Annotated in this window: 76 protein-coding genes and 2 tRNA genes (1 of these 78 only partly in view); 46 read left to right on the top strand and 32 right to left on the bottom strand. The window is 39.8% G+C overall.

Features of this window, described 5'->3' with window-relative positions:
• The 3 genes in view from LV83_RS08645 to LV83_RS08655 are tightly spaced (at most 41 nt apart) and all read left to right on the top strand, a layout consistent with a single transcriptional unit that may run on beyond the window.
• Nucleotides 1–512, top strand: partial view of a DUF2306 domain-containing protein gene (locus LV83_RS08645; RefSeq protein WP_111611148.1) — the 3' portion only. Its footprint begins 136 nt before the window's first position; 512 of the gene's 648 nt are visible here — the last part of the coding sequence; the start codon falls outside the window, past its left edge; it ends in the stop codon at nucleotides 510–512.
• Between the two features lie 38 nt (nucleotides 513–550).
• A complete protein-coding gene (locus LV83_RS08650) occupies nucleotides 551–1,270 on the top strand; it encodes a DMP19 family protein (protein ID WP_111611149.1) in 720 nt (239 codons plus the stop codon).
• 41 nt (nucleotides 1,271–1,311) lie between these two features.
• Nucleotides 1,312–2,265 carry a CorA family divalent cation transporter gene (locus LV83_RS08655; protein ID WP_111611150.1) on the top strand — a complete coding sequence of 318 codons (954 nt, stop codon included), beginning with the start codon at nucleotides 1,312–1,314 and terminating at the stop codon, nucleotides 2,263–2,265.
• 71 nt (nucleotides 2,266–2,336) lie between these two features.
• Here the strand turns inward: LV83_RS08655 and LV83_RS08660 are convergent, their stop codons facing one another.
• On the bottom strand, nucleotides 2,337–2,924 hold the full coding sequence (locus tag LV83_RS08660) for a hypothetical protein (RefSeq protein WP_111611151.1): 588 nt from the start codon (nucleotides 2,922–2,924) through the stop codon (nucleotides 2,337–2,339).
• Nucleotides 2,925–3,403: 479 nt separating this feature from the next.
• Here LV83_RS08660 and LV83_RS08665 point away from each other — a divergent pair, with 479 nt between their 5' ends.
• From LV83_RS08665 to LV83_RS08690, 6 genes are all read left to right on the top strand, one after another.
• On the top strand, nucleotides 3,404–4,498 hold the full coding sequence (locus tag LV83_RS08665; protein ID WP_111611152.1) for a hypothetical protein: 1,095 nt from the start codon (nucleotides 3,404–3,406) through the stop codon (nucleotides 4,496–4,498).
• A 267-nt stretch (nucleotides 4,499–4,765) separates the two neighbouring features.
• Nucleotides 4,766–5,626, top strand: coding sequence for an ATP phosphoribosyltransferase (gene hisG, locus LV83_RS08670; protein WP_111611153.1), 861 nt, complete (start codon nucleotides 4,766–4,768; stop codon nucleotides 5,624–5,626).
• A gap of 40 nt (nucleotides 5,627–5,666) precedes the next feature.
• A complete protein-coding gene (gene hisD / locus LV83_RS08675) occupies nucleotides 5,667–6,962 on the top strand; it encodes a histidinol dehydrogenase (RefSeq protein ID WP_111611154.1) in 1,296 nt (431 codons plus the stop codon).
• Nucleotides 6,959–8,026, top strand: coding sequence for a histidinol-phosphate transaminase (gene hisC / locus LV83_RS08680; protein WP_111611155.1), 1,068 nt, complete (start codon nucleotides 6,959–6,961; stop codon nucleotides 8,024–8,026). The genes hisD and hisC overlap by 4 nt, the downstream gene beginning before the upstream one ends.
• A gap of 3 nt (nucleotides 8,027–8,029) precedes the next feature.
• Nucleotides 8,030–9,127 (top strand): bifunctional histidinol-phosphatase/imidazoleglycerol-phosphate dehydratase HisB, encoded by a 1,098-nt coding sequence (hisB, locus tag LV83_RS08685; RefSeq protein WP_111611156.1) that lies wholly within the window; start codon nucleotides 8,030–8,032, stop codon nucleotides 9,125–9,127.
• Nucleotides 9,128–9,247: 120 nt separating this feature from the next.
• The gene (locus LV83_RS08690; RefSeq protein WP_111611157.1) at nucleotides 9,248–9,979 is read left to right on the top strand and encodes a tetratricopeptide repeat protein; all 732 of its coding nucleotides are present in this window, start codon (nucleotides 9,248–9,250) and stop codon (nucleotides 9,977–9,979) included.
• A gap of 35 nt (nucleotides 9,980–10,014) precedes the next feature.
• Here the strand turns inward: LV83_RS08690 and LV83_RS08695 are convergent, their stop codons facing one another.
• Nucleotides 10,015–10,890, bottom strand: coding sequence for an ATP-grasp domain-containing protein (locus LV83_RS08695; RefSeq protein WP_111611158.1), 876 nt, complete (start codon nucleotides 10,888–10,890; stop codon nucleotides 10,015–10,017).
• 101 nt (nucleotides 10,891–10,991) lie between these two features.
• Here LV83_RS08695 and LV83_RS08700 point away from each other — a divergent pair, with 101 nt between their 5' ends.
• On the top strand, nucleotides 10,992–11,747 hold the full coding sequence (locus LV83_RS08700) for a polyprenol monophosphomannose synthase (protein WP_111611159.1): 756 nt from the start codon (nucleotides 10,992–10,994) through the stop codon (nucleotides 11,745–11,747).
• Here the strand turns inward: LV83_RS08700 and LV83_RS08705 are convergent.
• Nucleotides 11,722–12,939 carry an ABC transporter permease gene (locus tag LV83_RS08705; protein ID WP_111611160.1) on the bottom strand — a complete coding sequence of 406 codons (1,218 nt, stop codon included), beginning with the start codon at nucleotides 12,937–12,939 and terminating at the stop codon, nucleotides 11,722–11,724. The two genes, LV83_RS08700 and LV83_RS08705, sit on opposite strands and share 26 nt — an antisense overlap.
• Before the next feature lie 236 nt (nucleotides 12,940–13,175).
• On the opposite strand from LV83_RS08705, the gene fmt reads away from it, so the two are divergent.
• The 8 genes from fmt to LV83_RS08750 all read left to right on the top strand — a co-directional run bounded on the left by fmt (nucleotide 13,176) and on the right by LV83_RS08750 (nucleotide 22,976).
• A complete protein-coding gene (gene fmt / locus LV83_RS08710) occupies nucleotides 13,176–14,102 on the top strand; it encodes a methionyl-tRNA formyltransferase (protein WP_111611161.1) in 927 nt (308 codons plus the stop codon).
• 97 nt (nucleotides 14,103–14,199) lie between these two features.
• Nucleotides 14,200–15,132, top strand: coding sequence for a DUF4412 domain-containing protein (locus tag LV83_RS08715; RefSeq protein WP_111611162.1), 933 nt, complete (start codon nucleotides 14,200–14,202; stop codon nucleotides 15,130–15,132).
• Between the two features lie 64 nt (nucleotides 15,133–15,196).
• Nucleotides 15,197–15,697: a dihydrofolate reductase gene (locus tag LV83_RS08720; protein ID WP_111611163.1), complete on the top strand. Its 501-nt coding sequence runs from the start codon at nucleotides 15,197–15,199 to the stop codon at nucleotides 15,695–15,697.
• 1 nt (nucleotide 15,698) lies between these two features.
• Nucleotides 15,699–16,484, top strand: a complete 786-nt coding sequence (locus tag LV83_RS08725) for an SDR family oxidoreductase (protein ID WP_111611164.1) — start codon at nucleotides 15,699–15,701, stop codon at nucleotides 16,482–16,484.
• 4 nt (nucleotides 16,485–16,488) lie between these two features.
• Nucleotides 16,489–17,739: a competence/damage-inducible protein A gene (locus tag LV83_RS08730; RefSeq protein WP_111611165.1), complete on the top strand. Its 1,251-nt coding sequence runs from the start codon at nucleotides 16,489–16,491 to the stop codon at nucleotides 17,737–17,739.
• A 95-nt stretch (nucleotides 17,740–17,834) separates the two neighbouring features.
• Nucleotides 17,835–19,130 carry a dihydrolipoamide acetyltransferase family protein gene (locus LV83_RS08735; protein ID WP_111611166.1) on the top strand — a complete coding sequence of 432 codons (1,296 nt, stop codon included), beginning with the start codon at nucleotides 17,835–17,837 and terminating at the stop codon, nucleotides 19,128–19,130.
• Nucleotides 19,131–20,010: 880 nt separating this feature from the next.
• Nucleotides 20,011–22,554, top strand: a complete 2,544-nt coding sequence (locus LV83_RS08745) for a ligand-binding sensor domain-containing protein (protein ID WP_111611168.1) — start codon at nucleotides 20,011–20,013, stop codon at nucleotides 22,552–22,554.
• The gene (locus LV83_RS08750) at nucleotides 22,551–22,976 is read left to right on the top strand and encodes a response regulator (protein WP_111611169.1); all 426 of its coding nucleotides are present in this window, start codon (nucleotides 22,551–22,553) and stop codon (nucleotides 22,974–22,976) included. The genes LV83_RS08745 and LV83_RS08750 overlap by 4 nt, the downstream gene beginning before the upstream one ends.
• A 137-nt stretch (nucleotides 22,977–23,113) precedes the next feature.
• On the opposite strand, the gene LV83_RS08755 is transcribed toward LV83_RS08750, so the two are convergent.
• The 5 genes from LV83_RS08755 to LV83_RS08775 all read right to left on the bottom strand — a co-directional run bounded on the left by LV83_RS08755 (nucleotide 23,114) and on the right by LV83_RS08775 (nucleotide 31,118).
• Entirely contained in the window at nucleotides 23,114–25,981 is a 2,868-nt protein-coding gene (locus LV83_RS08755; RefSeq protein ID WP_211320468.1) for a PAS domain-containing hybrid sensor histidine kinase/response regulator, read from the bottom strand.
• The gene (locus LV83_RS08760) at nucleotides 25,981–26,988 is read right to left on the bottom strand and encodes a cache domain-containing protein (protein ID WP_111611171.1); all 1,008 of its coding nucleotides are present in this window, start codon (nucleotides 26,986–26,988) and stop codon (nucleotides 25,981–25,983) included. The genes LV83_RS08755 and LV83_RS08760 overlap by 1 nt, the downstream gene beginning before the upstream one ends.
• A gap of 22 nt (nucleotides 26,989–27,010) precedes the next feature.
• Nucleotides 27,011–27,250 carry a hypothetical protein gene (locus LV83_RS08765; RefSeq protein WP_111611172.1) on the bottom strand — a complete coding sequence of 80 codons (240 nt, stop codon included), beginning with the start codon at nucleotides 27,248–27,250 and terminating at the stop codon, nucleotides 27,011–27,013.
• On the bottom strand, nucleotides 27,250–27,663 hold the full coding sequence (locus LV83_RS08770) for an OsmC family protein (protein WP_111611173.1): 414 nt from the start codon (nucleotides 27,661–27,663) through the stop codon (nucleotides 27,250–27,252). Before LV83_RS08770 ends, LV83_RS08765 begins: the two co-directional genes overlap by 1 nt.
• A 77-nt stretch (nucleotides 27,664–27,740) precedes the next feature.
• Nucleotides 27,741–31,118, bottom strand: a complete 3,378-nt coding sequence (locus LV83_RS08775) for a methylmalonyl-CoA mutase family protein (protein ID WP_111611174.1) — start codon at nucleotides 31,116–31,118, stop codon at nucleotides 27,741–27,743.
• A 239-nt stretch (nucleotides 31,119–31,357) separates the two neighbouring features.
• On the opposite strand from LV83_RS08775, the gene LV83_RS08780 reads away from it, so the two are divergent.
• The 3 genes from LV83_RS08780 to LV83_RS08790 all read left to right on the top strand — a co-directional run bounded on the left by LV83_RS08780 (nucleotide 31,358) and on the right by LV83_RS08790 (nucleotide 34,933).
• Nucleotides 31,358–32,650: an acetyl-CoA hydrolase/transferase family protein gene (locus LV83_RS08780; protein WP_111611175.1), complete on the top strand. Its 1,293-nt coding sequence runs from the start codon at nucleotides 31,358–31,360 to the stop codon at nucleotides 32,648–32,650.
• Between the two features lie 83 nt (nucleotides 32,651–32,733).
• Entirely contained in the window at nucleotides 32,734–34,080 is a 1,347-nt protein-coding gene (locus LV83_RS08785; RefSeq protein WP_111611176.1) for a sugar porter family MFS transporter, read from the top strand.
• Complete coding sequence (locus LV83_RS08790) at nucleotides 34,070–34,933, top strand: carbohydrate kinase family protein (RefSeq protein WP_111611177.1); 864 nt, start codon at nucleotides 34,070–34,072, stop codon at nucleotides 34,931–34,933. The genes LV83_RS08785 and LV83_RS08790 overlap by 11 nt, the downstream gene beginning before the upstream one ends.
• Before the next feature lie 80 nt (nucleotides 34,934–35,013).
• Here the strand turns inward: LV83_RS08790 and LV83_RS08795 are convergent, their stop codons facing one another.
• From LV83_RS08795 to rsmA, 5 genes are all read right to left on the bottom strand, one after another.
• Entirely contained in the window at nucleotides 35,014–35,406 is a 393-nt protein-coding gene (locus tag LV83_RS08795; RefSeq protein WP_111611178.1) for an HIT family protein, read from the bottom strand.
• A gap of 42 nt (nucleotides 35,407–35,448) precedes the next feature.
• Complete coding sequence (gene greA, locus LV83_RS08800) at nucleotides 35,449–35,922, bottom strand: transcription elongation factor GreA (RefSeq protein ID WP_111611179.1); 474 nt, start codon at nucleotides 35,920–35,922, stop codon at nucleotides 35,449–35,451.
• A gap of 151 nt (nucleotides 35,923–36,073) precedes the next feature.
• Nucleotides 36,074–37,009: a 2-hydroxyacid dehydrogenase gene (locus LV83_RS08805; RefSeq protein WP_111611180.1), complete on the bottom strand. Its 936-nt coding sequence runs from the start codon at nucleotides 37,007–37,009 to the stop codon at nucleotides 36,074–36,076.
• Nucleotides 37,010–37,020: 11 nt separating this feature from the next.
• Nucleotides 37,021–38,388, bottom strand: coding sequence for a magnesium transporter (gene mgtE, locus LV83_RS08810; RefSeq protein ID WP_111611181.1), 1,368 nt, complete (start codon nucleotides 38,386–38,388; stop codon nucleotides 37,021–37,023).
• A complete protein-coding gene (gene rsmA / locus LV83_RS08815) occupies nucleotides 38,375–39,160 on the bottom strand; it encodes a 16S rRNA (adenine(1518)-N(6)/adenine(1519)-N(6))-dimethyltransferase RsmA (protein ID WP_111611182.1) in 786 nt (261 codons plus the stop codon). The genes mgtE and rsmA overlap by 14 nt, the downstream gene beginning before the upstream one ends.
• Nucleotides 39,161–39,281: 121 nt before the next feature.
• On the opposite strand from rsmA, the gene pdxA reads away from it, so the two are divergent.
• The 10 genes from pdxA (at nucleotide 39,282) to LV83_RS08865 (ending at nucleotide 51,122) form a co-directional block, all read left to right on the top strand.
• Nucleotides 39,282–40,304, top strand: coding sequence for a 4-hydroxythreonine-4-phosphate dehydrogenase PdxA (pdxA, locus tag LV83_RS08820; RefSeq protein ID WP_111611183.1), 1,023 nt, complete (start codon nucleotides 39,282–39,284; stop codon nucleotides 40,302–40,304).
• A 109-nt stretch (nucleotides 40,305–40,413) separates the two neighbouring features.
• A complete protein-coding gene (locus tag LV83_RS08825) occupies nucleotides 40,414–40,980 on the top strand; it encodes a YceD family protein (protein ID WP_111611184.1) in 567 nt (188 codons plus the stop codon).
• A gap of 18 nt (nucleotides 40,981–40,998) precedes the next feature.
• On the top strand, nucleotides 40,999–41,190 hold the full coding sequence (gene rpmF, locus LV83_RS08830; protein WP_057938136.1) for a 50S ribosomal protein L32: 192 nt from the start codon (nucleotides 40,999–41,001) through the stop codon (nucleotides 41,188–41,190).
• Between the two features lie 227 nt (nucleotides 41,191–41,417).
• Entirely contained in the window at nucleotides 41,418–42,416 is a 999-nt protein-coding gene (locus LV83_RS08835) for a beta-ketoacyl-ACP synthase III (RefSeq protein ID WP_111611185.1), read from the top strand.
• A gap of 28 nt (nucleotides 42,417–42,444) precedes the next feature.
• Nucleotides 42,445–43,008 (top strand): elongation factor P, encoded by a 564-nt coding sequence (gene efp, locus LV83_RS08840; RefSeq protein ID WP_111611186.1) that lies wholly within the window; start codon nucleotides 42,445–42,447, stop codon nucleotides 43,006–43,008.
• Nucleotides 43,009–43,103: 95 nt separating this feature from the next.
• A complete protein-coding gene (gene accB / locus LV83_RS08845; protein WP_111611187.1) occupies nucleotides 43,104–43,583 on the top strand; it encodes an acetyl-CoA carboxylase biotin carboxyl carrier protein in 480 nt (159 codons plus the stop codon).
• 24 nt (nucleotides 43,584–43,607) lie between these two features.
• Nucleotides 43,608–44,957 carry an acetyl-CoA carboxylase biotin carboxylase subunit gene (accC, locus tag LV83_RS08850; protein WP_111611188.1) on the top strand — a complete coding sequence of 450 codons (1,350 nt, stop codon included), beginning with the start codon at nucleotides 43,608–43,610 and terminating at the stop codon, nucleotides 44,955–44,957.
• Between the two features lie 259 nt (nucleotides 44,958–45,216).
• Nucleotides 45,217–47,529, top strand: coding sequence for a PSD1 and planctomycete cytochrome C domain-containing protein (locus LV83_RS08855; RefSeq protein WP_111611189.1), 2,313 nt, complete (start codon nucleotides 45,217–45,219; stop codon nucleotides 47,527–47,529).
• A gap of 1 nt (nucleotide 47,530) precedes the next feature.
• Nucleotides 47,531–48,985 (top strand): DUF1501 domain-containing protein, encoded by a 1,455-nt coding sequence (locus tag LV83_RS08860; RefSeq protein WP_111611190.1) that lies wholly within the window; start codon nucleotides 47,531–47,533, stop codon nucleotides 48,983–48,985.
• Between the two features lie 7 nt (nucleotides 48,986–48,992).
• Complete coding sequence (locus LV83_RS08865) at nucleotides 48,993–51,122, top strand: c-type cytochrome domain-containing protein (RefSeq protein ID WP_111611191.1); 2,130 nt, start codon at nucleotides 48,993–48,995, stop codon at nucleotides 51,120–51,122.
• Between the two features lie 9 nt (nucleotides 51,123–51,131).
• Here the strand turns inward: LV83_RS08865 and LV83_RS08870 are convergent, their stop codons facing one another.
• Nucleotides 51,132–52,016, bottom strand: coding sequence for a PPK2 family polyphosphate kinase (locus LV83_RS08870; protein ID WP_111611192.1), 885 nt, complete (start codon nucleotides 52,014–52,016; stop codon nucleotides 51,132–51,134).
• A 114-nt stretch (nucleotides 52,017–52,130) separates the two neighbouring features.
• On the opposite strand from LV83_RS08870, the gene LV83_RS08875 reads away from it, so the two are divergent.
• From LV83_RS08875 to LV83_RS08890, 4 genes are all read left to right on the top strand, one after another.
• Complete coding sequence (locus LV83_RS08875) at nucleotides 52,131–53,252, top strand: acyltransferase family protein (protein WP_111611193.1); 1,122 nt, start codon at nucleotides 52,131–52,133, stop codon at nucleotides 53,250–53,252.
• A 77-nt stretch (nucleotides 53,253–53,329) separates the two neighbouring features.
• A complete protein-coding gene (locus LV83_RS08880) occupies nucleotides 53,330–54,331 on the top strand; it encodes an endonuclease/exonuclease/phosphatase family protein (RefSeq protein ID WP_111611194.1) in 1,002 nt (333 codons plus the stop codon).
• Nucleotides 54,332–54,336: 5 nt separating this feature from the next.
• Complete coding sequence (locus LV83_RS08885; protein ID WP_111611195.1) at nucleotides 54,337–54,891, top strand: DUF4287 domain-containing protein; 555 nt, start codon at nucleotides 54,337–54,339, stop codon at nucleotides 54,889–54,891.
• Nucleotides 54,892–54,991: 100 nt separating this feature from the next.
• Complete coding sequence (locus LV83_RS08890) at nucleotides 54,992–57,277, top strand: S9 family peptidase (protein WP_111611196.1); 2,286 nt, start codon at nucleotides 54,992–54,994, stop codon at nucleotides 57,275–57,277.
• Nucleotides 57,278–57,432: 155 nt separating this feature from the next.
• Here the strand turns inward: LV83_RS08890 and LV83_RS08895 are convergent, their stop codons facing one another.
• From LV83_RS08895 to LV83_RS08905, 3 genes are all read right to left on the bottom strand, one after another.
• Complete coding sequence (locus LV83_RS08895; RefSeq protein ID WP_111611197.1) at nucleotides 57,433–59,541, bottom strand: plastocyanin/azurin family copper-binding protein; 2,109 nt, start codon at nucleotides 59,539–59,541, stop codon at nucleotides 57,433–57,435.
• 15 nt (nucleotides 59,542–59,556) lie between these two features.
• Nucleotides 59,557–61,434 (bottom strand): family 16 glycoside hydrolase, encoded by a 1,878-nt coding sequence (locus LV83_RS08900; protein WP_111611198.1) that lies wholly within the window; start codon nucleotides 61,432–61,434, stop codon nucleotides 59,557–59,559.
• A 230-nt stretch (nucleotides 61,435–61,664) separates the two neighbouring features.
• Nucleotides 61,665–62,564: a DUF3078 domain-containing protein gene (locus LV83_RS08905; RefSeq protein ID WP_111611199.1), complete on the bottom strand. Its 900-nt coding sequence runs from the start codon at nucleotides 62,562–62,564 to the stop codon at nucleotides 61,665–61,667.
• A 49-nt stretch (nucleotides 62,565–62,613) separates the two neighbouring features.
• On the opposite strand from LV83_RS08905, the gene LV83_RS08910 reads away from it, so the two are divergent.
• Together LV83_RS08910 and LV83_RS08915 are read left to right on the top strand one after the other, a co-directional pair.
• Nucleotides 62,614–62,889 (top strand): YidH family protein, encoded by a 276-nt coding sequence (locus LV83_RS08910; RefSeq protein ID WP_111611200.1) that lies wholly within the window; start codon nucleotides 62,614–62,616, stop codon nucleotides 62,887–62,889.
• A 3-nt stretch (nucleotides 62,890–62,892) separates the two neighbouring features.
• Entirely contained in the window at nucleotides 62,893–64,674 is a 1,782-nt protein-coding gene (locus tag LV83_RS08915) for an SLC13 family permease (protein WP_111611201.1), read from the top strand.
• 130 nt (nucleotides 64,675–64,804) lie between these two features.
• On the opposite strand, the gene ppk1 is transcribed toward LV83_RS08915, so the two are convergent.
• The 5 genes from ppk1 to LV83_RS08940 form a co-directional block, all read right to left on the bottom strand.
• Nucleotides 64,805–66,928: a polyphosphate kinase 1 gene (gene ppk1, locus LV83_RS08920; RefSeq protein ID WP_111611202.1), complete on the bottom strand. Its 2,124-nt coding sequence runs from the start codon at nucleotides 66,926–66,928 to the stop codon at nucleotides 64,805–64,807.
• A gap of 107 nt (nucleotides 66,929–67,035) precedes the next feature.
• Nucleotides 67,036–68,994, bottom strand: a complete 1,959-nt coding sequence (gyrB, locus tag LV83_RS08925) for a DNA topoisomerase (ATP-hydrolyzing) subunit B (protein ID WP_111611203.1) — start codon at nucleotides 68,992–68,994, stop codon at nucleotides 67,036–67,038.
• A 168-nt stretch (nucleotides 68,995–69,162) separates the two neighbouring features.
• Entirely contained in the window at nucleotides 69,163–69,531 is a 369-nt protein-coding gene (locus LV83_RS08930; RefSeq protein WP_111611204.1) for a CoA-binding protein, read from the bottom strand.
• Between the two features lies 1 nt (nucleotide 69,532).
• A complete protein-coding gene (locus LV83_RS08935) occupies nucleotides 69,533–70,492 on the bottom strand; it encodes a GNAT family N-acetyltransferase (protein WP_111611205.1) in 960 nt (319 codons plus the stop codon).
• On the bottom strand, nucleotides 70,485–71,306 hold the full coding sequence (locus LV83_RS08940) for a 1-acyl-sn-glycerol-3-phosphate acyltransferase (protein WP_111611206.1): 822 nt from the start codon (nucleotides 71,304–71,306) through the stop codon (nucleotides 70,485–70,487). Before LV83_RS08940 ends, LV83_RS08935 begins: the two co-directional genes overlap by 8 nt.
• 332 nt (nucleotides 71,307–71,638) lie before the next feature.
• Between LV83_RS08940 and LV83_RS08945 the strand changes: the two genes are divergently transcribed.
• The 5 genes from LV83_RS08945 (at nucleotide 71,639) to LV83_RS08965 (ending at nucleotide 74,679) form a co-directional block, all read left to right on the top strand.
• Nucleotides 71,639–72,535 (top strand): class I SAM-dependent methyltransferase, encoded by an 897-nt coding sequence (locus LV83_RS08945; RefSeq protein WP_111611207.1) that lies wholly within the window; start codon nucleotides 71,639–71,641, stop codon nucleotides 72,533–72,535.
• 14 nt (nucleotides 72,536–72,549) lie between these two features.
• On the top strand, nucleotides 72,550–73,740 hold the full coding sequence (locus LV83_RS08950; protein WP_111611208.1) for an aspartate aminotransferase family protein: 1,191 nt from the start codon (nucleotides 72,550–72,552) through the stop codon (nucleotides 73,738–73,740).
• 72 nt (nucleotides 73,741–73,812) lie between these two features.
• Nucleotides 73,813–74,232, top strand: coding sequence for a peptide-methionine (R)-S-oxide reductase MsrB (gene msrB / locus LV83_RS08955; protein ID WP_111611209.1), 420 nt, complete (start codon nucleotides 73,813–73,815; stop codon nucleotides 74,230–74,232).
• A 40-nt stretch (nucleotides 74,233–74,272) separates the two neighbouring features.
• Nucleotides 74,273–74,494, top strand: coding sequence for a type II toxin-antitoxin system HicB family antitoxin (locus tag LV83_RS08960; protein ID WP_111611210.1), 222 nt, complete (start codon nucleotides 74,273–74,275; stop codon nucleotides 74,492–74,494).
• Between the two features lie 29 nt (nucleotides 74,495–74,523).
• The gene (locus tag LV83_RS08965) at nucleotides 74,524–74,679 is read left to right on the top strand and encodes a type II toxin-antitoxin system HicA family toxin (protein ID WP_245947025.1); all 156 of its coding nucleotides are present in this window, start codon (nucleotides 74,524–74,526) and stop codon (nucleotides 74,677–74,679) included.
• Nucleotides 74,680–74,781: 102 nt separating this feature from the next.
• On the opposite strand, the gene LV83_RS08970 is transcribed toward LV83_RS08965, so the two are convergent.
• The 10 genes from LV83_RS08970 to LV83_RS09015 all read right to left on the bottom strand — a co-directional run bounded on the left by LV83_RS08970 (nucleotide 74,782) and on the right by LV83_RS09015 (nucleotide 88,848).
• Nucleotides 74,782–75,930, bottom strand: coding sequence for a DUF4221 family protein (locus LV83_RS08970; protein WP_111611211.1), 1,149 nt, complete (start codon nucleotides 75,928–75,930; stop codon nucleotides 74,782–74,784).
• Nucleotides 75,931–76,077: 147 nt separating this feature from the next.
• Complete coding sequence (locus LV83_RS08975; RefSeq protein WP_111611212.1) at nucleotides 76,078–76,638, bottom strand: 1-acyl-sn-glycerol-3-phosphate acyltransferase; 561 nt, start codon at nucleotides 76,636–76,638, stop codon at nucleotides 76,078–76,080.
• On the bottom strand, nucleotides 76,635–77,438 hold the full coding sequence (locus tag LV83_RS08980; RefSeq protein ID WP_111611213.1) for a patatin-like phospholipase family protein: 804 nt from the start codon (nucleotides 77,436–77,438) through the stop codon (nucleotides 76,635–76,637). Before LV83_RS08980 ends, LV83_RS08975 begins: the two co-directional genes overlap by 4 nt.
• A complete protein-coding gene (locus LV83_RS08985) occupies nucleotides 77,428–78,267 on the bottom strand; it encodes an MBL fold metallo-hydrolase (protein WP_111611214.1) in 840 nt (279 codons plus the stop codon). The genes LV83_RS08980 and LV83_RS08985 overlap by 11 nt, the downstream gene beginning before the upstream one ends.
• A gap of 51 nt (nucleotides 78,268–78,318) precedes the next feature.
• Entirely contained in the window at nucleotides 78,319–79,266 is a 948-nt protein-coding gene (locus tag LV83_RS08990) for an acetyl-CoA carboxylase carboxyltransferase subunit alpha (RefSeq protein ID WP_111611277.1), read from the bottom strand.
• 255 nt (nucleotides 79,267–79,521) lie between these two features.
• Nucleotides 79,522–79,595, bottom strand: a tRNA-Asp gene (locus LV83_RS08995).
• Between the two features lie 53 nt (nucleotides 79,596–79,648).
• Nucleotides 79,649–79,722: transfer RNA gene (locus LV83_RS09000), tRNA-Asp, on the bottom strand.
• 210 nt (nucleotides 79,723–79,932) lie between these two features.
• A complete protein-coding gene (locus LV83_RS09005) occupies nucleotides 79,933–84,282 on the bottom strand; it encodes a PAS domain-containing hybrid sensor histidine kinase/response regulator (RefSeq protein WP_111611215.1) in 4,350 nt (1,449 codons plus the stop codon).
• 315 nt (nucleotides 84,283–84,597) lie between these two features.
• Nucleotides 84,598–85,605: a UDP-glucose 4-epimerase GalE gene (galE, locus tag LV83_RS09010; protein ID WP_111611216.1), complete on the bottom strand. Its 1,008-nt coding sequence runs from the start codon at nucleotides 85,603–85,605 to the stop codon at nucleotides 84,598–84,600.
• A gap of 138 nt (nucleotides 85,606–85,743) precedes the next feature.
• Entirely contained in the window at nucleotides 85,744–88,848 is a 3,105-nt protein-coding gene (locus LV83_RS09015) for a PKD domain-containing protein (RefSeq protein WP_111611278.1), read from the bottom strand.
• A 167-nt stretch (nucleotides 88,849–89,015) separates the two neighbouring features.
• Here LV83_RS09015 and LV83_RS09020 point away from each other — a divergent pair, with 167 nt between their 5' ends.
• From LV83_RS09020 to LV83_RS09035, 4 genes are all read left to right on the top strand, one after another.
• Entirely contained in the window at nucleotides 89,016–90,635 is a 1,620-nt protein-coding gene (locus LV83_RS09020) for an ABC-F family ATP-binding cassette domain-containing protein (protein WP_111611217.1), read from the top strand.
• 10 nt (nucleotides 90,636–90,645) lie between these two features.
• Nucleotides 90,646–92,043: a sodium:solute symporter family protein gene (locus LV83_RS09025; protein ID WP_111611218.1), complete on the top strand. Its 1,398-nt coding sequence runs from the start codon at nucleotides 90,646–90,648 to the stop codon at nucleotides 92,041–92,043.
• Nucleotides 92,030–93,211, top strand: coding sequence for a class I SAM-dependent rRNA methyltransferase (locus tag LV83_RS09030; RefSeq protein WP_111611219.1), 1,182 nt, complete (start codon nucleotides 92,030–92,032; stop codon nucleotides 93,209–93,211). The genes LV83_RS09025 and LV83_RS09030 overlap by 14 nt, the downstream gene beginning before the upstream one ends.
• Before the next feature lie 66 nt (nucleotides 93,212–93,277).
• On the top strand, nucleotides 93,278–93,712 hold the full coding sequence (locus LV83_RS09035) for a hypothetical protein (protein WP_111611220.1): 435 nt from the start codon (nucleotides 93,278–93,280) through the stop codon (nucleotides 93,710–93,712).
• Nucleotides 93,713–94,146: the final 434 nt, after the last annotated feature.

Raw genomic sequence — 94,146 nt, forward strand, 5'->3', positions numbered from 1 at the left:
ATTGGAATCTGGGATTCTACCTGCACATCATTCTTGGTGGATTTGCACTTCTCATCGGCTGGATTCAATTCCCGAAAGGATTCCGTGACAGAAACAGAAAGCTTCACAAAAGAATCGGAATGGCTTATGTCACCGCCGTATTTTTCAGCAGTATCGCAGGAATCTATATTGCCCTATCCGCCACCGGAGGCATCATCAGCGTCATAGGTTTTGCCTCTCTCGGCATTATCTGGCTTGGCACTACGATGATGGGCTGGTTCACTGCCAAAAAACATAGGTATGATGACCACGAAAACTGGATGATATTTAGCTACGCGGCAACTTTCGCAGCTGTGACGCTAAGAATTTGGCTTCCACTCCTTATACTGATGCATCAAGGAGACTTTATTCCTGCTTATCAGATTGTTGCCTGGGTTTGCTGGGTTCCAAATATGATAGTGGCGTGGTGGATCGTAAGGAGAAGGAAGGAGAAGGAAGGAGACACATTCATATGTTCAACAAAAATAAACTAGTCCCATTATACCAGAATTTGATAATCTAATAAACTACAATGAAAATAGGATTCATTATTTCAATAGGCGTATTTCTCTTAATAATTGGTTTTTTCATTTGGAAAAGGAAATCCAAAAATACGCAAAATGCTCCAACCGAATTTTTGAAGCTTGAATCAGAAAATCAATCCAATAAGCATATTCCAAAACTACCCGAAAACTGGATTGCTGAAATCGAGAAAAAGTGGGATGGAAAAGCTTGGAACAAGTATAATAACGCATACTACGATATCTGGGCTAAAGCATGTGAGGATGTTTATGATAAAAATAAATATTGGGAAAAGAATCAAACTCACGCAGATTTTCTAAATGAGCTTACTAAGGAGCAACGTGTATATTTTACTCTTATAAACTTTGAGTCACAAGTGAATAATGGTGGCGTTTACCAGTTTTTATTTAACTATCCAGAACTTTCTATACTTGCTTTACAAGCAATGCAAGAAACTGGATTGGAAAAATTAGAGAAAGATTATGAGATCGTTTTAAAAGAGTTTTTCGGCAATTTCAAAACTATTCAAGACTTACATTCCAAGTTTAATGATAACCACAGAGATTGGAATAATCGTTGGACATCATTTTCTGAAGGATACAAAGAGCTTACATCAACCGAAGTAATTGAAAGCTACTTTTTTACCGAAATATTCACAAAAGACTATCAACAGAAATTGATTGATTATGTAAAAAGTAACCCGGATAAAATTTACAAGATTGAATATTAGATAATTGCTAATTGTATAAACCATTTTTTTACGAATACCCCATGATCGAAATCCTCCTCAAAAATAAAAAGTCTTTTAAGGCTCACTCAGTGGATGAGCTTTCAGTTTCTGAACTGGAATTCCAGGTCATGCAATTCACGGATTATACCAATGCTGAATTGAGTTGGCTGGAGCAGAATTATGGACTTGACTTCAAGATCATGAAGCATTTTGAGGATATAGAAATCAGCTCCCACTTTTTAGAAAATGAGAACCAGGCAGCATTTCACTTTTCTATCCCCTATCACAACACGGAAAAAAATATGGTGGAGGAACCGTTGTTTATCATAGTTTCTCAAACAGGCTTATTTCTATTCATGAGTGCCAACCTTGATGTTTACTTCAATGATATGTATCCAGCCAAAATCAATTCTTTGCAGAGGATCAATGATATGGATGGTATTTTCAAATTTCAGTTTGAGTTTATTTCTGACTATTTCGCAGATATCACAGAGAGTCTCAGTAGAAAAGTAAAGGCCCTTGCCAACGAAATCCTGATAGAAAAGGAGTTTTCAAGCAATGTGATGGACATCATCACAAAATATAACTTCAACAATTTATTGATTAAGGAAGCACTTCTTGAAACCACTCGAGTATTGCGATTGTACATCAAAAGCGACTGGGAAAAACATGTGGAATTGAGGGAAAGTGTACGTACAGAATTGAATGACCTAGACGTGATTTCCGATTACATTCAGTTCAATTTTGATCGCTTGGATGATCTCAGAGAAAACGTATCCAACAAAATTGACTTGGAACAAAACCATATATTCAAAATGCTAACGGTGGTTACGGTATGCATTTCCCTTCCTACATTCATTGCAGGTGTGTATGGGATGAATTTTGAATATATGCCTGAATTAAAGTTCCCTTTCGGATATCCTATCGTGCTTGTAGCTATGATTTGCTCAGCTATTCTGCCCTTCATTTACTTCAAAAGAAAGAAATGGCTATAGCCTAGCCTCAAATTTGAACAAAAAAAAGCCCTGATCGTCAAATCAGGGCTCTTCATAATAGTTGGCTTAACTTAGAAATAAAGGGTTTTGTTTCGTCCTTTAGAGTCAGTCACTTTGAGGTAGATATCCTTGGCATTCACATTTGTGAAAGAATAGTCTTTTTTAAATCCTTCCTCTTGATCAACATGCTCAGTGTAAATCACCGCTCCACTGATAGATGAAATAACTTCCACATCCACGCCAGGCTCATTAAGCCCAAACACTGATAGACTTACGGTATTATGATCAATTTGTTTACCGAAGGCCACCAATGGTAATACTTCCACTGGAGTTAGTTTTTCAAATGTCTCTACGGAGTAGGTTACTTCTTCATCTTCTGTCACGATTTTGACTAGGTATTCTCCAGTCGGCAGGCTTTCCATATTATAAGGAAGCATCAAAGTTTCCCCTTTCACACGGACACTCCTATTGTTCAGAACTTTTCCATCTGGGGTAATAATAGAGATTTTTGCTTTGCCTACTCCCTCATTTAGGGTAACGTTGATTTTTTTGAAATTCGAGTTTACTGCTGAAAGTGCTTTCAAATCTTCACTTGCGTTTGCTGCGAATGAGCTAAAAGATAATGCGCTTGCTAAAGCTACTGTTAATAAAGTTTTCATAATAAGTTGGTTTAGAAGTGTTGTGATCTCCCTAATGCGAAGCGCATACCAAAGCCAAAAAACCACCTTCGCCCAAACACCATATTATTTTTAGAAATTAAATTTCTCACGAGGAATTCAGAATTAAATTCTGAAAAAATCAGGATTTATTAACACAGCCTGTATACTAACTGAACATATCTTTGACCGACTGTCATGCCATCGAACACTTTTCGGCTAATTATGGTTTTTCTGAGGTTGCACCATATTACACTTGTTAAGGAAATTTAATTTTGAAAAAATGATAGAATCGCTGATTTGAATTACGTGCCAACAAATAGCGTGTACGCTTATGAACACACTTCGTCCGAAAGAATACAAGTAGGTGATCAGATTTAGAACTCACTTTTACCTACTTTCCAAAACTTGCTACAAGTGCTATTCGTTAGGCTTAGTCTGATTAATCAATCCTAACTGAATTCTATTTCTTTTCCCAATACATGAGAATCTTCCAACTCACTATATTATATCTACTACTCTCTGTTGGGATAGCCATAGGTCAACAATTGACTTTGAAGCTCACTCCCAGCAGTAATATTGGACAGAGGAAAGAATATATCTTTAGTAAAGTGCTGGATTCCAGAGTTCAAAAATCAGTAGGACAGGTTTACGATTCAGACCGAAATAAACTAACAGCTACATTTGACGGAAAATTAGCTGAGCAGGCAAAGCTTTTTTATAATTCAAGAATTACAAACTCTCAAAATACTTCTTACAATATTCTAGTTAAAGTCTACAATCTTGATCTCAAAGAAATCTACCAAGCTAATCAGCGAGGATATAAAGGAGAGATTCAACTAAGTCTTGGATTTTTTGTCCAAAGTGAAGGCAGTCCAGTTCATTTGGTTGACTTTAATGGAAAAGCTAACTATGGAAGACCTGCCAATCAAACTACAAACGTGCAAAAAAGTGTGCAACAATTATTTGAAAATAGTTGGAATTACTTCGATGCCTGGTTTAGCAGCCAAGCCCCAACCAATAGAACCCTGGCAAAAACAGTGAAATTGAATATTCTTGACCCCATCCTGCCAAGCAACAGAGACACGGTTTTTTATGATCCGAAGAGGCCTTTGACATGGGACGACTTCTCTGAATCTCCAGATCCTACAAGTTCTTTCAATGCTTCTATTTTTAGCAGCTTATCCATCGAAGGAAATGCAGAAATAGTAGCTGGAGAGATCATACAGACGATTTTGATAAAAGTATACATGCTTCCCGATCAGTCTTGGGTAAAGAATGCAGATGACTATGCCAGCAATCATGAACAGAAGCATTTTGACTTGACGAGAATCGCTGCCGACCGAATGATCCATACATTAAATAACGCAGACCTGGAACCGACCCTCTTCGAGGCAACACTCAATGACATCTATTTGGACGCCTATCGGGAGATGAATAAGCTGCAGGAACTATATGATGGGCAAACCAGAAATGGTTTAAACAGAGATGTACAGGCAAGATGGAACCAGATAATAAAGGAGTCATTGGCTGGAAATTGGGAAAAGCTAGATCAATTATTGGAAACAAATAACTAAATACTTTAGTTGTATAAGCCGAAGTTCATTAAAATAAGCCATCTCGATTTGCATTTTCTCAGTGACCTCCTATCTTTGCCAACAATAATGGAAAACAGCAATAGAAATATTGATTTTTTAGCAATTGCACATCAAAGCAACTTGATGCATCATTTCCATCATTCCTCCTGAGGAATATTGTTACACACCCGGTGAAGCCGATGATAGGGATTCCGCTTTTCGCCACTATTTATTACAACCTTTTATTTCTTAGCGTAACTTGCCAACATGGAACAAATAATCCGTATTGCCGTGCAGAAAAGCGGCAGACTATCAGACGATTCACTTAGCCTCATCAAAGAATGTGGCATCAAATTTTACAATGGAACGGGCAAACTCAAGTCCACTTCCACCAATTTCCCAATCGAATTCTTGTTTCTTCGTGACGACGATATTCCAGGCTATGTAGCAGATGGAGTAGCTGACTTAGGTATTGTAGGTCAGAATGAGGTGGTAGAGAAAGACAAAAATGTCACCACGATGAAAGCTCTTGGCTTTTCCAAATGCAGACTTTCACTTGCCGTAGCCAAAGGTCAGGAATATAATGGGGTGGAGTTTTTCGAAGGAAAAAATATAGCTACCTCCTATCCTAAAATCCTTGGTGATTACCTCAAGAGCCAAAATATCAACGCCGACATCCACGAAATCTCAGGATCGGTTGAAATCGCTCCTAGTATTGGATTAGCAGAGGGAATCTGTGATATCGTAAGCTCAGGCTCCACCCTGATGATGAATGGTCTGAAGGAAGTGGAAGAGATTTTCAAATCCGAAGCTGTTCTGATCGCAAACAACAATCTATCAGATTGGAAAAAGGAAATTGCGGAGAAACTTCTCTTTAGAATCAACGCAGTACAAAAAGGAAAAAGCAATAAATATGTGCTCCTAAATGCTCCAAACGCATCTATTGAGAAAATCACAAGTCTAATTCCTGGAATGCGTAGCCCTACTATATTGCCTCTGGCGCAAGAAGGTTGGTCTTCTGTTCACTCAGTTTTGAACGAGGATCAATTCTGGGAAAACATTGAAGAGCTCAGAGCTGCCGGAGCAGAAGGAATCCTAGTCGTTCCTATAGAAAAGATGATTCTTTAATTCTGCAAAACTATTTGCACAACCTTAGACCAGAAATCAAATGAACATCCTGGATAATCCTAGTAAGGACACTTGGAAGAAACAGTTGGCAAGGCCTACTTTTAAAACCAAACAAATAAATAAGATTGTAAAACCAATCTTGCGCAAAGTGAAAAGAAATGGTGACAAAGCCCTTTTCAAATTTGCCATGGAATACGATCACGTGGAATTAGATTCACTTTTTCCCTCTGAAGTAGAAATCCAAGCCGCATCTGCAGCACTTTCTCCTGCTTTGAAAGAAGCAATAAATGTAGCCAAAAGAAATATCGAACGTTTCCATATGGCTCAGGCGACACCAGAGTTGGTAGATGAAGTGATGCCGGGAGTAGTATGTAGTAGGAAAAGTGTACCCATTCAAAAAGTCGGTTTATATATTCCGGGAGGAACAGCACCGCTTTTTAGTACAGTATTGATGCTTGGAATCCCTGCGGTGTTGGCGGGATGTAAGGAAATTGTACTTTGCTCACCACCTAGTAAAGAAGGGAAAATCCACCCCGCTATACTTTATACAGCATCACTAATAGGTATCACCAAAATCGTAAAAGCAGGTGGAGCACAAGCCATCGCGGCAATGACTTTTGGCACAGAAAGCGTCCCGAAGGTGGATAAGATCTTTGGACCCGGAAATCAATTTGTAACGGCAGCGAAGCAAATAGCTACAAAATATGGAGTGGCGATCGATATGCCTGCAGGACCTTCAGAAGTGCTGGTTTATGCAGATGATTCGGCAAACGCTGCTTTTGTAGCTGCGGATTTACTTTCTCAGGCCGAGCATGGCGTAGATAGTCAGGTTATTTTGGTAACTGATACTGAGAAATTTGCGAAGCGCGTTATTAAAGAAATAGCTGAGCAATTGGAAGATCTTCCAAGAAAAGACATTGCTAAAAAGGCTCTAGCCAATTCCAGAGCAGTGATTATGAACAACGCGGCAGAGGCGTTGGAGTTGATCAACTACTACGCTCCAGAGCATTTGATCATAAGTGTGGTCGAAGAAGACGAAGCTGTCGCTACGATTTACAATGCTGGATCAGTATTCATTGGCAATTACACGCCTGAATCAGCCGGTGATTATGCATCAGGAACCAATCACACCTTGCCTACTTATGGCTATGCTAGAAATTACAGTGGTGTTTCATTGGATAGCTTTGTTAAAAAGATCACCTATCAAAAACTCAGTCCGGAAGGATTGAAAAATATTGGGCCTACCATTGAGATAATGGCAGAAAACGAATTATTAGAAGCCCACAAGAATGCAGTAACTATAAGACTCAAACAGCTCAAAAAACAAAAGAAATGAAGTTTGACTTAACCCCATTACTTAGACCACACATTATAAACCTCCTGCCTTATACCTCAGCTCGTGATGAGTATACCGGCAAAGAAGGTATTTTCCTAGATGCAAACGAAAACCCTTACGGTTCCGTGACGGATGCTGATCATAATCGTTATCCTGATCCTTACCAGCTGGATTTAAAAGAAGAAATTGCCAAGATCAAGCGGGTAAAGCCATCTCAAATATTCCTAGGAAATGGCTCTGATGAAGCGATTGACTTGCTTTTCAGGGCATTTTGCAATCCTGGAAAGGACAATGTAATTCTACTTCCTCCTACTTACGGGATGTATGAAGTCAGCGCTGGAATCAATGATGTTGAAACCCGCAAAATCCCATTGACTCCGGATTTCCAACTTCAGCCTGACCTGATTCTAAAGGCAGTTGATGAAAATACTAAGATCATTTTTGTATGCTCACCTAATAATCCAAGTGGAAACAAGGTTAACCGCGAGGATATTCTGCGATTACTTCGTGAATTCAAAGGATTGGTAGTTGTGGATGAAGCTTACATTGACTTCAGTGATGAGCCAAGCTTTACTACTCATATGGGAGAGTTCGGAAATCTACTGGTCATGCAAACTTTCTCCAAAGCTTGGGGACTTGCTTCCTTAAGACTTGGGATGGCTTTTGCCAGCAAGAAAATGATCAAAATCTTAAACCGAATTAAGCCTCCATATAATATCTCTGGCCTGACGCAAGAGACTGTTTTGGCGGCTATACAGAAGGTAGATAAGGTCAATGCGATGATCGCGGATATTCTTCAGGAGCGGGAATACCTCAGAGCAGAGATGAGCAAACTTGATTTTGTGCAGAAAATTCATCCTTCACATGCCAACTTTCTTCTGGTTCAAATCCCAAACGCAAGTCATGTGTATGACGATTTGATTGAGGAAAAAATCATTGTAAGGAACAGATCCAAAGTGCAGCTTTGCGAGGAATGTTTACGAATTTCTGTAGGAACTAGAACGGAAAATGAAGCTTTTATCAAAGCTTTGAAAAAAATATATACTGAAAGCTTCAACCTGTAAATCATGGCAAAAAAAGTACTTTTTATCGATAGGGACGGAACAATAATCAAAGAACCACCAACTGATTTTCAGGTAGATAGCCTAGAGAAGCTAGAGTTTTTGCCGAAGGCTATTTCTAACCTTCGCAAAATTGCTGAAGAGACTGATTTTGAGTTGGTGATGGTTACGAATCAAGATGGACTCGGAACAGACTCCTTTCCTGAAAACACCTTCTGGCCGGCCCAATTCAAAATGTTGAAAACACTGGAACAAGAGAATATCTTCTTCAAGGAAATACATGTCGACAAGACTTTTGAAAGTGAAAATGCGCCAACGCGAAAGCCGAACACTGGTCTTCTGACAGCATATTTTTCCGAAGAATATGATTTGGCTAATTCCTATGTAATCGGAGATAGACTCACAGACGTGAAGCTTGCTGAGAATCTTGGAGCCAAGGCAATTTTCATTGGAGAAAAAGCAGAAAATGCAGCTTTGAGCACAACGAACTGGGATGAGATTTACGAATTCTTGAAGATGCCACCTAGGTCTGCTGAGGTAATACGCAAGACTTCCGAAACTGATATTTACATCAAGTTAAATCTGGATGGAAATGGCCACTGCGATATCAAAACTGGCTTGCATTTCTTTGACCATATGCTCGAGCAACTTGGCAAACATGGAAGCACAGATCTGGAAATCAAGGTGAATGGTGATTTACACATCGATGAGCACCATACCATAGAAGATACTGGATTAGCACTTGGAGAAGCTTATTTAAAAGCTTTGGGTGATAAGAAAGGCATCTACCGTTACGGATTTCTATTGCCTATGGATGATGTGCTAGCACAGGCTGCCATTGATTTTGGCGGTAGACCCTGGATGATGTGGGAGGCTGATTTCAAGCGGGAAAAAGTTGGCGATATGCCTACCGAAATGTTCTTCCATTTCTTCAAATCCTTCTCAGACACGGCAAAGTGCAATCTAAATATCAAAGCAGAAGGAGATAACGAGCATCACAAAATAGAGGCAATTTTCAAGGCTTTTGCAAGAGCTATTAAAATGGCCGTGATGCGTGATCCAAGAAATATCAATCAACTTCCAAGTACGAAGGGAGTTCTTTAAAAATCAACAGATAAGCGTCTTTTCTAAACGGGAAGAGATTATTTCTGAAAATTTCGTAGGGATTAGGGAAATTTCACAAAAAAAGTTTTTCCTAATCCCTTTTTTTTTGTTCTTTTAGTCATGAAACGACTTTTACGTACAATAACTATTATTTTATTATTAATTGTGAGTAGCTCTTGCTCAAGTAGTCTTCAAAAGGCTGAACAACAATTCAATAATGGGCAATATGAAGATGCTATTTCGAACTTGAATTCGTACTTATTTTTCAATGTCACTGATGTAAAAGCATTACACATACGTGCAAGGTGCTACGAAGAGCTCGGGGAAATAGAAAAGTCAAAATCAGATTATGAGCGAATCATTTCAATTGATAAGGAATATGCACACGCGTATGGAGGTTTGGCTAAACTACTTTTTGAGCAAAAGGATTACGAAAAGGCAGAAACCATGATTCTCCGAGCAGCTACACTAAATGCCGAAGATTTTGACATTATGTATCTACTTGGTCGTACAATGTTAATGAATGGGAAATTCAAAAAAGCAGAGGAATTTTTAAGAAAAGCAGCGGATTTGAATCCTGATTATGCCCAAGTTTATTATTATACAGGAATGGCTCTCGCTTATCAAGGAGATGCCTTGGGATGCGCAGCTTCTTTTAATTCTTATGTAAGTCGTGAACCAAATAATATGGTAGGACGCTACAATCGTGGATTTGCATTAATGAATGCAGGTTTTTTAAAATGGGCTTTAGAGGATTTTGATGCAGTGTTGGCGCAAAACCCAAAACACACTGAAGCTTTGGCAAAAAAGCAACAATGCTTGAATTATTTAGGCTTGGCATCAGCTGATTGATCTCGAAATAAAGCAATCTTAAAGGTTCAAAACAGCTATGTCAACCGCGCCATAATAGCTTCCTTATAATTACTAATCGCCTGCTCACTCAATCCAAGGAATAAGTACGGCTCGATCATTTCCAGTTCCATTAAGTGGAACTCGCCATCTATCTCCACCCCATCTACTCGGACATACAGACTTTCTGAGGCGAATTCATCTATAAGATTTTGACATGAAAGCAGCATAGAAGCTGATGGGATAATTGGTTTTATCGTTCCTCCAAAGTAATGTTGAACCCGGAAATCTTTGCTTGCCGGAGTTTTCAAAACTGCATGGGAAAACTTCCTATTGAAAAAGATAAGTGAATACTCTCCTACCCGTTCAACCTCAGTAACAAAAGGTTGAACTAAAAATGCTTCTTCATTCACCCAAGCTTGAATTTTTTCAAGATGTTGATCCCAATTGTCTCCATTAATTTTCAGCGTATTCTTAGCTCCACCGCTCACTAAGGGCTTTACCACCCAAGTTTCAGATTGAATTTTTGAAGCTATTTTTTCCTTTACTATAGGCAGTCCCTTCTCTAAAATCATCCCTGCAATAACTGGATATCCTTTGGATTCAATTTCCAGAAGATATCTTTTAGAAGAGTTCCAAAGAATGGTATCCATGCTATTTAAGGCAGGTATTCTCAGCTTTTTAATTCTATCTATCCAAGTTAAAAATTCAGGATAATAGTCAAAATAGTCCCAGGTTGATTTGATTAGCAAGAGTGAAAACTGCTCCCATTTAACTGCAGTGTCAGACCAGCTTACAATCTCATGAGAAATTTGAAGTTCGGATAGAATTTCCGACAACATTTGATTTTCATCGAGTGTATTGTTATCATATGCCCCAATTGAGAAATAACTGACGATAGCTACATGGATCATTTTTGCTGAATTTTTACGCAAATCTATACTTTAACCAAAATTTATAGTCACCACTCTTCTAAAATCGGTCTTTAGCCTTACTTTTGGCCTTTGCCCTAGCTATGAACCATCGTAAACTCGTCATAATCCCAACTTTTAATGAGAAGGAAAACATTGTAGACATGATCCACGCGGTCATGAAGCTGGATGGTGGATTTGAGCTTTTGGTGATTGATGACGGTAGTCCAGATGGAACCGGTGATTTGGTAAAGAGCCAGCAAGTTGCTTTTCCGGATAGGCTTCACCTGCTAGAACGTAAAGGAAAGCTAGGCTTAGGTACAGCCTATATTACTGGTTTTAAATGGGCTTTAGAGAAGGATTATGATTTCATTTTCGAAATGGATGCAGATTTTTCGCACAACCCTAATGACTTAATAAGGCTTTATGAAGCATGTGCTGATCGGAGTTTTGACCTAGCTATTGGTTCCAGATACATCACAGGAGTAAATGTGGTAAACTGGCCTATGGGGAGAGTTTTGATGTCTTACTTCGCCAGTGTATATGTGAAATTTATTACTGGATTGCCAGTAAAAGACGCAACTGCCGGATTTAAATGCTACCATAAGTCAGTTCTGAAAGGAATAAAACTGGATGAAATCCGATTTGTAGGCTATGCATTTCAAATAGAAATGAAATTTACCTCTTGGAAGCTTGGGTATAAACTCGTAGAAATTCCAATCATTTTCACCGACCGCACCAAAGGAACTTCAAAAATGAGCCCAGGGATTTTTAAGGAAGCTGGATTTGGAGTTATCTCCATGAAAATCAAAAGTATTTTCAGCCCATACAAGGCTAATCAAAGCGTATTGACCGAATAGGATCAACCTTAGAAATCACCATTACCGGGATCCACAATACGGCTGCTGTCAATACTACTATACCAATATTTATCAGGATAAAAGCTGGCCAATTCCAATCAATTGGGACGTAGCTCATGTAGTAACTTTCAGCTTCTAAAGGGATTAATCTGAATTTGTCCTGCAAAATGCCAATTCCTAGTCCTATCACATTTCCTATTATCATTCCCCGCAATAGAATATTGATCCCATTCCAAAAGAATATCCTTCGAATTTGTTGATTGGTAGCACCCAAAGCTTTCAGCAAACCGATCATTTGAGTACGCTCCATGATCAAAATAAAGAGAATTGCTCCCATATTAAAGATTGCCACAAAGCCAATCAAGCCAATGAATACATAGACATTGTTGTCCAATAAACTAAGCCAGTCAAAGATTTCCAGGAATTTATCTTGGCTATTTATCAACTTTAAGTCATAATCCATATACTCTTCTATAACAGGCGTATATGTATCAACATTTTTAAAATCATCCACGAAAACCTCCATCCCGCCAATCTGATCTTTGGTCCAGTCATTCAGATTTCTGATGGTTTGTAATTCTCCAATTATAATTTTCTCATCAAAATTCTCAAGGTATGTTTGAAAGATTCCTACTACTTCAACTCTCCTGTATCTAGGTGGGTCCTGCACAAAATAAAGCGTGATCTTATCACCTACTTTCAGCAGCAATTTATTGGCAATAAACTGACTCAGCATGACTTCATTACTCGTTCCTTCTTCGGGAATCTGAAGCATTCTACCTTCTATTACATACTTTTTAAAACCCAGCGTGTCAAAATCCTGGCCTATACCCTTCATCAATACCCCTTCTACTTCCTCATCTCCTTTTATTAAAGCTGCCTTGTGGGCAAATGACTGAACCTTAGTAATAAAAGGAAGTTCTCGATAGGTTTTGCTGAACTCAGAATTCAAAGAAAAAGGAGCTTCCTCGAAGGCATTGCTCATCGTGAATCGCTGCACTTGATAGTGACCCGTGAAACCGTAGACTTTGTCAGAAACTGTACTTTGAAAACCTCCCAAAACCATAAAGGACACAAGAGATACGGCTAGACCAAGCGCTAGACTTCCTACTGCAATTTTATGTATAGTGGCCGAAAATCCACCAGCTTTCTTGAAACTGATTCTTTTGGCAATGAAATAGGAAAGGTTCAAAGGACTGCTTTAATTTGTTCGATGAGACCGCAAAATAGCATGAAGCAAACGAAACTTTCGCCCTTTATTTACTTTTTGAGTATAGTAGCGTTAATTCTTTCAAATTCTGTTCAGCTTGGCTAAGATCATAGCTAGTAATAGTTAGGAACCTACAAGCTCTAACTTGCCAAAAGCCTTATCAATAATTGAGTTTGAATATTTCAAATTCTAAATTCAAATTTCAAATCAACTTCACTATGAAAAAGAATCTTCGAATTATATACATGGGTACTCCTGAGTTCGCAGTGCCTGTTTTAGAGTTATTAGTGGAAAATGGATGGAATATCGTAGGAGTGATTACGGCACCGGATAAGCCCAAAGGTCGTGGTCAGAAACTAATTCCCTCACCGGTAAAAGAGGTTGCGCTGAAACTGAATTTGAATATTCTTCAACCCACAAATTTAAAATCGCCAGAATTTCAGGATGAACTACGTGCGCTAAAGGCTGATCTACAGATTGTAGTTGCTTTCCGAATGCTTCCTGAGTCCGTGTGGAATATGCCTCCATTAGGCACATTCAATCTGCATGCATCTCTTTTGCCCAATTATCGAGGTGCAGCTCCGATCAATTGGGCTATTATCAATGGCGATACCGAAACAGGAGTGACAACATTCTTTCTTAAGCATGAGATTGACACCGGAAGTATTATCTATCAGGAAAAAGTAGCGATTCTAGCTGAAGATGATCTCGGTACTGTTTATGAAAAACTGATGAAAGTTGGTTCAGAGTTGGTTCTTAAGACCGTAGAAGATATTGCAGAAGATAGGGTTAAAGCTTTGCCTCAAGACGAATCCAAAGCTCTTCATCATGCTCCAAAAATTTTCAAAGAGACCTGCGAAATAAACTGGGATAAATCAGCTGAATCCATTCACAATTTGGTTCGCGGACTCTCTCCCTACCCTGCTGCTTGGACTAGGTTTGACGACAAAATCTGTAAAATTTACAAAACCAGCTTCTCCTCAAAACAATCCACAGGCAAACCCATCGGGCAATTGGAAACTGACAATAAAAGCTATATGAAAGTCCAAACAGGTGAAGGAATCCTGGACATTTTAGAACTTCAGTTGGAAGGCAAAAAACGCATGAAAGTTGACGAATTACTCAGGGGATATAAGTTTTCATGATTAGAGAAAAGCTGAAATAAAGCGATAAATATTTCATTTTTACACTGATTTTAAGGAACTTAAAGGAAGTAAATACCAATTTTTAAAATATAGAATCATGAAAAATCTGTTAAGTAGCATCCTATTATTGCTTTTCATAACCTCTTTTTCCTTTTCTGCCGAAGCTCAATTCATTAAAAAAATTCAGAAAGCTGCAAATCGAGGTGTAGAGAAAGCCATACAAAACAAAGTAGAGAAAGAAGCGACCAAAATGACCGAAAAGCAGCTTGAAAAATTGTTTTCAGATATGTATGGTGATGGGTCCGACAGTTCTTCCACTGGAGGTTTTGATATGAGCAAGGTTTTAGGCGGTCTTGGAGAACCTGTAGACACGGAGGATGAGTATGAATTCTTTGGATATTTAGTACTAGAAATGGTCAGCACAAATGAAAAAGGAAAGACTGAGGATCCTTTTCTTTTAAAATCCTATCTAGCTGAATCCACAGATTATACTGGAATGGAATTAATTGATCCTAAAAACCCAAAAGCCACTACATCTATGATTTTTGATGTGAAAAATCAGGCATCAATCGTATTTCTAGAAAATAAAGGCGAAAAATCAAGTTTCGCTTACAAACTAGATATGGACGATTTGGATGAAATGGTGGATCAAAAAATAGAGTCAAATAGTGATGAGTATGATGTAACAATTGAAAAAACAGGAAATACCAAAGATATTCTAGGGTATGCCTGTGAAGAGTATCATGTAGTCAGCGAGGATGGAGAAGGTTATTACTGGTTGACAGATAAACCTATTGGAGGTTATGCTTCCTTTTGGGGCACCAACAGCCCTATGATGACATCTAAAGCTCAGGAAAGATACGCGCAGCATTTTAAAAATATGCCCGAAGGCAATTTCATGGAATTGACTTTCACCTCCAAAGACTCAGAGAAAGTAGAGATGAAAGTGATAGAAATAGATGAATCATCTCCTAAATCCCTTACCATGGCAGATTATCCAAACATCATGAATAACATGGAGAAGCAGTAATTCTGGCTTTTTTTATTTTTTATGGGGTTAAGGCCTATTATCTTCAAGGCAAGAAGGATTTTGCATGAAGATATCACTAATAGCCGCATTGGCTACCAACAATGTAATTGGTAAGGAAAATGGACTTGTTTGGCGATTGCCAGATGATTTCAGACGATTTAAAAGACTCACTTCCGATCATTTTATTCTCATGGGGAGAAAGACATTTGAGTCATTGGGAAAACCTCTACCAAATAGAACCCATATCGTAATTACCAGAAATAAGGACTATAAAGTACCTGAAGGTCATTATGTGTTTGAGAGCGTAGAAAAAGCATTTGTATTTTGCCAAAAGAGACATATAGAACATCTCTATGTCATCGGCGGAGGTGAAATCTACCGTCAAACATTGCCTATGGCTGACGAGTTGGTACTCACTGAAGTAGAAGCCTCTCCTGATGGAGACACCCATTTCCCGGAATTCAACAAGGAAAACTGGAAGATAACTTTCAGTGAATTTCATCCTGCTGATGATCGCAATCAGTACCCGTTCACTTACGTCAATTACGAAAGAATCCATAAGTAGTATGTCTAAAAAAGTAATCTGGATTACTGGAGCATCTTCAGGTATTGGAGAAGCATCTGCCTATAAATTTGTAAGTGAGGGATACCAAGTAATTCTATCAGCGAGAAAAGCAGAAGCACTTGAAAAAGTGAAATCAAGTAGCTTACATCCGGAAAATTGCAAAGTACTTCCCCTTGACCTGATAGATCAGGCCTCATTTCCAGAGAAAACAGCTCAAGCAATTGCTGCTTTTGGGCATATTGATTCGGTGCTTCATAATGGTGGAATTAGCCAGCGCTCACTGATTAGAGACACGCCAATTGAAGTGGACAGAAAGCTTATGGAAGTTAATTTCTTTGGCACAGTCGCTCTTACAAAAGCAATCCTCCCTCATTTTATTGAAAGAAAATCTGGGCAATTTGGAGTCATTTCATCGTTGGTTGGCAAGTTTGGCTCACCCTATCGATCGAGCTACGCAGCTGCAAAGCACGCACTCCATGGATTCTTCGAATCATTAAGATTAGAACATTTTGAGGAAAATATTTCTGTAACTATGGTTTGCCCAGGTTTTATCAAGACAGATGTTTCCAAAAATGCCTTGACTGCCGACGGATCTCCCCTGAACGAAATGGATAAAGCTCAAGAAAATGGAATGAGTGCTGAAGATTGCGCCAAGGAAATTTTTAATGCGCTGAAGAATAAAAAAGAAGAAGTATATATCGGAGGAAAGGAGACGTTGGGTATTTATCTGAAGCGATTTGTCCCAACAGTTTTCACAAAAATCCTCCGCAAATCAGAGGTGAGATAAAAGAATGAAAGTAGTCAGAGCTGAAATAATAGCCATAGGAGATGAGTTGCTCTATGGTCAAATCGTAGATACAAATAGTCATTGGATCAGCAAAGAGTTGGATCTTCTGGGCGTCAAAGTGGTGAGAAAAACCACGGTGGGCGATGATAGAAAAGATATCTTAGCTGCTTTTACTTCGGCTGAATCCCGAGCTGATATCATTTTGATCACAGGAGGACTTGGTCCTACGCAAGATGATTTGACCAAACCCTTGATGGCTGAATACTTTAATTGCCCAATTGTAGAAAATCCTGCTGCTGTGGACGCCGTCACAGAATTTTTCAAAAAACGTGGAAGAGATATCACTCCCTTAAACATCCTGCAGGGTCATTTGCCTGCCTGCTGTACTTATGTGCCAAATGAGGTGGGGACAGCTCCAGGGATGTGGTTTGAAAGAAATGGAACTTATTGGATGTCAATGCCTGGTGTTCCCCATGAAATGAAAAAGCTGATGACTGATTTCGTTTTGCCAAAGCTTCCTACCCTATTTCCCCTCCCAATCATTGTACATCGCATGGTGAAAACCGTTGGCATTGGAGAAAGCTGGCTGGCTGATTTAATACGGGAATGGGAAAATGCTTTGCCTAAAAATATTCGCTTGGCCTACCTACCGTCCTTAGGTCATGTCAAGTTAAGACTTACAGGTTTTGGCCAGGATAAAATTCAAATAGAAAAAGATATACAAGCGCAAATCGATCTGGTCCTACCGAGCATTGAGAAATATGTATATGGCTATGATTCTGAAACTTTAGAAACTGCAATTGGTAAGCTTTTAACAACAAATAATAAAACAATAGCCTTAGCCGAAAGCTGTTCGGGAGGCTACATTTCACATTTAATTACAAGTATTTCCGGCAGTAGTTCGTATTTTCAAGGAGCAGTAATACCTTATCATAACCAATTCAAAAATGAAATTCTTCAGGTTAAGAATGAAACTTTAAGCTCTTTTGGTGCCGTTAGTGAAGAGACTGTCAGAGAAATGGCCACAGGAGTTAGAGATTTATTCAATGCTGATTTTGGTTTATCAAGTAGCGGTATTGCTGGTCCAAATGGGGGAACTGATGAAAAACCGGTTGGTACTGTTTGGATATCCTGTGCTGGAGAAGGTTTTATTGAGACCAAAAAACTACAGCTTACACAAGACAGAATGCTCAATATACAATTGACTGGAGTTGCAGTTTTGAATCTCCTTCGAATTTGTATTTTGGAGAAATAACAAATAAAATTTCTATTGAAAGGTTTGGGATAGTGTTTTAGAAAATTTAATTTTAAAACTTGTATATAAACCCAATAAATTATTAAATAATAACCATGGCGATTGTAGAAATGCTAATGCCCAAAATGGGCGAAAGTATCATAGAAGGTACAGTGCTTACTTGGCTTAAGAAAGAGGGTGACACGATTGAACAGGATGAATCTGTATTGGAAGTGGCTACTGATAAAGTAGATACTGAAGTACCTTCTACCCATGCTGGTGTACTGAAACAAATCCTTGCAAAAGAAGGAGATGTGATCGCCGTGGGTGCTCCTATTGCAATCATTGAAACTGAAGGGGAGGAAAAAAATACAGCACCTACTTCTGGGTCAAAAATAGCGAGTAAGAAAGAAGAATTAATTGCTGAGGCCCCAGAAAACACAGCTGCAATCCTAGCAAAAGAAGAGACTCCGCAATCCATTGACGCCAGTGATGAAAGATTCTACTCACCTCTAGTTCAAAGTATAGCCAAGGAAGAAGGAATTTCTAAAGCTGAGCTTGCCAAAGTGCCTGGTACTGGAAAAGATGCCCGAGTGACCAAGCAGGACATGTTAGATTACCTTAAATCCAGAAAAGCTCCTGCCAAAGAAACTGCCGCAATTCCGTCTATTTCTACTCCGAAAGTACAGGTTAGTGTTTCAGGTGAAGATGAGATTATCGAAATGGACCGCATGCGCAAAATGATTGCTCAGCGTATGGTGGAGTCAAAACGTATTTCTGCCCATGTCACATCATTTGTAGAAGCTGACATGACCAATATAGTCCTTTGGAGAGAGCGTCATAAGCTTGATTACAAAGCAAAATTTGGTGAATCAATCACATATACTCCATTCTTTATAGAAGCAGTTGCAAAAGCCATTCGGGATTTTCCAATGATCAATATTTCAGTTGATGGAAATAGATTGATCAGGAAAAAAGACATCAATGTAGGTATGGCGGTAGCATTACCTAGCGGAAATCTTATCGTACCCATCATTAGAAAAGCTGATCAACTTAATCTTGTTGGCATTTCGAAAAAAGTAAATGAGCTCGCAAACCTTGCTAGAAATAATAAATTAAACGCCGATCACCTAGCAGGTGGTACTTATACCGTTTCCAATGTTGGATCTTTTGGCAATGTAATGGGAACACCTATTATCCCTCAGCCTCAGGTAGCAATCATGGCAGTTGGTGCTATAGTGAAGAAACCAGCGGTAATAGAGACACCGACTGGCGATGTGATTGCAATCAGACATAAAATGTTTTTATCCCACTCTTATGACCATCGGGTTGTTGATGGTTCACTGGGAGGCAAGTTTGTCAAGCGAGTTTCAGATTATCTGGAAGCATTTGATATCAATACTCCACTATAAAATTAAAAGCCGGTCAGCCCGGCTTTTTTTATACCTTTCTATGCGATAATTCAGTCTTTCAGGAATACTCTTTGAATTTTCCAGCCTATGAAAATAGCCTATTAGGCTTGATAAAATTATCTTACGTATCAGTTCCACCACTTTTTCCAGATTTTCATCGAAGACATTGGTTAATAAGCCAACAATAAAACTCTCCCCTACTCTCCCAACAATAAAATTTCACTTGCTGCATCTAAACCCTTTTAAAAAGGCATTTGTACATTCATCAGAATGATTTCAAACACTTTTTCCTCTCTTCAATACTGGGACACCTAAACTCAATATTGATATTGGCTTCGATCCTGCATTGTTTGAAAGGGTTAACCTGCCTTAAACTTTGCCGGAGTTAACTTCTCTCTAAAGCTCTCTTTTTGCCAAATCAAATTCTATTTCGATTTTCTGTAAAAATTAAAGAAATATTTTTATCTAATAAGAATCAAATAACCTAGGTTTTTATCCTTATAAAGGTACTTTTCTGTAGTTGATAATTTACCTTAAAAAAGACTCGGTTTTATATAAAAAATGCATGCAAATACATTCACGAAATATTACTTTGCACGCTAAAACGAGGGGAAAATATATCCTATATTTAAGCTTATTAAACCCAGTTTTATAAAAAAACAAATCAAAAATCTCAGAAAAAAAACTAAGTGATTTTAGCGCAGTACTTTCCAAAATTAGCAATTCCCCGATCTCCTCAGTTTTGAATCTTAAGGTTATAATTATATCAGCTTTCTTTGTCATCATCCAATTTGCAACCTTAATTACAGGGAATGTAAATGTTTATGCCCGGTCGGAATTTTATTTTCAGGATTCAACTATAGTTCCCAGCAATTACATCATGAATATCTGGGACAATTCTAATGGTCTACCTCAAAATACCATTTACGCTCTGGAAAAAGACAATCACGGGTACCTTTGGACTGCCACCGAGGAAGGTTTGGTGCGACTGGACGGAACCAACGCCAAGGTCTTTGATCAAGAGACCAATCCTCTGATGATCGAACAGACGTATTACACATTTTTCAAAACTGAAGAAGGTATCTGGGCATCCGCTGATCGGAGTATCGCGCTGTTGGAAAAGAACATAATTAAAGTCATCGACTGCCATGAAATCGCCGATAAGACTTGGATTAGGGCAATTTCAAAAAATCAAAAGGGAGAATTATTGATAGGTACCCAAACTGGAAAAATCCATACTTGGAAAAATGGGACATTCGGCACACTTGATTTTTGGCAACCTGACTTCCCCTTGGAAATTTTTTCATTTTACTCTCTAAGCCCATCCAAGCTATTGGTGGGGACTACACGAGGACTCTATGAATTGGATATGATCGCAGAAAAATCCCAATTAATATCCTCCGATTCATTTGTAGTCCAAAAAGTGTTTGGTAATGCTGACTTCTTACTTATATCTAATCCAAATGAGGGGATTTATAGATTGAAGGAAGATTATGAAATGGAATTGATCGTTTCCTATCGGGAATATCCAGACATCAACTCAACTAGCCTGACTATCGACTCCAAAAACAAAATTTGGGCAGGGTCTATGGAAAAGGGGATTTTATCGATTGATAACGGTAAAATATCCCGCTATATCTACCCAGAGCTAAAAAATTATATAGTTCGAAAAATAATCAAAGAGGATAATATCATCTATTTGGGAACCTTAGGAAAAGGTGTGGCAGTAGTAAAAGATGCAAAAGTAAAACAACTGAATTTTGATGTGCTTCATGAAAAAAACATCAAACCCATTTTTCAAGCACAGGACAGCAGCATTTGGATAGGAACTATGGCAGATGGCCTTCACCGGATCAAAGGCCAAACCATCCATTCCCTAACCACCCGAGATGGACTGATCCAAAACAGAGTGACTACAATAGGTGCCTCAAAAGGAAAAATATACGCTGGTTCGTCGACCGGCATCTCGGTTATTGACCAAAAATCAGGCAAAGTGATCAATACCATCACTTCAAAGGATGGACTAAAAAGTCACTATGTTCAAGCCATTTATGAGGATTCGAAAGGATGGCTTTGGATTTTGACGCGCCATGGCGGTATGCACTATTATGATACAGCTGGTATCCTCCATTCGGTAGAACTTCCTGCTGAATTTGATCGAACCAGCTTCATCAGCATCCTGGAACTGAAAAACAAGCAAATCATCATTGGAACCCTAAACGGAGGAATCTTCAGGATAGAAAACGGTAAATTTCTCAATAACCAAAAACTGCCACTTACCCCCGGAGAAGACGTAGTATACGATATCCATGAAGATAAGAGTGGCGATTTGTGGTTTGCCACTCACGGAGGAATTCTTTTTAATTCAAAGGGGGAATTCAATTCCATCAAGAAGCCAAACGGACTTAAATCAAAGAGCGTGTATAGCATCACTGAGGATCCTGTAGATGGCATCTGGATTAGCAATAACTTTGGGGTTCAATATTTTTCAGATTCAGAACTGGAAAATTTTAAAAATAATCCTGAGCAAGATTTTTTTCTTGCTTCCACCCTCTATAACCAAGAAATGGGAATGCCAAATTCGGAATCTAACGGATTGATTTTCCCAGCTGCCATGCTTGATTATTCAGGAAAAATCTGGGTTCCGACTGTAGAAGGAGTTGGTATAATAGATCCCATTTCACTCTCGACAATTCCAAAAAATCCAATCAACTTTATTTGGGACGAGCTTAGTGTCGGCGATCAAATCACAGCGATTGAAAATCAAATCCTAATTCCTGCAGGAATTAGGATGTTTCAGGTTTCTTTCAGCCTGATAGAGTTTGAAAACCCTTCGCAGTATTCACTTTTCTATAGAATTGGTAAAAATTCAGGCCCTTGGATTCCCATCGATAATCAAAGGCAATTAAACTTTAATGGCTGGAAACCCGGAAAATATGAATTAGAAATAATCATGCTTAGAAATGGTCAGCTCGAAATGAACCAAACCATTCCTATCAAAGTAGAAGCCACATTTTTTGAAACTCCGTACTTTTGGACCCTTATCGCCTTAGCAATTATTCTTTTGGCATACTTCATCTTTCAGCACTACTTCAACAGCAAGATGAAAAAGGACCTGGAGGCAAAAGTAGCTAAGCGGACTTTGGAACTAAGCTATTCTAATAAAAAACTAAAAATCGCTGTAAATGAAATTGAGGATCAAAATTTGATTCTGAAGGAAATCACATGGAATCAATCTCATCTGGTACGGGCACCACTGACCAAAGCAATGGGAATCAATCAACTATTGATCAACTACCCTAAGTACACCAATGTGGGTAAAAGCAAAGAACAACTCGAATTGGAACTTTTGGATGCTTTGAAACAGCTTGATAAAATAGTGAAGGAAACACATTACATGTCCGAAAACCTACAAAAGAAATGACATTTAACACACCTCAGGTTCTTATCATTGACGATGATCCTGGAGTTCTCTTTCTCCACGAAATCATCGTCAAAGAAGGTGCACTTAATAGGTCCCCAAGCACTTTTCTAAATGCCGAAAAGGCGCTGGACTACATAATTCCTATAGATGCATCTACTACCAAAATTTTGATTTTTTTAGACATCAATATGCCCCGAATCAACGGGTGGGAATTTCTGGAAATTCTAGTCGAGAAAATCAAACATGCGGATATCAAAGTGGTGATGGTTACTTCTTCCCTAAGTAAAAGTGAATTTGAAAAATCCAAGGAATACGAGTTCATTATTGATTTTTGGCAAAAACCGATGGAGGAAGAACAAGTATATCTTCTTAAGGAAAATTTGGGGAGTTGGCTAGGGGAACACTTAGCTAATGAAAACTAAGATGTAATAGTTAATACTAGTTGGTAAAATCCTTGTATTGTCCATCAATTCTATGCCGTAATCCACGGAGATGGCAGATGTTGTAACTCCATTGATATCAATACTCCAGTATAAAAAAGCTAGTCAAACCGGCTTTTTTATACTTTTTTAGGTGATAGTTCAGTCTTTAAGGAATACTCTTTCAATTTTTCTGCTAACGAAAATAGCCTAATTGGCTTGGTCAAATAATCATCCATACCCGCTTCTACAGCTTTTTTCTGATCCTCATCAAAGACATTGGCTGACAAGCCAACAATAAAAACTCTCCCCTGCTCACCCAACATTCTAATCTCCTTTGCTGCATCCAAACCATTTAAAATAGGCATTTGTACATCCATCAGAATGATGTCAAACTCTTTTTCTTTGACCTTTTGCAAGGCTTCCTGCCCATTTCTAACTACCTCAAATTCATAGCCTAGTTGATCCAGCATAAGATGCATAAGCTGAAGATTTAAGTCATTATCCTCTGCCAAAAGAATTCTGAGCGGAAATTCCTTGGCCATTCCATTCCAATTTACCCTCCTTGGCTGATCATTTAAAGAGTATTCTGTTACTGTGTCTGCTGCTTTCTTAACAATTACCGAAAAGGAAAAAACAGAACCTTTCCCTAGCTCACTTGATATGGCGAGCTCTCCTCCCATCAACTCTACAATCTTCTTTGCAATGGCCAAACCTAGTCCAGTTCCTTGATAACTTCTTGAGCTTGAGCTTTCAACCTGATAAAATGGATCTGTGAGTTTAGGGATTTCCTCTGCTGGAATACCTATTCCACTGTCTTGAACTATACATTTTAAATAATTAATTCCTCCTGAAATATTTTCAATCTCCAGCTTGGCCAACACAGTCCCTCCCTTCGGGGTAAACTTCACAGCATTACCAACCAGGTTCAGAATTATTTGATTGATTTTCTCCACGTCTCCTTCCATCATCTCCTCAGTTTTTGGCTGATGGATAGTTTTGAGGATAACTCCTTTCTTTTGAGCTAGTCCAAAGAGAATTTGAACTTGCTTTTCAAGCTCATCTGCAGGACAAAAGTTATTGGAATTGATTTCTATCTTTCCGGCCTCAATTTTAGAATAATCGAGGATGTCCTTAATAATACTCAATAAGGAATTACCTGAATTTTTGATTACATCCAGGTATTGAAGCTGCTCATCATTCAAGGTCGTTTGGTCTAGCAAATCAATTATTCCCAAGAGCCCATTCATTGGTGTCCTTATCTCATGACTCATGTTTGCCAAAAATTCGGACTTAGCTCTACTAGCTTGATCTGCAGCATTCATTGCTTCTACCAAGCCCTTTTCCCAAACACGCTGGCTGGTAATATCTTTGGTAATAGACATCATTCGCTTGGTATCCAAAGGGAAAAAACGAATCTCAAAGTACTGACTATCGTGTCCTGAATTAAAATTTAAATCTACCGTTTGAATTTGTCCGGATTTTCTGGCAAGATTAAAAGCGAATTTCGTCTGGTCACGTTGTTTTTTTGGAACCAAATCAAACACAGACTCTCCGATTACCGAGGTACCTAAGGACTTTAGAAATTTCTGATCTTTGGCATAAGACTCCAATAAAACCCCATCATTATCATACGCAAAAATAATATCAGGAATATTGTCGATGAGGTTTTGGAGACGCTTTCCACTTTCAATCAACTCCTGCTTACTTTGAAATTGGTCAGAAATATCTGTACAAATCCCAAGTCCACCATTAAACCTACCGAGCTTGTCAAAGATTAGTTTTTCGAAGATTCTTAACCTTACTACTGACCCATCTGGCTTTTTAAAATCATATTCAAGATCAATGAATGACTTGTTCTGACTCAAAGCCCCCTTCACTAACCTTTTTACATTCAAAACATCTGCATGGTTTGCATTACTTCCAAATGCCTCCAAAAACTCGGATTTAGGATGTCCTAATATCTCTTCCACTTCGTCACTTACGCGAGTTATCTGTCCTTTGTAATCGTGAAAAAACACAAAGCCCCTGAGCTCCTTAAGTAAAATATTTTGCTGGTCAAATAGTTCTGAAATCTCCGTGGCACTTTCTTCAAGTAGTTTTTGAGACTCCAATCTGTTTTGTAGTGAAAGCGTGAAAAATACAACGGTACCAATTAATAGTAATACAAAACCGGTAAATAAAAATAGATAAGTACTATAAATCCCACTTGTGATTGAACTGGATTCAATCATAAATAAAAGGGCTACATTTTCATAAATACTTCCATAGTCAAAAGGATATTCTACCAATACTCCAATGCCGGATTCTGTCTCCTGCTCCCAATCAATTTCGTATATCCCAATTACACCTATTGAAGCATCATTTTGAATACTTTCAAGCGAAACGGCATCAATCTCTAAATTGGATTGCGCATTCTCAAGATCAAGGCTTACCAATTCTTCATCTATTAGGAGCAATTTTTTACCACCATTATTCAAATAATAATGAGTGACAAAATTCTTGGTAAACTTTACCGGATCTAACGAAAATGTAACTTCAAATCCCTTCCCGGTCCCTTCTGTGAAATATAGAAAATTACGACTTCCTTTAAGTGGTACTTTCTTGGTATATCTATTTCGAATGAAATCGTTTCGGTCAGTTTTGGTCATGTACACCACCGAATCCTGAAGATTTACCCATGCAGTGTCAATGAGGCCTGGATAGTTATTATAGATTTTTCTTACAGCTTTGGTTAGATCTTCTCTGAAATCGTCCCCATCCAGATCATCGTCTTCAAGATAGTCTGTAAGTCCATTGGCGTTTTCTTCAAATCTATCAATAGCTAGCTCAATCTCGGAAGCGGCAAGTTCCGTCTGCTTTATCAAGAACTCCTTTCTAGCCTTGACTTCAGCGTCAGAAATAGCAATAAAAAAACTGACACCTAATAGGACCACCATAAAGACCAACCCACTGCCTATTACAAGAGTTAGCCAAAAATCTCTACGGTATCCTAATCTATTTTTCATCATAAACTTGGCTCAATCTCTATTAAATACCACTCTAGCAGATTAAAAGGAGCCGCATAAGCTGCTTCTGGACTAAATTCATCCTTGAATTGATAAAATTTTTCCTTTTTCAAAATGATAGATTTTGCCATTTCTCTAACCTCCTTATTCTTGCTATTAAACAAATTGTAGTCAGAAACTCTGTAGTTGTCTGACAAGATTGTTTCTCTATATACATGGTTTAACAAAGGAGGAAAACTAAGAGCCTCGATAGCACCGGAATTCCCTCCGACTATATCGCCTTTGCTATTTACGATCAAATACTCACCTTTTTTGTTTTCTAAATATCGTTCAAAAATTTCTTCTACTGTGATATCAATGCCCAATACAGCATATAATTCACCATCCAAGAGAACCGGATGAACCAATGATAATATCCATCCCCTTCCTGCAGGATCTACATATACTTCAGGAATCCATTTTGCACCCTTTGCTGGATTATGATTAAAATCCCCTTCATAGAAAAAATTAAACGCTGTAACATCAATATTTAAATCCAATAGAGCTTTTGCATCATAAGGAGGAAAAACTCTGGACACTTGATCTATGGCATTGTAATAGACCTGAGCAATAATCCCATACTTTTCAAGCGAGTTCTTAAATAGAGAATCCATACTATTAGTTATCAACACACTTTCCATTGATTTATCAAAATCATTGGTTGTATTTAGAATAACTACAGAGCTCAGATTTTCGGAATCTTGAGGAGTATTAGTAGAATATCCCCCATCAAAACTATACTTTGTACGGTCTGCTTTTTGCAGAATACTATCCCGATTTTCTAGAAGAAATTCGAAATGATCTTTTAATAAAATGATCTCATTTTCCAATATTTTAAGCTCAGATTCCATTTCCAAAATAATGGAATCATCAAGGCCAAGGCTATGATCTCGCTGCGTTTTATCAGAAGAGTTGCAGGATGCTAGAAAAAAGACAAAAAGGAAAAACCAAAGGAAATAGAACTTCATAGGATTCAAACTAATCAGGAAATTATAAATTTCCCACTTCAGCCCTAAATGAATCTCCCATTTCTTTAAATCTTACTTTCACTTTTTCAAAAAAATCTCCCATCCAAAAAATTCCCAAATCAGATTCATCAAGAACATCTGTTTCAGGTATTTTGAAAGTTTGCTCCATTGGCCCCAATTCAAATTTGAGGATATATTTATTATTCCAGGAGAATATACTGATGCGAATATCCTCCTGGTTAAATTCTTTGACAACTCTCATTAAACTGCTTTTACTTCAGAAGAAAATGTAATGGTCGACTTCAAAGAAGAAGCTACCGAGCAGTACTTCTCTACCGATAGCGCAACCACTTTTGCAAACTCCTCTTCTTTGGCATCCGGAGAGGTGAGGATAAACCTCAAATGAATATCTGTGTAAAAAGCAGGAACTCCATCGTTTCTAATTCCTTCTACCTCTACGATCAAATCATTCACTGTTTTACGCTTCTTTTTCATCATCAAGACAGCATCTACAGATGCACATGAACCTACCGCGGAAAGTAGCATGTCCATAGGAGACTGTGCTTTTTTATCCTGAGGATCATACATATCTATCTGTACTACATTTCCTTGTGGATTTACGGACTCATATTCGTGATCCGCTTTCATGCGAACTGTCACATTTCTCTTTGCCATTTTATCTCTAATTAATCAATAGACTTATAATTCTTAAGAATTTTGCAATCTTCCAATTTTTCAATCTTGAATTAAGATTACATATTTCGGCGATACTGCCCGCCTACTTGGTATAACGCATGTGTAATCTGACCAAGTGAACAATACTTAACTGCCTCCATTAGTTCCTCAAATATATTTTCATTATTTACAGAAACCCTCTTCAATGCCTCTAGGTGCTTATTCACCAATTCTGGGTTTGCTGAATGAAGTATCTGCAAGGTCTTGATCTGAGCTTCTTTTTCATACTTTTCTGCTCTGATGACTTCACCTGGAGTTACCGTAGGTGAACCATCAGAAGAAAGGAAGGTATTCACACCGATGATCGGATATTCACCAGTGTGTTTCAGCATCTCATAATGCATGCTTTCTTCCTGGATTTTCCCACGCTGGTACATAGTTTCCATAGCACCAAGTACTCCTCCACGCTCGGTAATTCTATCAAACTCCACATAAACAGCCTCTTCAATTAAGTCTGTCAATTCCTCGATTATGAATGCGCCTTGTATAGGATTTTCGTTCTTTGTAAGCCCCAATTCCTTATTGATAATCAGCTGAATAGCCATTGCTCTTCGAACTGATGCTTCAGTAGGTGTCGTAATCGCTTCATCGTATGCATTGGTATGCAGAGAGTTGCAATTATCATAGATCGCGTACAACGCCTGAAGGGTTGTTCTGATATCATTGAAATCAATTTCCTGGGCATGAAGGGAGCGACCAGAAGTTTGAATATGATATTTCAGCATCTGGGAGCGTTCATTAGCACCATACTTTAGCTTCATGGCTTTGGCCCAAATCCTACGCGCCACTCTGCCGATTACCGCATATTCTGGATCTATTCCATTCGAGAAAAAGAAAGAAAGGTTTGGAGCAAATTGATTGATATCCATGCCACGGCTCACGTAATATTCCACGTAAGTAAAGCCATTGGAAAGCGTCAACGCCAATTGTGTAATCGGGTTAGCTCCTGCTTCAGCAATATGATATCCGGAAATAGAAACCGAATAGAAATTGCGGATGGAATTTTCTATAAAATACTGCTGAACATCTCCCATCAATCTAAGAGAAAATTCAGTAGAAAAAATACAGGTATTCTGTGCCTGATCTTCTTTCAAAATGTCAGCTTGTACTGTTCCTCTCACTTTCGCAATGGTATCAGCTTTGATCTTTTGATAAACCTCTGCAGGTAACACCTGATCACCTGTGACTCCTAGCAGCATCAATCCTAAGCCATTGTTTCCCTCCGGAACCTTGGCATTGTATGTAGGTCTTGGAAGGTTTTTAGCTTTATAGATTTGATTGATTTTTTGGTCAATCTCATCTTCTAGTCCATTCGCCTTGATATAAACTTCGCATTGTTGATCTATGGCAGCATTCATGAAAAATGCTGTCATGGTAGCCGCAGGACCATTTATAGTCATTGACACAGAGGTCATTGGATCTACTAAGTTAAAGCCAGAGTAGAGCTTCTTTGCGTCGTCCAAACAGCAAACACTAACACCTGAATTTCCTATTTTACCATAGATATCGGGACGGTGATCCGGGTCTTCTCCATACAATGTCACCGAGTCAAAGGCAGTAGAAAGACGCTTAGCGTCTGTATCCTTGGATACATAGTGGAAGCGTTTATTGGTACGCTCTGGTCCGCCTTCGCCAGCAAACATCCTTGTTGGATCCTCTCCTTCTCTTTTAAATGGAAAAACTCCTGCGGTGTATGGAAACTTACCTGGAACATTTTCCCGCAATCCCCATTTCAAAATGTCGCCCCAAGCTTCATATTTAGGCAAGGAAACCTTTGGGATTTTGGAGTCAGAAAGTGACATGGAGAAAGTTTTAATCTTGATCTCCTTATCTCTCACTTTGAAAATATAATAGTCTTCACCGTATTTGGCTGCTTCTGCGGGCCATTCCTCCAACCACTTTTTATTCTTTGGATCAAATTCAAGTTCTACCTGCTCGTATACTTCCTGAAGTTCTTTGATCAGACGATCCTTATCCTCCACTTTCGTATTTTCTATGGCTTCAATAGACTTGGTGATGCTGTAAAGCTGCTGAGCGATCTCCTTTTGCTCCTCCACCCAGACATCGTAGTTTCTATTGATTTCAGAGATTTCAGACAGATATCTAGTTCTCGCAGGAGGAATAATATAAATCTTCTCAGAGCTACCAGCCGTCAATTCAAAATCACTTTCCATCTCTGGATGACTCTTTGCAATCTTTGAAATAAGCGTACGATACAACTGATTCATCCCAGGATCATTGAACTGAGAGGCAATGGTGCCAAAAACCGGCAAGTCCTCATCCTTGGCTTCCCAAAGGTTATGATTTCGTTTAAATTGCTTCTTCACATCACGAATCGCATCTAAAGCTCCACGCTTATCAAACTTGTTCAGCGCAATCACATCAGCAAAATCAAGCATATCGATCTTCTCTAATTGAGATGCTGCGCCGTATTCAGGAGTCATCACATAGAGTGAAAGATCTGAATGCTCAATAATCTCCGTATCAGATTGACCAATTCCAGAAGTCTCCAAAATCACCATATCAAACCCAGCAGCTTTCACCGTATCCACCGCATCTTGGACATATCTGGATAGCGCAAGATTTGATTGCCTAGTGGCCAATGAGCGCATATACACACGAGGATGATGAATCGCATTCATGCGAATTCTATCACCAAGTAAGGCTCCACCTGTTTTTCGCTTAGATGGGTCAACTGATATGATAGCCAATGTTTTATCTTCGAAGTCCATAATGAACCTTCGAACTAATTCATCTACCAAAGAAGACTTTCCGGCACCACCGGTTCCTGTGATTCCTAGTACAGGAGTTTTACATTCTTTACTTTGTTTTCTAACTTTTTCTAGAAGCTGGGTGGAGTTTTCCGGGAAATTTTCGAAAGCCGAAATGGCTCTTGCCACATGCTCTTTACTCTTCACTCCAAGTACAAAACCTTCCGGTAGCTCATCTCCAATGGCGAAATCACATTGACTTACTAAGTCATTGATCATTCCCTGCAATCCCATGGAGCGTCCATCGTCCGGCGCATAAATTCTAGTAATCCCATACTCATGCAGTTCCTTGATCTCTTCAGGGAGGATTGTTCCTCCCCCTCCACCAAAAATCTTAACATGTGCGGCTCCCTTTTCACGAAGCAAGTCATACATGTATTTGAAAAACTCTACATGCCCACCTTGATAAGATGTAATTGCGATTGCCTGCACATCTTCTTGAATCGCACAATCAACGATCTCCTGTACAGATCGATTATGACCTAAATGTATTACCTCACAGCCGGTTGACTGTATGATACGGCGCATGATATTAATCGCAGCATCATGCCCGTCAAACAATGAGGCAGCAGTAACAATTCTAATGTGATTTTTGGGTTTATAGCTCTCAGGAATCGTAGTCATGGAGTTGGTTTAGCTAGATGTAGTTTTCTATTTTCATGAGCAAAACAGGCTTCAAACCCATTTTCTCAGCAGACAAATATAGTAATTTTAAAGGGGCTTCACTTCCGCGATTGGGTGAAAAACAAAATATTATTTGGCTTAATTGATTCATAAATTTTCTACGCTAATCTATTTTTTGATAATTTTTCCGACCTTGGAATCTGTCCATTACTAGTTTACTACTCTTAATTTTTACTGCCATGATCAACTATGTCACGCCAGAAATTGCTGTTTCTTCTATCCAGAGTCATCAACGAGTATTTATCCATGGAAGTGCAGCGACACCGACGACTCTACTTCATGCGTTGGCTGACAGAAAAGATGAACTCAATAACGTTGAAATAGTCGCCATTACTACCTTGGGAGATATGCCTTTAGTTTCTGATGACTGTAAAAAGAGCTTTTACATGAATTCTCTTTTTGTATCACAAAATGTGCGAGGGGCTGTCAATTCTGAGCATGGGGGGTATGTTCCAATTTTTCTAAGTGAAATCGGTCATCTTTTCCGGCAAAATATTCTCAAAATAGATATTGCCATTGTGCAGGTTTCGGAGCCAGATGCACATGGATTTTGCTCACTTGGGACTTCTGTGGATGTAGCCAAGCCTGCCGTGGAAACTGCTCGGACTATCATAGCGCAAGTGAACAAGCAAATGCCAAGAACGCATGGAGATGGGCAAATTCATATCTCGAAATTTCATGCGGCAATTTATGTGGATGAGCCACTTCCTGTGGTAAATTATGGTGAAAAGATAACAGAAATAGAGCGCCAAATTGGAAACCATTGTGCTTCCCTGATCGAAGACAGATCTACACTGCAAATGGGAATCGGTGCTATCCCGGATGCTGTGCTAGATTCACTAAAGCAGCATAAGGACCTTGGAATTCATACAGAAATGTTTTCAAATGGAATCTTGGGACTTCTCAAATCCGGTGCTATTACCAATAAATACAAGAAAAAACACCCCGGTAAAATAGTCTCTTCTTTCGTCACTGGCTCGAAAGAATTATACGATGCCATAGATGATAATCCTGAATTTTCATTCCATGAAGCCGCCTATTTGAATGATACTGCTGTCATTCGTAAGAACCCTAAAGTCATCTCCATCAACAGTTGCGTAGAAATGGATCTCACAGGCCAGGTATGCGCAGATTCCATTGGTAGCTATCAATACTCCGGTGTAGGCGGGCAAATGGACTTCATGCGCGGTGCTTCACTTTCTGAAGGAGGCAAGCCCATTATGGCCATGACTTCGGCTACTCGAACAGGAACTTCCAAAATAGTCCCTTTCCTAAAAGAAGGTGCTGGCGTGGTCACCACAAGAGCGCACATGCAATACGTGGTGACGGAGTACGGTATGGTCAATCTTTATGGTAAAAACTTACGTCAGCGTGCTTATGAGCTGATGAAAATCGCTCATCCCGAGCACAGAGAAACTCTCGAAAAAGCTATCGTAGAGAGGTTCGGCAGTTTTATTTACCCTTTTCGATAAAATCAAGGCAAATTGATTCAGTTAGTTTTGATTTATTCCGCTTCTCTCTAGATTAGCAAACTAAAAACAACCCAAAACAGCTAATGACTTCTAAACAATACGCCTTTTTTATCTCAATCACAGCTGCATTGGGCGGCTTTTTGTTTGGATTTGATACTGCAGTAATATCAGGTGCAGAGCGAGCCATTCAGGATATTTGGAAATTAAATGATCTCACACATGGTCTTGCCATAGCAATGGCGCTTTATGGTACCGTAATCGGCGCCTTGTTTGGAGGTATCCCAGCAGATAAATTTGGGAGAAAAAAGAGTTTACTCTGGATTGGAGCCCTGTATCTAATCTCTGCAATTGGATCAGGAATGGCTCCAGATGAGTATTCCTTTATGTTTTTTAGATTCATTGGGGGCTTGGGAGTTGGTGCTTCTTCCGTCGTTGCTCCTATGTATATCTCTGAAATAGCGCCTGCCAAAAACAGAGGATTACTCGTAGCACTTTATCAATTCAATATCGTGTTTGGTATCCTGATGGCTTATTTGTCAAACTACCTGATAGGCACAGCGGAAATTGCAAACGACTGGCGCTGGATGCTTGGGATGGAGGCAGTTCCTGCGTTGATTTATACTGTAATGATATTCAAAATACCGGAAAGTCCACGCTGGCTAATTGCCAAGTTCAACGATCAGGTAAAAGCAAGAGAAATCCTAACCAGAACTGATCCAGAGGGAGTAGATGAAGCTATTCGACTGGCAATAATTGAAGAACAAACTATCAAACAGAAAGGAAGTTTTGCAGCTTTATTCAGCAGAGCGTTTTTATCCACCACCATGCTGGCAATATTTATCGCCTTTTTCAACCAAGTTTCCGGCATCAACGCAATCATATATTTTGCTCCAAGAATCTTTGAAATGGCAGGCATCTCAACCGAATCAGCGCTTTTCTCCACTATTGGAATAGGCGTGGTGAATCTGCTGGCGACCTTTGTTGGATTGTATTTGATAGATAGAATCGGTAGAAAAAAGCTAATGTACATCGGGTCGATGGGCTATATCCTTTCTCTTTCTCTTATGGCCTACAATTTTCTAGTAGGAGGAATTGACAACTTCTGGTTACCTATATTTATTTTTACGTTTATAGCCTCCCATGCGGTAGGTCAAGGAGCCGTGATTTGGGTTTTCATTTCTGAGGTTTTCCCCAATGAACTCCGCGCATATGGTCAATCCATCGGAAGTTTTACCCACTGGATATTCGCTGCAGTGATTGCCAACGTCTTTCCATATTTTGCCAATCAATTTGGACCAGGATATATTTTTGCTTTTTTCGCTTTGATGATGGTTTGGCAGTTACTCTGGGTGAAATACAAAATGCCAGAAACCAAGGGAAGATCCTTAGAAGAAATTCAACAAGACTTACATAATACCAATGCAGCATAAAGTAGTCATATTCGGAGAGATGCTTTGGGATTGCTTACCATCTGGTCCAGTACCTGGCGGAGCCCCTATGAACGTTACGCTTAATCTCCACCAGCTTGGGCTGAAATCAAGATTAATCTCCGCCATAGGCAATGATATTGACGGACAAAAGCTTCTAGACTTTTTAGAAACGTTTAACCTACCAGTTGATCTGATTCAGGTAAATGAAGAGCATGAAACCTCAAAAGTTTTGGTAAATGACGACGATCCCGAGAATATCAAGTACACCATCGTCTCTCCAGTGGCTTGGGATTTTATCCAGTGGAATAATGAAATAGATGAGGCTGTTGCTACTTCGGATGCTTTTGTCTTTGGAACACTTGGAGTTCGAAACTCTGCAAGTCTAACAACCTTACTCAGGTTACTTCATCATAAAACCTTACGCATCTTTGATGCGAATTTTCGTCCTCCCTTTTATGATTTTGAGATCATAGAAAACTTATTGGGTTTTACAGATATTCTAAAAATCAACGAGGATGAGTTAGAGATTTTTGCGGATTATTTTAATGTATCGCCAAATATAGAAAGCGTCTGTAACTACTTGGATGAGCATTATCCGATGGATTTGATCTGCGTTACACTAGGTTCGAAAGGAGCCTTAATCTATAAAGGCGGTAAAATAGTCTCTCATAAAGGATACAAAGTACAAGTCGCGGACAGCATCGGTGCAGGAGATGCGTTTTTGAGTGGCTTTATCAAAACCTATTTGGAAAAATATCCATTAGATCAGGTTTTGGACTTCGCCTGTAAACTTGGAGCTTTTGTAGCAAGCAAAAAAGGTGGGACACCGAGGTATGAGGTTTCTGATATATAAAGTATTCAGTCGCAGTATTCAGTCCTATGTAGAATATAGAGTAACACTGAACACTGACCAGTGAGACTGAAAACTAAATCCTAAAACCCACTTTTAATCGTCTCAGCAATCTCCGACAGTTCATCCTTACTTAATTTCAGCTTAGGACGATTGAAATTAATATCATCAATACTTCTTAGCGGTACTAGGTGCACGTGTACATGGGGAACTTCCAATCCAATCACAGCGACACCTACACGAGTGCACTTTATCGTTTTATCTATGGCTTTTGCTACTTGCTGCGCAAAAAGATGTAATCCTGAAAGTACTTCAGGTTTCAAATCAAAAATGTAATCTACTTCCTGTTTGGGAACCACCAACACATGTCCTTTGACCAAAGGCATGATATCTAGAAAAGCAATGTAATTTTCATCCTCGGCTACGATGTGACCGGGAATTTCTCGATTGATTATTTTTGTGAATATTGATGCCATAATCTGTAAAAATAAAAATCCCGACGTATGCCGGGATTAGTTTTAGAAAGTAATATCTAATATTTCGAATTGTAGAGTTCCTGCTGGAGCTTTTACTTCAGCGATATCTCCCACCTTTTTTCCTACTAGGCCTTTTCCAAACGGAGAACCCAAGGAAATTTTGCCTGCTTTCAAATCAGCCTCCTGCTCAGATACCAAGGTGTAGCTGACGGTCATTCCATTCTTAACATTTTTGATTTTGACAGTAGTCAATATCCCAACTTTGGAAGTATCCAACTGAGAGCTATCCAAAACTCTAGCATTACCTACTACAGCCTCTAACTTGGCGATCTTAAGCTCCAAGTGACCTTGGGCGTCCTTTGCCGCATCATATTCTGCATTCTCACTCAGGTCGCCTTTATCTCTTGCCTCTGCAATCTGCAGGGAAATATCAGTTCTCCCTTTAGTTTTAAGCATTTGAAGTTCGTCCTTCAATCTCTTTAGGCCCTCTTCAGTATAATATTGTATTTCTCCCATAATCTACTCTGTTATAAGCTACAAAAACAAAGTAACGGTCGCAAGACGTGACCGTTACCTTGTTTTTAGCTTGAATTTGATGAACAAAGATAGCAAAAGCTTTGAAACAAAGCAAAGCATGGTTTCTTGTCACACGCTTTTAAAAACCCAATTAACAGGCCGTAAACGCCTTTTTAATCCTTTTGGCTAAAACTTTATTAATCTTCTCGTAGGATTCAAAAGTCCAGCCGGCCACATGTGGACTAAACAACACATTATCTCTTGCCGCCAATTTCTCAAACTCAGCCTTTTGCTCAGGAGTAAACTTTTGAAACTTCTCATTTTCCAAAACATCCAGCAATGCTCCTCGCAAAATCCCTTGATCAAGTGCTTCATTCAACGTCTTAAAACTGACCACTTCTCCCCTAGCTGTATTAATCAGCCAAAAAGGTTTAGCGAAACTTTGCAGCTCTTTTAGTGTAAAAAAATTCTTGGTCTCAGGAGTAAGCGGAACATGAATACTCAGGATATCAGCTTCGGCTTTCAACTTTTCCCACATCACTTCTTGGACGAAATCATCAGCAAAGTCCAACTTGTACTTATCATATGCCAGAATATTTACATGAAATCCTCTAAGTCTATGAGCAAATGACTTGCCCATATTTCCAAATCCCATGATCCCAACGGTCTTACCCATCAGCTCATGACCACGATTTCCTTCTCGATCCCAGATACCCTTTCGAACTTCCTGATCAGCATTTTTTACATTATTAAAAAGTGCCAAAAGCATCCCCACAGCATGCTCTGCTACTGCATCCCGATTTCCTTTGGCTGCATGGAAAAGCTTGATACCCTTTTCCTCCATATACTCCAAATCAATTTTATCTAACCCCGCTCCTGCTCTTCCTATGAATTTAAGGTTGGTAGCTTTCTCCAACAGCTCTCGATCCATAGGAGTTTTGGAACGAATGATCAATCCATCATATTCAGCGACGGTTTCTACAATTTCCTCTCGTGTGATTTCCGGAGAATACTCGACTTCATGTCCTTCTTTCTGAAGTAGGGGCATGATACTTTCGTGCATTTCGTCAATGATAAGAATCTTCATTTTTCTACTAATTATATGTGCAAAAGTGACATAGCTACCAAAAAGTAAACAGCAAGACCTATCAGATCATTTGCTGTTGTGATAAAAGGTCCAGAGGCCAAAGCAGGATTAATCCCTATTTTATCCAGTATGATCGGTGTGATTGTTCCCATAAAGGAAGCAAGAAGTACGACTGAAAATAGGGCTATTGAGACTACCATGGCAAATGATACGTCGGTTTTATAAAACAGCACGACCACACCAAAGACAAATGTGGCCAGAATCAATCCATTTAAAATCGCTACTAAAAGCACTTTCAGAAATCTTTTGGCCATGGAATCATCAAAAATAGATTTACTGGCAAGAGACTGCACGACTATAGAGGAAGTCTGAATCCCTACATTCCCGCCAGTTGCAGTGATCAACGGGATGAAAAAGGCAAGTGCAGTAACCTTACTTAGCCCTTCTTCAAAAAAGCCAATAAATCCAGCACCAAGTAGTCCACCGCAAATTCCTATCAGTAGCCAAGGGAGTCTAGCCTTGGAAAGCTTGATAACACTGTCATACTCATCGACGGTATCAGATATACCTGTCATTGCCTGAATATCTTCCTCGGCTTCCTCACGGATTACATCTAGAATATCATCGACTGTAATTCTCCCAACCAACTTATTCTTACTATTTACCACTGGTAGTGATTCCAAATCATACTTTCGCATGACCTCAGCCACCTCTTCCTGATCCATGTAAGTAGGCACTGAGATCACTTCTTCCTCGTAGATATCTTCAATTTTGGTTTCGTCTGAAGCCAGTACGATGCGCTTCAGCGATACAATTCCCATCAATTGCTGTCGATTATTCACAACAAAAATGGAATAGATCTTACTTACATTTTCTGCTTGTCGCCGAATCTCATTGATAGTCTGAACGACATTCCAGTTTTTATTGGCCCGGATATATTCCTTTGCCATAATACCACCGGCAGTGTCTTCATCGTAGCGTAGGAGTTCGAGGATTTGATCTGATTTTACCTTATCCTGGAAATGACTGATAATATCTTCCCGTTCTCTTTCGAGAAAAAGGTTTAAAATATCGGCACCATCATCCGAGTCCATCAACTCAATCAGATTAGCCATTTCCTGTACTTCCAACTCCTTCAGTACCCGATGCTGATTAGTCGCTTCCAGCTCTATAATAATATCAGCCGCCAATTGCGCATCCAATACCCGCAGCACAAAGATTGACTCAGACATGGACAACTCATCGAGCAAGGCAGCAATATCAGCCACATTGACCCCATCAAGCGACTCTTGAATGAAGTTCAAGTCCTCTGCTTCAATTGCCTGCTGTAGGCTTTCTAAGTACTCCTTCGAAAGTTCAAACTGCTTAATGATTTCCACGGGAAGCTTCGATAGTTTGGGTTAAAAATATGAATTCTGCTACGTCCAATTGCTCGGCGCGCAAATTCAAAATAGGATTTGAATTAAACTCCTCAGGAAGATTAAAAGGCTTGAGACAGTTGCGAAGAGTTTTTCTTCTATTACCAAATCCTGCCTTAACAACCTGTTTGAAAAGCTTTTCGTTGCAATCTAATTTATCAGTGGCATTTCTAGTAAGCCGAATAACACCAGAATTGACTTTCGGAGGCGGGTCAAATACATGCGGAGGAACGGTAAACAGATATTCTATATCGTAAAAAGCCTGAAGTAATACAGACAAAATTCCATAGTCTTTATTTCCTTTTGGCGAAGCAATGCGTTCAGCGACTTCCTTCTGAAGCATGCAAACTACCTCAGTCACTTGATCTTTTACCTCCAGAACTTTAAAGAAAATCTGGGAGGAAATATTGTAGGGAAAATTACCTGCGATGGCAAACTTATCGGTAAAGACTTCTTCAAGATTCATTTTGAGGAAATCTCCTTCGATAATCTTATCTCCAAGTTCAGGATATTTTTTGTGTAGGTAAACTATAGATTCTTTATCAATATCGATTAGATATAAATCCAGATTTCCCTTCATCAGGAAATCCGTCAGCACACCCATACCAGGTCCTATTTCCAGAACCTTAGCTACTTCGTTGTGCCCTTTGACCGCTTGCGCTATTTGCTCCGCAATACTCAAATCGGTCAAAAAATGCTGTCCCAAGTGTTTCTTGGCTTTGACCTTTTCCATCGGTTAGCTCAGATAAATTTTTATAAATTGCAATCTCAAAATTAAGAGAATAATTCTAAAGGACTAGCTTACACGAGGAGGCTTGACCAAACCTTAACACCTAGTCCACATTATACTTTATATGCATCAACGAAAGATCAAACCCATTATCGGAATAAGCATTGGCGACCTAAACGGAATAAGTGTAGAAGTCACCATGAAGGCCTTACTAGACAATAGAACATACAAGTCATTTACCCCGCTGATATACGCGCATGGTAAAGCGCTGACTTTTTATAGGAAACAGCTTGGCCTTGACGATTTCAATTTTGCTCAGATCAGAAGCATAGATGAGATTCAGCACAAGCGCATCAATGTAATCAATGTATCGGAAGAATGTCCCGAGGTAATTCCAGGAGTAGAAACTCAGGAAGCAGGGAAATTTGCTTTGGAAGCATTGAAAATGGCTGTAGCTGATCTGAAGGAAGGAAAAATACAGGCTTTAGTAACTGCCCCATTAAATAAAAACAACGTCAATTCTGAAGAACTGCACTTTGTAGGACATACCGAATTCATCACTCAGGCAGTAGGATCAAAAGAAAGTTTGATGCTAATGGTTGCCGAGCAATTTCGAGTGGGATTGGTTACGGGTCATGTGCCTTTGGCAAAAGTGGCTGAAAATGTCACGCAAGAGCGAATCATCCAAAAAGCCAATATTCTTCTCAAAACCTTAGAAAAAGACTTTGGTATCAATAAGCCAAAGATTGCCATTTTAGGACTAAACCCTCACGCGGGTGAAGACGGTCTTTTAGGCGAAGAAGAAGAGCAAATTATCAAACCTGCAGTTCATGCCTTGAAAGACCAGAACAAAATGGTTTTTGGTCCCTATCCAGCAGATGGATTCTTCGGAATGGCCCACCAGACTAAGTTTGATGGTATTTTGGCAATGTACCATGACCAAGGGTTGGTACCCTTTAAATCCATGGCATTCAGCACGGGAGTCAACTTCACCGCTGGATTACCCGTAGTAAGAACTTCGCCTGATCACGGCACTGCTTATAATATAGCAGGAAAAAACATCGCAGATGAAGGCTCTATGAGAGCAGCAATTTTCCTGGCAGCAGACATTATTCAACAACACAACCCGCAGGAATCAGAGGATTGAGAAGGAAAAACGGAGATTTATTGAACAGAACCAAAGATTATTTCAAAATCTCTTTCATCCTTTTATAATAATTCACTATTTTTGCGGTCTTAAATCGAGAGGAGGTATCGTGAAATTCTGGCGAACATTTGATATTGAGGTCATTAAGTTCCTCGAAGGCATCCACGAAATTGACTTCGAAATTGGAGATTCATTTTTCCAACACTTCGAAGACAACGAACTTGTAGAAAAAGGCAATTTGATCGTACGGATCAAAATGAAAGTCGGAGCCAACTTAATTGAAATGGATTTTCATATTGCGGGGAAAGTAACCTTGACTTGCGATAGAAGTCTGGAGCCTTTTGAACAGCCGTTGGACTTCCATGAAAAAATGATTTATAAGTTTGGTGCTGAGGAAAAAGAAATTGACGAAGATGTAATCATGATTACTCGTGATACACCGAAAGTCAATGTTGCTCAGCTGATTTACGAATTTATTTTATTGGCTTTGCCTCTAAAAAAGATTCACCCCGATTATAGAAATGAAATGGATGATGAGGAATACGAAGGAGAAGGAATCTACGCTTATATAGATGGGCAAGATTCGGACGACTCAGAAGATTCAGATTCCAGCGAAGATAATAAACCAGTTGATCCTAGATGGGATCTTTTAAAAAAGTTAAAAAACAAGGAATAATCATAAACCACGCATAAAATGGCACATCCTAAACGAAAAATTTCGAAAACCAGAAGAGATAAGAGAAGAACTCATTACAAATTAGAGGCTCCAGGTTTGGCTAAATGTCCTACTACAGGCGAAATGCACCTTCCACACAGAGCTTTCTGGTTGGACGGTAAATTGTACTACAAAGGACAAGTTATCATTGAGAAAGAAATATTGGCTTAATCAGTCATCTGAATATTATAAAAATCCATTCGCTAATTGCGAATGGATTTTTTTTTAGCCCTAATTAAAACAGCTTGTTAATCAAGCCTATTACCTTCCATTAATGGATTTCTTTTGGTAGAGAATGACAATTGTAATATTTTTGCCTTCCTTACAGGATAGAATACATCCATAACAAATAGTTTTAGATGATTGTAAATTGATCATCTTACCTTAAACCAAGCATAATGGACAAACTCAGAGCCATGATCACCGGAATACAAGGTTACGTTCCGGAATACAGGTTGACCAACAAAGAACTTGAGGAGCTCGTGGAGACAAACGACGAGTGGATAGTCTCAAGAACTGGCATAAAAGAAAGAAGAATACTTAAAGGAGAAGATCAAGGAACATCTGTAATGGGTGCTGCAGCGGTAAAAGGTTTGTTAGAAAAAACAGGCATAGACCCTTTAGATGTAGATTTGATTATTTGTGCCACTGTCACACCCGACATGCCTTTTCCTGCTACTGCAAATATCATTGCTGATATGGTTGGAGCTAAAAACAGCTTCAGCTTTGACATAGGAGCCGCTTGTTCAGGCTTTCTTTATGCTTTGCAAATGGGTAGCCAATTCATACAAACTGGAACGCACAAGAAAGTAATTGTAGTAGGCGCTGATAAAATGTCTTCTATCGTCAATTATAAAGACAGAACAACGTGTATACTTTTTGGAGATGGTGCAGGGGCAGTAATGCTAGAGCCAACAACTGAAGATCTAGGAATAGTGGACGCTATCCTCAAATCAGATGGTTCTGGAGCGCCATTCTTACATATGAAAGCTGGAGGAAGTCGAAGACCAGCTACTCATGAAACGTTAGATGCCGATGAGCATTTTGCTTTTCAAGAAGGTTCTTCAGTTTTCAAGTTTGCTGTCACCAATATGGCAGACGTCAGCGCAGAGATTATGGAGAAAAATGGATTGACTAGCGATGATATCGCTTGGCTTGTACCTCACCAAGCAAACCTTAGAATTATCAATGCCACGGCCAATCGCATGGGAATCGGATCAGATAAGGTGATGATGAATATTGAAAAGTACGGTAACACTACTGCTGCGACAATCCCGCTTTGCCTTTGGGACTATGAAAGTCATTTGAAGAAGGGTGACAATTTGGTATTAGCTGCTTTTGGGGGTGGATTCACTTGGGGATCTATCTATTTGAAGTGGGCCTATGACCCGAAATAAGTTAAAATAAATAACACGATAATACTATATGGCTAGTACTGCAGATTTTAAAAACGGACTTTGTTTGGTCATGAACAATGACATCTACACGATTACAGAGTTTCAGCATGTCAAACCTGGAAAGGGCCCTGCATTTGTAAGAACAAAAATGAAAGGCATCACCTCAGGCAAAACACTTGATAAAACATTCAGTGCTGGGGAAAAGGTAGAAACAGCCAGAGTGGAAAAAAGACCACATCAGTTTCTATACAAAGATGACTTGGGTTTTCACTTCATGGATACCAACACGTTTGAGCAAATTACGCTACAAGAAAACCTGCTGGAAAGAGCTAATTTGATGAAAGACGGTCAACTTTGTGATATTTTGATTCACGACGAAACAGAAACTCCCCTTGCTGTGGAGCTACCACCTTTCGTGGAGTTAATGATCACTTACACAGAGCCAGGAATCAAAGGAGATACAGCTACAAATGCTTTAAAACCAGCAACTGTAGAAACTGGAGCTACTGTAATGGTACCTTTATTTGTAGAGCAGGATATCATGATCAAGGTTGATACTCGCGACGGTTCTTACTCAGAAAGAGTAAAATAAGTAACTTAGGCTGTGTGATTTTCTTAAATTACACAGCTTTATTCTTTTTAACCCATTTATAAAATTGCCTTTTGGCACATCTAACTAATAGACCTATGAAAGCAAAAGAGATTCAGGAGTTGATCGATTACATCTCCAATTCTGGTTTGGCGGAAGTTAAAATCAAGACTGACGAGTTTGAACTTTCTATTAAAAAATATGCTGATTCTTCAGCTCAGAGAATGGTAGAAGTATCCGCACCTGCTCCGGTAGCAGCACCAACACCTTCACCTGCTCCTGCTGCAGCGCCTGCTCCGGCGGCATCCCCCGCTCCTGCTGAGGCTCCTTCAAACTTAGTAGAGATCAAATCTCCAATGATTGGAACCTTCTACCTTACATCAAGCCCAGATGCTGATCCATTTGTAGCTGTTGGTGATTCCGTAAAAGCAGGAGAAACAGTTTGTATCATAGAAGCAATGAAGCTTTTCAATGAGATCGAATCAGAAATTTCCGGTAAAATCGTCAAAATCTTGGTGAGCAACTCTACTCCAGTAGAATATGATCAGCCGTTGTTCCTTGTAGATCCAGCAGGTTAATTTTTTCACCCAAAATAAAAAGCTGTGTTTAAAAAAATACTAATTGCCAATAGAGGTGAAATTGCCCTAAGAATCATCCGCACCTGTAAGGAGATGGGGATAGAAACTGTAGCAGTTTATTCCACTGCGGATAAAGACAGTTTACATGTCAGATTTGCTGATGAAGCTGTGTGCATAGGTCCGGCACCGAGCCGAGAATCCTATCTAAACATCCCAAGAATTATTGCTGCTGCAGAAATCACAAATGCCGATGCAATTCATCCTGGTTATGGATTCCTTTCAGAAAATGCTGAATTTTCTAAAATCTGTGAAGAATACGGGATCAAATTCATTGGTGCCAGCGCCGAGATGATCAATCAAATGGGTGATAAAGCTACGGCTAAAGCAACCATGAAAGCTGCTGGCGTTCCTACTATCCCAGGTTCTGAAGGGATCTTAGAGACAATGGAACAAGGAATCAAGCTAGCCAATGAAATGGGCTATCCTGTTATTCTAAAAGCAACTGCCGGTGGTGGTGGACGTGGTATGCGGATTGTGAAGGAACAAGCGGGATTCAAGAAAGCTTGGGATGACGCAAGAATGGAATCAGGCGCTGCATTCGGAAATGATGGCCTCTATCTTGAGAAATACGTAGAAGAACCACGCCATATTGAGATCCAAGTTATTGGAGACAAAACTGGAAAAGCATGTCATCTATCTGAGCGTGATTGCTCAATCCAAAGAAGACACCAGAAACTGGTCGAAGAAACCCCTTCCCCATTCATCACGGATGAGTTGAGAGAAGAAATGGGTAAAGCTGCCATCAAAGGAGCCGAAGCTATTGGATACGAAGGTGCAGGAACTGTAGAGTTTTTGGTTGATAAGCACCGCAACTTCTTCTTTATGGAGATGAATACCCGTATTCAGGTAGAGCATCCAATCACTGAGGAGGTTACTGATTTTGACTTGATCAAAGAACAAATCAAAGTAGCTGCAGGTGAAACAATCTCAGGAAGAAATTACTATCCTAAGCTTTATGCGATGGAATGTAGAATCAATGCGGAAGATCCTTCCCATGGCTTCAGACCTAGCCCAGGAAAAATCCAGAACCTGCATATTCCAGGTGGGCGTGGCGTAAGAATCGACTCTCATGTTTATGCAGGATATATAATCCCTCCTAACTATGACTCCATGATTGCAAAGCTGATCGTGAGTGGCCAATCTAGGGAGGAAGTAATCGTGAGGATGAAAAGAGCACTAGAAGAGTTCGTGATCGACGGTATCAAAACCACCATTCCTTTTCATATCGCATTATTAGAAGATGAGCAATTCAAAGCAGGAAATTTCACGACTAAGTTCCTGGAAGACTTTGACTTCTCTGTGATTAAAGGATAATTCGAAATACTTACATTAAACAAAAAAAGCTGCCCATCTGGACAGCTTTTTTTGTTTAGAGAAACTATTGCTATTTCAAATTAAAAATCCGATACAGGTTTTTTCTAAAAATCACGAAACAATCTTCTATTAAATAATATTTTAGACAAAGTTAATTTCCTTTCATTAAAAAAGAATGAGAATATTCTTCTAATCATGACGGCTTTTCTTCAAATTATCACTAGTTTGAAAACGATTTAACTATCGAATTGACCCAGAAATGACTTATCCTACTATTAATAGACTTCTTGCGTTTGCCTGCATTGGATTTACGATTTTTAGTTGTAACCAAAAGGAATCCAGTGAAATACTAATTTCGGAAATCGATCAGGTCAGCTACAACTTTCATATACGACCTATTCTTTCTGACAAATGCTTCGCTTGTCACGGACCTGACGCAAATAAGCGGGAATCAGAACTTCGCTTAGATACAGAAGCAGGAGCATATGCAGCTTTAAAAGATGATCCCAGCCAGTTTGTCATTAAGCCAGGAAACTTAGAAGAATCAACCGTCTATCATAGAATCACCTCTGAAGATCCGGGAGAGTTGATGCCTCCGCCAGAGTCAAATCTTGCACTATCAGAAACAGAGATTCAACTGATTAAAAAATGGATTGAGCAAGGAGCTAAATACGAACCACATTGGGCTTTCGTAGCTCCTGAAAAATCTCCATTACCTGAGGAAACGGATTGGACGACAAATGAAATTGATCGCTTTGCCTTGAAGAAAATGACCGAAAAAGGTCTTCAACCAAATCCAGAAGCTAAACCTCATGAACTAATTAAAAGAGCAAGTTTAGATCTCACAGGATTACCTCCTAGCCCAGAAGTTTTGGATAGATTTGGTGATTTCTCTGGCGATCTGACTTATGAGGATCTATTGGATGGATTGCTATCTGATCCGGGATTTGGAGAAAAAATGGCAATTATCTGGATGGATATATCCAGATATTCAGATAGTTACGGGTATCAGGATGACAATATCCGAACGCAATGGCCTTACCGTGACTGGGTGATTCATGCGTTCAACGAGAACATGTCTTATGATCAATTTATCACTTGGCAGCTTGCAGGAGATCTTTTGCCGAATGCCAATAAGGAGCAAATTTTAGCAACAGCTTTCAACAGAAATCATAAATACACTGAAGAAGGTGGCGTAATCGATGAAGAGTATAGAATCGAATATGTGCTTGACAAAACGAATACGGTAAGCAAAGGCCTACTGGGTATCACCATGGAATGTGCCCAGTGTCATGATCACAAATATGATCCTTTCTCCCAGAAGGAATATTATGAGATGTTCGCCTTTTTCAACAATACACCTGAGAAAGGCTACCAAGGCGATGTTTCTCAATCCAAACCTGCCAAAACTCCTATTCTATGGGTTGATCAGGAAGACCTTTCGGGAGTAATGAGCTTCATTAACTACGCTGACACTTCTAAATTAAGTGTTTCAGTGATGGGAGAATTGGATGAGCAGCGCCCAACTTACATCCTTGATCGAGGCGTCTATGATGCTCCTACAGTGGAAGTTGAGCCCTCTACGCCAAGTTCGATAATGAAATTTCCAGATGATCTGGAAGAGAACCGACTTGGATTAGCTAAATGGATGACTGCAAGAGAGAACCCACTTACCGCACGAGTATTTGTCAATCTGATGTGGCAGGAAATTTTCGGACAGGGAATCGTCAAATCTGCAGGTGACTTTGGCATGCAGGGAGATCTTCCTACTCACCCAGAGTTGTTGGATTGGCTTGCTGTAGATTTTATAGAAAATGGTTGGGATATCAAGAGATTAATGAAGCAAATACTGACTTCTTCTACCTATAAGCAAAGCGCTATCATTAAAGACAAACACCTTAAGACTGATCCTGAAAATCTCTACTTGGCTAGAGCTCCTAGACTTAGATTACCGGCAGAAAATATTCAGGATTTAGTGTTAGCAAGTAGTGGCTTACTTGTTAGAAAACTGGGAGGACCTAGCGTAAAACCCTATATGCCTGAAGGAATATGGGAAGCAGCTACTTCCGGAAGAGGTGTATTGGCAACATATGTTCAGGATAAAGGTGACAAACTCTACAGAAGAGGTCTATATAATTTCATCAAATTAACAGTTCCACCCCCAAAGGCTATCATTTTCGATTCTAGTAATCGGGACCGATGTGAAATTGGCAGAAGTAGAACAAATACACCCTTACAAGCATTGGTGATGATGAATGACCCAATGATTTTGGAAGCATCTCGTGTGCTGGCAGGTAAGATGTGGGAAGAAAATAGAGAGGAAGAAAAAGCAATTGCTACTTCCTTCAAACGTATTGTGTGTAGGGATTTGACCTCCAAGGAAAAGTCCATTCTCCTCTCCTACTATGAAGATCAATTGGAAAGATTTAAAGAAAACCCAGACCAGATAGTTTCATCTTTAAGTGTTGGAGAATATCCTTTGGAAGAAAAAAACATAAATCCGGAAACTGCAGCGCTCATGCAAGTGATCGTGAGCATTTACAATCTGGAAGAAACCATTACCAAGAGCTGATATGGAAAAGGAAATATTAGAAGAGGGACTGAATCACAACCGCAGAAAATTTCTCTCCAGGCTCAGTCTTGGAGTTGGAAGTCTGGCATTAGGTTCCCTATTAGTACCAGATCTTTTCTCAGGAAAATCTGAAGCAGAAGAAGCAATGATGAATGCTTTGCCTCATTTTGCACCTAAGGCAAAACGAGTGATTTATCTGTTCCAAAATGGGGCTCCAAGTCAACTGGAGTCGTTTGATTACAAGCCTGAGTTAATAAAAAGAATGGGAGAAGAACTTCCTGAATCCATTCGTGGAACACAGCGACTTACGGGAATGACTGCTGGTCAATCCTCCTTTCCTTTAGTAGGTTCCAATTATAAATTTGACCAATACGGAGAGTCTAGGGCTTGGATTTCAGAAGTATTTCCCCACACCGCAGGAATCGTCGATGACATTTGTATCGTGAAGTCAATGCATACCGATGCAATCAACCACGATCCAGCACTTACTTTCTTCCAAACCGGAGCTCAAGTAGGCAATCGCCCAAGTATGGGATCTTGGTTAAGCTATGGTCTAGGATCTGAAAACAGTAATCTACCTGCATTTTCTGTTTTATTGAGTCGAGGACGTGGAAATGGGCAGGGCGTATATTCTAAACTTTGGAGCAATGGCTTCTTAGATGCCACTCACCAAGGTGTTCAGTTTTCAAATTCAGAAGATCCAGTGCTTTATCTCAAAGATCCAGAATCAATGAGTCGCTCTGAGCGCAGAAAAATGATAGATCAGATTGCAGCGATGAACGACTTGAGCATGAATCAATTCAATGATCCAGAAATAGCTGCTAAAGTAAAGCAATATGAAATGGCGTACCGTATGCAAACGGCTGTTCCAGAAATGACAGATATTTCCAAAGAGCCAGAAAGCATTATCAAACTTTATGGTCCAGATTGCCTCGTGCCTGGTACTTATGCAGCAAATTGTCTCTTGGCAAGGAAGCTTTCAGAAAGTGGGGTTCGATTCGTCCAACTGTATCATCAAGGTTGGGATCAGCATGGTAATTTACCAAATGAAATGAGACTACAGGCTGAAGATGTAGATCAAGCTTCGGCAGCTCTAATTACAGATCTAAAGCAAAGAGGATTACTCGATGAGACTTTGGTTATTTGGGGAGGTGAATTTGGAAGGACAAATTACTGCCAAGGAAAAATCCAGGTTGATAATTACGGTCGCGATCACCACCCTAGAGCTTTCTCAATCTGGATGGCCGGAGGTGGTGTGAAGTCTGGAATGGTGTATGGAGAAACTGATGAGTTCGGGTACAATATCACAGAAAACCCGGTTCACGTGCATGATTTTCAAGCTACAGTGCTTCATTTAATGGGAATAGACCATGAGCGGATGACCTATAAACACCTAGGGAGAAGATATCGCCTTACTGATGTCTCTGGTCAAGTTGTGAAAGACTTAATTGCTTAAAATCTATATGCTCAAGATTTCTTCGATCAGATCTATTCTGGAAAGCACCCTTTTTATCTGGATAGGTCTCACGCTAATCATTACAATTGCAGGCAATGCTCTTGCTTTGCCCGATTGGTTGCAGGTTGTTGGCAGGAGTCATCCTATTATCCTACACTTCCCAATTGTCTTGCTGTTGATTGGGTTGCTTTTCTTTTGGATTCCAGGAATAGACAAAAAACCTGAAATCAGAGAAATGGGTGAACTCAGCTTTTTGGCTGGTTGCAATTTCGCTGGCATCACAGTGCTAGCAGGTTTGATTTTAGCACAGGAAGAATATACTGGAGAGATCTTGACTTGGCATAAATGGGGAGGCCTAATCGTTTTTGCCGGGTGTGTTTTACTCTATTTTTACAGATCTATCAAAGCCAATCTTATACGCTTATCGAGCATTGCTCTTGCTTTAGCGATAATAGCTACAGGACATTGGGGAGCAGGATTGACTCATGGTGAGGATTTTCTGCTAGCTCCTATTCAGTCTAATGAAATTGAAGTTATCCCTTTGGCTGAAGCTGAAATTTTTGGAGATGTAGTTCAGCCGATTTTGCAGGCAAAGTGCGTAAGCTGTCACAAAGAGGGAAAAATCAAAGGAGAGCTAAGAATGGATCATATCGAAGGCTTGCAAAAAGGTGGTAAGTCGGGGCCGTTCGTTTTGGCTGGCGATTTTGAAAATTCAATGCTTATCCAAAGAATCAATCTTCCTGAAGATGATAAAAAGCACATGCCGCCTAAAAACAAGGCTCAGCTAACAGATGAAGAACTATTGATCTTAAGTGAATGGGTTGCATCAGGAGCCAGTTTTGAACAAAAGCTAGTGACATTGCCTGCAAAAAATGAGCTGTACCAATTGGCGTCTGTGAAGTTTGAAGGAAATAAAATCTATTCCTTTGATGCTGCTGATTTAGATGATATCCAAGAATTAAACACCTCCTTTCGTTCAGTTCAACCATTGTTTCCTGAATCACCTGCACTAGATGTCTCCTATTTTGGTATTTCAGCATTTCAGCCTGAATCCTTAACCGACCTCAAAAAGGTAAAGAATCAAGTAGTACGATTTAGCCTAAATAAAATGCCTCTGGCTGGGGTGGATCTCACATTCCTGAAGGATTTCACACATTTGGAAGAACTTCAATTAAATTTTACTGACCTAAATACAGATCAGCTTAACCTCATTTTCAGTCTAAATACGCTAGAAGTTTTAGCAATTTCTGGGAATACAATCGACAAACAATCCCTGAGCAATCTTGCTAAAATGACTTCATTGAAGAAGCTTTTTGTATGGCAAACTGGCTTGAGCGACAAAGATCAAGAAATGCTAAAGAAAGCACTGCCTGAAACTATTATTGATTTTGGCTTTGATGGAAAAGGGGTCATATATGAACTGAATAGCCCTATCATCACTCAGTCTGAAATGATCTACCAAGACAGTTTGGAGCTGAAACTTTCACATCCAATCCCAACAGCTGAAATTCGCTACACGCTTGATGGAACTGAACCTGACAGTATCTCAGGAAAAGTATATACCGAACCAATCTTTACAAAAAGCACTGGCAAAATCATTGCAAAAGCGTACGCAGCAGAGTGGAAAGGATCAAAATCGTCGGAATCAATCTATATACATTCTGGAATTCAGCCTACCGAATCAGTTTTGGTAAATGATCCAAATCCAAAATACAAAGCCACTGGAGTTGCTACTCTTTTTGACTTAGTAAAAGCTGAAGCTCCAAACCATGGTCAAAAATGGCTAGGATTTCAGGATCATCCAATGGTCTTAGAAGTAAGCTTTGCAAAGGAAAATAATCCGAAAGAAGTTTCACTTAGCCTCTTATATAACGAGGGCGCCCATATTTTCCCACCTTCCAAAGTGACAATTCAAGGCTTGGAAAATGGGAAATGGCAACTCTTAGCAAGTACTTCTCCAGAAGTACCCTCCAAGGGAGCTCCTGCAAGATCGGAACTCATGAATATGGAACTAGCGAACACGAACTACGAAAAGCTCAAAATCACCTTAACCCCACTTTCTAGGCTCCCAAAATGGCACCCTTTTGCTGGAGATAAAGGCTGGGTGTTTGTAGATGAAGTGATATTTAACGAGTAGAAAAGGGAATCAACTTTTCTCAGTACTCAAAATCTCCTTATACATTTCAATGTTTTCCTGAATCTTCGCATCCAGTTCTGGCTCTTCTATATCCTTGATTTTCTTCATTTCATCATGGATGATTTGAGCCACAATCACACGTGCCGCCTCTTTATTGTCTGAGGGAATAATAAACCAGGGAGCATGAGGTTTAGAAGTCTTATTGATTGCCTCTTCGTAGTATCGCTGGTAGTCGTCCCAGCGCTCTCGCTCTTTTAGATCACCCGGTGAAAACTTCCAGTTATGCTTTGACTTGTTCAATCTTCGAAGTAATCGCTGCCTTTGCTCTTCTTTTCCCAAATGCAGGAAAAACTTAAAAACAATGGTACCATTATCACTGATTTGCTTCTCAAAGTTGTTAATCTGCTCAAATCTCTTTTCCCAAAACTCCTCTGTGATATCATCCACAGAATTGATCCCCGGGATATTTTCCCCAAGAATATATGTGGGATGTACTCTGGTCACCAAGACATTCTCGTAATGAGTTCGGTTGAAAACCCCATATTTTCCCCGCTGAGGCAAAGCAATCACATGTCTCCATAAGTAGTCATGCTGTAACTCTAATTTAGAAGGGGTTTTGAAACTATAAACTACCACACCTCTGGGATTGAATTCTTTGAAAACCTCACGAATCAGACTGTCTTTCCCCGCAGTATCCATTCCTTGCAAGCAGATGAGAACCGAGTATTTGTTATGTGCATACATGGTATCCTGATGATCGCTTAGCTTCTCTCTTACCTTGTTGAGTTCCTTCTCCTTCTTTTTCTCTGAAGCTTCCAGGTCTATGGAAGTAGGAATATCCTTGAGGGAAATAGTTTTGGTCACTTTGAAATCGTCAATGGAAATATCTTTCATCTGTTTTAAATTCTAGGTGGATAAAAAGTCTGTTTTCAAGTATTGAACAAGATAATATTTTATCTTAACCCTACAGAAAAACCCCATCTTTTATCCCTTATCCCCAACCTTAAAATGACCCAAAATCCTATCTTACCTGGCCTCAGCAATAGATACCTGGCCTTGGACGTCTTACGTGGATTGACTATTGCGTTCATGATTGTCGTCAATACAGCGGGCGACTGGAGTAATTTGTTTGCTCCGCTTGCTCACGCAAAATGGCACGGCTTCACTCCTACTGACCTTGTTTTCCCGACATTTCTCTTTGTTGTGGGCAATGCGATGAGCTTTTCCATGAAAAAGCTTCAGCAAACATCGAGTTCAGATTTCTTCAAAAAAGTAGGAAAAAGGACGGTGTTGATTTTTATGATTGGATGGTTATTAAGCGCTTTTCCATTCTATGATGTGACAAATATTCTTGAAGTCAGACTATTTGGAGTTTTGCAGAGAATAGCTCTTTGCTATTTCTTTGGGGCAGTTGTCTTGTATTATGGAGGAATCAAAGGCGCATGGATATTCAGTGCCATTTCGCTACTTGGCTATTGGGCGATCATGTATTTCTTTGGAGATTCAGTAGACCCTTATTCCCTAACTGGCAATGCTGCTATCAAGTTGGATTTAGCTCTGATGGGCCCAGAAAGAATGTATGGCGGTGAAGGAATTCCATTTGACCCAGAAGGTATCTTAAGTACTCTACCTGCTATCGTGAATGTTTTAGCTGGTTATTTGGCTGGAAAAATGATCCAGAAGCTAGGAAACACAATGGATGCTGTGAAGAAAATGCTTGCCATTGGATTGGTCCTTGTTGTGGTAAGTTATGCTTGGGACATCCTTTTCCCGATCAATAAAAAAATCTGGACGAGCTCTTATGTCTTGCTCACAGTAGGCATAGACCTGATTTTTCTAGCACTTTTGGTCGCAGTAATCGAAATCAAAAACTGGAAAGGATGGACTTATTTCTTCGAAGTATTTGGTAGAAATCCACTGATTCTTTATGTACTATCAGGCTTGGTAGTAACTATTTTATCGCTGATACCTGTTGGCGACACTACGCTAAAAGGCTTTATTTATCAGAATTTCTATACCAATTGGCTTTCGCCAAAAATGGCCTCCTTCCTCTTTGCATTCAGCTATATGCTGATCATTTGGCTGATTGGACTATGGATGGACAAAAGAAAAATCTACATAAAAGTATAAATACAATAACTTCACAATCAGATAAATATCTATAAAAATGTAACTTAAGGGTGATTTTTAACCTAAGTTACATTTTTATGATACTGAAAATTGGAGTATACAATGTTGAGTGGATGCGGGATCTTTTTGATACCGAAGGGAATCCAAAAATGACTGGAAAGGAGCTTATCCGTAGTCAACAGCTCGCAGAAATAATAACTGCAATGAGTCCGGATTTTCTGGGAATAGTGGAAGGTCCAAACACCTTGGTAGATGGATCAAAAACTGCTTCCGCCCAGATGGAAATTTGGACTCAAACCTTTATCCCTGGCTCTAATTACAAAGGAATTCATGGGTTCCCTTCAGCAGGTCAGCAGGAGCTTTGTGCTATTTATAATCCTGACAAAGTGAATGTGTTATTTACCCCGGAGACGAAAGCTGGAAAGCGTTTTGACGAACCATTTCTGCAAGACACAACCAATCGACTCATCAAAGAGCAATACAAACATTACCGTCCGCCACTTGAGTTAAGTATTTTAGGTATCGACAATTCTCTAATAACCCGAGTGATAATCGCCCATACCAAGTCCAAAGGAATCTTCGATATGGTAGATTATGCGCGTTTTGAGCAGATTTCCGCACGTGATCGACTCAAGCTCTTTGCAGAATGTATGTCTATCCGCGAGCGCTGTGATGAGTATTTGGAAAAAAATCAACAAGTCATGGTGATGGGTGATATTAACGACGGTTTTGAACTGGATTTCTATGAGAATAAGTTCTCTAAGAGTGCTGTAGAAATCTTACTTGGAGACCTATGGAAGCCCGAGTTTGTGCTTAAATCTGTATTGCCCAAGCCGAAGTTGAACAGTTATGGCTTCACTCCAAATTCAAGCAGATACAAGGATAGAATTACCGGTGACCAAATTAATGTCCTTATTGACCATATATTGACTAGTCAGAAGCTAAGTGTAATATCAGGAACTGTCTGGAATCCCTATTTGGAGAAAGCAAATCCTACAATCCAATCGGTAAGTAATTCATTAAAAAAAGCTTCCGACCATTTTCCCATACTTTGCGAAATCGAAACACCAAACCCCTAAAAAATATGGATCCAGCCGTACAAACAATGATCGACAACCTAGAAAAAAATACAGGTAAAAGCCTGGATCAATGGGTTACGATCGTTCAACAAGAAGATTTTAAAAAGCATGGAGAAATCGTCAAATTTCTAAAGGCAGATCATGGTTTCACCCATGGTTTTGCAAATCTAGTCGCTCATAAATCGCTGAAATCAGATGCCGGATCAGCTTCAGACACGGATGAGTTGATAGCAAAACAGTACAAGGGCAAGGAGCATTTTCTGCCTATTTTCCAGAAACTGAAATCTGAGATTGCTGCTTTTGGAAAAGACGTAGAGTTCGTTCCAAAAAATGCTTATGTCAGCGTAAAAAGAAAAAAACAATTTGCTATGCTCGTCCCTGCAACTAAAAGCCGCTATGAAGTTGGAATCAATTTGAAGGGACAAGAACCATCAGGAATACTTGAGTTAGATACCAAGTCCAGCGGCATGATCAGTCACCGAGTCGTCATAAATCATGAGGAGCAATATTCCAAAGAACTAGTAGACTGGCTCAAAAAAGCTTATGAAGCTGCTGGATAAATAATGCCACTTACAAAATAGGACCACTATTGGTCAATTATTGAAGTGTTTCTTCCAGTTTTTGGGGATATCTTGATTATTAAAGCTATCCCCTTCTTTTATGTCTAATCTTCATATTTTCAACTATTTACAATTCAGGTATTTACTGGTAGTCTTGCTGACTTTTGCTGGTCAAAACTCCTTTGCACAAATCACAGAAGAAACCTACCACAAGGCGGAATATTTTCTGAGTGGAAATATTCAAAAAGAAGTTTATCACTTAGATGTAATTCCCAATTGGCTGGATGACAAAAAGAGTTTTTGGCATCAAACTTATACGAAGGACGGAAAGCGTTTTTTTATAACGGACATAGAAAAAGGGGAAACAAAAGTAGCCTTTGACCATGAAGTGTTGGCTAAACTTCTATCCGAGCAAAGTGGTGGTTCTATTAATTCAAACAACCTACCTTTCAACCGAATTCAGCTCAATGGAGATGGGGCTCTTTCTTTCGAGTGGTTGAATAAAAATTGGACCTATGCCGATGGCAGTTTGGAGTCGAAAAGGATTACAGCAGGCTCCAGAGACGGATCCGTATCAATTTCTCCAGATGAGAATTGGAAAGCTTATGTAAAAAACTTCAATCTGTTCGTAGAAAATCAAGAAACTGGAGAGGAAATCCAATTGAGCTATGACGGAAGAAAAGACTATGAATATGCGTCATATTGGGGCTGGTCTGATATGGTTTTGGGAGAAAATGGCCTGCGACCAGAGCATTTAACTATCAATTGGTCTCCTGATTCGAAAAAGATCCAAACTCAGATTGTTGATTTACGATTGGCAGAAAAAATGCTTCTGCTGGATAACAGCCAGGACGATAAATTCCGTCCACAACTCATGGGATACTATCGAGCGTCACCAGGCGATACTACTGTAGTGATGTATACGCCGGTTGTATTTGAGATAGAAACTAAAGAGAATACCAAATTTCCTGGGCTTTCACTTCCTCATTTCATGGGGATGTATTTCAATTGGGATGCCGATAGTAAGCACATGTTCGGAACTTACCTGGAAAGAGGTTTTAAAAGCTTTGACTTACTTGAGATCAATACCGACTCCAAAGAAATTCGGAAAGTCTATTCAGAATCTTCTCCTACTCATGTCAACAATAACAATATTTTCAGAAGACTGGATAATGGTCAATTTATCCTAGGAACAGAGAAATCAGGCTGGAATCAGTTGTATTTGATGGATTGGCAAACTGGAAAACTAGTAAATAGAATTACTAACGGAGATTATGTAGTCAAGAATCTGCTTAAAGTCGATGAGGAAAACAGCATCATCTATTTTGAAGCTGCCGGCAAGGAAAAAGATATAAACCCATATTACTCCTTTGTTTATAAAGTGAATTTTGATGGAACGGGGTTGGAATTACTAACTCCTGAGAATGCCTTTCACGACATCAGTTATGGACGAGGTGAAGATTACTTTATAGACAATTATTCTACTGTAAATCAACCTACAGTATCCGTCGTCCGAGAATTGAAGACCGGTAAAATCGTCCATGAGGTTTCCAAAGCTGATATTTCGAATTTGCTTAAAAAAGGCTATCAAAGCCCGAAGCAGTTCACTGCAACAGCTAAGGATGGTAAAACCACGATCTATGGCATTTATTACGTTCCAACGGATTTCAATGCCAAAAAAAGTTATCCCATCATTGACTACACCTACTCAGGACCTCATACAGATATTACTCCAAAGACATTTAGAGCAGGATTAATAGGATTACAGCAGCCTATGGCAGAATTGGGTTTTGTGGTAGTGACAGTGGATGGTTTGGGCACAAGCGGCCGTGGTAAAGCTTTCAATGATATCTCTTACAATAACTTGGGTGATGGCACGACTGATCACGTGTTTGCTATCAAAGAATTAGGGTCTAAAAACAAGTTCATGGATGTGGAAAAAGTAGGCATATTTGGTCACTCCGCAGGAGGATATGACGCTGGAAGAGCGATGCTTTTACATCCTGATTTCTATAAAGTTGGAGTGGCTTCCGCTGGTGATCATGATCATCGAATGGAAAAAGCCTGGTGGCCAGAGATGTACATGGGATATCCAGTTGGAGATTTCTACCACGAGCAATCCAATATCACCAATGCAGCAAATCTGAAAGGACACTTGCTTTTAGCACATGGAGGAATTGATGAAAATGTGAATCCCTCTGCTACTTTCAAGTTTGCGGAAGCTCTGATCAAAGCAGGAAAAGACTTCGATCTATTTATCTGGCCAAGCAGAAATCATAGTTTTGGCAGAACTGACGGGGATTATTTCACCAAAAAGCGTTGGGATTATTTTATAGAGCACTTGCTCGGAGAAGAGCCGATTAGGCATTATCAAATTCAGAAGTGAGGGAAATTTGAGATTTGAGGTTGAAAATTTGAAATTAAAAAAGCGCAGACCTCACGATCTGCGCTTTTTTTATTCAAAGGCTAAAGCAACCTAGGATTATTCTAACGCTACAATTCAGACTTTAGAAGCCTTCCGCCTCCCGTTTGCCAGCCAAATTACTTCACCACTTTCAAAATTCCCTGCATGGTATAAAAATGCCCAGGAACAGTACACACGTAAGTATATTCACCAGGCTCGGTTGGAGCGATGAAATAGATCGTAGCTGACTCACTTGGTTGAAGCAATTTCGTGTTGAATAAGACTTTGCTTGTATTCGGAATGTAGTCCTTTTGCTGCCCTTCCAGTCCAAGTTTCATCGCAGCCTCTCCTACTTCTATCGCAGTTCCTGGCATCACGATTACAAAATTATGAAGCATGTCATCCACATTTTGGAACACTAGCTTCACTTTACTTCCTGCTTTCACCTGAAGTTGGGCTGGGTCAAATTTCAATCCTGGCTTAGTTCCCATGTTGATGGTAATATCAGCTTTTCCATCCCATGATGCTGGCATAGTGGTCGTGTTTTTTGCCAATTTTGGAGCGACCGGTTTAGTGGCAGCTGCCTGCTTTTTGGCTTCGGCAGCTTTAGCTTTTGCTTCAGCATCAGCTTGTGCCTTTGCGGCACTATCAGCTGCGGCTTTCATCATCATTTCATGCTCGTGACGCGCTGCCAAAAAAGGTGTTTGATCTATTTTTTCTCCTGCACCAAAATTGTTCAGGGTATAATATCCTACATTATGCAAAAGCGGCTTTCCTTCAGTAGACTTCACTCCTTCTGCTTTGATCTCATGGATGTATCCCAAACGAAGATTATCCACTACCAGACGAGCTTTCATTCCATCTTCAGAAACTACCACTCCTATGATATCACAATTCTCATTATTAATCACAGGGCTACCGTATTGAGCTTGGTACTTGTATGTGAAGCCAGTTACTTGGTAGTTTGCCGGGTCTTTTGCCAACTCCTTATTTACAGGCTCGGTAAACTCAATCTCAAAACCATCAGGTTTCGATTTGATGGTCTTCATTTCAAAAGGCATTCTACCAGTCCACACCAATCGCTGCAAACTGAACAGCTCTTTACCAGTTGAAGACCAACCACGGCTAGTCATTCCAACAAACATGGAAGCATCATTCCCCCAAACCATTCTCAAGATTCCAGAAGAAAAGCCTTCTCTAAATGGAAATACCACACCTTGATATACTCCATCAATTTTCTCAAAATCAACTCGGGAAATAATACTTTGCCCCTGATCCCCTACAAAGACCTGATTGGCAAATGGGCCAAATCCACCATCCGTATTATCACTCAAAAATCCGGAAGTAGAGATACCCAGGATTCCATGAGGCAACCAAATGGCTGGAGCTTTCAGTCCAGGCACCCGTTGCGCTACGTCATACATGGGTTCACCGGTATTTGGAATATCTTCTGTAGTCAATGTCACTGGAGATCCTGGCAGGTTTGACCATTCCAAACTCTCTGCATTCCCTAGGAAATCTCCCTTTTCTACATGTGAAATTCTTCCTGAACCGACCCAGTCACCTTGATTTTCAGTGTAAAAGAAATCTCCTTCAGCGTTCATTCCATATCCTGCAGGCGATCGCATTCCTGCTGCAAAAGGAATCATCTCACCTTCTGGAGTAATCTCCAACGCCCAACCTCTCCATGGTACCAAACTTACACCATGCCCAAGGCTATTACTCCAGCCAACATTAAGGGTCACGAGCATATTTCCGTTAGGGAGAAATGTAGGACCATAAGAGTACTCATGGTAATTCCCCGAAAGTGGCCAAGAAACAATTTTCTTATAAACATCTGCCTGACCATCTCCATCGGTATCACTGAGGCGGGTCAATTCACTTCGTTGTGTGACATAAATATCCCCATCATGATAGGCCAAACCCAATGGTTCGTGCAATCCTGAAGCGAACTTTTTATAAACTGGTTTTTCATTTCCTGAAATATTCGGACTTGATACGATCCAAACTTCCCCTCTTCGGGTACAAATAGCCAAACTACCGTCTGGTAAGGTTGCCATACCTCCTACTTCCAAAATCACGTCTTCTGGTACTGGCAGAGAGATTAGTTTATAAAAATCATCTTCTGTATCAGGCAACAAATTGGGTTCTTTAGCCTGAGCTCTTAATTCAGCTTGTCCGAAAAGTAGGCAAGCCAAGGCAAAAGCAAATCCTTTTATAATATTGAGTTTCATTAGATTTTTCATGCTGCTTCCTATTTATTACCAAACAATTGAATAAGTAATCACCCCAACGTTATTTTTCAAATTCACTGGTAAAACCAATTCTTTTGAACCATCAACTGAGTTTCTCACCATCGGTGATTCCTTCCCTTCGAATTCGATGTAGTAAGATTTGTCATCTATCGCATAAAGTCCATTTGGCAATTTTTCAATCGTAGACCCCTGAGCCACCAAACAATAGATTTGAGTTGCATCGGTTTCTGAAACAAGATTTAAAGTATGCACTAACTTCTTTCCTGATTCTTTGGTGTCTAAAGTTTCTTTAAAGCTCACGCCCGGCATCTTATAGCTAATAACTGGCGATCCATCTTGTTTCAATTCAAACCCTTCATAGGTAAAGCCATCAATTTCTGTAGGCCAAGCTTCCTCCTTTGATGCAAGCACAGATAAACTTGGCTTTCCTGCGAATTCAATGACATTCCCCAAAGGCAGCATCAATTGAGTTTCGCCACGGCCATACCACATTGGTGTTGTCTCCACAAAATCCCCTCTCCAGACACTCAACAGCTCTCCTCGGCTTAAATCAATGGCATAATTTGCTCCACCAGGTTCACCTACTGCTACAGTATGGGTACGCTTTTCTCCAGCGTGCATGATAAACCCACGTTGCATTTCTGCCTTACTATCCACATTCAATGCAATCTGTCCAACTGGATCATAGGCTCTTATTGGAGAGTTTAGAGCAGTTTTAGCAACTCCATTTCCTTCAACAGTCAATGTGATATCATTACTTGGGGCATACCAGTGACCATATTTCTTAAAGTAATTCAATTTGACCTTGTGGTTTCCAGCAGTTAATTGTGTAGATCCACTCGCTTTCCCAGTTACACCATCAACATAGACCACTTCCTTATCATCTATGAAAAGCTTACCAGCTCCATTAATATTCCCAGGGGGCGTATCATCAGGAACCCATGCTAGGTTCAAGTTGAAAAAATATTCCCCGTCACTTGGTATAACTAGCGTCCCTTCGACCGTTCCTGAAAACTCATTTCGAGTTGCCGGAGCTAAATGAGCTAACACATCGATATCCATTTCTCCCTTTGGATTAGCTGTCGCAAAATCACTGATGGATTTGATGCTGTCATAATAAGTGAGCTTCATTTGCTCCAAAGTCACATTTTCTGATCCATAGGTTTTGTACTTGATGTTTCGAATAGCTACACCACCATGATCTCCTTGAATCACTAACGGGCCTAATGCCTGCTCATCTTCAAAAAATGCGGCCTGAGTAGGCCCAGTAACTTCTATATTCTTTTGAACTAGCACATCGTTTTGATAAACAGAAATAAATTTGGCGTTAGTCACCTTTTTCCCATTAGAATCAAAGCGAGGAGCTTGGAAGACAATTCTTAGTGATTGCCAAAGTCCAGGCGCTCTACTTACATTCACAAGCGGAGGATGCCCTTCATAACCTTCTCTTCCTGCTCCTCTGCTAGCATCCCACCTTTGGTAGATTGCACCAGCATCCGAGTATTTAGGGTCTTTCTCAGTCCAAGAATCAAATAATTGAACTTCATATCTTCCTTGAAGATAAACGCCTGAATTACTGCCCTTTGGCATCATAAAATCAAGCTCCAGTTCAATATCTCCATGCTCAAAGACAGTCTTTATCGCTTGATTATCCCCTTTTTGTAAGGTGTTCAGCAATATGCCTGTTCCGTTTGTAGCTTTAGATTTGCCTCCATCGAGATCATAATATACATCTTCGACAATCTGCCAATTAGCACTCGTGGATTGAAATTCACTTAGACTTTGTAATGGTAGCACTTCAAATGGAATTGGGCTATCCTGTGCTATAGATGCTATTGCCTTGATATACAGACAACAACAAATCAGAAATATTTTATTATTCATTTTAGGTTAATTAGGTATTGAATACCAAAGGTAACCTCCTGAGCATTTTAAAAAAATAGGATTATTTCAAGTAAAAATTTATTGGTATAGTATATATACAATAAAAAAGCAGGAGAAAATCTCCTGCCCTTTATTTGAAAACTAAACCAACTATTATTTAACTACCACAATGAATTCAAAAATAATACATTTATAATAGAATCAAAATTCCAAATAAAAATTTGTTAAGATTATTTCTTCTTTGGGAAGTTACCTCGTTTAAATGCAATTCCTAATGCTAAACCTTGGGAAAATTGAATTTTACTGTCTTGATCCAAATCATAGATCATTAAACTTGTCAAACTAACATTTACAAGATTGGATACTTTGGCAGTAAGTCCGAAGTCTAAGCGATGATCTATCGCATCAAAGGCGAAAGTCTCATAATTAGCGAACATCTGGTATCTAATCATCAGCGATAAATTATCCGAGAGTTTCTTATTGTAATCAGCCAACAAACTAAAAGCTAACCATTCAGTACGAACCGTTTCTCCTATTTCCACGCCATAATTGTTAGGAACATTAAGATAGAGGTCTGTATCTGTCACAAAAGTCCATCTTGGAGAAAGTGGAGACATACGTAAACTAAACTCATCATTTGGCTTGTATTCTATACCAAGAGATGTTGTTAGATAGGCTGGATTTGCAAACTTAGAAATCAGCATTTTTTCTTGATCTTCTGGAAATTCGTAGCCTGGTGCAAATTGCGAAAGGAAATTAACAGCAAAGAAATAATTCCATTTATCATTGATTTTATAGCCCACTTTAGAATCAAGGAATATTCGGTCATTAGATTTACGGCCATCTTCACCTTTGTTTTTCACGACACCATAAATGAAATCCATGGTATTGTCCCATGACCACTTTTCCTTGGCATAGTTTGCTCTGCCAACCAAATAGATTCCTAGGGCTACAGAATTGACACCACCACCTTGCCAGTTTCCACTAAATGCCGCCTGATTTAAATTCAAACCACCGCCTATTTCTTTAAGCCAATAGCTAGTATCTTGTGGTATTAGCGCAACTTCTTCCTGTGCAAAAACTTGCCCACAGAATAAAATAATGAGGAAAAATGTAGAAATTCTTTTCATAAGTACTGATGTTTGAATTATTTCATTGTAAAATAACTAGAATACAAATATGGAAAATGACTTGGAAAGAGAATTAATAATTCGGGATTTTTTGGCACGACAGCGCACTACGCTGGCTAATAATAGGACCCTGTTATCATTTATTCGTACTTCTTTGTATTTCTTGGTTTCAGGTACGGCCCTTTTTGAAGTGAAGGAATTAAACCATGTACGGGATCTGGGGTATTTGGCATTTGGATTGAGCTTAGTTATTCTTATAGTTGGAATTGTTAATTACTTCCGCATCAGACAAAAACTCAAAAAAGGAAACTATTTAAAAATGTAATAAATGACCTTTGAAATAGGACTCGTCTTTTCAATTATTGGTCTCGCTATAATTCTATTTTTTACCGAGAAGTTTACCATTGATACCGTCTCTATAGGCGTAATGGTAGCCTTTCTTTTGACTGGAATTTTGAATGTAGAAGAAGGTCTTTCTGGATTTTCAAATCCAGCAACGATCACCGTTGCTGCTATGTTTGTGGTATCTGCAGCGATTTTCAATACCGGTTTATTGGATAGTTTTACTCAAAAACTAAGTTCACAAGCTGGCAAAAGCCAAACTCATCTCTTATTCACTTTAATGTTGTCTGCTGGTTTTTTATCGGCATTTATTAGCGACACTGCGGTGGTTGCTCTGCTGATGCCTGCTGTGATAAGACTCTATAAAACAGACAACATCGCTCCTTCTAAGCTGCTAATGCCGCTTTCTTTTGGAGCATTGATGGGAGGAATTTGTACGCTGCTGGGCACTAGCACTAATATTTTGGTAAGTGGTATAGTTGAAAAAGCCGGTTTACCTTCATTTGGTGTTTTTGAAATGAGTTTGATGGGGCTGGTGTTTTTTGCCACTGGATTGGTCTATATGCTGACTATAGGCAGGTGGCTCACACCTAACCGTAAACCAAAATCCGAATTGGGGGATAGCATTCAGCTGGGTAATTACCTTTCCGAATTAATTATTCTTCATGATTTTGAGCAAATAAATGAGCCTCTTTTAAAGCAGACTCTTTTTGAAAAGCTTCCCGTCAAACCCCTACAAATTATCCGATCAGATGGAAGAAAAGTCCGTGTTTATCCAAACACATCTATTCAGGAAGGTGATATTATTCGCATCAATTGTGATAAAGAGACCCTTGAAAAAATAAAAACCCGTAAGGGAATTGAAATAAAAGCTGACTTAAAATGGAATGAAGAAGACATAGTCGATGAAGAAGAACGACTTTATGAAGCGTTAGTAATTCCTAATTCATTTTTGATAGGCGAAAGCATCAAAAGCCTAAATTTCAAGAAAATATACAATCAAGTTCTAGTCATTGGGATCAGACATAGATCTGATATGCTTAACTCACTCCTTTCCAAAACAGCCCTACGCGCCGGAGACATCTTGCTTTTAAGAGCAACAGAGGAATCAATTAAAAGTATAGAAACGAGTGATGATCTGCTTTTACTTTCAGAATCAAAAAGTCTTCCTTTCAATAAGATAAAAACTGTAATAACATTAGTCATACTTGCCCTGATCATAGGATTGGCTACATTGGAGGTGTTCCCAATTGTTGTCACGGCAGTCGCAGGCGCGATTGCTTTGATCATGGTAGGATCAATTAACACAGAACAAGCTTACAAAGCCATAGACTGGAAGGTAATCCTGATGCTTGCCGGGGTTTTATCCATGGGTTTAGCGCTAGAAAAAACTGGAGGGTCTCAACTTATTGGGACATCAATAGTGGAAAGTGTAGGACAGTTTGGTCCAAGAGCGGTCATGAGCGCTTTATTTGCCTTGACTTTCCTGATGACTAATGTGATGTCAAATAATGCAACTGCTGCTTTGCTGGCGCCTATTGCGATCAGTATTGCTACCGCTTTGGATGTAGACTCCAGACCCATGCTGATGGCTGTCACATTCGCTGCCAGTCTGAGCTTCATGACTCCTATGGGCTACCAAACCAATACCATGATCTATACGCCCGGAAACTATCGATTCAGTGATTACATAAAAGTGGGCACTCCGCTCAATCTACTGCTTTGGGTCGTTGCGACATTTGGAATTCCTTATTTCTTCCCCTTTTAATAAGCATAAATTCTAAAACTTCTCGAACTCTGGAAAGAATAGCTGCTTTTCCCAAAACAGCTAAAACCAAAAAAAGCATTGAGTCCACACTCAATGCTTTTTCCTGTTTATCCAAACAGAAACTTGATTTTTAATCAACAAGCTTCACCTGAAAGACGTTATCTGCATCCAAATTAAAGAATTCTCGGTGCACATTAAACTCAGGTTCGTCTCCTACAGGATGCTTTGCTAAATACGTACCATCTTCTTGCATCACATAAGCGTTTACATTGTCCTTAAGATTGTAAGCCAGAATATTCATCAACTGCTTTTCGAGCAAAGGAGACTCTACTTTGAATAGTGCTTCCAATCTTTTATCAAAACTACGAACCATCATATCCGCACTTCCAGCGTAAGTTCTTGTGTCTCCATTGTTGTGGAAGTAATAGATCCTGGAGTGCTCCAAGAAATCCCCAACAATAGAAAGTACTTCGATATTTTCGCTCAAGCCAATTCTCCCTGGTCTGATGCAGCAAATCCCTCGAACAATCAGCTTGATGGTAACACCAGACTGCGATGCACGATACAAGGCATAGATCATCTCAGAATCTTCCAGAGAGTTTACCTTGATAAAAACACCACTAGGTAAACCATTCCTAGCGTTCTCGGCCTCTTTCTCGATGTACTCTATCAATTGATTCCTCATATCACGAGGTGCAGTGATTAAATTTTGATATTGGGAAGGCATGGAGTGCCCGGTGATTACGTTGAAAAATTCCGAAACATCATTTGCCAAAGTTTCATTGGTAGTCATCAAGCCAATATCAGTGTAAAGCCTGGCCGTGTCTTCATTGTAATTACCTGATCCTAAATGTACATAGCGGGTAATCTCACCCCCATCCCGCTTCACGATCAGTAGAAGTTTTGTATGGGTTTTCAAATGAGAAATGCCATAAATCACAAAGCAACCTGCCTTCTGAAGTTTCTTCGCTTCACGAATATTATTTTCCTCATCAAATCTAGCTTTGACCTCAAAAAGCACCGAAACGTGTTTCCCATTTTCAGCAGCTTTTAGCAATGCTTTAGTAATCCGGCTTTCCTTCGCAAGGCGATAAATGGTCATCTTGATAGCCATTACATCAGGATCTTCAGATGCTTTTTCTATCAAATCTAAAATAGAATCGATGTTATTATATGGATGATGAAGAAGAATATCCTTCTCCTTGAGCACATCAAAAATATCTGCAACACCTTCATCCTGATAAGAAAGTGGCTTTACTGGATCAGGAATTTGAGGTAAACGCTCACGGAATTTTTTATTTCCCACGATCTGCCAAAGGCCTGTAAAATCTATGAGGCTTTCTCTTTTGATCAGAAACACAGAGTCCATTTTGAGATTCCATCTTTCCAAAAGTGAATTCATCATCCACTTGCTGTAACCTTCTTCAATTTCTATTTTTACCACCCTCCCACTCTTTCTTTCCATCAACTTTCGCTTTACTTCTTCCAAGAAGTTCGCGTCCATATCTTCACTTTCTTCCAAGGTAAAGTCGCCATTTCTGGTAATTCGGAAAAGGCTGATCCCTTCGATTTCCACATTTCTGAAAAGTGAAACAATGTTCTCCCTGATTACTTCTTCAATAGGAATTAGGAGTAAAGAGTCTTCTCGCTCGATTTCGAAGAACCTTGGAATATTTGCTGGAATCTGCACAAAACTCATCTTACGCATATCCTGTCTATCGCCTGGACTTGTGGTTACTACACCAAAAACCAAGAGTTTATTCATCAAAATTGGGAAAGTACGATAGCCATCATAAACCATCGGAGTAAGCATGGGGTAAATAGCTTTTAAAAAGTAATCCTGGACTTTTTCTTGTTCTTTATCAGTAAGCTTTGAGGTATTACACAGAACCACACCCTGTTCCTGAAGCTCAGGCATTATCGTCTGAGTGAAATGTTCGTGCTGAGCATTATGAAAAATATGACTATCGTTCATCAATTTAGCCTTGAAGGGCTCTTCCCTCAAACCAGAGTAGTCAACTCTTTCCTTATCGTAATCTAGGTAGTTATAAAGTGATCCTACACGAATCATGAAAAACTCGTCCAGATTGGAGGCTGTAATAGCAAGGAACTTAAGCTTTTCAAAAACACTACGGTGGGATTTTTTGGACTGATCCAACACACGTTCGTTGAATCTTAACCAACTCAAATCTCTACTTACAAGATCACTATGTTGTATAATCGAATCGTATTTTTCAACAACTTCCAATTTCATCACTTTTAAAGTTAATAGTTAGAAGCAAGTTAAGTTATGCTTGCTTAATTTGGGTTTATGATTGTGTTAAGAATTAAAAAAAGGGGCTGAAAAGCCCCTTTGAATGATTAGGTATCGATTTTTGCGTATTTCGCATTTTTCTCGATAAAATCTCTACGAGGGGCAACTTCATCTCCCATCAGCACACTGAAGAGATGATCTGCTTCGGCGGCTGATTCAATATTAACCTGTTTAATCGTTCGAACATTTGGATCCATAGTAGTAGTCCAAAGTTGCTCAGGGTTCATTTCACCAAGACCTTTGTATCGCTGAATACCTACGCTATCCTCTTTACCATCTTTTGCCATTTCTGCGGTAAGAATTTTTCGTTCATCCTCAGTCCAGCAATATCTTTCGTCTTTTCCTCTTTTCAATAAATATAAAGGAGGTAAGGCGATATATACGTACCCGTTTTCGATCAATGTTCTCATGTATCTAAAGAACAAAGTAAGAATCAAGGTTCTAATGTGAGAACCATCAATATCAGCATCCGTCATGATGATGATTTTGTGATATCTTAGACCACTAAGGTCTAATTCTTTATCATCATTCACTGTACCAAATTTAACCCCAAGCGCAGTCAGAATGTTTTTTATTTCTTCGTTATCGTAGATTTTATGTTCATGCGCTTTTTCTACGTTTAGAATTTTGCCTTTCAAAGGCAAAATAGCCTGGAAATCTCGATCACGACCTTGCTTAGCAGAACCACCTGCCGAGTCACCTTCGACTAGGTATAATTCACATACCGTCGGATCACTATTTGCACAATCGGCAAGCTTACCGGGAAGACCACCGCCTCCAAGTACATTTTTACGCTGCACCATTTCACGCGCTTTTCTAGCAGCGTGTCTGGCTTGTGCAGCTAATATCACTTTACCAACGATAATCTTAGCCTCTTTTGGATGCTCCTCTAACCAAAATTGTAACGCTTCAGAAACCGCAGAATCCACAGCACCAACTACATCAGAGTTACCCAATTTGGTTTTGGTCTGTCCTTCAAACTGAGGTTCAGCCACTTTCACAGAAATTACTGCTGTAAGACCTTCACGGAAATCATCCCCGGAAACTTCCATCTTTAGCTTTTCCAGCATTCCTGACTTATCAGCATAAGATTTTAGCGTTCTAGTCAATGCTCTTCTAAAACCAGAAACGTGGCTACCTCCTTCGTAGGTATTGATGGTGTTCACATAAGACACCACGTTCTCTGAATAAGAACTATTGTAATTCATGGCTACCTGAACAGGCACGCCATTCTTTTCTGTATCTATTGAAATTGGCGTATCGATGATTTTCTCCCGGCTCACATCCAAATACTGAACAAACTCGACCAAGCCACCTTCTGAGTAAAACTCATCAGATTTTACAGAACCGTCATCTTCAGTTTCACGAAGATCAGTTAAGAAAATTCTGATACCAGCATTCAAAAATGACATTTCACGAAGTCTATTCGCAATGGTCTCATACTTGAATTCTGTTATCGCAAAAATGCTTGCATCTGGCTTAAAATGGATGGTAGTTCCTCTCCTATCTGTAGTTCCAACTTGCTTTGCAGGATACTGGGGAACACCAATTTTAAATTCCTGCTCGGTGATCACACCGTTTCGATAAACAGTAGCTTTCAGGTCTGTAGAAAGTGCATTCACACAGGATACACCTACTCCGTGCAAACCTCCGGAAACCTTGTATGTATCTTTATCAAACTTACCACCCGCATGAAGTACCGTCAACACCACTTCTAGCGCAGACTTTTTCTCCTTCTCGTGCATGTCGGTAGGAATTCCACGACCGTTATCTTCAACAGTAATTGAATTATCTACATTGACGGTGACTTTAATAGTATCACAATGTCCAGCAAGTGCCTCATCTATAGAGTTATCTACAACTTCCCAAATTAGGTGATGGAGCCCTTTGACCCCAACATCGCCGATATACATAGCAGGTCTCTTACGAACCGCTTCGAGGCCTTCTAATACCTGAATATTCCCGGCACCGTATTCGCCTAGATTCTTCGCTTTTTCTTCACTCATATGTTTTGGAGAAAACCCTCAAATTGGGGCTAAAAAGGTGATTTTATGTTCTTTTTAAGATACGGCAAGTTAGGTAAAAAATGTGACTTTACACAGCTTTTCCCGAGGATCAGTAGCACAAAAAAGGATTTCAAAACCAAGCAGTCAACAGACTGGTTCACAAGGATTTTAGTATTGATTTGTATTCAACATAACTAAAGTACAAGCCGGTAAAACGTCAATTCCTGCAGCTTTAGCTTTCTGAAAAAATACAGGATTCTCAGTTCCTGGATTGAAGATGATTCTTTTCGGCTGCAGACTGATCAAATAATCAATCCACTCTTCCTGATGTGCAGGACCTATATAAAGGGTGATCGTATGTATGTTATGTAAATCCGGCTTACTTCGAAGATCAAGAATTTTGTGGCCAAAAACTTCTCCTGATTTAATACCAATCGGCAAAAAGGGAATGCCATTATTAGCCAATCTATCTGCAGCGAAATAGGCAAATCTAGATTTGTTTGTTGTAGCCCCTACGATCAACGTTAACTTTTCCATCTTACCTGCTTCCAAAGATTCTATCTCGCTCGAAAGTATCCATATGCCTATGTTTTTTGGTTTCGTAGATATCATCAAGTGTAATCAATATCCCGGTTTCTTCCACTTCACCAAATTCATCATTCAACGCAGTACCAAAAGTCATCATAGTCGGTGAAAGATTCATATAGGTGTTGATTAGCGGAGGAATATTCTCTCCATAGGTCCGAATCCTGCCATTCAGCAACTTATATCCTTCTTTATATTCCAATCCTTCAAACGGGTTTCCTGCTTTGGGAAGATCTGTTTCATAGCCTAGCTTCAATTTATCTTTTGGCTTCACCAATCCATCTTTATCAGGAAAATAGAAATTCATAAACATCAGCAATAAGTCTCGCGCTTCACGACTAAAGTGTGGGTACATCGTCACCTTTCCGAAAAGATACTTCACCTCTGGGTTCAACAAAACCACAGCTCCCAATCCATCCCAAAGATTGTCTAGGCTAAAAATACCTTTCCTATTATCGAGTGCCGGCTGGTATTTGGGCTGCACAAATGATCTTCCAAGCTCGATAGTGTATGGAATATAATCCTGAATAAAGCGCTCAGTAAAATCAAATAAATGGGTGGTGGAAAGATTGATACTTCCGTCTCCATTGATTGAGTTTTTACAATTAATCAATCTGTATCCAGCTACGATTTCTTCATCTTCAGGATTCCAAGTGACCAACTGCTCGTAGCAATTTTGACAAATATCATTTTCATCAAGATCCAGTTCCAAGCCAGTCCCTCCTCCTGCAGCTCTAAAAGTCAATTCTCGCAACCTTCCTATTTCTCGAACAACATTCGGAGAATTATGAAAATTAACTAGGTATACCAGGTTATCCCCATTATTAGTATATCGTAAAAATCGATCCGGAGTCAACTCAGACTTTAAAAGCTCTTTGTCAATTGCCGGAATTATTTCTGCTTCTTTATTCATTCTTTTTACCAAGTTCGTAAACCAAATCCTTCACTTTTTCGGCCCACTGTGCATCCGTTTTCGAAGAGTCAAAGGTTTGATAGGAAATTTGTTTACCTACGGTGATCACCACTTTTTTCCCCTGCTGCTTATACAATTCATCAGCCAGGTACAACATCTCAATATTGGCCTTTATACCTAACTTCTTTCTCCAATAAGCCAAATTGTAGAAAAATTTGGAATTATTACCTCCAATAAAACAAGGTAGTACATCTTTTTTGTATTTCTTCGCTTTAGAAATAAAGCTCTTTTTCCACTGCAAATCCCGTATTCCAGTTTCATCTTTCCTTGAAACTAGTCCCGCAGGAAAGATTAAGACAGCATAACCACCTGAGTAAGCGGCTTCTATTGCCGCTAAGGTGTCTCCAGAATTCTTACCATGCTTATTGATTGGTATAAATAAGGGATCAAAATTTTTAAGAGCCATCAGCAAGTCATTGACAAGAAACCTCATATCAGGTCTCACTTGTCCAATTGCCTTCATCAGCGTAATTCCATCAATTCCGCCTAGAGGATGGTTTGCTGCAATTATAATCCCACCAGTCTTTGGAATATTCTCTGCTCCAACCAACTCAACTTCAATGTTCAGTTCCTTTATTATTCCGTTTCCAAAGTCAAGTCCATGAAGATGGTCTACCTTATCCAGCACATCATTCATCCAATCTTCATGCGTTACCCGCTTGATATACCTAAGCAAAAAGCCCGGCATCCATTTCAAAAGCGCAGGATTTTTGGAATCAATAGATTTTTCTATGTCAATAAATTTCTTGGACATCTTAGAACTCAGATTACTGATTGGGCGATGAAATAGAGGTGAACTTATTCTCTCTTATTTTCAAAATAAAGCTAAAAGTACAAAAAAACAGGTTTAACCTTACGATAGGTAAAGACTGTGGTGATTAGAGTCCTGAAAACCAATCCACTTAATTTGAATCATCACCGAATAGGACCCTACTCGAATGATGAATTAATCCTATTCTGACTAATTGATAACTCTAAAAAAATAATTTCATCAACTGAAATTCATTGAAACCCCAGGTAAAAAGCCTCCTCTGACCTAGCCTCCGATTAATTTCTTATTTTTGCCTTCCGATAATAACACACCTTATGAGCGAATCCATACTATCACTTTGTCCTGGCCCTTGGAAAGATTACGAACTTATTGACACAGGAGGATTTGAGAAATTAGAGCGCTTTGGAGAGTTTATCCTTAGCAGACCTGAACCACAGGCGATTTGGGATAAAACCCTGCCTGAAAGTGAGTGGAGAAGTCTAGCGCATGCGCACTTTGCAAAAGAGAAGAGCAATCCTGAAAAAGGAAATTGGGAGCAATTGAAAAAAATGCCTCATAATTGGGCAATTGAATATGAGAACCCTGATGGCTTGAGACTGAAACTTAATCTTGCTCAAACTTCCTTCAAGCATATCGGCCTTTTCCCTGAGCAGGCTGTCAACTGGGATTACCTATACAAAACCATAAAACGATCTCCAGTAGCAAAGCCTAAAGTCCTAAATCTTTTCGCCTATACTGGTGCAGCAAGTGTTGCAGCAAAGGCTGCAGGAGCTGACGTCACGCACTTGGATTCTGTGAAGCAGGTTGTGACCTGGTCGAGACATAACATGGAATCTTCCGGGCAATCCGACATACGATGGATGGTGGATGATGCGATGAAATTCATCAAACGGGAAGCTCGCCGAGGCAATAAATACAATGGAATAATCCTGGACCCGCCTGCCTACGGCCGTGGTCCGGATGGAGAAAAGTGGGTGCTGGAAGAGCAAATCAATGAAATGCTAAAAGTATGTGCAGAGATTCTTGATCCAAAAGATCACTTCCTCCTACTAAACATGTACTCCCTAAGCTTCTCATCACTCATCGCTGCCAATTTGATCAATACTACGTTCAAGAATGTGCAGAACGCCGAACACGGAGAACTCTATCTCCAAGACAATCAAAATAAAAAACTACCGCTGGGAATCTTCTTCAGGTTCTCCAGCTTTTGAAATAAATTTTAGTAATGAATAATAGGCAGCTTTTCCTTCAGCATTTAGCACAAACAACAGATTTCCCTTTGATGATCGAAGTGGAAAAAGCTGAAGGAATCTATCTTTTTGGACCCAAGGGAGAAAAATATATAGATCTCATCTCGGGTATAGGAGTAAGTAACGTGGGCCACAGACACCCAAAAGTGCTGGAAGCAATCCAAGGTCAACTGGATAAATACCTACACCTAATGGTCTATGGAGAGTATGTTCAAAGCCCTCAGTCCGAATTGGCCAAGGCACTTTGTGATACCCTACCTGAGCATTTAGATAATGTCTACCTGGTAAATAGTGGAAGCGAGGCAATAGAAGGCGCATTGAAACTGGCAAAGCGATATACGGGAAAGCCAAATTTGATTTCCTGCGTAAATGCCTATCATGGGAGTTCTCATGGCGCTTTGAGTGTGGGTGGCAACGAGATTTTCAAGCAAGCTTATCGTCCCCTTCTTCCAGGTATTAGCCATATCAACCATGGAAAAATATCTGACTTAGAAAGTATCAATTCTGATACAGCAGCAGTTTTAATTGAAACTGTACAAGGAGAAGCTGGAATCAGGGTTGGGGATAAAGAATATTTTCATGCGCTGAGAAAGCGCTGTGATGAAACAGGCACTTTGTTGATTTTGGATGAGGTGCAGTGTGGATTCGGTAGAACAGGTAAATTCTGGGCATTCGAGCACTTTGGATTTGTTCCTGATATCGTTGTTTGTGCCAAAGGAATGGGCGGAGGTATGCCGATTGGGGCATTTATCGCCAATAAAGAAGTAATGGGAGTTTTCAAAAACAACCCAATTCTAGGACACATTACTACTTTTGGAGGACATCCAGTGAGTGCTGCAGCTTCTTTGGCAACTATCAAGATACTTTTGGAGGAAAAGCTGATAGAGCAAGTTGAAGAAAAGGCAAATCTGATCAAGTCCCTTTTGGTTCACCCAAAAATCAAAGGCATCAGAAATAAAGGCTTGCTGATGGCTGTCGAGTTTGAGTCTTTTGATGTATTGAAACCAATTATCGATACCGCCATTGAAATGGGTGTGATTACCGATTGGTTTTTATTTTGTGACGATTCCATGCGAATCGCACCTCCTTTGACTATTACAAATGAACAAATTCACGAAGCATGTGAAGTGATTTTGAGGGCTATAGATCAGGTATTTCCAAGTTAATATTCCATCCATTTTTTTAAGTCAGAAACTTCTTATTCGTTCAAAGAGTTACAACTACTAAATGACACTAATATGAAGAATCAAGAAAACAAGAGCTACCCAGGACAAAAATCTGAAGAGCAATATCGCAAGGAGTTAGACGCAGATTCCTATAGAGTTCTTCGGGAAAAGGGAACCGAAAGAGCTTTCACTGGGGAATATTACCTGAATAAGGAAACGGGCATTTACGAGTGCAAAGCCTGCGGGAACGAGATTTTTCACTCATCCAATAAGTATGACAGCGGTTGCGGATGGCCAAGTTTCACCAAACCGGTGAAACCAGAAGCCATCGATGTACATATGGATTATACCCATGGCATGATCCGTGAGGAGATATTATGTGCCAATTGCGGTTCGCACCTAGGACACCGATTTCCTGATGGGCCAAGTGACCAAGGAGGAATCAGATATTGTATCAATTCTGTGAGTTTGGATTTTGAGAAAGAGAAATAATCAGCTGATTTTATTTTAATAAAAAAGCTTAATTTGTGCTATGGAAAGAATGTTTAGAATCATCCTTACCCCTGAGTTAGATGGTGGATTTACAGCAATTGTACCTTCCTTACCTGGCTGCGTCACGTGGGGCGAAACGCTAGAACATACCAAAGAAATGGCCAAAGAGGCTATCTCTTTATACATTGAGGATATGGAGGCAAACGGGGATGAAATCCCTAACGACAACAACAGCCTAGAATTATCCCTTGTAGTTGCTTAGAAACAACTTTTTTAAAATGATCTCTTTTCATGAAACCCATCACTCCAAAAGAACTGATCAAGATATTAGAATCATTGGGTTTCGAATTTCAGCGTAGTAAGGGAAGTCACCAAGTTTTCAAACACCAAGATGGGCGTAGAACGGTTGTTCCGCTGCATACAAAGGAGTTGAAACAGGTACATTGATGGCAATTCTAAAACAATCGGGAATATCAAAAGATGAAATCTAAAATAGCGAATTTCTGTTCAAATTGCTGAAATGGGATTTGACATTTCAAATTTGAAATTCTAATCCAACTCCACTTGAACTACAACAAAAGCCATCTCATCATCGATGTTTTCAAAAATCCAGATGTTGCCATCTTTGGCAAAATGAACATTGGGAGTTTGGGTCAATTCTGGGATCTGGGCTTCGGCTTTTAAATTGAAATCTTTGTCAAAAATACTGAGATAAACCTCTGCTCCAGTCGTGACATAGCTATCATATTCATTGAGTTCTTCACTATAATGCTTCTTATCTGAAAATCTGAAATAGCGTTGGTTTTTCTCATCCCAAACAAAGCTTCCATAAGAAATTTCCTCTCCAATCTTCCGTTCTACATCTTTTATGCCTCCTGAAGTATATTCCACAGTCTTGGGTGGTACGTATTCTTTCTCATAACCCAACAGTGGAGTATCCCATTTTTTCACCTGAACACTATCACTTTTGAAATCAAACACTTGAACTTCGTTGAATGCATTCGAACTGACCAAAAAGTTCCCATTAGCCTGTAATGGATAAGCTCCAGTTCCGTACCCTCCTGCATCATTTCCATTGTAAAGAATCTTAATATACCGGTCAGAATTTTTAACCCAATCAGGGAGCTCAACCTTTTTGTAGGCTCGATCTTTCAAGTCAATATCAAGTATAAAGTCCGTATTAGTTTCCCAATGAGTGACTAAGGCTATAAATCGTTCAGGATTGCTTTCATCCTGTTCTAGGGATCGAGCAAAATACTCATTAACCCCGAGGTACTCTTCAACTATTTTTTCCAATTCCAAATCTCTAACTAGCTCGCCATTCTGATCAAAAATTTTATAGAATTGGTAGTGCCAGAAAAGCAGGTTTTGGTTTGGCAAAATTGAAAACTGGGGATAATCACCAATTCCATTAGGTCCTTCTTTTTCATATTGGATCTTTCTCTCCAATTTGAGATTATTTAGATCAATTTTCTCCGCTGAATTATCCTTTCTATTGAAGTTGAGGAGGTAGCTTTTGTCCCCAGACAAACTGGAAGTATATAACCGATCCTGTAAATAAAGAAACTCCTGACCTGCATCTATCATCACAGTATCCAGAGAAACTGTAATCTCATCTGATACGGACAATTTTTCCTCTTCGGATGAAGCACAGGAACTGGCAAGTAATAAAAGTAAAATCCCGGTAAACAATCTCATAACATATCCTTTTGAAGTTCAATTAAAAATTTATTGCACTAAAAGGTAATTGATAAGTTCCAAAAATGCTGAACCTGAGATGTTACAAAAAGTTAAAAGCGGATTTGGCCTCGTGGATTTCAGATTTCAAAATTACGACTTTAGCCTTTAAAGAATCCCTTTCTCCGGATGCCTGCCAGTCACAGTTCTTCCAAAAACTTTCAGTTCCTCAATCTGAGCATCCATATTTCCATCTGGGTAAATCACTGGCCCAATTCCAGCTTCCTTTTTCTTATAATCAAGGTAGCCAACCACTACTGGAACATTTGCTCCAAGTGCTATATGGTAAAAGCCTGATTTCCATTTTTTTACCTGACTTCTAGTACCCTCAGGAGTAACCATAATTACGAGCTCATCCCGCTCGCTGAGCATGGATACCATGGATTCAGTATAAGTCTGTTTTCTACCTCCAGGCACACGCTTTCTATCTATAGCAATTGCCCCTAACCCACTTAGCAACCAACCCAGTGGACCTACCATCACTTCTTTTTTGATCGTAAAACGAACAGGGATGTCCATCAAGAAAAAAGCTGCACGGGCGTACAAAATATCCCAATTGGAAGTATGAGGAATAGCTATAAGAACAGCTTTCTTAAGACCTTTTGGCCAATTATCATTTAAGGACCAACCCGAAAGCCAAAACACAATTCGTGACAGAAACTTCATCATGCTTTTATAGATTTATTGGGTTGAACAGCTAATTCTAAAATTGAAGGATTTTCCTCGATATATTTTATGGTGTGATCGTATCCCACACTAAATAATTCAGGAGCTTTTTTGATATCAAAAACCCCATATTTACCTAGCGCCGGTGGTTCAATAAAATAATCACACTTAGCTTTTCGGCTATACACATTGTAATTCATCGCCATAATCACCGAGCGCTCGATCAGTTTTTTCATATTACTGATATTAGCCTCTTCGGGAAGTTGATTACAATTAACTCCTATCACTATATCACAAGTCCCATCCAAGGGCTCCACTGGAAGATTATTCAATACCCCACCATCCACAAGGTATCGATTGCCTATCACAATAGGATCAAACATTCCCGGAATACATGAAGAAGCCATGATTGGCCGGATCAACTCACCTTCTGAATAATATCGGACCTTACCCTTTTTGATATCTGTAGCTGCTACAGTCAACGGAATCTGCAATTCCGAAAAATCATCGTGTTTTAAGTAGAGTTTAAATAAGGTACCTACAGAATCCATTTTCAAAAAGCCAGTTAAAGAAACTGCTGGGCGCAAAAACTTAAAATAATTAGTCTCTACTATGATTTTTAGGATTTCTTCAGGCTTATAACCTTGACAAAACATGGCTCCAACAATTGCTCCAGCTGAAGTTCCTGATACTTTTGTAGGAACAATACCAGCATCAGTGAGTGCTTTCAACACTCCCAAATGTGCAATCCCACGTACTCCTCCTCCAGAGAGAGCCAACCCGATTTTCATTTTAGATTTCATCAAATCTGAATGTTTGATCTAACCGAACTCCTTTATCTGTCATTTTAACTGTACAGCATTCGTTAACTGCATCATGTTCCATAAATAAAACATACTCTTCTCTTGCTGCTTCTTCCAAAAACCTGGCTTTTTCGTCCATAGTCAGAAGCGGTCTTGTATCATAGCCCATCACATATGGCAGAGGAATATGACCTACTGAAGGAAGCAAATCGGCCACAAAAACAACCGTTTTTCCCTTGTACTGGATTTTTGGAAGCATCTGCTTATCTGTATGTCCATCAGCAGTAATAAAATCAAATCCCGGAAGAAATGATTTCTTCTCCATGTCAATGAAGTCTAATTGACCCAGCTCTTGCATTGGAAGTATATTCTCTTCTAGAAAAGAGGCTTTTTCGCGAGGATTAGGAACTGTTGCCCACTGCCAATGATCCTTATTGGACCAATAGGTAGCTCTAGGGAAAGTCATTTCATACTGTCCATGGGATCCATATTTTACTCCGCCTCCACAGTGATCAAAATGCAAATGGGTGAGAAAATTATCTGTTATCTGATGAGGACTTACACCGAGTTTTCTTAGACTTTTTTCCAGGGAATCATCGCCATGTAAATAGTAATGGGAGAAAAATTTCGCATCCTGCTTATCTCCTATCCCATTATCAATTAAGACGATTCTATTGCCATCAACCACAAGAAGCGATCTCATAGCCCAAGTACAAAGGTTATTTTCGTCAGCCTGATTTGTGCGCGACCAAAGTGTTTTTGGAACGACGCCAAACATGGCTCCTCCGTCCAATTTGAAAAATCCGGTATTGACTACGTGTAATTCCATGATATGAAAGAAAAATCCCGGACTTTGTAAGAAATCCGGGCTTTAAATATTTTACTCAACAACTACACCCATCGAGCAAAACTTGTCGATGCGCTGTTCAATTCTTTTCTCAGGCTTGATCTTATCCAGTTCCTTCAAGGCTTGAAGAATGGCTTCTTTCAGGGTGATAGCCATTTTCTTCATGTTCTTATGGGCTCCGCCTAAAGGCTCTGGAATTATCCCATCCACTAAGCCATTGCCTTGCATGTCAAGTGCTGTCAGTTTGAGAGACTCTGCAGCTTGCTCCTTGTAATCCCAGCTTCTCCAAAGAATAGTGGAACAGTTTTCCGGAGAAATCACAGAATACCAAGAGTTCTCTAGCATCATAACACGATCTCCAATTGCAATACCTAAAGCACCACCTGAAGCACCTTCACCAATGATGATGCAGATCACAGGTACTTTTAGCATAAACATCTCCTTGATATTGCGGGCGATTGCTTCACCTTGGCCTCTTTCTTCAGCTTCCAAACCTGGAAATGCACCAGGAGTATCAATCAAGGTTACGATAGGCTTACCAAACTTCTCAGCTATTTTCATCAGGCGAAGTGCCTTTCTGTATCCTTCAGGATTTGCCATCCCAAAGTTTCTCATTTGGCGCTGCTTGGTATTTCTACCTTTTTGCTGCCCAACGAACATTACAGATCTGCCATCCAAATCGCCAAGGCCACCAACCATTGCCTTGTCATCTGCTACATTCCTATCTCCATGAAGTTCTATAAAATCATTGGTCATCTCATAGATATAATCCAATGCATAGGGTCTTTCAGCATGTCTAGAGAGCTGAACTCGCTGCCAGCGGGTCAGATTTTGAAACGTTTCTTTTTTCAAAGCAAGAATTTTTTCTTCAAGAGATTCAATATCTGAACTTAAATCAATATTTCTGCCGGTAGCCAACTCCTTCATTTCCTGAAGTTTTTGCTCTAAATCAGCGATAGGTTTTTCGAATTCTAATACCATTTTGGTGATTTTTGGGAAAAACAAAGATAAGCATATACCCTTGGGAATTAAAATTTTTAATGAGAGGCTGTCTCATAATTGCTGTTTGTCACATTGAGCGAAGTCGAAATGCGGCTGTATTCGCTGCAAATGGCCTTCGACTCCGCTCAGGCTGACACAATTTGCCCTTTTAAGACAGCCTCTTACTTTATTCGATAAGATAAAATGCAAAAGGGGCTAAAACAAAAAAGTCCCGAATTTCTTCGGGACTTTAAGCGGAATGGACGGGACTCGAACCCGCGACCTCCTGCGTGACAGGCAGGCATTCTAACCAGCTGAACTACCACTCCAATGGTTTTAATCTAATTATTTTAAAGCAATGATCTTTTTCAGCAACTTTAAGCGGAATGGACGGGACTCGAACCCGCGACCTCCTGCGTGACAGGCAGGCATTCTAACCAGCTGAACTACCACTCCAATGGCTTCAAAAAAAAGATCGTTTTAGATTTCTCGTCCACTACCCTGTTTTTGAGTGATGCAAAGGTATGTTTTAGATTTGTTAATGCAAAAGTAGATTTAATAATTTGCTTTAATAATTCGTATGAACTTCAATTTCAAGGAGATATTTTTTGATAAATTTTGAATCATTTCCAGTTTATGACGATTCATCGCAGCTATTAATCAATTTTACACCTCTTCTTTTTTAATGATTCCCATCAAATATTCTATCTCTGACTCAATCTCTTTAAATCTTCGCTTCACAGATTCTGATTCAAATTCCTCTAAATGCTCCAGTGAGCTTGCCATTTTTGAAAGCCTAGGCATTCCAGCAGAAACAGCCGTCCCATATAGTTTGTGGCCTGCTTCATTTATCAGGTTTAGGTCTTCCTTTTTAAGTAAGTCATCCAGAGATTCCAGAGACCCAGTTAACTCAAGCTTCAAGATTTCTATAATATTCTCCAAAATCTGAGGGTCATTGTCAGTGTAACTCATCAACTTTTCCGGATTGTAGTGAATATCCTCCAGACCATTGGTATTATCCTGAGATAGCTTAATATCCGATTGTGAATCAAGCCATTTATTCAGAACCAACGCAACAGTTTCCTCTACCACAGGTTTGACCACGAAATCATCCATTCCAGCCGCCAGACATTTATCACGTTCACCCTTTACATTGCCAGCAGTAAAAGCAATAATAGGGACATGCTGATCCTTTTCCAACAGTCTAATATTTTTGGTAGCCTCATACCCATTCATAACTGGCATCTGTACATCCATGAGGATTATATCCGGCAACTGCTTTTGGCAATATTCTACAGCTTCTAGACCATTACTCACTTGCACCAATATGGAATTCGGAGCTATTTTGTTAATGATCGTTTTTGCAAGTAGCATGTTCACAAGGTTATCTTCCGCTACCAGCACCGTAAATTGTTTCTCAGAACTTTGCGCAATCTCCACTGGGTGCGACTCCTTAAATGACTCTACCGTATAAAGCCTGGATAATGCCTGATAGAAATCATTAATCTTCAAGGGCTTGATCAAACGATGGTGAATATGAAGTTCTCTACTGCTATCTATAATTCTCTGGTCATCTGACGAACTATGAAGTAACATGATCGGCTCATGTCCACTCCAAGATGGAAAACCTTCCCTGATTTTTCGGATTGTCTCCAGTCCATCCATAAACGGCATGTGATAATCCATTAGAATCACATCAAACTCCTCACCTGAGGCAAGAATCTGTAAAGCCTCGAACCCATGTGCTGCTTCCTTAGATTTAATATTCTTCAAAAGCAACATTTGCTTGACTATCAGCCTATTATTCTCGTTATCATCAACGATCAGTACATTCTTTATTTTTTCTACATCAAACCAAGCAATCGCATCTCCTTCCTCCGTTTTCAATTCAACATCAAAGTAAAATGTACTTCCTTCACCTAGCTTGCTTTCCAAATCAAGTTTACTGTCCATTAATCTGAGTAAACTATTCGATATCGTCAGTCCCAGTCCCGTTCCCCCATATTTTTTGGTAGTGGAGCTATCCTCCTGCGAGAATGCCTCGAAAATTTTTGATTGCTTCTCTGCCTTGATTCCAATCCCCGTATCTCTAACTGAAAAGCGGATTTTATGCAAATCTCCCTTAACTCCTAAGCTCTCTACTTTCAGTTCTATTTCACCCTTTTCGGTGAATTTGGATGCATTTCCCAGGAGGTTCACCAGTATTTGTTTCAAACGAACCGAATCGCCAAAGACAAACCTTGGCAAGTCGTTGGAAATATTCAGCAGCATTTCCAGACCCTTACTTTGGATTTGATAGGTAATAATATCCGTGGCCTGGGAGCACATCTCGTACAGATCGCATTTATCTACATCTAATTCCAGACGTCCAGCCTCAATTTTTGAAAAATCGAGAATGTCATTTATGATACTCAGCAATGCATTCCCTGATTGGTTTACTATGGACAGGTATTGATGCTGAGTCTCATTGAGACTTGTTTTTAATACTAAATCTGTAAAGCCGATCACACCATTAAGAGGCGTACGAATTTCATGGCTCATATTTGCAAGAAATTCTGATTTGGCAACACTGGCTTCCTCAGCCTGTATTTTTGCTTTTTTCAACTCTTGGCGCTGCTTGATACTATTCGTAATATTTTTGGTGAAAAGCATTACACCGCCAATTTCGCTATCATTGAGATACCAAGGCCTTAATTCCCAGGTGACATATTGTTCTTCTGAAAATCCGGATAGATTTATCAGATCCTCTTCCTTTTTTTCAACTGCGCCTTTTAATATACGCTGATGCCTTTCCTTTCTTTCTTGATCTACAAATGAAAAAATATCATAATGTGACTCGCCGATAATCTGCTGATCTTGCAAGCGATAATCCTCTATATAGCGATTGCTGACAGCAATGTATTTCATATTGGTATCAAACATCGCAACAGCCGCTGGAGTATGCTGCACAAATGCTGAAAGGCGACTCTTCTCACTGATCAGATCCAGTTCCATTCTTCGCATATCAGTGATATCTGTTGCAAATCCTAAATATCCTATAGTCACATGATCTACACCTTTAATCGGAGTGATTACCAAGGAAACTGTTCTTCTATCACCGGATTTAGAAATATAGGTCCAATCACGCTGTTCCTTTCCCAGCCTATCAGCCTTCGCATGAAACACTTCCTTTTCATCTATATCATTTCCAAATTCCTGTCTCAAAGCCAATATATGCTCTTCTAATTCAATCGGGTCATGAAAGAAACTAGGTTTGCGTTTACCAATCATTTCTTCAGCAGTATAGCCAAGCATTTTTTCCGCCCCTGAATTAAAAACAGAAATAAATCCCGTCATGTCAGTTGCAATTATACTCACCTCAGAAGATGCCTCAAACACATCATCAAGCACCTTTCTTGTATGCTCTAGATCTAACTGGGCCCGTTTACTTTCATCTATATCCTGAAACGTCCCGAAAACTCTTACACATTTTTCATCGATAAATTCCATTTGGCCAATTGCCCGAACCCAAATTTCATTTCCTTTGGCTGTAATAAGCTGTAAATCCTCATCCCATCCTTCCCCGGTCTCTATGCCGTGTTGAAGCGCATTGGTAATCGTATTACGACTTTCTCCCTCTTTATAGAAATTAATACCTGTGGTAATGTCAGGGACAAAATCAAACGGAACTTCATGAATAATCTTGGTCATTGGACTCCAGTAAACTTCCTGAGAAATCAGGTCAACGTTCCATCCACCGACTCTCGCTACTTTACCTGTCTCTTCTAAAAGTTCTCTTGTTCGAGTTAAATCTGCCTCCAATTGAACACGCTTAGTAATATCAATAGCATTCCCAATCACATAAACCCCAGCTCCAAAGGGATCATTCTCAATGACGTTATTGAACATCCAAATCAGCTGAGCCCCCTCTTTATCGAGGGTGATCATTTGACCAGAGGCTTTACCCTCCCTTTCAACAGTTAATAAGTATTGATTTATTAATTCATGACGATTTTTTGGTACAATATCATACAAGCTTTTTCCGATTAACTCGCTTGCAGTATATCCTATTTTTCTTGCTCCAGCCTCATTTACTGAGAGAAATACCCCTTTCAAATCATGTGTACACATCAAGCCTTGAGAGTTTTCAAAAAATGCCCGTAACCTTGCCTCGCTATGAGCTAATTGCTGTTCATTTGCTTGAGAATCAGTGATATCCCTACCAATACTATAAATATTTCCTGTCTTAGGATCTGGAGTAGACATCCAAGATAATACCTTGTAAGTCCCGTCTTTGCATAAAAACCTATTTGAAAATTCTACTGAAGAATCCCCTTTAGTCAATTTCGAAAACTTCCTAATTGACTTTTTAATATCCTTTGGGTGAATCAATTCGAAAAAGGATCTTTTCAATAAGACTTCATTATCCCAACCCAATAAATGAGTGAATGAAGGATTAATTTTTTTGAAATAACCATCTGTGTTTGCTACACAAATCAAATCATTAGATAGGTTAAACAATTTCTCCACAGTACTGAATTCAGCAATCAACTGTCGCTCCTGGATAATGATCACTGCCTCACTCACCAATAATTCTAGTCCTGTTTTGGCTTTCTCATTAAGGGAAATAGGATCACTTCCTACTAGTACCAAGCAGCCTTTGGCTACGCCAAATTCATTAATCAATGGAAGGCAAACAAAGAAACCAATACCCTGGGATTGTAATGAGCTCTTGAGCTTTTCAGAAAGTGAAAGTTCATGAACATTAAAAGAAGCAAAAGGTGAATCCAGATGTGATGCTTTACTTTTGAAAAAAGTAAGGAGTTCATCATTATGGATACTAATCCCAGTTTCAACTTTGAAACCAACCGCGTCTGTACCTTCAATTAGAATCAGCGCGTTTTCGGCACCTGACACTACAGCACTCAACTGGCAAACTCGATATAAAGAAATGTCCTGGACAGGATCTAGATTTTGATAGCTATAAACACGTGGTGATTCTAACTCTGTTTTTCCGTAGGCGGAACTATTACCCATAACTCACAATTGGTTTTCTCATAAAGTAATCAAATCCTACCTATGGAATGATCTCTATTGGGCAGCCAAATTATTACTCTTTAGCAACAATAAAAATTAATTGAACGCTAATAAAAAACCTTTCCAAAATGCTCTTATGCAGTTATTTAATAGCCTAATACGGCTATACACTATAAAATGCCTATTGAATCACCGAATCCGATTTTCATATTTAGGATGGTATTTAAACAAGAAAAACCCTCTTGATGATTTTTTTCACCTCAAGAGAGTCCTTTTCACTTTTTAGAAATTTTAGCGTTTAATTGTCAAGCAGAATCACAAAGTCTTTTGCCAGTTCCAGCTATCTCTTAGCGAGTCTTCCAGGGAATAACTTGGATGCCAATTGAATACAGAATTGATTTTAGCTGTATCTGCCCAGATCTTTACAATGTCACCCGGCCTTCTTGCACCGATTTCAAAATTGACTTTTACCCGATTGACTTTTTCAAATGTCCTAATGACTTCCAAAACAGTATTTCCGTTTCCAGTGCCTACATTGAAAACATCATAGAAATCAACCTGCTGCTCACCCAAATAAGCTAAAGCTTTTACGTGGGCATCCGCTAAATCCATCACATGGATAAAATCACGAACACAAGAACCATCCACAGTATCATAATCATCTCCGAACACCGTAAGTTTCTCACGAATACCCGCAGCAGTCTGTGTGACAAAAGGAACCAAGTTGGCCGGAGTGCCTATTGGTAACTCACCGATTTTCCCACTTGGATGTGCTCCTACCGGATTGAAATACCTCAGAGAAATCACGCGGATACCTGCTTGACTTTTCACAAAATCCATCAATATATCCTCACAGATTTTCTTGGTATTACCATAGGGACTTTCAGCATCTTGTCTAGGTGTCTCTTCAGTCACCGGCAATACTTCGGGCTGCCCATATACCGTACAGGAAGAAGAAAAAACCAAATCTTTAATTCGATTCGCTTTCATGAAATCCAGGATAGCCAGCAAAGAACCTATGTTATTCTGGTAATACTTTAAAGGCTGAACCGTACTTTCACCCACTGCTTTAAAGGCTGCGAAATGAATAACACCCGAAATTTCATGTTCAGAAGCAATTTTTTCCAAGAGACTTTTATCACTGCAGTCCCCCTTATAAAAGGTAAGCTTTCTGCCAGTGATCTCTTCCAGTCGATCCAGCACCTTTTCCTCAGAATTTGATAAATCGTCGATGATAATCGGATTGTAACCTGCTTCGATTAATTGAACCGCTGTGTGTGAACCAATGTATCCGGCTCCCCCGGTGATTAAAATATTCTTCATTTATGTTTAAAAGTTTGAGCTTACAAAACTATCCAATTGCATGGATTATAGAATTCTTTTAAGGATAGATTTGGGTAAAGACTCTATAGAAATGCCAGATCAAAAAGCAAATTTATGATCTACCCTTCTAAATGCTGATCATTTAATTAACAGGAAAGTTCCTCTTTTTTCAACACGTTTCATCTCTCCGTCTAAAGGAAAGCTATACTGCATTAGAAAGGTATAGGTTCCCAGAGTGGCATTTTCCCCATTAACCAATCCATTCCAGCCTTCTTTGCCTTGGTAGATCAATTGCCCCCATCTGTTGAAAACCCAGATGTCAAAATCGATCTCACAATTTGAAACCCCTTCAAAAAGCCCACCATCTCTGGAAGGATTATATCCTGTAGGCATACGCACCTCTGGAGCTTTTTCAGTGACTATTCCAGTTCCCAGACTCACACAGCCAGAAGCATCTGTGACTGAAATAGGGTAAGCCCCTTTTCCTAAACCTGTAATTGAATTACCAGATTGATTTTGCTCATCCCAAAAATAGACATAAGGAGCATTGCCTCCTGCCGGAAAAGCGAATAACTCCCCATTACTTCCACCCGGACAAGCTGGTTTGGTCAGTCTTACATCCACATCTAAAGCGCGAGGTGAACTTATTTCAAAATTAAGAGGAACAGAACATCCATTCTGATCTGTAACAGTAAGTTCATAAATCCCTTGCGCAACATCCGCCAAATTCAGACTACCTGTGAATTCCACCCCATATTCCAGATCAATTGTATAAGGTGCAGTGCCTCCTCTCACACTCAAGTTTAGTACACCATCTCTTTTCCCATAGCAACTCACACCAGCCACATCAAAAGAAACCAACTCCAATACCGGCGGCTCTTTGATCTCTAGATTTTCCAGTTTTCTTTCACAGCCTAATTGATCTGTGACCGTAACCGAATAATTACCAGCAGACAAACCTTCTGCGGTGGAAGCATTTAAAGTAGGATCATGAGACCAGGTAAAATTAAAGGGTGCAACACCACCTGTAATATCCAAAACTATTTGCCCATTGAATTCACTAAAGCACTTGACGTCTTCTATGCTAGCCACCGTCAGCAGGAACTCTTCTTCTACGTTTACTTCTACCGGATCAGAAGTTCCTTCACAGGATTGATCCACCAAACTATAGGTCAAATAGCTTACAGTTCCGATTATCCCAGGCACATTCCAGCTGATTTCAACTGTACTTTCATTTACTCCAGATACAATCTCTCCTCCGGTTACCACCCATTCATAACCTCTACTGCTTGATGAGTTTGGTGCAGAATAAAAGTGAGTGGCGAGCGGGTCAAAACACACATCCAAATTACCGATCGGCTCTTCTGCATCCAGCTCAATATTGATGACCACATCCAAAGTAAGAGCCTCTAGCACACAGCCATTGGTACTGATTGGATTAGCCGTGATACTTGCGTTAGGGTTTGATGGCCCCCAGTTGACCAGAACAGAATCTCCGTAATTTTGAACAACTGTACCTCCTATTACTTCAAAAGTCACAGATCCAATATTTTCCTGGGAGCTAAGCTTATAAATCAGTTCCTCCACATCTGGACAAACAGAATTAGCACCCAGTAGCTCAGCTTGGGACTCGAGCACTTCTACTTCAAAGGTCTCTTCCTCTTGCTGATCACAGGTGTTTGGACTGATTGAAGCAGTGACTGTAACCTCGTAAACTCCTGCCTTAGTAAAGATATGGGGCACTTCTTGACCTTCTTGGAGAGCTGAGCCATCTCCAAAATCCCAAGTAAAATAAGTAAAGGCTTCATTTTCCGGCTCAATACTCCAAGTCCCTTCCTGATCTAAGCAAGCGATCCTTTCGCCTTGCACTTCAAACTCATAGTCAGCCTGTATCTCAAAATTGAGATTATCCAGAGCCGCACCTACTGCGTACCCATAGGATTCCAAAAAGCCAAAACCATACACATAGGCTATAAAGCCTTCAGGATTTGTCAACTGATGTACTCCTTGGAAAATCCGGATTCGGGCATAATAAAAAGAGGCATTGCCAGGAACCACTGAAAATGAAGCTCCTATATTACTTCCATCCAAAATCGTTTGGTTTTGTGCACCGGCTGGAACCACAATATTTACATAATGATCTTGGATAGACTGAAGTGAAAGCGCAGAAAATTTCACACTCTTAAGAAGTTGCTCATTTGGGCTATACGAAATCATAAAAGGATCACCCTGATCGAACAAAGGCTGGGTTACTTGATTGCACTCTTGACTTTTAGCAAGGACTGTCACAGAGGAAGGCTTGCTTGTCTCAATCGAAACTGTTTCATCTGGAGCAAAATCCAAGGTCAAAAATTGAGTTGCACCAATGATTCCTCGGCTATTTCCATTGACAAATACCTCCGTATTGTCCTCTGCCGCCAGAACCTTCACCAATTCTCCTGAGGATCTTCCTTCCAAAGCAACGTGAATATAAGACTGACCCCAGGTAGATATAGGGTAAGCTTGCTGAAATAAGTTGTCGTTAGCTGCACCACAATTCCCTACAGAAGTCCACTTATTTCCTCCGAAAACAGCTATTTTCTTACAGGAATTAGCATCATCGCCGATTACCCGAACACGGGTTCCGGTCAGGTCAAAGCGCTCCTTAATCTGGTAACTTTGGCCACGGTTAAGTCTCTGGGTAAATGGCACAGAGCTATTACTTCTGGTGATTTCAATCTCTGTATCATCCTCAGTGGCAATCACCAGCATCAAGCTTTCATTATCAATATTTCCATCGTATTCCACGGGATAAGTGAGGCGCTCGAAATGCGAAGTAATCAAGTAATCTTTACCCAAAGCACTTACTGGAAGCACGACTGTCCCATCAGCACTACGTACCCGCTCGTTGAAGGCATAAACAGATAAATCTCCTGTGGAAGAAATGAAAATCCCTTTGCTCTCTACGATTCCAGATCCCCGGTGAAATACATCTATATCCTGGGAATCAACAATCAAGGTAAAACGTTCTCCTTCATTCAGGGATTGAGAGCTGGTATTTCCAAGGTATTCTATAGTGAAATCAGCAGCTTCCACAGCTGTAATCTCCAGCATTGCTCTATCTGTAGCTCCCGGTAAAATCCGGTTGTTTTCCATATAGCCTACCCAAAATTCCTTACCTACAGTAGAGATCTGCGCATGCGAAAAAAAAGCAAAGAATTGCAAGCAAAACACAAAGTACAGTACTCGGTAAAGTCTCTCCATATGGTCTAATTGGGCAGATTGAAGAACCAATATAGGCAACTGCAAAGGATTAAGCACCTCCGTTGATACAAAGCTTCCTAGCTATCTTTCAAAAGCTTGGGATTCACTTAGCCATCACATATATAATTCCTATCTTTGCGCCTCCAAAAAAGAAGAAAACCTCAATTATGATATCAGTAGATAACTTGTCATTAAAATTTGGCAAACGAACACTTTTCGACGAAGTCTCCCTCAAATTCAACCCAGGCAATTGCTATGGTGTGATCGGGGCAAACGGCGCTGGAAAGTCAACTTTTTTGAAAATCCTTGCCGGAGAAATGGAAAGTACCAGCGGAGGAATCAGCATCACTCCTGGTCAGCGTATGGCTGTGCTTAGCCAAAATCACTTTGGTTTCGATGAAGTGGAAGTGCTAAAGACTGTCCTCATGGGTCATAAGACGCTGTATGCCATCATGGAGGAAAAGGACGCCATCTACATGAAGGAGGATTTTTCTGAAGAAGATGGGCTACGTGCATCTCAGTTGGAAGCTGACTTCGCAGAAATGGACGGGTGGAATGCAGAATCTGACGCAGCAGCACTGCTTTCAGGCTTGGGAATCACCGAGGATTTGCATTACATGCAAATGAAAGATTTGGCTGGTAATCAGAAAGTGAGGGTTTTACTAGCTCAGGCACTTTTCGGAAATCCAGATATCCTGATTCTTGATGAGCCTACCAATGACTTGGATGCTGCCACCATCGAATGGTTAGAGAACTTCCTCCTTGATTTCAAAAACTTGGTGATAGTCGTGTCTCACGATAGACACTTCCTGGATTCAGTTTCTACACATATAGTGGATATTGACTTTGGGAAAATCAAGATTTACTCCGGTAACTACACCTTCTGGTACGAATCTTCTCAGCTCGCGCTGAAACAGCGTTCGGATTCCAACAAGAAGGCTGAGGATAAGAAAAAGGAATTGCAGGCATTTATCGATAGATTCTCTGCTAACGTGGCTAAGTCAAAGCAAGCGACTGCTCGTAAGAAAATGATCGAAAAGCTAAACATCGATGAGATCGAACCATCGATGAGAAAATATCCTGGCATCATTTTCAAACCTGAAAGAGAAGCCGGAGATCAGATCTTTATGACGGAGAATTTGGAGTTGAAAGCTGATGGAGTGACATATTTCACAGATGTAAATCTAATGGTGGACAAGGGCGATAAAATTGCTTTCATCTCAAAGACCAAGCAGGCGGTAAACAAATTCTTCCAGGTAATCATGGAGGAAATCCCAGCTTCGAAAGGAAGTTTCAAGTGGGGCGTTACCATCAACAAAGCCTATTTACCAAACGATAACTCGGAGTATTTTAAATCTGACCTATCACTGATCGAGTGGCTAAGACAGTTCTCTGGCAATCAGGAGGAAGCTTACGTGAGAACGTTCTTGGGAAGAATGCTCTTCACCGGAGAAGAATCACTGAAGAAATGTTCAGTACTTTCCGGAGGGGAAAAAGTGCGTTGTATGATCTCCAAGATGATGCTTCAGAATCCTAATCTTTTGGTCATGGACGAGCCTACCAACCACCTGGATCTGGAATCTATCACAGCATTCAACAATGCTATCATCGAGTATACAGGAACTGTCTTAATGTCTTCTTATGATCATGCTTTTGTACAGTCTTCCGCAAATAGAATTGTAGAATTCACGCCAAACGGTACGATTGATAGAAGGATGCCTTATGATGATTACTTGGAGAGCGAAGAAATCAAGGGGTTGAGGGAGAAAATGTATGCAACCAAGTAACCTAAGGTAGTTGCTACTCACCGCAATCATAATATACTTGGCGATCACAATCGCCGTCGGAGCTTGGGCTTCAAAATTCGTAAAGGGATCGAATGACTTTGTTTTGGCAGGTCGTTCGCTCCCTTTATTTCTTTCCGCCTCTGCCCTATTTGCTACCTGGTTTGGTTCTGAGACTATTTTCGGAGCATCTTCAGTCTATTTAGAAGAAGGACTACAAGGGGTAATCGAAGATCCTTTTGGGGGTGCGCTTTGCTTGGTGCTTTTTGGAATGTTTTATCTCCGCCCCATGTATCGCATGGGTGTATTGACTATTGGTGATGTTTTCAAGAAGATCTATGGTGACCAAGTTGAATTCCTTTCCACAGTTTTCATGGTGCCGGTTTTCTTTGGGTATGTAGCTGCGCAACTGGTTGCCTTGAGTCTGCTTTTCGGTATCGTCACAGGAATGAGTTTGGCGGAGGGAATACTTCTTTCTGCCGGTATCGTGGTCATTTATACATTTCTAGGCGGGATGTGGGCTATTTCTATTACCGACTTTATCCAAACCATTATGATAGTCTTAGGACTGATCACAGTAGCAATCTTGGTAACCAAAGATGCCGGTGGAGTCAGTGTGATATTAGATTCGGCTACTGAGGAAAGCTTTCAGTTTTTCCCTGATTCAGGTTTCGACTCCTGGATCAATTACTTCGGTGCCTGGATCATTATCGGTCTGGGAAGTATTCCAAGCCAGGACATTTACCAGCGTGTAATGTCTGCCAAATCAGAAAAAGTAGCCGTGCAATCTACTTATCTAGCAGGAGGGTTTTACCTAACTTTTGGGCTTTTGCCACTTTTCATAGCGCTTGGCGCAAAGGCGTTGTATCCAGAACTCTATTTAGAAAATAAGCAACTTATGTTACCATCTATGGTCTTGGCTCATGGCGGTTTACCGGTGCAAATCATCTTCTTTGGAGCATTGATATCAGCCATTATGAGTACTGCGAGTTCGGGTATGCTTGCGCCGGCTGCTTTGATCTCTGAAAACCTCATCAAACCACTTTTCAAAGGCAAACTTACTGACAAACACCTGCTTTGGACATTAAGAATAAGCGTACTCGGTGTAGCTATTTTGGCGGTATGGATGGCACTTCAGGATTCTAATATTTACGAATTAGTGGCTGGAGCCTCTATCCTGATGCTGGTTTCCTTATTCGTTCCACTCACCTCTGGGTTGTATTGGAAAAAGTCTTCAAAAATTGGCGCTATGCTTTCCATGATTATCGGTATGCTTACCTATTTAATTATGGATAGATTTGAGCCAGAAATTTCTTCTCACATTTACGGGTTGCTCGGCAGTGCTTTAGCTATGGTAGCGGGCAGCTTGCTATTCCCCAACAAATCTCAACTTAGTCATGAACTATCCTAAAATAATACTGAAACACGGCAAGGAAATATCGCTTAAACGAAAGCATCATTGGGTATTTTCAGGAGCTATTTTCCAGAAAGATTCTAATCTTGAAAATGGTCAGTTAGTGGCCGTTTACTCCTCCAAAGATGAGTTTTTGGGAATTGGTCATTTTGCAGAAGGCTCCATTATGGTTCGGATTATTTCTTTCGAAGAGCGGGAAATCGATCAGGCCTTTTGGGACGAGAAAATTGCTTCAGCCCTTTCTTTGCGAAAAAGTCTAGGACTTACTGACAATGAAGAAACTAACGTCTATCGATTAGTTCATGGTGAGGGTGATTTGCTTCCAGGATTGATGGTGGATTTCTATAATGGAACGGCAGTCATTCAGGCGCACCAAATCGGGATGCATGCGCATTTGAAGGAAATTGCCCAAGCGATAAAGAATGCTTTTGGAGATCAATGCTCAGGGGTTTATGATAAAAGTGCGGAGACTTTACCAAAGAATTTGGGAATCACTTCCAATGAGTGGATACTCGGTAAACCAAAAACTGACCTGGTTCAAGAGTATGGAGCGACTTATAAAATCGATTGGGAGAAGGGACAGAAAACCGGCTTTTTCATAGATCAGCGGGAAAACAGAAAGCTACTTGCCTCCTATTCAAAGGGCAAAAAAGTGTTGAATACCTTTTGCTATTCAGGAGGGTTTTCTGTGTTGGCTTTACAAGAGGGAGCAGCCGAAGTGCATTCTGTGGACATTTCTCCAAAAGCCATTGAGTTGACCGAGGAAAACATTCTGCTCAATCCTGAAATCAAAGGCAAGCATGAATCTAAGGTTGCAGATGTGGTGAAGTACATTCGGGAAATTGGTGATGATTACGATTTGATCGTTTTGGATCCGCCAGCTTTTGCCAAAAACCTAAAAGCTCGACATAATGCTGTACAAGCTTATAAGCGCCTGAATGCGGAAGCCTTGAAAAAAATTAAGCCGGGAGGAATTCTCTTCACTTTCTCCTGTAGTCAGGTGGTGGACAAGGCGCTTTTCCGCAACACGGTAACAGCTGCGGCATTGGAATCTGGGAGAAAGGTGAAAGTTTTACATCAAGTCACCCAGCCTGCAGATCATCCAATCAATATATTTCATCCAGAAACAGAATATCTTAAAGGTTTGGTGCTTTTTGTTGAGTAAAAACAACCTTTCTATTGAGGAGTTAAAGTCTTTTGGCCTATTTTCGTTTACTAATAAAAACAAATCATGTACACAGGAATACAACATTTACATTCAGGCGTAGCCTATCTGGCATTGCTAGCATTGGTGGTGGTCATCATTTACATGCTGATCGGATCACTTTCAGGTAGAGAATTCACCGAGAAAGATCGTAAAATCGGTTTAATCGCCTTTATCCTTTCTCATATTCAACTGTTAGTAGGATTGATTCTTTATTTCCTAAGTCCATTGGGATTCGAGATGCTTAAGTCAGGTTCGGCCATGTCCGATCCAGCAGCAAGACTATTGGCTATAGAGCATCCTCTGATTAATATCATTGCGATTGTGTTGATTAGCATAGGGTATATACGCGCGAAAAAACCAGGTGTATCCAGAGGAAGATTCAGAAGTATTTATATGATGTATGCGATTGGATTGGTGCTGATTTTGAGTAGAATTCCTTGGTCTGCCTGGTTGGGATGATGAGAATTTGAGATTCAAAAACTTCCAAATTCTTAATTCATCATTCGATATTCAGTATTAAATAGAAAGAGGTAGCATGTGATATGCTACCTCTTTTTGGTTTTATAGTTTGAAAGATCTAACCCTTTCAGGGCTAGAAAACTATTACCTAGATTAGCTAGCGATGGGTTGTACCCATCGCTGATATATTGAGGCCCTTCAGGCCTATCCTTCCAAACAATATGATTTACTACACATCCTACGCACACCGTGGCCTGTGTCCTCAAAGACCAATTTTAGGTACTTTTCAGGGTTTTTAATATTTGGGCTTGGTGATGAACCACTCGTTTTGGCGAACCACACCTTCCTTGATTTACATCTACTCTGCCAAAACTTGGAACTGATCGAATCATTCTCAACCCCGGGTTTCACCCGGGGCTATTAATGGTTTGACC

It is taken from the genome of Algoriphagus yeomjeoni, from assembly GCF_003259505.1.
In the GTDB taxonomy this organism is placed as follows: Bacteria; Bacteroidota; Bacteroidia; order Cytophagales; family Cyclobacteriaceae; genus Algoriphagus; species Algoriphagus yeomjeoni.

Excerpts from the sequence above, each read along its gene's own strand:
- LV83_RS08650 (WP_111611149.1), top strand. The coding sequence starts at position 551 with ATGAAAATAGGATTCATTATTTCAATAGGCGTATTTCTCTTAATAATT.
- LV83_RS08655 (WP_111611150.1), top strand. The coding sequence starts at position 1,312 with ATGATCGAAATCCTCCTCAAAAATAAAAAGTCTTTTAAGGCTCACTCA.
- LV83_RS08660 (WP_111611151.1), bottom strand. The coding sequence starts at position 2,924 with ATGAAAACTTTATTAACAGTAGCTTTAGCAAGCGCATTATCTTTTAGC.
- LV83_RS08665 (WP_111611152.1), top strand. The coding sequence starts at position 3,404 with ATGAGAATCTTCCAACTCACTATATTATATCTACTACTCTCTGTTGGG.
- hisG (WP_111611153.1), top strand. The coding sequence starts at position 4,766 with ATGGAACAAATAATCCGTATTGCCGTGCAGAAAAGCGGCAGACTATCA.
- hisD (WP_111611154.1), top strand. The coding sequence starts at position 5,667 with ATGAACATCCTGGATAATCCTAGTAAGGACACTTGGAAGAAACAGTTG.
- hisC (WP_111611155.1), top strand. The coding sequence starts at position 6,959 with ATGAAGTTTGACTTAACCCCATTACTTAGACCACACATTATAAACCTC.
- hisB (WP_111611156.1), top strand. The coding sequence starts at position 8,030 with ATGGCAAAAAAAGTACTTTTTATCGATAGGGACGGAACAATAATCAAA.
- LV83_RS08690 (WP_111611157.1), top strand. The coding sequence starts at position 9,248 with ATGAAACGACTTTTACGTACAATAACTATTATTTTATTATTAATTGTG.
- LV83_RS08695 (WP_111611158.1), bottom strand. The coding sequence starts at position 10,890 with ATGATCCATGTAGCTATCGTCAGTTATTTCTCAATTGGGGCATATGAT.
- LV83_RS08700 (WP_111611159.1), top strand. The coding sequence starts at position 10,992 with ATGAACCATCGTAAACTCGTCATAATCCCAACTTTTAATGAGAAGGAA.
- fmt (WP_111611161.1), top strand. The coding sequence starts at position 13,176 with ATGAAAAAGAATCTTCGAATTATATACATGGGTACTCCTGAGTTCGCA.
- LV83_RS08715 (WP_111611162.1), top strand. The coding sequence starts at position 14,200 with ATGAAAAATCTGTTAAGTAGCATCCTATTATTGCTTTTCATAACCTCT.
- LV83_RS08720 (WP_111611163.1), top strand. The coding sequence starts at position 15,197 with ATGAAGATATCACTAATAGCCGCATTGGCTACCAACAATGTAATTGGT.
- LV83_RS08725 (WP_111611164.1), top strand. The coding sequence starts at position 15,699 with ATGTCTAAAAAAGTAATCTGGATTACTGGAGCATCTTCAGGTATTGGA.
- LV83_RS08730 (WP_111611165.1), top strand. The coding sequence starts at position 16,489 with ATGAAAGTAGTCAGAGCTGAAATAATAGCCATAGGAGATGAGTTGCTC.
- LV83_RS08735 (WP_111611166.1), top strand. The coding sequence starts at position 17,835 with ATGGCGATTGTAGAAATGCTAATGCCCAAAATGGGCGAAAGTATCATA.
- LV83_RS08745 (WP_111611168.1), top strand. The coding sequence starts at position 20,011 with ATGAATATCTGGGACAATTCTAATGGTCTACCTCAAAATACCATTTAC.
- LV83_RS08750 (WP_111611169.1), top strand. The coding sequence starts at position 22,551 with ATGACATTTAACACACCTCAGGTTCTTATCATTGACGATGATCCTGGA.
- LV83_RS08755 (WP_211320468.1), bottom strand. The coding sequence starts at position 25,981 with ATGAAAAATAGATTAGGATACCGTAGAGATTTTTGGCTAACTCTTGTA.
- LV83_RS08760 (WP_111611171.1), bottom strand. The coding sequence starts at position 26,988 with ATGAAGTTCTATTTCCTTTGGTTTTTCCTTTTTGTCTTTTTTCTAGCA.
- LV83_RS08765 (WP_111611172.1), bottom strand. The coding sequence starts at position 27,250 with ATGAGAGTTGTCAAAGAATTTAACCAGGAGGATATTCGCATCAGTATA.
- LV83_RS08770 (WP_111611173.1), bottom strand. The coding sequence starts at position 27,663 with ATGGCAAAGAGAAATGTGACAGTTCGCATGAAAGCGGATCACGAATAT.
- LV83_RS08775 (WP_111611174.1), bottom strand. The coding sequence starts at position 31,118 with ATGACTACGATTCCTGAGAGCTATAAACCCAAAAATCACATTAGAATT.
- LV83_RS08780 (WP_111611175.1), top strand. The coding sequence starts at position 31,358 with ATGATCAACTATGTCACGCCAGAAATTGCTGTTTCTTCTATCCAGAGT.
- LV83_RS08785 (WP_111611176.1), top strand. The coding sequence starts at position 32,734 with ATGACTTCTAAACAATACGCCTTTTTTATCTCAATCACAGCTGCATTG.
- LV83_RS08790 (WP_111611177.1), top strand. The coding sequence starts at position 34,070 with ATGCAGCATAAAGTAGTCATATTCGGAGAGATGCTTTGGGATTGCTTA.
- LV83_RS08795 (WP_111611178.1), bottom strand. The coding sequence starts at position 35,406 with ATGGCATCAATATTCACAAAAATAATCAATCGAGAAATTCCCGGTCAC.
- greA (WP_111611179.1), bottom strand. The coding sequence starts at position 35,922 with ATGGGAGAAATACAATATTATACTGAAGAGGGCCTAAAGAGATTGAAG.
- LV83_RS08805 (WP_111611180.1), bottom strand. The coding sequence starts at position 37,009 with ATGAAGATTCTTATCATTGACGAAATGCACGAAAGTATCATGCCCCTA.
- rsmA (WP_111611182.1), bottom strand. The coding sequence starts at position 39,160 with ATGGAAAAGGTCAAAGCCAAGAAACACTTGGGACAGCATTTTTTGACC.
- pdxA (WP_111611183.1), top strand. The coding sequence starts at position 39,282 with ATGCATCAACGAAAGATCAAACCCATTATCGGAATAAGCATTGGCGAC.
- rpmF (WP_057938136.1), top strand. The coding sequence starts at position 40,999 with ATGGCACATCCTAAACGAAAAATTTCGAAAACCAGAAGAGATAAGAGA.
- LV83_RS08835 (WP_111611185.1), top strand. The coding sequence starts at position 41,418 with ATGGACAAACTCAGAGCCATGATCACCGGAATACAAGGTTACGTTCCG.
- efp (WP_111611186.1), top strand. The coding sequence starts at position 42,445 with ATGGCTAGTACTGCAGATTTTAAAAACGGACTTTGTTTGGTCATGAAC.
- accB (WP_111611187.1), top strand. The coding sequence starts at position 43,104 with ATGAAAGCAAAAGAGATTCAGGAGTTGATCGATTACATCTCCAATTCT.
- LV83_RS08855 (WP_111611189.1), top strand. The coding sequence starts at position 45,217 with ATGACTTATCCTACTATTAATAGACTTCTTGCGTTTGCCTGCATTGGA.
- LV83_RS08860 (WP_111611190.1), top strand. The coding sequence starts at position 47,531 with ATGGAAAAGGAAATATTAGAAGAGGGACTGAATCACAACCGCAGAAAA.
- LV83_RS08865 (WP_111611191.1), top strand. The coding sequence starts at position 48,993 with ATGCTCAAGATTTCTTCGATCAGATCTATTCTGGAAAGCACCCTTTTT.
- LV83_RS08870 (WP_111611192.1), bottom strand. The coding sequence starts at position 52,016 with ATGAAAGATATTTCCATTGACGATTTCAAAGTGACCAAAACTATTTCC.
- LV83_RS08875 (WP_111611193.1), top strand. The coding sequence starts at position 52,131 with ATGACCCAAAATCCTATCTTACCTGGCCTCAGCAATAGATACCTGGCC.
- LV83_RS08880 (WP_111611194.1), top strand. The coding sequence starts at position 53,330 with ATGATACTGAAAATTGGAGTATACAATGTTGAGTGGATGCGGGATCTT.
- LV83_RS08885 (WP_111611195.1), top strand. The coding sequence starts at position 54,337 with ATGGATCCAGCCGTACAAACAATGATCGACAACCTAGAAAAAAATACA.
- LV83_RS08890 (WP_111611196.1), top strand. The coding sequence starts at position 54,992 with ATGTCTAATCTTCATATTTTCAACTATTTACAATTCAGGTATTTACTG.
- LV83_RS08895 (WP_111611197.1), bottom strand. The coding sequence starts at position 59,541 with ATGAAAAATCTAATGAAACTCAATATTATAAAAGGATTTGCTTTTGCC.
- LV83_RS08900 (WP_111611198.1), bottom strand. The coding sequence starts at position 61,434 with ATGAATAATAAAATATTTCTGATTTGTTGTTGTCTGTATATCAAGGCA.
- LV83_RS08905 (WP_111611199.1), bottom strand. The coding sequence starts at position 62,564 with ATGAAAAGAATTTCTACATTTTTCCTCATTATTTTATTCTGTGGGCAA.
- LV83_RS08910 (WP_111611200.1), top strand. The coding sequence starts at position 62,614 with ATGGAAAATGACTTGGAAAGAGAATTAATAATTCGGGATTTTTTGGCA.
- LV83_RS08915 (WP_111611201.1), top strand. The coding sequence starts at position 62,893 with ATGACCTTTGAAATAGGACTCGTCTTTTCAATTATTGGTCTCGCTATA.
- ppk1 (WP_111611202.1), bottom strand. The coding sequence starts at position 66,928 with ATGAAATTGGAAGTTGTTGAAAAATACGATTCGATTATACAACATAGT.
- gyrB (WP_111611203.1), bottom strand. The coding sequence starts at position 68,994 with ATGAGTGAAGAAAAAGCGAAGAATCTAGGCGAATACGGTGCCGGGAAT.
- LV83_RS08930 (WP_111611204.1), bottom strand. The coding sequence starts at position 69,531 with ATGGAAAAGTTAACGTTGATCGTAGGGGCTACAACAAACAAATCTAGA.
- LV83_RS08935 (WP_111611205.1), bottom strand. The coding sequence starts at position 70,492 with ATGAATAAAGAAGCAGAAATAATTCCGGCAATTGACAAAGAGCTTTTA.
- LV83_RS08940 (WP_111611206.1), bottom strand. The coding sequence starts at position 71,306 with ATGTCCAAGAAATTTATTGACATAGAAAAATCTATTGATTCCAAAAAT.
- LV83_RS08945 (WP_111611207.1), top strand. The coding sequence starts at position 71,639 with ATGAGCGAATCCATACTATCACTTTGTCCTGGCCCTTGGAAAGATTAC.
- LV83_RS08950 (WP_111611208.1), top strand. The coding sequence starts at position 72,550 with ATGAATAATAGGCAGCTTTTCCTTCAGCATTTAGCACAAACAACAGAT.
- msrB (WP_111611209.1), top strand. The coding sequence starts at position 73,813 with ATGAAGAATCAAGAAAACAAGAGCTACCCAGGACAAAAATCTGAAGAG.
- LV83_RS08960 (WP_111611210.1), top strand. The coding sequence starts at position 74,273 with ATGGAAAGAATGTTTAGAATCATCCTTACCCCTGAGTTAGATGGTGGA.
- LV83_RS08965 (WP_245947025.1), top strand. The coding sequence starts at position 74,524 with ATGAAACCCATCACTCCAAAAGAACTGATCAAGATATTAGAATCATTG.
- LV83_RS08970 (WP_111611211.1), bottom strand. The coding sequence starts at position 75,930 with ATGAGATTGTTTACCGGGATTTTACTTTTATTACTTGCCAGTTCCTGT.
- LV83_RS08975 (WP_111611212.1), bottom strand. The coding sequence starts at position 76,638 with ATGATGAAGTTTCTGTCACGAATTGTGTTTTGGCTTTCGGGTTGGTCC.
- LV83_RS08980 (WP_111611213.1), bottom strand. The coding sequence starts at position 77,438 with ATGAAATCTAAAATGAAAATCGGGTTGGCTCTCTCTGGAGGAGGAGTA.
- LV83_RS08985 (WP_111611214.1), bottom strand. The coding sequence starts at position 78,267 with ATGGAATTACACGTAGTCAATACCGGATTTTTCAAATTGGACGGAGGA.
- LV83_RS08990 (WP_111611277.1), bottom strand. The coding sequence starts at position 79,266 with ATGGTATTAGAATTCGAAAAACCTATCGCTGATTTAGAGCAAAAACTT.
- LV83_RS09005 (WP_111611215.1), bottom strand. The coding sequence starts at position 84,282 with ATGGGTAATAGTTCCGCCTACGGAAAAACAGAGTTAGAATCACCACGT.
- galE (WP_111611216.1), bottom strand. The coding sequence starts at position 85,605 with ATGAAGAATATTTTAATCACCGGGGGAGCCGGATACATTGGTTCACAC.
- LV83_RS09015 (WP_111611278.1), bottom strand. The coding sequence starts at position 88,848 with ATGGAGAGACTTTACCGAGTACTGTACTTTGTGTTTTGCTTGCAATTC.
- LV83_RS09020 (WP_111611217.1), top strand. The coding sequence starts at position 89,016 with ATGATATCAGTAGATAACTTGTCATTAAAATTTGGCAAACGAACACTT.
- LV83_RS09030 (WP_111611219.1), top strand. The coding sequence starts at position 92,030 with ATGAACTATCCTAAAATAATACTGAAACACGGCAAGGAAATATCGCTT.
- LV83_RS09035 (WP_111611220.1), top strand. The coding sequence starts at position 93,278 with ATGTACACAGGAATACAACATTTACATTCAGGCGTAGCCTATCTGGCA.